Origin of the sequence: Metabacillus mesotrionivorans (genome assembly GCF_052171315.1) — a bacterium.
Lineage (GTDB): Bacteria > Bacillota > Bacilli > Bacillales > Bacillaceae > Bacillus_P.
This window is the reverse complement of sequence record NZ_JBQMFF010000006.1, coordinates 113,779-198,173: the sequence shown is the minus strand read 5'-3', so window position 1 is coordinate 198,173 and position 84,395 is coordinate 113,779. Positions and strand designations below refer to the sequence as shown.

Sequence of the window (84,395 nt, the reverse complement as noted above, 5' to 3'; positions counted from 1 at the left end):
ACGTTGCCAGGCACGCAGAAAAAAAGGACAGCAGAGATGCTGTTCTTTTTTTCGTTTTCATAAAAAGAGAACCCTTAAACCCGGGAGGGTTTGGGAAGGGTGACCAGGAATGCTGTTCGACTTCCATCCGGAGGGTTGGGAGGAGCGAGCAGGTCGAGGAAGTGAGGGAGAGAAGACCGGAGCGTACGAATGTACGTGAGGATCTGAACGAGTGAAGCTGACGAAGAGATGCGAAGCTCATCGCAGGCCGGATGCCGAAGCACGGAAGTTAAGCTCTCAGCGCCGATGGTAGTTGGGGGTTTCCCCCTGTGAGAGTAGGACGTTGCCAGGCACGCAGAAAAGAGGACAGCAGAGATGCTGTCTTTTTTGTTGTTAAGCAAGAAATCGGCGGGGTACATAGTGCAGACAAATGGCTCAATCGTACCCTGTAAAACTGTCATTCGATTTGGCAGGGTAAGTAAATGTCCGAATCGTACCCTCGGAAACTGTAAAACGATATCGGAGGGTAAGCAAACGCCTGAATCGTACCCTCCAAAACCGTAAATCGATATCATAGGGTAAGCAACCGCCCGAATCGTACCCTCGTAAACCGAGAAACGATATCGGAGGGTAAGCAACCGCTTGAATCGCACCCTACCAAACCGTAAATCGATATCAGAGGGTAACCAAACAGCTAAAACACTTTAATCTGCCCGCCGGTTTTGATCAAAGCCCTCTCACTTTTGTTCTTCTTTGCTGAATCGTCCGACAGCTTTCTCGCCACCATCATAGTAGCAAAACAAAACACCCGCTATCCGCTCCTCTTCCATTGTGTCTTTCCCAAATCTTTAGTAACATATGACCTGTTACCTTTAATATGAGCAGTTTGCAGCTCGCAGAATGAGGGTTATCATGTTAGGAGGAAAATTCATTGCTGTCCAATAGTTTGATGATGATTTTAATCATCTTGGTAATTAATATTGTTTATGTATCCTTTTTTACGATAAGGATGATTTTGACGCTTAAGGGCCAGAGGTATCTTGCGGCTTTTATCAGTACGATAGAAGTTGTGATTTATGTCATCGGCCTTGGTCTTGTGCTTGATAATTTGAATGAGATTCAGAATTTGATTGCGTATGCGGTCGGATACGGAATTGGCGTTATTGTAGGGATGAAGATTGAGGAAAAGCTTGCTCTCGGGTATATTACAGTTAACGTGATTTCGACTGAAAGCGAGAAGGACTTGCCCGGTACTCTGAGAGACAAAGGGTATGGGGTAACGGACTGGATGGCAAATGGCCGTGAGGGTGACCGGCTGGCGATGCAGATCCTCACTCCGAGAAAATATGAACTGAATTTATATGCAGCAATAAAAGAGCTGGATCCTAAGGCGTTTATTATTGCGTTTGAGCCGAAGACAATCCACGGCGGCTTCTGGGTGAAGGCGGTAAGAAGGGGTAAGATTGAGGTATGACGGACAAGCCGAAAAAGCGAAAGTTTGAGGTTGGAGAAGGCGAAAGCATCGACAGCTGCCTTTCCCGCATGCAGAGAGAGGGCTATATGCCTGTAAGAAGAATGGAAGAGCCGATTTTTAAAGAAGAAAAGATAAATGGTTCAATTGAAGTGGTACCTTGTGGGAAAAAGATTGTTTTTGAAGGAAAGTTAATCTAAATACGAACGTTTTAGACGGAAGTTATTACATCGTTCGATTTTTCGTTGACAACTTCCGAACCAGGCTGTTATGATTATGTTGGATATGCAAACGAATGAATGACCTCATATAAAGTCGGGAATATGGCCCGAAAGTTTCTACCCGATAACCGTAAATTATTGGACTATGAGGGAAAGTGATCGTTGACCAGACATGGAACAGCTTTTTTATTAATGTTCTTATGACCGGTTTGCAGTGCTTTCTCTTGTAGAGAAGGTTTGCAGACCGGTTTTTTTCATGGAGAAATAATGCAGGGTGTCTTGCTTTAAGACGCTAATACAGCTGGATAAGAGGCGGGGGATATAGATGGAACCATTGGTTGGAATTATAATGGGCAGCACGTCAGATTGGGAGACGATGAAGCACGCCTGCGAAGTTCTCGATGAGCTTCAGGTGCCTTATGAGAAAAAAGTGGTTTCCGCTCATCGCACTCCTGATTATATGTTTGCTTATGCAGAAGATGCAAGAAATAGAGGGTTGAAAGTGATTGTAGCCGGGGCAGGAGGAGCTGCTCATCTGCCTGGCATGGTTGCAGCCAAAACAACACTCCCTGTGATTGGAGTGCCTGTTCAATCAAAAGCGCTGAACGGCATGGACTCGCTGCTGTCTATCGTGCAGATGCCTGGCGGTGTTCCGGTAGCAACTGTTGCCATCGGCAAAGCAGGTGCAGTCAATGCAGGTCTGCTTGCAGCCCAGATTCTCTCAATCTCAGACAGTTTACTTGCCGGAAAACTTGACGCAAGGCGGGAAAAAACACGGAACACCGTGCTGGAAAGCAGTGATGACCTTGTCTAAGCAAACGATTATGCCAGGTTCAACAATCGGAATTATCGGCGGCGGCCAGCTAGGCAGGATGATGACAGTGGCTGCAAAAAGCATGGGGTATGACGTTGCAGTCCTTGATCCTACTCCGAACTCACCCTGCGGTCAGCTCGCAGACTATGAAATAACGGCTTCCTACAACGATTTGGAAGCTATTAAGAAACTTGCAGAACTTAGCGATGTGATTACGTATGAGTTCGAAAACATAGATTACGAGGCTTTAAAGTGGATTGAAGCGAATGCCTATTTGCCTCAGGGTTCTGCACTTCTGTCATTGACACAGGATCGCGGCACAGAGAAAAAAGCGATCACTGATGCCGGATGCACTGTTGCAGACTACCGGATTGTCGAAACAGAAACGGAGCTTGCCTCCGCTGCAGAGGAACTTGAGCTTCCATGTGTATTGAAAACATGCCGCGGCGGCTACGATGGTAAGGGGCAGGCTGTCATCAGGCGGAAGGGCGACCTAGAGTCAGCAGCAGAGCTCCTGAAAAACGGAACATGCATCCTTGAAAAGTGGGTGCCGTTTCTAAAAGAAATCTCGGTTATTGTCGCCAGAAACTCAAATGGAGAAATCCATTCCTTCCCGATTGCGGAAAACGTTCATGTCAACAATATTCTTCACCAGAGCATTGTACCTGCAAGAATTGGGGAAGGCACAGCCCGTGAAGCAGAGAAACAGGCTGGTCAGCTAGCTGCTGCTTTTAACCTTGTCGGCACGCTTGCAGTTGAAATGTTTGTCACAGAAGAGGGAAGCATTTTAATTAACGAGCTTGCGCCAAGACCTCATAATTCAGGTCATTACACCATCGACCTCTGCGAAACAGATCAGTTTGAGCAGCATATCCGTGCTGTGTGCAATCTGCCGCTCGGGAAGCCAGTTTTGCTGCATCCAGGCATCATGGTGAACGTTTTAGGCGAACATATGCCTCTGATTTCAAATAATCTTTCGTTATTCAGTGAAGGTAAGATATACTTGTACGGTAAAAAAGAGGCAAAGCACAGACGGAAGATGGGGCATGTCACTTTTTTAACAGAGAGCATTGACCAAAAAGAAAAAGAAATCAATAACTTATGGGGTCAACAATAGAACGGAGGATTTATCAATGATTGAACGATACACAAGACCTGAAATGGGTGCGATCTGGACGGAGGAAAACCGTTTCCAGGCATGGCTTGAAGTAGAGATACTTGCTTGCGAGGCATGGGCTGAGCTTGGACATATTCCAAAGGAAGACGTAAAACTGCTCCGCCAGAATGCATCTTTTGATATGAACCGCATTAAGGAAATTGAAGAAGAGACGCGTCATGACGTTGTTGCCTTCACAAGAGCCGTTTCTGAAACGCTTGGTGAGGAGCGCAAGTGGGTTCATTACGGATTAACGTCTACTGACGTAGTTGACACTGCATTATCCTATCTTCTGAAACAGGCAAATGCGATTCTCTTAAAAGACATCGAAAACTTTGTTGAGATTTTGAAAAACAAAGCGATTGAGCACAAATATACAGTCATGATGGGACGCACACACGGTGTGCACGCTGAGCCGACTACCTTCGGACTGAAGCTTGGCTTATGGTATGAGGAAATGAAACGGAACCTTGAGCGCTTCAAGCGTGCAGCAGAAGGCATTGAGTTCGGCAAAATGTCAGGTGCTGTCGGTACATATGCAAACATTGACCCTTTTGTTGAAGCATATGTGTGTGAAAAATTAGGGCTACAGGCTGCGCCAATCTCGACTCAGACTCTTCAGCGTGACCGCCATGCCGATTATATGAGCACACTGGCTCTGATCGCGACATCCATTGAAAAATTTGCAACGGAAGTGCGCGGTCTTCAAAAGAGTGAAACACGCGAGGTTGAGGAATTCTTTGCAAAAGGCCAAAAAGGTTCTTCTGCTATGCCGCATAAACGCAACCCGATTGGATCTGAGAACATGACAGGTCTTGCGAGAGTCATTCGCGGACATATGCTGACAGCCTATGAGAACGTTCCGCTGTGGCACGAGCGTGATATTTCACATTCATCTGCAGAGCGCATTATTCTTCCTGATGCGACGATTGCCCTTAACTACATGCTGAACCGTTTCGGCAATATTGTGAAGAACTTGACGGTGTTCCCTGAAAACATGAAGCGTAACATGGACCGCACACTTGGGCTGATTTACTCTCAGCGCGTTCTTCTTGCCCTGATTGATTCCGGCATGACTCGCGAGCAGGCTTACGATATCGTTCAGCCAAAAGCGATGGAAGCATGGGAAAGACAAGTGCCGTTCCGAAGCCTTGTAGAAGCAGACGGGACGATCACAGACCGTCTTTCAGCTGAAGTGATTGCTGACTGCTTCGACTACAACTACCACTTAAAAGGTGTCGATACAATTTTTGAACGCTTAGGTCTGTAAGCTTACATTTTAACGGAAGAGGTAAATAGAGATATTTGCCTCTTTTTTAAAAATACCGGGCGATTCCGCACTTCGAAAGTTCCCAATATTCAGTCTACCCACCCAAGGAGGATAAGGCATGACAACCGAAAAATTGAACCTGCTTTATGAAGGAAAGGCAAAGAGAATTTACCGCACGAATGAAGAATCCGTTTTGCTTGTTTCATATAAGAATTCCGCAACCGCGTTTAATGGCGGGAAGAAGGCAGAGATTGAAGGGAAAGGCCGCCTGAACAATGAAATTTCATCGCTGCTCTTTGAGAAGCTTGCTGAGAAAGGGATTGAGAGTCATTTTATTAAAAAGCTTTCAGAAACAGAGCAGCTTGTCAAAGAGGTAACCATTGTTCCCCTTGAGGTTGTTGTGCGCAACATTATGGCAGGAAGCCTCTCTAAGCGGCTGGGGATTGAGGAAGGAACACCGCTTAAAAAGCCGATTGTTGAATTTTATTACAAAGATGATGCACTTGGGGATCCCCTCATAACAGAGGATCATATCGATGTGCTTGAAGCGGCGACAAAAGAGCAGGTACAGGAGCTTAAAACCGCTGCGCTAAAAGTAAATGATGTCCTTATTTCCCACTTTAAGCAGTGCGGAATCCGCTTAGTAGATTTCAAGCTTGAATTTGGTTTAACGAAAGAAGGGGAGCTTCTTCTTGCAGATGAAATCTCTCCGGACACTTGCCGCCTGTGGGATGAAGAGACGAATGAGAAGTTTGATAAAGATGTATTCCGCCGCGATATTGGCAGTTTAACAGATGCATATTCAGTGATTTTAAACCGTTTAGGAGGAGAAGCAGCATGTACAAAGTAAAGGTATTCGTTACACTCAGAGAGAGCGTTTTAGATCCGCAGGGAAGCGCGGTGCAGCACGCATTGCACAGCATGAACTACAAAGAGGTCAGCGATGTCCGGATCGGAAAGTACATGGAGCTTGCCATTGAAAAAACGGAGCGCGATCTGGACGCGACGGTCCGCGAAATGTGTGAAAAGCTTCTGGCCAACACGGTGATTGAAGATTACCGCTATGAGGTGGAGGAGGTTGTGGCACAGTGAAATTCGCCGTTATCGTTTTTCCGGGGTCAAACTGTGACATCGATATGTTCCACGCCATCAAGGATGAGCTTGGGGAAGAAGCTGAATACGTATGGCATGATGAGACCGACTTAAGCCGTTTTGACGGCATTCTGCTTCCTGGAGGATTCTCTTATGGAGATTACCTTCGTTCCGGTGCGATTGCCCGTTTTGCAAACGTTATGAAGGAAGTTGTGAAAGCAGCCGAAGCCGGCAAGCCGGTGCTGGGTGTCTGCAATGGTTTTCAGATTCTGCTTGAAGCGGGTCTTTTGCCGGGTGCGATGAAACGCAATGAGAACCTGAAGTTCGTTTGCCGCCCGACAAATCTTGTCGTTCAAAATGACAAGACAATGTTTACTTCTGCTTATGAAAAAGAACAGGTCATTTCAGTGCCGATTGCACACGGGGAAGGAAACTACTACTGTGATGAACTCACATTAGCGAGATTAAAAGAAAACAATCAGATCGTTTTCACCTATGAAAATAATCCGAATGGAAGTTTAGTAGATATCGCCGGGATTGTGAATGAAAAGGGCAATGTTCTTGGCATGATGCCGCATCCTGAGCGCGCAGTTGATGAGCTGCTCGGCAGCGCAGACGGACTGAAGCTGTTTAAATCGATCGTGAAAAACTGGAGGGAATCTCATGTCACTACTGCTTGAACCAACTCAGCAAATGATCAAAGAAGAGAAAATCTACCGCCAATTCGGCGTCAGTGATGATGAGTTCAGCATGATTGAAGGCATCATGGGCCGTTTGCCGAACTATACAGAGCTTGGCATTTTCTCTGTTATGTGGTCAGAGCACTGCAGTTATAAAAACTCAAAGCCGGTGCTGAAGAAGTTCCCGACTTCAGGCGAGCATGTTCTTCAGGGTCCGGGAGAAGGCGCAGGAATTGTTGATATCGGAGACGGTCAGGCTGTTGTGTTTAAAATCGAGAGCCACAATCACCCTTCTGCGATTGAACCCTATCAGGGTGCGGCGACAGGCGTAGGCGGCATCATTCGTGACGTATTTTCAATGGGAGCACGTCCTATTGCTCTATTAAACTCTTTGCGTTTTGGGGAATTGACGTCACCGCGTGTTCGCTACTTGTTTGAAGAGGTTGTAGCAGGAATCGCAGGCTACGGAAACTGCATCGGCATCCCGACAGTAGGCGGCGAAATCCAGTTCGATCCTTCCTATGACGGCAATCCGCTTGTAAACGCCATGTGTGTTGGTCTAATCAACCACGAGGATATTAAAAAAGGCGTGGCAAAAGGAATCGGCAACACCGTTATGTATGTGGGAGCGAAAACAGGGCGCGACGGCATTCACGGCGCTACTTTTGCCTCAGAGGAACTGACGGATTCATCTGATGAAAACCGTCCGGCCGTACAAGTCGGAGATCCTTTCATGGAAAAGCTTTTGCTTGAAGCTTGTCTAGAGGTTATTAAATGTGATGCCCTTGTCGGCATTCAGGATATGGGAGCAGCCGGACTGACGAGCTCGACAGCTGAAATGGCGAGTAAAGCGGGATCCGGCATTGAGCTCAACTTAGATTTAGTGCCTCAGCGCGAAGCGGGCATGACACCTTATGAAATGATGCTCTCCGAATCACAGGAGCGGATGGTTCTCGTAGTAGAACGCGGACGCGAGCAGGAGATCACCGACATTTTTGACAAATATGAGCTTGAAGCAAAAGCAATTGGCACCGTAACAGACGATAAAATGCTCCGCCTTCTTCATAAAGGAGAAGTTGTGGCGGAAATTCCAGTCGATGCGCTTGCGGAAGAAGCACCGGTCTACCACAAGCCTTCAGCTGAGCCTGCTTACTATAAAGAATTTCAGGCTATGGAACAAACTGCACCTGAAACGGGCGATTTAAAAGAAACGCTGATGAGCCTTTTAAAGCAGCCGACGATTGCAAGCAAAGAATGGGTATACGACCAATACGACTATATGGTCCGCACAAACACAGTTGTGGCACCGGGATCAGATGCTGCTGTTCTCCGCATCCGCGATACGAACAAGGCACTTGCCATGACGACGGACTGCAATTCAAGATATCTTTACCTTGATCCTGAAACAGGCGGCATGATTGCAGTTGCAGAAGCAGCGCGCAACATTGTCTGCTCAGGAGGAAAACCGCTTGCTGTGACAGACTGCCTGAACTTCGGCAATCCTGAAAAGCCGGAGATTTTCTGGCAAATCGAAAAAGCAGCTGACGGCATGAGTGAAGCGTGCCGCGTGCTGAATTCACCGGTTATCGGCGGAAATGTTTCTCTGTACAATGAAACGAACGGCACGGCTGTTTACCCGACACCGGTCATCGGCATGGTCGGACTGATAGAAGATACGAAGTACATCACGACTCAGTCATTTAAAGAAGCGGGAGACCTCATTTATGTGCTTGGCGAGACGAAGAATGAGTTCGGAGGAAGCGAGCTTCAAAAGCTCACATACGGCAGAATCTTCGGCAAAGCTCCTGAGCTTGATCTTGCGGTAGAAGCAGACCGCCAGGCAAAAGTAGCAGCAGCCATCCGAGCAGGACTTGTTGCATCTGCACACGATGTCGCTGAAGGCGGTTTGGCCGTAGCAGCAGCCGAAAGCACATTCGGCACGAACGGACTTGGAGCAGATCTAACCGTTGATGGCGAAGCAGCAGTTGCCCTGTTCAGCGAAACACAATCCCGTTTTATCCTGACAGTAAAACCTGAGCACAAGACGGCTTTTGAACAATTGACAGGTGCCGCACTGATCGGACGTGTCACAGGAGATGGCATCTTCACGGTGAAAAACGGAGCAGGCGATCTTCTTGTTCAGGCTGAGGCAGCTGAGCTTGAAGCAGCCTGGAGAGGAGCGATTCCATGCTTGCTGAGATCAGAGGACTAAACGAAGAGTGCGGAGTGTTTGGTATTTGGGGACACTCCGAAGCTCCCCAAATTACGTATTACGGTTTGCACAGTCTTCAGCACCGCGGCCAGGAGGGTGCCGGAATTGTTTCAACAGACGGCAGCAAGCTGACATGCGTCAAAGGCCAGGGCCTGATTACGGAAGTATTCAGCGGCGGGCGCCTGAATGACATCAAGGGAAAAGGCGCAATCGGCCATGTCCGCTATGCAACGGCAGGCGGCGGAGGGTTTGAAAATGTTCAGCCCCTTTTGTTCCGTTCAGAAAGCGGAGGCCTTGCCCTTGCCCATAATGGAAACCTTGTAAATGCGAACGGACTTAAACATCAGCTTGAGCATCAGGGCAGTATTTTTCAGTCCACTTCCGATACAGAAGTGCTTGCCCACCTCATCAAACGAAGCGGCTACAGCTCGCTGAAGGATAAAATTAAAAATGCCCTGACCATGATAAAAGGAGCTTATGCGTTCCTGATCATGACAGAAACAGAAATGATGGTTGCCCTTGATCCGAACGGACTGCGTCCGCTTTCGATCGGCATGCTCGGGGACGCTTATGTTGTGGCCTCTGAAACATGTGCTTTTGATATTATAGGAGCTGAATATTTGCGCGAGGTTCAGCCGGGGGAACTGCTCATCATTAATGATGACGGCCTTCAGTCAGAACGCTTTTCGGTAAACGTCAACCGCGCCATCTGCAGCATGGAATATATTTATTTTTCAAGACCTGACAGCAACATCGACGGCATCAACGTGCACACTGCCCGGAAAAACCTGGGCAAGCGCATGGCCATTGAAGCGCCGTTTGAAGCAGACGTTGTAACAGGCGTTCCGGATTCAAGTATTTCAGCAGCTATTGGCTATGCGGAGGCTTCTGGTATACCATACGAGCTTGGTTTGATTAAGAACCGCTATGTCGGCAGGACGTTCATTCAGCCGTCCCAGTCACTAAGGGAGCAGGGCGTGAAAATGAAGCTGTCTGCTGTCCGCGGAGTTGTTGAAGGAAAGCGCGTTGTCATGGTTGACGATTCCATCGTCCGCGGAACGACGAGCCGAAGAATCGTGAACATGCTTAGAGAAGCGGGAGCAACGGAAGTGCACGTCTGCATTACGTCTCCGCCAATCAGCAACCCGTGCTTCTACGGAATTGATACATCCTCTACAGAAGAGCTGATTGCAGCGACGCACTCAGTGGAAGAAATCAGGGAAATCATCGGAGCGGACACCCTGACATTCCTCAGTGTCGAAGGGCTGCTCGAAGGCATTGGACGTCAGTATGAAGGCGAGCGCCGCGGGCAGTGTCTGGCTTGTTTTACAGGGAAATATCCGACAGAGATTTATCCGGATACAGAATTGCCTCATGAAAAGGAAGAAGTGCTGACGAAATAAGAGCGGGAGGAATAAAGGATGTCAAACGCATATAAGCAGGCAGGCGTAGATATCGAAGCAGGGTATGAAGCTGTTTCGCGAATGAAAAAGCATGTCGCAAAAACAATGAGAAAAGGCGTCATGGGAAGCCTCGGCGGCTTCGGCGGCATGTTCGACCTTTCTGAGCTGAAACTTAAACAGCCTGTCCTTGTTTCAGGAACAGACGGAGTCGGAACAAAGCTCAAGCTTGCTTTTCAGATGAACCGGCATGATACCATCGGGGTGGATGCGGTTGCCATGTGTGTGAACGATATTCTTGCACAGGGCGCAGAGCCCCTTTTTTTCCTGGACTATCTTGCTCTTGGAAAGGCGGAGCCTGCAAAGATTGAACAGATCGTCAAAGGCGTTGCAGACGGGTGCGAGCAGGCAGGCTGCGCGCTTGTCGGCGGTGAAACGGCTGAGATGCCGGGACTATATGACGGTGAAGAGTATGATATCGCGGGCTTTTCAGTTGGCGCAGCGGAAAAGGAAGACATTGTAACCGGTGAGAATATCCGTGCCGGCCATGTGCTGATTGGTCTTTCCTCAAGCGGCCTTCACAGCAACGGCTTTTCTCTTGTGCGCAAGATTTTGCTTGAAGATGGCGGTTTATCTCTGGATGAGAACGTTGAACCGCTTGAGAAAACGCTTGGCGAAGAGCTTCTCACTCCAACAAAAATCTATGTAAAGCCGGTCCTTAACGTGCTGAAAAAATACAAAGTGGACGGCATGGCCCACATTACGGGCGGCGGTTTTATTGAAAATATCCCAAGAATGCTTCCGGAGGGACTCAGCGCTGAGATTGACTTTGGCTCATGGCCGATCCCGGCTGTGTTTGAGCTTCTTCAGGAAAAAGGATCGCTCAGCCAGGAAGAAATGTTCAATATCTTCAATATGGGCATCGGCTTTGTGCTTGCAGTGGATTACAGCCAAATGCATGCAGTCATAAGCGAGCTAGAGAAGAACGGAGAGAAAGCCTTCATCATCGGCCGTGTAAAAGAAGGCCGCGGGGTCACGTTCGGCGGAGGCGCGCTCTCATGATGAAAATCGCCGTATTTGCTTCAGGATCCGGCTCTAATTTTCAGGCCATCCTGGATGAAATCAAGAGGGGAAAGCTTGAGGCGGAGGTTGTCCTTTTGGTATGCGACAGACCGGGTGCAAGGGTTGTTGAACGTGCGCTGAAGGAAAACATTCCGGTGTTTGAGTTTTCACCGAAGGAATTCAGCAGTAAAGCAGCCTTTGAGACACTGATTCTTCGCCAGCTTGAACAGTATGGTGTAAACTATGTGGTACTTGCAGGCTATATGAGACTGATCGGTGAGACGCTTCTTTCTGCCTGCCCTGACCGAATCATCAATCTGCATCCGTCGCTTCTGCCTGCTTTTCCGGGCAAGGACGCCATCGGCCAGGCTTTTCGCGCAGGCGTAAAAATCACCGGCATTACCATTCACTTTGTAGATGCAGGCATGGACACAGGGCCGATTATTGCGCAGAAGGCCGTTGAGGTGGAAGAAGCAGATACGATTGAAACGTTATCCGAAAAAATCCATCAGCTTGAACATGCCTATTTTCCGCATGTTCTGCAGTCTCTTTTCCAAAAACGAAAACTAGAGGTGTAACTATGACAATCAAACGGGCACTTGTCAGTGTTTCAGATAAAGAAGGCATTATTCCGTTCGCTGCCGGACTAGTTGAGCAGGGCATTGAAGTCATTTCAACCGGCGGGACGAAAAAACTGCTTCAGGAGAACAACGTGAAGGTGACGGGCATTTCCGAAGTAACAGGATTTCCTGAAATCATGGATGGCCGCGTCAAAACGCTTCATCCGAACATTCACGGCGGCTTGCTTGCCGTCCGCAGCAATCCGGATCATATGAAGCAGCTTGAAGAAAACAGCATTCTTCCAATCGATCTTGTTGTCGTGAACCTTTATCCTTTTAAAGAAACGATCTCCAAAAAGGATGTAACGTTCGACGATGCGATTGAAAATATCGATATTGGCGGACCGACCATGCTGCGCTCTGCCGCGAAAAATCACCAGGACGTAACAGTTGTTGTGGATCCTGCGGATTATGCAGACGTTCTTGAGCAAATCAAAGCGGAAAAGGAAGTCTCTCTTGCATCGAAGCAAAAGCTTGCTGCGAAAGTCTTCCGCCACACAGCAGCCTATGATGCGCTGATTGCTGAGTTTTTAACAAATGCAGTAGGCGAAGAAAATCCTGAAACGGTCACTTACACATATGAGAAAAAACAGTCGCTCCGATACGGGGAAAACCCGCATCAAAAGGCGACGTTCTATAAAAAGCCGCTCTCAGGCACCGTCTCGATTGCAGAAGCGGTTCAGCTTCACGGCAAGGAGCTTTCTTACAACAACATTAAAGATGCGGATGCCGCTCTTCAAATCGTAAGAGAATTCACGCAGCCTGCAGCTGTTGCTGTTAAGCATATGAACCCTTGCGGCGTCGGTACCGGCGGAACAATCCTTGAAGCGTTCACGCGCGCATATGAAGCAGACCCGACATCGATTTTCGGAGGCATCATTGCTCTGAATCATGAGGTTGATGTGGATACGGCGCACAAGCTTCATGAAATTTTCCTTGAAATCGTCATTGCACCTTCTTTCAGCGAGGAAGCTCTTAAGATATTAACATCCAAGAAAAACCTTCGCCTTCTGACTTTGGATGTACTTGGTGCAGAAGCGCAGGATCAGCAGGTTACCTCTATTCATGGCGGACTTCTTGTACAGGATGAGGACACGCTGTCATTTGACGATGCTAAAATCACCATACCTACAAAGCGCGAACCGTCTGAGCAGGAGTGGGAAGACCTCAAGCTTGCCTGGAAGGTCGTTAAGCATGTGAAGTCGAACGCGATCGTTCTTGCTAAAAATCAGATGACAATTGGTGTTGGCGCAGGTCAGATGAACCGTGTCGGCGCAGCAAATATCGCGATTGAGCAGGCGGGTGCACTTGCAAAAGGCAGCGCGATGGGCTCTGACGCGTTCTTCCCTATGAGCGACACAGTGGAAGCAGCAGCAAAAGCGGGTGTCACGGCTATCATTCAGCCGGGCGGATCCATTAAAGATGAGGATTCAATCAAAAAAGCAGATGAATACGGCATTGCCATGGTCTTTACAGGTGTAAGACATTTTAAACATTAATCTTTGGGCGTGCGGCATATGGCCCGCACGCTTACTTTAGCGAGGTGGAACAATGAACATTCTGATCATTGGCCGCGGAGGCCGTGAACATGCAATCGCCTGGAAGGCATCGCAAAGCAAGCTTGCAGACAAAGTGTTCGCTGCACCTGGAAACGACGGGATGAGCACGGTTGCCGAGCTTGTTGCAATAGAGGAAACAAATACGCGGGAGCTCGTTGCTTTTGCGCTTGAAAATCAAGTGGGCCTTACAATTGTCGGTCCGGAAGTACCGCTTTTAAATGGCGTTGTCGATGCTTTTCAGGAAGCGGGATTGAAGGTTTTCGGCCCGACCAAAGCGGCTGCGCTTATTGAAGGAAGCAAGAAATTCGCCAAAGAACTCATGCAAAAAAACAGCATTCCGACAGCAGCGTATCAGTCTTTTACCTCATTTGAGGCAGCAAAGCAGTATGTCCTTGAAAAAGGAGCTCCGATTGTCATCAAAGCAGATGGTCTCGCGGCAGGAAAAGGCGTAACCGTTGCTCTGACAGTGGAGGAAGCGGTCAATTGTCTCCGGGAATTTCTTGAGGATGCTAAATTCGGAGAGGCGAGCAGCTCGGTCGTCATTGAGGAATTCCTTGAAGGGGAAGAGTTTTCACTAATGGCATTTGTTAACGGTGAGGACGTTTATCCAATGGTCATCGCCCAGGATCACAAGCGGGCATACGACCACGATGAAGGTCCGAACACAGGCGGCATGGGGGCATATTCACCCGTTCCCCAAATACCGGATGCTTCTGTTTTGCAGGCTGTTGAAACCGTGCTGAAGCCGGCTGCCCGCGGAATGATTGCGAACGGCACGCCATTTACCGGGATTTTATATGCCGGTTTGATTTTAACGGCTGAAGGTCCTAAAGTGATTGAGTTTAACGCACGCTTCGGCGACCCGGAAACACAGGTGGTCCTTCCGCGTCTTGAATCCGATTTGATAGAAGTGCTGCTGGATATTCTAGACGGAAAAAAAGCAGAACTGAAGTGGCGCGATGAAGCGGTGATGGGAGTCGTTCTTGCTTCAAAAGGCTATCCGGATGCGTACAATAAGGGCGAAGCAATCGGTTCGCTTCTGCCTGGTTTTGAGCAGGGAGCCCTGTTCCATGCGGGCACAAAAAAAGAAGGCCAGCAATATGTAACAGACGGCGGCAGAGTCCTTGCAGTTGTCGCATACGGAAGCGATCTGCTTGAAGCGCAGACACAAGTGTATGAATATGTGGCGGAAGTAGCGTCAGATGCCCTCTTCTACCGAAAGGACATCGGAGCAAAAGCGACTAAGCACGTCTTTTCTTAACATACACAAACAAGAGCGCAACAATGCTGCCAATCAAAAGGGCCAGCACAAACGACATATCAGTCAGGTATTCCATGATCAAGATGTTCACCTCTTTTGATTGATATTAATTTTAAGTTACCCCCCAAATCATGATTTGGGGGGCATTTATTCTTGTCGACGAAATTATAAGGAATAAAGGGCTGTAGATAATATAACAAGGTTGTCCTCGTCTAGCTCCAGCGCCTAGATCCTCTGTCAGAACAAATCCGGCAAAAAAGTCAAACCCGGACTTTTCTGCCGATTTCTTATCTGCCTATCGGATCTGAACAAGGCGCTTGCGCTTTTGCTTTTAAGAAGGATTATAAGTTTTATCCCCAAACTCCAGATCCTCTTTTTTATACTCCTGATACATAAACGTGAGCGGACAGAAACGCAGGATGCCTTCCCCGACTTTCATGGCGCCGAGCAGCATGACAAGCAGGGCAGATTCTTTCCAGGGCTTTTTTGAATACTTGGCAGATGCCCACGAGAGCAGGAAAAGTCCAATGGTGATGCGGATTAAGCCGTTTACGATGCCGATGTTTGGTTTCAAAATGATTAGACTCCTTTTTCGAGAAATTCTTTAGTGCGTTAATAAATTGAATATGTTACCATAATGAAAAGACCTTCAGGGAGGCGCTGTCATGCCAAAGCCAAATGCTCCGTGGAAGATCCGGGAGATCAGAGGCCATATTGACGCAGCATCCGGACAAGAGCCGCCGGATCTTTTGCTGAAAAATGGTACCTATCTGAACTCTTACTTAAAGAGATGGATAAAGGCCCATATTTGGATTAAAGATGACCGGATTGTTTATATAGGAAACAATCTGCCTGCTTCCGCAAAAGAAACAGCGGATTGTGAAGGGCAGTTTATTGTACCCGGCTATATTGAGCCTCATGCACACCCGTTTCAACTTTATAATCCCCTTTCTTTCGGAGAGTATGTGTCGCAGTTCGGCACAACAAGCATGATCTGTGATAATTTATTTCTGCTTTTTCAGTCCGATAAAAAGAAAGCGTTTTCTTTTGTGGAGGAAATCAATAGCCGACAGGTGCAGTATTACTGGTGGGCACGGTTTGACCTGCAAACGGAAGTACCGGATGAAACTGGTATTTTATCGCTGGATTTTATGAAAAAATGGATGGATTCTGAATATGTTATTCAAGGCGGTGAATTAACCGGCTGGCCTAAGCTATTGCAGGATGATGATCTCATGCTGTCGTGGATGAAGGAGATAAAAGGAAAGGGAAAGCGGATAGAGGGGCATTTTCCGGGTGCTTCTGCCGGTACGCTTACCAAAATGAAGCTTTTCGGTGCAGATTGTGACCACGAGGCGATGACAGGTGAAGATGTAGTTGAAAGGCTTTCTCTCGGCTATACGGTAGCCCTGCGCCATTCATCCATCAGGCCGGATCTGACACAGCTGCTTAAAGGCATCCGGGAGAAAGAAATCACTTCGTATGATCACTTTCTTTTTACAACAGACGGATCAACGCCGCATTTTTATAAGGACGGCATGATGGACAGTCTGATAAAAATGGCGATGGAAAGCGGTATTCCTGCAATTGATGCCTACCATATGGCAAGCTTCAATGCCGCCCGTTATTACAGGATGGAAGAAGTGACGGGGGCGGTCGCGCCTGGAAGAATGGCCAATCTGAATATCCTTTCAGCGATAGAACAGCCGCTTCCTGTCAGTGTGCTGGCAAAAGGAAAGTGGCTTAAAAAAACTGGAGCAGCAGCTGAGTTTCCTTCTTTTGACTGGAAACAAACAGGACTTGAACCTCTGCAGCTGAATTGGTCTCTCTCCCTTAACGATCTGCAATTTTCAATGGCTATGGGCCTTAAGATGAAAAATGATGTGATCATCGAACCATACAGGATCACGGCTGATCATTCCTTTGATGATCTCAGCGACAGCCACGATGAATGCTTTCTCGCTCTCATTGATAAAAGAGGGAAATGGAGAATCAACACCATGCTGAAAGGATTTGCCTCAAGTCTCGGCGGACTTGCAAGCTCATACTCAACAACAGGTGACATTATTCTCATCGGAAAAAGCAAGCACGATATGATCACTGCTTTTCAGAGGATGAAGGAGCTTGGCGGAGGGATTGTTCTAGCAGAAAAAGGAGACGTTCTGCACGAAATTCCGCTTGGAATATGCGGCGGAGCGTCTTTGCAGCCGTTTGAAGAAGTGGTTCAGCAGGAAGAGACGTTCAGAAGGCTTTTGGCGGAAAGAGGCTATCTGTTCGGGGACCCTGTTTACTCCCTGTTTTTCCTCTTATCGACTCATTTGCCTTATATCAGAATAACGCCAGCGGGGATCTATGATGTGCTTAAAAAAATAATACTCTTTCCGCCGATAATGCGTTAAAATATAAAAGGAAGCAAAAGGGGTCAAACTTACGTGAAAACCATCAAGAAGAACTTACAGCGGCTGTTAGCGGCAGTTATGCTGCTCGCATTGTGCACAGCATGCGTCAAAGAAGAGAACAGCGTTCCAAATCCAAGCGTGAAAAAGCAGGAACCATCAGCTCCTGCTGAAGAAGTAAGCAGCTATCCTCTGACGGGTCTTCCTTCAGAGAACATGGGAAACCGTGCTTTTGCCGTGATGATCAACAATCACCCTGCAGCCCGGCCGCAGTCAGGACTCCATAAAGCGGACATTGTCTATGAAGTGCTTGCAGAAGGCAGCATCACAAGGTTTTTAGCCATCTATCAAAGCGAGCTTCCGGAGATGATCGGTCCGGTCCGGAGTGCAAGAGAATACTACGTTGAGCTTGCCGGCGGCTACAATGCTTTCTTTATAAGCCACGGATGGAGCCCTCAGGCGCGCGAACTCCTTGAAGACGGAAACCATGACTTCTTAAACGGAATGTTTTACGACGGCACGCTTTTTGAAAGGGCAGATTTCAGAAAAGCACCGCACAATTCTTATATCTCATCCGAACATATAAAAAAAGGTGCAGAGCTGAATAAAGCGGATTTTTCGCAGAGGCCGGACCCGCTGCCGTTTATGAAAGCGGCGGAAGGAAAGAAACTTCAGGGGAACTCCGCAGCTGAAGCCGTCATCCGCTACGATAAATCTGACACTTTTGAATCGCAGTTTATTTATGACAAACAATCACAGACCTATTTCAGATATAGCAACGAACAGACTAGAGATCTTCAATCAGATGAAGCCGTAGCACCCAGTAATGTACTTATTGCTGAAATGACTCACGAAATTATGGATAAACAAGGCAGAAGGTCCATTAACCTTACGGAGGGCGGCAAAGCAATCCTTCTTCAGCATGGTGTCAGCCGAGAGGTAGAATGGCGCAATGCTGACGGAAGGATCCTTCCGTATCTGAACGGAGAGCAGGTGGAGCTTGTTCCGGGGAAAACATGGATCAGCATCGTGCCCCATCTCAATCAAGTGACCCTCCACTAAATCTTTTAAAAAGGAGAATCAACATGCAAATCGAAAAATTACGGGGAAAAGAACTTGACCAACTATTTGAATCTGTCCTCTCACTTAAAAATCTGGATGAATGCTATCGATTTTTCGATGATCTCTGCACAGTAAACGAAATTCAGTCGCTCGCCCAGCGTCTTGAAGTGGCGCGCATGCTCCGCGAAGGCTTTACTTATCATAAAATCGAAACAGAGACAGGCGCAAGCACAGCAACGATCTCGCGTGTTAAACGCTGCCTGAACTACGGAAACGACGCCTATACGATGGCTCTTGAGCGCATCGGCGCGCAGGAGCCGAAAGAATCTTAATAGCAAAAAGGCTGAACTTGTTCAGCCTTTTTATTTTGGAATTTTTTCAAATGAAGTTTATTCTAATTACTCAGGCGGCTCTTTAAACCATCCATTTTCAATCATCAGCTTAAATCCTTCAGTTGCATAAAGCAAAACGTAATCAGATTGTCAAAACCTTCATAGCACCTGTGCGTTTTTTGCAGGGCATTAATTTGATATAATGTTTGAATGGAACCTGATTGTTAGGAGGAACGGCTATGTATGATGTGAGCGAGTGGAAGCATGTATTCAAACTTGATCCCGATAAAGAAATAAGCGACGAGGCACTCGAGAGAATATGTGAGTCAGGAACAGACGCCATCATTGTCGGGGGAAGCGACAATGTGACGATGGATAATGTGTTAAACTTAATGTCCCGAATCAGAAGATACCTAGTGCCGTGTGTGCTTGAAGTATCCGAGATTGAGTCGATCATGCCCGGATTTGATTTGTATTTCATTCCGTCTGTCATGAACAGCAGAGATGCAAAGTGGGTCATGGGGCTGCATCATGAGGCGGTTAAAGAATATGGAGATCTTATGAACTGGGATGAACTCCTCGTGGAAGGGTACTGCATCCTGAACGGGGACTGCAAAGCAGCCAGACTCACAGATGCAAGAACTGAATTGACTGCTGATGATGTGGTCTCATATGCCAGACTGGCTGAAAACATGTTTCACATGCCGATTTTCTATCTGGAGTACAGCGGAACTTATGGCGATGTGAATGTTGTGGAAGCGGCAGGCAAAGTGCTTTCTGAGACAAAGCTGTTTTACGGAGGCGGTATAAAGACGCCTGAACAGGCAGCTGAAATGGCCGAGCATGCCGATGCCGTTGTTGTCGGCAACATTATTTATGAGAACCTGGAAGCCGCACTGAAAACGGTAAAAGCAGTAAAACCATAATTGCATAACACGCAGGTGTTGAGATAAAATAAGAACATATGTTTGATATAAGGTGGTGTCCGGAACGTGCAATTTTTAACAGATCAATTATTAAATGGCTTGAATGACATGCAAAAGGAAGCGGTCAAGGCAACGGATGGACCGCTCTTAATCATGGCAGGCGCAGGGAGCGGAAAGACAAGCGTTCTCACAAGAAGAATCGCGTACCTGATGGTTGAAAAGGGAGTCGCTCCGTGGAATATCCTTGCGATTACTTTTACAAATAAAGCGGCAAGGGAAATGAAGGAGCGTATCGGAAAGCTGCTCGGACCCGGAGCAGATGATATCTGGATTTCTACCTTCCACTCGATGTGTGTAAGAATTTTAAGGCGTGACATCGACCGGATCGGCATCAGCAGAAACTTCTCGATTCTGGATACGACAGACCAGCTGTCCGTTATTAAGCAGATCTTGAAAGACCGGAATATAGACCCGAAGAAATTTGATCCCCGCAGCATTTTGGGAAGCATCAGCAGTGCGAAGAATGAACTGATCACTCCCGAGGAATTTGAAAAAACAGCAGGCGGCATGTATGAGCAGGTTGCAAGCGATGTATATAAGGACTATCAGAAAAAACTGCTGAAAAACCAGTCGCTTGATTTTGATGACTTGATCATGACGACGATTCAGCTGTTTCAGCGTGTGCCTGAAGTGCTTGAATTTTACCAGCGCAAATTCCAGTACATTCACGTGGATGAGTACCAGGATACGAACAGAGCGCAGTATCTTCTCGTTAAAATGCTTGCTTCGCGCTTTCAGAATCTGTGCGTAGTCGGAGACTCTGACCAGTCAATTTACCGCTGGCGCGGAGCAGATATTGCGAATATCCTCTCTTTTGAAAAAGACTATCCGTCTGCCAGTGTGATTCTGCTTGAGCAGAACTACCGCTCGACACAGCGCATTCTTGAAGCGGCAAACGGCGTGATCAAAAACAACATGAACCGCAAGGCGAAAAATCTCTGGACAGAAAACGATGAAGGGCAGAAAATCAGCTACTACCGCGCGGACAGCGAGTCGGCTGAAGGGCAGTTTGTGGCGGGCAAAATCAATCAGCTTGTCTCCACTCAGGGAAGAAAGCTTTCAGACTTTGCGATTCTTTACAGAACGAACGCCCAGTCCCGTGTCATTGAGGAAATTCTGCTGAAGTCGAACATCAACTACACGATTGTCGGCGGTATCAAGTTCTATGACAGAAAAGAGATTAAAGATATCCTAGCTTACATGAGACTGATTGCCAACCCGGATGATGACATCAGTCTGGCGCGCGTCATAAACGTGCCGAAACGAGGTGTTGGAGCGACTTCCGTTGACCGGATTGCCCAGTATGCAGCAGACAATGATCTGTCCCTCTTCGGGGCGATTGAACAGATTGAGTTTGCCGGCGTCAGTGCACGTGTAGTAAGTGCCATGGTTGATTTCCGTGAACTGATCCGGAACATGGCCAACATGCAGGACTACCTGTCTGTCACGGAACTTGCAGAAGAAGTGATTGAGAAAACAGGCTACCGCGAGATGCTGAAAACGGAGAAAACGATCGAAGCGCAAAGCCGCCTTGAGAATATCGACGAGTTCCTGTCTGTTACGCAGAACTTTGAAAAGAACAGTGAGGATAAGAGCCTTGTTGCATTCCTGACCGATCTTGCTTTAGTGGCGGATATTGATAAATTAGATGATGATGAGGAAGCCTCTAAAGAAGCGGTCGTGTTAATGACGCTTCATTCTGCCAAGGGCCTTGAGTTCCCGGTTGTCTTTTTGATGGGCGTTGAAGAAGGCGTCTTCCCTCACAGCCGTTCACTTATGGAAGAAGCGGAAATGGAAGAGGAGCGCCGCCTTGCCTATGTCGGCATTACCCGTGCAGAAAAAGAGCTGTTTATTACAAATGCGAAAATGAGGACTCTCTTCGGCCGGACGAGCATGAATCCCGAATCAAGATTTATATCTGAAATTCCATCTGCTCTGATTGAAAATCTGAATGAAGTGAAAAAGAGCCCTTCGCCATTTGGTGCAAAAGCACGGCCTGAACGGAGACCTGCCGTTACAAGACCGATTGCAGCCTCTACAGGCGGAGATGAAATCGCATGGAGCGTCGGCAGCAAGGCAGAACATAAAAAATGGGGCATCGGCACCGTTGTCAGCGTAAAAGGCGAAGGAGAGGGCAAGGAGCTTGATATTGCATTCCCAAGCCCTGTCGGCATCAAACGCCTGCTTGCTAAATTTGCTCCTATAAAAAAAGTACAGTAGTGAAAGGATTGGACCAAGGGATGGATATGAATACAGCCAAACAGCGTGCAGAAACCCTGCATGACTTATTAAACAAGTACAACTATGAATATCACGTGCTGGATAAACCGACTGTTCCGGATTCTGAATACGATCAGCTTTTACATGAGCTGGTTGACATTGAAGAACGTTTCCCTGAACTCAAGACTCCGGATTCCCCGACTCAGCGGGTTGGCGGCGAAATTCTTGAAGGCTTTAAAAAGGTTCAGCATCAGACACCTATGCTCAGTCTCGGAAATGCGTTCAATGAGCAGGATCTCCGCGATTTTGACCGCCGTGTGAGGCAGGCAGTCGGTGATGATGTTCACTATATGGTTGAGCTTAAAATTGACGGTCTGGCTGTTTCCCTTACTTATGAAAATGGAGCATTCGTGCGCGGTGCAACACGGGGGGACGGCACAACCGGCGAAGATATTACCGAAAACCTGAAAACCATCCGGTCCATTCCGCTGAAGCTAAAGAAAAACCTTTCAATCGAGGTGCGCGGCGAAGCCTATATGCCGAAGTCCTCTTTTGAAAAATTAAACGAAGTGAAAATACAGCTCGAGGAAGAGCCGTTTGCCAACCCGCGAAATGCTGCGGCAGGCTCTCTCCGCCAGCTCGATCCTAAAATTGCGGCGAAACGAAATCTGAATATTTTCGTCTATAGTATTGCAGACCTCGGGGAAGAAACAGGCGCCAAGACCCAGAGTGCTGGCCTTGATGCGCTTGAAGAACTTGGATTCAAAACCAATACCGAACGACGGAGATGCGAATCAATCGATGAAGTCATCGAGCTGATTGCAGCCCATCAGGAAAAGCGGACAAGTCTGCCATATGAGATAGACGGAATTGTTGTAAAAGTCGATTCCATTGAACAGCAGAAAGCTCTCGGATTTACGGCAAAAAGCCCGCGCTGGGCCATTGCGTACAAGTTTCCTGCCGAGGAAGTCATGACAAAGCTTCTTGATATTGAGCTCAATGTCGGACGAACGGGCGTTGTGACGCCGACTGCGATTCTTGAGCCGGTCCGTGTTGCCGGCACGACAGTGAAACGTGCATCCCTGCACAATGAAGACCTGATCCGTGAAAAAGACATTCGCCTTGGCGACTATGTCATTGTGAAAAAAGCGGGGGACATTATACCGGAAGTCGTGAACGTCCTGCCTGAGCACAGAACTGGGGACGAAACAGAATTTACTATGCCGACCCACTGTCCTGAGTGCGAAAGTGAGCTAGTGCGGATTGAAGGGGAGGTCGCACTCCGCTGCATCAATCCAAAATGTCCGGCTCAAATCCGCGAAGGTCTTATTCACTTCGTCTCCCGAAACGCAATGAACATTGACGGTCTTGGAGAACGTGTCATTGCCCAGCTTTTCAAGGAAAACCTTATTGAAGATGTAGCGGATCTTTACCGCCTTCAGAGGGAACAGCTTCTGGAGCTTGAGCGGATGGGCGAAAAATCAGCGGACAACCTTCTGCAGGCGATTGAAAACTCCAAGCAGAATTCCCTTGAGAGACTTCTGTTCGGGCTTGGCATCCGCTTTATCGGGGCAAAGGCAGCAAAGACGCTTGCGCAGCATTTTGAGACGATGGAACGATTGCAATCTGCATCAAGGGATGAGATTATTGCAGTTGATGAAATTGGGGATAAAATGGCGGACGCTGTTGTTACCTATTTTGAGCAGGAAGAGATGAATGAACTTATATCAGAACTCAAATCCTGCGGCGTGAATATGTCATATCTGGGTCCAAAGCTTGTAAGACCTGAGGAATCCGATTCCTTCTTTGCAGGCAAGACTGTCGTGCTGACAGGGAAGCTTGAGCAGATGTCCCGCAATGAAGCGAAAGAAAAAATTGAAGCGCTAGGCGGCAAAGCAGCGGGAAGCGTAAGCAAGAAAACAGATTTGGTCGTAGCCGGGGAAGATGCAGGCAGCAAGCTTGTGAAAGCTCAGGAGCTGGGCATTGAGATTTGGGATGAAGAGCGCTTAATTGAAGAGCTGAAAAAATAGATTTCTTTCTGAGGAGAAACTAAAAGAGGTGTGTTCCAACTTGAAAAAAGGTATGGTAATACTGCTTGCAGGCTGCCTGTTTTTGTCAGCCTGCGCACCGAGCTTTGGTGAAGAAGAGGAGCTTGTACAGGAAACGGAAGATGATTCAACAGAAAAAGCGATTATTCCGAAGTACAATATTTCAGACTCCTACTATAAAATGATTTTGCCTTTTAAAGAGGGCAAAGCAAGAGGCCTTGTCGCAGAGAACATCAATACCCGTCTTGATATTGACGAGTTTGAAACAGGCCTGATGAGAATGGCTCAAGAAGAATTCCCGCCTGATAACCATCTGTATCAGGAAGGACAGTACCTGGATGAGAAAACAGTCCGCTCATGGCTTGGAAGAAAGCTTGAAGGAAAAGAGCTGGAAGATAAGAAAAAAAGTGACAAGAATTTTAAAAATGAAGGACTTAACCCGCCGAAATCATCAGAAGGCGATTATATCCAGCAGAACGAAAAAAGCCCAATTTATTTGGCTCATATGCTTGAGCATAACTATTTGGTCCGAAAAGGCGAAAATACAGTCGAGCTGGGGGGAGTCGTCATCGGACTTGCGATGAACTCAGTTCATTACTACCGTGAAGCCGTAGGAGAGCCTCAGCGGGAATATAAGATTCCTGACAGCCAGTTAGAGGCAGAAGGCAAGAAAATGGCCGCAGAGGTCATCAAGCGCGTCAGAAGCCAAAAAGGCCTAGAAAGAGTGCCTGTGGTCATTGCCCTTTATAAACAGGCGCCAAAATCCTCGATCGTGCCAGGCAGCTTTATTGCAAGCACTGTCGTTGACGGAGGAAGCAGTTCAATCGGAAAATGGGACAGCGTAAATGAAGAATACGTCTTCTTCCCGTCGCCTGAAGGAACGGAAAACTACCGCGAGGATGCCAACTTGTTTGAACGCTTCAAACAGGACATTGACGACTTCTTCCCGAACTACACAGGTGTTATCGGCAAAGCCTTCTACAAAGGCGAAGAGATGCAGGAACTGAAAATCGATATTCCGATGCAGTTTTACGGAAAATCAGAAGTGATCGCATTTACGCAGTTTGCAACAGGTAAAGTCGTGGACTACTTCCCGGACTACGTTTCGGTTGAAGTAAACATCACCTCCACAAGCGGCCAGGAAGCCCTGATCGTCCGCAAGCCGGGCCAGGAAAAACCGACTGTGCATATTTATCAATAAGAGTAAAAGCCACCCTGCGGTATGCGGGGTGGCTTTTTAGTGCTTTCATTTGAGTTAAAGAAGCGTTTAATTAAGAAACAAATAGAAACCGCCTGAAAACAGGCGGTTTCTGCATAACTTATTTCGTTTCTTCTTCCAGCGTTTCTTCCATTTCCGTAAACACGTTCTGAACGCGTTTTGACGGTCTGCTTGTGAGTAAGCTGACAACATAGACAGCGATTAAGCTCAGGAAGAATCCGGGAATCATTTCGTATACCGTTTCTTTCAATACCGGTACGTTTACCCAGATCAATACGGTTACGGCACCGACGATCATTCCGGCCAGTGCTCCCCACTTGGTCATGCGTTTCCAGTACAAGCTCAGGAGAACGGCTGGTCCAAATGCAGAACCGAATCCGGCCCATGCATATCCGACGAGTGACAGGATTGTGTCACTAGGTTCAAGTGATAAGAGTACACCCACAACGGCTACCAGAAGTACGGCAAGCCTTCCAATTAACACAAGCTCTTTATCAGATGCATTCTTCTTCAAAAATGTTTTGTAAAAGTCTTCAGTCAGAGCACTTGCGGTAACAAGCAGCTGGGATGAAATGGTGCTCATAATCGCTGCCAGAATGGCTGCAAGCAAAAATCCGGTAATAAACGGATGGAAAAGAACCTGAGAAAATTTAATGAAGATGGTTTCAGGATCTGCAAGCTTTGTGCCTGTCTCAGCAATGTACGCAATACCGACGAGACCTGTAAGCATTGCACCGATGATGGAGATAATCATCCAGCCCATTCCGATTCTTCTGGCCGGCTTTAACTCTTTAATGGATGAGATGGCCATAAAGCGTACAATAATGTGAGGCTGTCCAAAATAGCCTAAACCCCATGCGAGGAATCCAAGAATTCCAAGCACGGACGTTCCTTTAAAGATGTCCGTATACGTCGGATCAATTTCACGGACCACATCAAACGTAGGACCTACTCCGCCAAGCTCCATGAAAGCCACAACCGGCACAAGGATAAGGGCAAAGAACATAATAAGACCCTGAACAAAGTCTGTCAGGCTTACTGCAAGGAATCCTCCAAACAGGGTATAGACCATGACAACACCTGCTGTAAGCAGCATTCCAAACATGTAATCTGCTTTAAATGCCGATTCAAACAGCAGTCCCCCGGATACCAATCCTGCAGACGTGTAAAGGGTAAAGAAAATAACGATGACAATTGCAGAAACGAATCGGAGCATGCGCGATGTGTCTTTAAAGCGGTTTTCAAAGTAATCAGGTATTGTAATAGAGTCGTTTGCCACCTCTGTATAGGTGCGCAGACGCGGGGCTACAAGGATATAGTTCAGGTATGCGCCGACAGTCAGACCGACTGCTAACCACATACTTGATAATCCAGTTGTATACATGGCACCCGGAAGACCCATCAGCATCCAGCCGCTCATATCAGATGCTCCTGCTGACAATGCTGTCACAGCCGGACCAAGTCCCCGTCCTCCAAGCATGTAGCCTGATACATCATTTGTAGATTTTCTGAAGGCATAAAATCCAATCAGGAGCATGCCTGCAAAATAAATTCCAAGTGATAAAATTGTTGCTAATTCCACCAAATCTCTCCTTTGACTTTAGTGATCGTGTAATAAAAAGAACCAAATATTTCAAACCGTTCAGCCCTACGGTTACTTAACCTAACAAACTATTTCCCTCGTTTCAAGGATTTGAAACAGAAACGGCGCGGGTTCAAACCCTTCAGACGCACACAGCTTGTAAAGGTAAGCGTTTTCCTTATTTTATTAAAGTAAAACTATTCAGAAAAATCAAATACGGTCATTTCCCGTTTCATACACAGCTATTATGTGCATTCCGGCACAAAACAAATCCCATTTTTCATCATAGGCAATTTGCTCTTTTCCTACATATGATAAATAGACAAAACTGAGCGTATGAGAGGGATGAAAATGGAGAATAACCGAAAAGATCCAATGCGCATGATCAATGAATTTTTTGAGGCGCGTCCAAAACGATCGCTTCTGGGAAATATAGACGAATACTTTAAACAATCATTTTCACCGAAGGGATTTCCGCTTTCAATGGAAGAAAAGGATGATTCGTTTCTAGTAAAAGCCGAGCTTCCGGGAGTTGAGAGGGAAAACATCAAGTTAACAATCCAGGACGGCCATCTGGTCATAACAGTAAAAGGGGAAAAGGATGCAAAAGAATCACTTCAAATGCCGCCCTCTGCTTTAGTAAAAAAGTTAAAGGCAAATTACCGGAATGGTATGCTGAAAGTCATCATTCCCAAAAAGCCGCCCACTGACGTAAAAATTGATTAGGTATTTTACTCAGTAAAAAATCTTTTAGTATAATTCAATTTTTACTTGCTTCAATGTGTAAAAACGTATTGGATCAAGGCAGAGAAGCTATTTTCTCTGTCCTTTTTTTGTTTTTAGAATTATTTAAGTAAAATAAAAGGTAAAAGAACTAAAACTTTTAGTTAAATTTTACTTGAAATGTTCAGTCAATTCACCTAAAATAAGTTTTGTAAACGATTTCATTTTGCGGTCAAAAAAGATGAATTAGGGGGTAAAGCATGAAAAAGGCAATAAGTTTGATCTGTATGGTTCTGATTATCGGCATGCTGTCAGCTTGTTCTGGAGGCAATTCCGAAAAGACAAGCAAGGATGACAACAAATTAACGGCATGGGCATGGAACATCAACGTCCCTGTTCTTGAAGCAGCGGCTGAGCGCTATAAAAAAGAAAACCCGGACTTCGAGCTTGAGATTGTAGAACTAGGGCGCGAAGATGTGTATCAAAAATTAACTACAGGCCTGCAAGCAGGCGGTCAGGGTCTTCCTGATATCGTACTGGTAGAGGACGACCGTATTCAAGGGTATGCAGAAGCGTATCCGAAAGCATTTCTTGATCTGAAAAAATACGGTTTTGAGGAACAAAAAGATAAGTTCCCGACAAGCAAAACCGATCTTCTGACTGTAAACGGCAAAGTAGTCGGCTTCCCGTTTGACGGCGGTCCGACAGGTGTCTTCTACAGAACGGATATGTTTGAAGAAGCAGGCGTGAAAGCGGAAGACATTGAGACGTGGGATCAGTTCATTGAAGCAGGTAAAACCATTAAAGAAAAGACAGGCAAAGCAATGCTTGGTCTTGATCTGAACGGTGATGACGGTCTTTACCGGATGATGATGAACCAGCAGGGATCTCTGTACTTTGATGACAAAGGCGAGCTTGTTCTTACATCTGAACAGTCTATGAATGCTGCTAAAGTGATTAAACAGCTTAAAGATGAAGGATTAGTTAAAAATACAGTTGGCTGGGATGCATGGATCAGTGCAATGGTCAGCGGTGAAGTAGCGACTGCTCCATCAGGCGCATGGCTTTCCGGCTCGATTACCGGACAAGGCAAAGATACATCAGGCAAGTGGGGCGTGATTCCACTTCCGGCATTTGAAGAAGGAGGCAACCGTGCATCCAACCTTGGGGGAAGCAACTACGTCATCATGGAAAACACAAACATGAAACAAGTTGCCTATGACTTCCTTGAGTTCTTCTCAACAGATGAAGAAACACAGCTTGAAGCAATGAATGGCGGCCTGTTCCCGACTCTGAACACAATCTATGATGAGCCGGTTTTCACGAAAGAGCAGGAGTTCTTTACAAATCAGCCGATCTGGCAGACATTCACAGAGCAAATGGACAGCATTCCGTCTGTTAACTATACAGGCAACTACTCTGTTGCAATGGATGAGTCCATTAAAGCACAGTCTGAAGCTGTCAGCGGAAAAGTATCCATTGAGGATGCCTACAAAGCTGCAGAAGACAGACTGAAAAACAGAGTCAAATAATACTTTGAAAATGAAAAAAGAAAGGGCCGAATCTGATTCTGCCCTTTCGTAATTTAAGGTGGGATCTCGCATGAGTCAAACACGATTATTTCCTTATATGTTTATCGCCCCTGCAGTTATACTCTTTCTCGTTTTTACCGTTTATCCGATCTTTGCTTCACTGTTACTGAGCTTTCAGACGTTTGAAGCAGGGGAATATATTTTTACCGGCCTTGATAACTACATTACACTTTTTAATGACACGATTTTCAGAAAAGCCCTGATGAACACGTTCATAATCTTCATCGTGCAGGTGCCGATCATGCTGCTTCTTGCACTCATCTTATCAAATGTGCTGAACAGCGGGCTCCTTCGCCTGAAAGGATTTTTCAGAGTATCGTTTTTCCTTCCGGCGGTAACATCTCTTGTTGCGTATTCAATCCTTTTCTCCATCATGCTTCAGGAGGAAGGCATCATTAATACAGTCGTCGGTTTCTTCGGTCTGGAAGCGATTCCATGGCTGTCAGACAGTTTTTGGGCAAAAGCTTCCATCATCCTTGCAATGACATGGAGATGGACAGGATATAACATGGTCATTTTCCTTGCTGCTCTTCAAAACATTCCAAACGATATGTATGAAGCAGCTTCACTCGACGGCGCGGGGAAAATCAGACAGTTTTTCTACATTACAATCCCGCAGCTTAAGCCGGTTATTCTTTTCGCTGCAACCCTATCAACAATCGGAACGCTGCAGCTTTTTGATGAACCGTTCAACTTAACAAAAGGCGGACCGGCTGACTCGACTATGACACTGGGGCTTTATATTTACCAAAATGGATTTGAATTCTTCCAGTTTGGCTACGCATCGGCAGTTGCTTATGTTGTAGTGATTTTAGTAGGTATTCTCACATTTATTCAATTCAAATTGGCAGGTGATCGATGATGAATGCTGAAACAACCAACCAGATTCAATCAACGTTCGTAACAGGGACAAAGAAAAAGCGCAGCAGGTCGCTGCCGCAGAAAATTGGCATGTACGCCATTTTAATCCTGTTTATGATCATCTCGATTTTCCCGTTTTACTGGATGTTTATCGGGGCGACAAATGAATCGGGCAAGATGTTCACAAACCCCCCGACGCTCACGCCAGGCGATCAGCTGGTGACGAACTTCCAGAACCTGAATGCATCGATCAACATTCCTCAGGTGATGTTCAATTCGCTGTTTGTGTCTCTCTTGTATGTAGTTGCGGCACTTGCTGTTTGTTCGCTTGCCGCCTATGCACTTGCAAAATTCGAATTTAAAGGCAGAAACTTTATTTTTACCGCGTTTCTTTTATCGATGATGATTCCGTATCAGGCAACGATGATTCCGCTGTTCCGCATGATGTCAGAGCTGAATCTTTTAAATACGTATTTTGCGGTCATCGCGCCGCAGCTTTGCTACCCGTTTGCGATTTTCCTGCTGAGACAAAACTTCCTTGCGTTCCCGACGGAGCTGATTGAAGCGGCAAGACTTGACGGTGCAGGAGAACTCAAGATTTTCTTCAAAGTTGTGGCTCCATCCATGCGCCCGGCGCTTGCTGCCGCATCCATCTTCCTGTTCATGACGCAATGGAACAACTTTATGTGGCCGCTTGTTATTCTGAACGATGCGGGCATGTACACGTTCCCTGTCGCACTGTCGACACTGATGGGTCTTTCTTATATTGACTACGGCCAGGTGATGATGGGTGTATCCATTGCAACCGTTCCAATTATCGTTTTCTTCTTGGTGCTGCAGAAGCAGTTTATCTCAGGAATGCTTGGAAGCGCTGTTAAATAGGGGGAAAACAAAATGCTGACAACAAAGGGGAACCACTTTTATTTAAACGGAGAACCGTTTCAGATCCTATCGGGAAGCATTCATTATTTCCGCGTTGTTCCCGAGTACTGGGAGGACCGGCTGCTGAAACTGAAGCAGCTCGGTCTGAACACAGTCGAAACGTATATTCCGTGGAATGTTCATGAACCGAAAAAAGGCCAGTACTGCTTTGAAGGGATGGCTGATCTTGAAGGCTTTATTAAAAAAGCAGAAGAGCTTGGTCTGTATGTCATCCTCAGGCCGGCACCTTACATTTGTGCAGAATGGGAATTCGGAGGCTTTCCCGGCTGGCTTCTGAAAGAGCCTGGCATGGTGCTTCGAAGCTCAGATCCTGTGTTCTTTGATCATCTGGCATCGTACTTTAACGTGCTGCTGCCGAAAATTGTACCGCATCTATCGTCAAACGGCGGTCCGGTCATTGCCGTACAGGTGGAAAATGAGTACGGCGCCTACGGAAATGACCTGGAGTATCTGAATGCATCAGCAGATCTTTTTAAAAAAGCAGGCATTGATGTTCTGCTCTTCACCTCGGACGGACCCGAATTCATTCAGCACGGATCCATGCAGGATGCTGTGACAACCTTGAATTTCGGCTCCCGCTCGGGGGAAGCCTTTGCTGCACTCGAAACGTTTCGACCAAACTCTCCGAAAATGTGTGCCGAATTTTGGATCGGCTGGTTCAATCATTGGGGAGGAGAGCATCACACGCGGGAAGCAGCTGATGTTGCTGCAGAATATGAAAAAATGATCTCACAGGGTGCGTCCGTGAATTTCTATATGTTCCATGGCGGAACAAATTTCGGCTTTATGAACGGCGCCAACCATTATGAGTTCTACACGCCGACCATTACAAGCTATGACTACGATGCCCTTTTAACGGAATGGGGAGACCCTGGTGAAAAGTACTTCGCGGTAAAAAACGTTCTCTCAAAATACAGAGAAGTACCGGCGGAGAATCCGGCTCCTTCTGTTAAGAAAAGCTACGGCAAAGTAAATCTGGACGCCAAGATGAGCGTGTTTAATTATATCAGCACACTGGAGCCTAAAACGGTTATCGCTCCTAAACCGATGGAGGAGCTTGACCAGAATTACGGCTATATTCTTTATAAAACAGTGATTACGAAACAGGGCGACCTTGAAATGGACACCGCGCCGATTCGCGACAGAGCGTTTATCTATATCAACGGAAAGCTTGAACGCACCATATACCGGAATGATCCGGAAAAAACGATTACCCTTTCGTTTCCAAATGAGGAAAACATCCTTGAGGTATTCGTGGAAAACATGGGCCGCGTAAACTACGGCAAGCACTTAAAGGACAAAAAAGGCATCACGGAAAATCTCTGGATCGGAAATCAGTACTGGTTCCACTGGGAAGTTTATCCGCTTGAGATGGATGATGCGGATTTTGCTTTTATTGAAGGAAAAGACGAACGTTATCCGCGGATTTACAAAGGGGAGCTGACGGCAGACGCGCAGGCAGATACCTTTATTGATCTTGAAGGATGGACAAAAGGAAATGTCTGGGTAAACGGGTTTAACCTCGGACGCTACTGGGTGACAGAAGGTCCGCAGCAGCGCCTGTACGTTCCTGGCCCGCTTTTGAAAAAAGGAAAGAATGACATTCTCGTGATGGAGCTTGAGGGGAATGAAACCTGCTGCATCACGTTTACGGACGAACCAAAACTCGGCTAAAGGAGCATACTGCGATGCCTATATTCATGAATGAAGAACGCAACCAATTCCACCTTGCAAACAAAACGGTCAGCTATATCTTTCATGTGATGAAAAACGGGGAGCTTGGCCAGTTGTACTACGGAAAACGGCTGAATCATCAGCCTGACTTTTCCCATTTTGCCGCCTATCACATTCCGACAGCAGCAAGCTGCCACCCTGAAAAGGATGATCCGGCTTTTTCTCTTGAGACAGTATGCCAGGAATATCCGGTGTACGGCACGAGCGATTTCAGAGAGCCGGCCATCTCCCTGAGGCATCCGGGCGGAAGCTCTGTCAGCAAGTTTGAATTTACATCTTTTGAAATAAAAGAAGGAAAAGAGCGGATTCCGGAACTTCCTGCAACATTTGCAGATGCTGGTGATGCCAGCACATTGATCATCTCGCTCACAGATAAACTGAGAAAGCTGACATTGAAGCTTTATTATACGATTTTTGAACATTCCGCATCCATTGCCCGTCACGCGAGTCTTGAAAATGAAGGGGAGCAGCCGGTCGACATTGAGCGGATGATGAGTCTTTCCCTCGACCTTTCGGACAGTGATTTTACGATGGTCCATCTTGCCGGTACATGGTCAAGAGAACGCCATTTAAAAGAACGGAAGCTTCAGACGGGCATCCAGTCCATCTCCAGCATAAGAGGTGCAAGCTCGCATCACCACAATCCGTATATGGCGTTTAAACGTGCAAATACAACAGAAACTTCCGGAGAAGCTTACAGCTTCCAGTTTGTATACAGCGGCAACTTTTTAGCCCAGGCGGAAGTTGATCACTACGATGCAGCACGCATCCAGATGGGAATCCATCCGTTTCAGTTCAGCTGGCATCTGGCCCCGGGCGAAGTGTTTCATACACCTGAAGCCATTCTGACATATTCAGATGAAGGACTGAACGGGCTCACGCAGTCCACGCACAACCTGTTCAGGGAGCACCTTATCGCACCAGTCTGGCAGAAGCGGGACCGTCCGGTTCTGATCAACAACTGGGAAGCCACGTATTTCGATTTTAACGCTGAAAAGATTACGGCGATTGCAAAGCAGGCTAAAGAGCTCGGTGTTGAGCTGTTTGTCCTTGATGACGGCTGGTTTGGAAAGCGCAATGATGATACTACTTCCCTCGGAGACTGGTTCGTCGACCTGAACAAGCTGCCTGAAGGCATCGATGCCCTGGCTGATGCGGTCCGCAGCGAAGGGCTGAAATTCGGCCTTTGGTTTGAGCCGGAAATGATTTCTGAGGAGAGCGATCTTTTCACGAGGCACCCTGAATGGGTGATTCATGATCCTGAGCGGCCGGTCACATACGGACGGAATCAGTGGGTGCTCGACTATACACGCGGTGAAGTCGTTGATTATCTGTATGAGCGGATGTCCTCCATTATCGAGTCGGCAAAGCTCAGCTACATCAAATGGGACATGAACAGAAACATCACGGAGGCTTACTCCGCAGCGCTTGGACAGGACCGGCAGGGTGAATTTTTCCACCGCTATATTCTCGGAGTCTATGAGTTATATGAAAGATTGACCGAGAAGTATCCGGACGTCCTGTTTGAATCGTGTGCCGGAGGCGGGGGCCGGTTTGATGCCGGCATGCTCTACTATGCACCGCAGGCATGGGCAAGTGATGACACGGACGCTGTTGAGCGCCTCAAGATTCAATACGGCTCATCTTTTGTTTATCCAATCTACAGCATAGGCTCTCACGTATCCGACGTGCCAAACCATCAGACGCTGCGCAAAACCTCGTTGAAAATGCGCGGGGATGCCGCATACTTCGGCACATTCGGCTATGAGCTTGATCCTAACAAGATGACAGAGGAAGAGAAGGCAGAAGTAAAAAAACAAATCGAGACATACAAGTTACACCGCACACTTGTCAGGAACGGCGATTTCCACCGCCTGATCAGTCCGTTTGAATCAAACGAAACCGCCTGGATGATTGTGTCCAAAGACCGTTCTGAAGCGCTTGTCGGCTGGTATCAGGTACTGGCGGAAGCAACTCCGAAAAAAATCCGGACGCTGAAGCTTGCGGGACTTGAAGCAGACAGCACGTACAAGGTGAACGGCGCGGCATACGGCGGGGATGAACTGATGCAAAGAGGCATACCGCTTCCTGTCCAGTACAACGGCGTCAACAAACAGATGGCAGAACGCGGCGGAGATTTTCAGTCACACGTATTTTACCTTACGAAAAATGGGGGATGAGACATGTATTTAGGCGTTGATTACTATCCAGAGCATTGGGATCCATCCCTGTTCGGCGAAGATATTGAAAAAATGAAGGAAATGGGCGTCAACATGGTGCGCATCGGCGAGTTCGCCTGGCACTTGATGGAGCCTGAAGAAGGAAAGTACGACTTCTCTTTTTTTGACGGAGTCATCAAAAGGTTTAAAGAAGAGGGCATCGCCGTTATGTTCGGCACACCGACGGCTACGTTTCCTGCCTGGCTTGTGAAAAAGCATCCGGATATCCTACTTGAAGATGAACACGGCCATCCGAAATCATTCGGGGGCAGAAGACAGTACTGCTATAATTCAAAAACCTATCAGACTTATTCTCTTGCGATTGCCAGAAAACTGGTTTCACACTATCAGAATGAGAGCGGCATTGTTTCCTGGCAGATTGATAACGAGCTTGGCCACGAAGGCAGTGACATGTGCTACTGCGGCGAGTGCAGAGAAGCCTTTCACCGGTTTCTTGAGAAAAAATATGAAACTGCTGAAGAGCTGAACAAACGCTGGGGCACGATTTTCTGGGGGCAGACGTACAACGCATTTGATGAAGTCCCTGTCCCGAAACCGACGATAACGGTTCATAACCCGGCTATGATGCTTGACTGGGCAAGATTCAGAAGCGAATCTCTCAGCAGCTTCGCAAAGATGCATCTGAATCTTGTAAAAAAGCTGAAAGGCTCACATCAGGAAGTCACGACGAATCTTCCGGGCGGCTTTTTCGGAAAATGGTTTGACCATAACGAGTTTTCAAGAGAACTTGATTTCGTTTCCTATGACAATTACCCGGTATGGGGCGGGCTGACAAAACCGGTATCGCCTGCTTTTCTGTCATTTACTCTCGGGTTTGTCCGCGGCATCAAGCGTGAAAACTTCTGGATCGTTGAGCAGCTGATGGGCGCACAGGGCCATGATATTATCGGCTACCTGCCAAGACCCGGCCAGGCTCAGCTTTGGTCCTATCATGCATTTGCACACGGCTGCAGCAACATGCTTTACTTCCGGTTCCGCGGCATGAACAGGGGAGCTGAGCAGTACTGCCTCGGCATACTTGACGCAGACAACACGCGTTCCCGCAAATTCTACGAGGTGCAGGAAGTATTCAAAGAAGTACGGAAGCATGAAGAGGTATTCCAGGCGCCGATACAGGCAGATGTTGCCGTCCTTTATGATTTTGACAATGTCTGGTCGATGCGCATCCAGCAGCAGAGCTCGCAGCTGGAATTCACAAATGAATTGATGAGGCTCTACCAGCCTTTCCATGATGTGAATGTGCCGGTTGACGTCCTGCGGTACGACCATGATTTTTCATCCTATAAAGTTGTGCTCGTCCCGGTGCTCACACTGGTTGACGACGAACTTGCCGCAAGACTGAAAGCTTTTGCTGAAAACGGCGGAACGGTGATTTTCTCCTTCCGTGCAGGCATGAAAAACAAAGACAATAATATTCCGTTCGGTGAAAAGACACCTTATCAGCTGAAGGATCTGCTCGGAATTGAAATCGATGAGGCTGAATCGCTTCACGGAGGCCAGCACGTCTCCATCCTTTCAAACGACGGCAAAAACGAAGCATCCGGCAGCGTGTGGAGAGATCTTGTCCGTCCGGCAGCAGCGGAAACCCTGTATACCTACAGCGACCGTTTTTATAAAAACTATGCCGCTGTTACGGTGAACGGATTCGGGAAAGGAAAAGCCTATTACGTTGGAACCGGTGCAGAGGAAAAGGTGCTCAGAGAGCTAGCGTTATCTGTTTTGAACGGGGCCGGCATCACCTATATCGAATCAGACCCGGGTGTAGAAGTCGTCATCAGAGGAGAGCATGCGATCGTCATGAACCACAATGATGAGGATGCGGTCTTTGAAGGAGAAGTGCTGCAGCCGTTTGAGACGAAAATTCTGGCACGGTCAAAAGGGGGACACGCACAATGAATGCGGCGGAACTGGAAACATTATTTCTATCAACGTTTGGAAGCGGGGGCTACCGCAGTTTTTTCGCTCCGGGACGCATTAACCTGATCGGGGAACATACGGATTACAACGGCGGACACGTCTTTCCATGTGCGATCACGTACGGAACGTATGCCCTTGCAGCTAAGCGCACGGACCGGATGATTCGCATGTACTCCGTGAATTTTCCTGACAAAGGCATTGTGGAGTGCCCGCTTGACGATTTAGCTTACAGGTCCGAAGACGACTGGGCGAATTATCCGAAAGGCATGATAGCGGCGCTTAAGGAACGCGGTTACGTCATTGAGGAAGGGCTTGACCTTTTAATCTACGGAAACATTCCGAACGGGGCAGGGCTTTCTTCATCAGCTTCAATTGAAATGGTGACAGGCGTAATGCTGGAAGCGCTGTTCAATTTAAAAATTGACCGGATTGAAATGGTGAAGCTTGGCCAAGTGGTTGAAAATCAGTATATCGGAGTCAACAGCGGCATCATGGACCAGTTTGCCATCGGCATGGGGAAAAAAGCGTGCGGGATGTTGCTTGACTGCCAGACGCTGAACTACCGCTATGCACCGATCGAACTTGATCACCACGTGATTGTCATCATGAATACGAACAAACGAAGAGAGCTCGCAGGTTCAAAGTACAATGAACGCCGCGGGGAATGCGAGGAGGCGCTGAGCATTCTGCAGGAAAAAGTGCCTGCGCAGTCACTTGGCGAACTATCAGCTGAAACGTTTGAACGCTATGCATCCGCAATCAGCAGTGAAACCGTCCGTAAGCGCGCGCGTCATGCTGTAACCGAAAACGAGCGGACGATTCAGGCGCTCGAAGCGCTTGAAAGGAACGACCTGTATACATTCGGCGAGCTCATAAACGCATCCCACCGCTCCCTGCGCGATGATTACGAAGTAACGGGAAAAGAGCTTGATGCATTAGTAGAAGCTGCCTGGAAACAAAACGGCGTCATCGGTGCGCGGATGACGGGAGCAGGCTTCGGCGGCTGCGCCATTGCGATCGTTGAAAAAACGGCTGCTGAAGAGTTTTTAAGAGAAGTCGGCAGCGTCTATCTCAATGAAATCGGGCACGAAGCATCCTTTTACATCGCAAGCATCGGGGACGGAGCATGCGAAATCGAATTGGGGGTTCACATATGAGCGTATTAGTTCTTGGCGGGGCCGGCTACATCGGCTCCCATGCCGTCTATCAACTCATTGACCAGGGGATTGACGCTGTTGTCGTCGACAACCTGCAGACCGGGCACAGAAAAGCTGTTCACCCTGAAGCACGCTTTTACGAAGGGGATTTAAGAGACGGAGCCTTTTTAAACAGCGTCTTTGAAAAAGAGACCATCACCCAGGTGCTGCATTTTGCTGCAAGCAGCTTAGTGGGCGAATCAGTGGAAAAGCCGCTGGAGTATTTCCGCAACAACGTTTACGGGCTGCAGGTCCTGCTTGAAGTGATGCAAAAGCACGGTGTAAAAGAGATCGTCTTTTCATCTACGGCAGCTGTGTACGGGGAACCGGAGACCGTTCCGATTACCGAAAACGAACCGGCAAACCCGACCAACCCGTACGGCGAATCCAAGCTGATGATGGAGAAAATGATGCGCTGGTGCGAGCAAGCATACGGCATCCGTTATGTGTCTCTCCGCTATTTCAATGTGGCGGGCGCGCGTGCAGATGCTGAAATCGGCGAGGATCACACACCTGAAACACATCTTGTGCCGATCATCCTGCAGGTGGCACTCGGACAAAGAGAGCATATCTCGATCTACGGCGATGATTATCCAACCCCTGACGGCACTTGCATCCGCGATTACGTTCACGTCGAAGACCTGATTGATGCACACATCCTTGCCCTGAACTATTTGAGCAGACAAGGTGAGAGCACCATTATCAACCTCGGCAGCAGCCGCGGCTTCTCAGTGAGCGAGATGATTCAGGAGGCGCGCGAAGTAACGGGCCATCCGATTCCTGCTGTTTCCGCACCGCGCAGAGCCGGTGACCCGAGCACACTCGTCGCTTCATCCGGAAAAGCGAAAGCTATTCTAGGCTGGGAGCCGGCGCGGACAAACATCAAAACGATTTTGCAGGATGCGTGGAACTGGCATCAAACAAAACCACACGGATATGGAGAGGATTCCAGATGAACATGTCTTCATTCGTCAATCAATTAACAGAGCAAGCCATCCAGAAAAAATTCATCACAGACAGAGACCGCGTGTACGCACGGAATCAGCTGATCGGTCTGCTTGGAATTGATGCCTATGAAGAATGCGGTCTGCCTGAAACTCTTCTGACAGTTCCGGATCTCCTGGGCGTTCTGGTTGAAGACGCAGCACGCCGCGGAGTGATTGAAGGAACCTTTGATGAAAAAGAAAAACTGTCTGCAGGTCTGATGAATGTCTTTTTAGACAAACCTTCCCACATTCAGCACACATTCGAAGAATACTACAGCCTGTCGCCTGAAATTGCGACCGATTACTTTTATAAATTCAGTCAGAACAGCAACTACATCCAGACAAAGCGGATTGCGAAAAACATCCATTACAAAACCCCTACTGAGTACGGGGAGATTGATATCACAATCAATCTCTCCAAACCGGAAAAAGACCCGCGCGACATTGCAAGAGAGCGGGCTGTCAAAAACGATGCAGCCTATCCGAAATGTCTCCTTTGCGCAGAAAATGAAGGGTACGCGGGGCGCATCGGCCATCCGGCACGCGCCAATCACCGAATTATCGAACTCTCGCTTGAAAGCGAGAAGTGGTATTTCCAGTACTCTCCGTACATTTACTACAACGAGCATTCCATTGTTTTATCAGGAGAGCACCGGGACATGAAAATCAACGGGGACGCCTTCAGGAGGCTGATTGGGTTCGTTGAGCAGTTCCCGCACTATTTCATCGGTTCAAACGCAGATCTGCCGATTGTCGGCGGCTCCATTCTCTCGCACGACCACTATCAGGCAGGGCGCTACTCATTTGCGATGGCGGAGGCGCCGGATGAAGCAGTATTTGAAATGTCTCATTTTCCTGATGTGTCGTTTGCAAGAGTAAAGTGGCCAATGTCTGTGCTGCGCCTGCGTTCTGCGGACAAAGCGGCGCTTGTAGAAGCAGCAGAGCACGTGCTGAATACGTGGAAAACGTACTCGAACCCGGAAGCAGATATTCTTGCCTTTACAGGAGATGAACCGCACCAGACGGTCACGCCGATCGCCAGAATGCGCGGCGGCGAGTTTGAGCTGGATCTTGTTCTTCGCAACAACCGTACAAGCGAGGAGCACCCGATGGGAATTTTCCATCCGCATGCGGACCTCCACCACATCAAAAAAGAAAACATCGGCCTGATTGAAGTCATGGGACTTGCGGTGCTTCCGGAGCGGCTGAAAAACGAACTGCAGCAAATCGAAGCCAACCTGCTTGGCGAAGGCAGTTCTGTTCCTGAACATCACCTTGAATGGGTGGATCAGCTGCAGGCCAAATACGGCACTTTTGAAAAGAAAACCATCGATGCTGTCCTGAAAAAAGAAGTTGGCATAAAATTCAGCAGGGTTCTGGAGGATGCAGGCGTTTTTAAACGAACTATTGAAGGGAATAAGCATTTTAACCACTTTATAGAGTGTTTAAAAACAGAGAGGAACGATACGCATGAACATCCTTCACGAAACGATTCTCAAGCATCCACAGCAAAACATTGAGAAATACACCCTTGAAAACAGCCAAGGCTACTCGGTCAGCTTCCTGAACCTCGGCGGGGCCATCACATCCATCATGGCACCTGACAAAAACGGAACCTTTGAAAATGTTGTTCTCGCATATGACCATGCTGAGCAATACCTTGAAAATCCGTATTACCTCGGCGCTCTGATCGGACGCGTTGCCGGCCGCATTCAGGACGCGCAGCTTGGACCTTACAAGCTTGAGGCAAACGAGGGAGAGCATCAGCTGCACGGCGGTACTCATGGATTCCACAGTGTTTACTGGAACGTCAGGACAGAAAAACGCGATGATGCGGCTGTTGCCGTCCTTACACACTTCAGCAGGGACGGAGAGGGCGGATATCCGGGCAATCTTGACGTGCAGGTCACTTACACGCTTGACTGCGATAATACGTTTACGATTGACTACGAAGCCCGGTCTGATAAAGACACGTGGCTCAGCCTGACAAACCATGCATACTTTAACCTGTCTGCAGACGGCGGTCGGGACGTGCTCGGCCATTCGCTGCAGCTGAATGCAGAAGGCATTGCAGAAATGGATGGGGATCAGCTCCCGACAGGAAAGTGGATTCCTGTAAAAGACACCCCGTTTGATCTGAAAACTGGTAAACTGTTAAGAGAAGCAGCAGAGTCGGACAACCGGCACATCGTAAATGCCGGAAACGGGTTTGATCACCTTTTTCTCCTTGAACAGCGCGACCTTAACCAGATCATCGTTCAGGAAGAAGAAAGCGGCCGGAGGATGACGGTGCAGACGTCAGAGCCTGCAGCAGTTATCTATACGGCCAACAAAATGGACACGGTGCATCCGCTGAAGGCGGAACAGGCAAAAGGGCCATACGCGGCAATCTGCGTAGAAACCCAGCGGATTCCGGAATCGCTGCTCGTGCCGGGACTCCCGACGCACAGGCTTGCAGCACATGAAGCGTACAGATCGAGAACATCATTTACATTTGGATTCGTTTAAACCAGAAGATATTGAGTGAACAAAGGGGTAAGGTATATGGCGGCTACAATTAAAGATATAGCTGAAAAAGCGGGTGTTTCCATTGCGACGGTTTCAAGGGTGCTGAATTTCGACGAAACGCTGTCAGTCGGGGACGAAACGAAAAAACGCATATTTGAAGTGGCCGAGGAGCTGTCTTATAAAAAGCGGAAGACGAAAAAAAGCCTCGTGCCGAAGATTGCGATTGTCCACTGGTACACAGCCCTTGAGGAGCTGAATGACCTCTATTACATGTCAATCAGACTTGGCATTGAGGAGCGGGCGAAACATCACAATCTTCAGCTTGCGACTTATTTCTATGATGACTTTGACGAGATCAATCAGGATCAGCTGCAGGGCATCATTGCTGTAGGCAAATTCAGCAGGCAGCAGGCAGAGGAATTTAAAAAAGCAGCCCGCAACGTCGTCTTCGTCGATTCAAGTCCGGATTCAGAACGCTTTGATTCGGTCATCGTTGATTTCGAGCGGGCAACGGAACGCGTCCTCGACCACTTTATCGCAAAGGGCCACACGCAAATCGGCTATATCGGCGGCCGCGAAACCTACCGTGAGCATACAGAAAAGCTTGACGATCAGCGTGAGGAAACGTTCATTAAGTACATGGGAGAGCGGAATATGCTGCGCGAGGATGCTATTTTCATCGGCGCATTCACCGTTCAGGACGGCCACCGCATGATGTCAGAAGCCATCGCAAAGCTTGGCGACAATTTGCCGACCGCCTTCTTTGCAGCCAATGACAGCATCGCCATCGGCAGCATCCAGGCCCTGCACGAAAAAGGCATTCGCGTGCCCGAGCAGGTCAGCATCATCGGCGTCAATGACATCAGTGTCTCAAAGTATATTTTTCCGTCACTGACAACTGTCAAAGTTTACACAGAAGTCATGGGGGAAACTGCCGTCGACTTAATGGTTGAACGCATCACCGAGCGCAAAATCGCCAAACAGGTGACGATTGCAACCAAGCTGAAGCTGCGCCAGAGCTGCAGATAAGACGTTTAATTAAACGTTTGTTTAAAAGGGAAAACACCGCGTGCGGTGTTTTTTTGCATTGTAATTCAAAGGAACGCGCGTGTATTTTGGAAGCGTTTGGAAATGTTCAAGTAAATGTTCCCGGCCGGCAAGTAAAACGCAAACTCCGGCAAGTAATCTTGCTTAAAAGGCAAGTAAATCTCTAAAAGAGGCAAGTAATGCCCGAAAATCCGAACCGGATTGTATTTAACCAAACTTTAATACATAATCAATGCTCCTCCATGATATAAAGAAACTACAACTACAATGGAGGTCCAGCCCATGCAAACCATACCTCAGCGCGAAAGAAAAAAGAAAACCGCACTAAAAATATCCTCAGTCATCCTCATCACTTCATTGATCTTTTTCATCATCATTCAATTCATCCCAGTCACTCAAACGGAAAACCAGACGTTTCTCAAAAAAGGAAACCGGCCGCTCATCATCGCTCACCAGGGCGGTGCCGGCATGGCGCCGGGTAATACGATGGCCGCCTTTTCGCTGTCTGAAAAGCTCGGAGTGGATATGCTGGAGATGGATGTTCACTTATCAAAAGACGGTGAAGCAGTGGTCATTCATGATGACACTGTTGACAGAACCACAAACGGTACAGGGGCTGTCAGAGACATGACGCTAAATGAATTGCAGAAACTTGATGCAGGCTATCATTTCATCGGTCCGGACGGAAGCTATCCTTACCGGAATAAAGGCATCACCATACCTTCCATGGATGAAATCTTCAAAGCATTCCCGGGGTATCCGATGACGATTGAGCTCAAAACGGACGACCCGGCATTAGCAGACAAAATGGCAGAACTGATCAGAAAGCACAATATGAGCGACAAAGTGATTATCGCCTCCTTTTACGACGATGCACTGGCTTATTTTATTGAAGCAACGGACGGGACGGTTCCTGTCAGCTCTGCCCGGGAAGCCACGCGTAATTTTGTCATCGCCCACAAACTTTACGCAGACCGCATCATTTCTATGGAAAAATACACATCCGTCCAAATCCCGATGGAGGCAAGCGGTCTGAACCTGGCAACGGAGCGGCTTACTGAATCTCTCCACAAGCGCGGCATCGCGGTCCAGTACTGGACAATCAACGACGAAGACAGCGTCAGGAAGCTTGCCCGGATTGGCGCAGACGGTATTATGACGGATCACCCGAACATTGTTAAGAAGGTATTGGATCAAGAACTTTAGATAAGCCGAATAATCACGGCCTTTTGTTGCTTTAATGCAATGACTTTTGTTATCATCAGAGTATTGTTTACACGAGATTTATCGGAGGTGGAGCCCCATGTCACGCATTTCAAAAGAAGAAGTGAAGCACGTTGCAAATCTTGCACGTTTAGCGATAACAGAAGAAGAAACGGAAATGTTCACAACGCAGCTCGATGCGATCATCACGTTCGCCGAGCAGCTGAATGAGCTCGATACAACTGGCGTAGAGCCGACAACACACGTCCTTGAGATGAAAAACATCCTGCGCGAGGACAAAGCAGAAAAAGGATTGCCGGTTGAGGACGTTGTGAAGAACGCTCCTGACCATAAAGACGGATACATCCGCGTACCGTCAATCTTAGAATAGGGAGGGAAGCAGCGCTATGCCATTATTTGACCAGAAACTGTCAGAACTGAAAGCAAGTTTACATAAAAAAGAAATCACCGTCTCAGACCTTGTAGACGAATCCTACAAACGCATCGGAGCTGTCGACGGAAAAGTGAACGCGTTCCTTGCATTAGATGAAGAAAAAGCACGCGCTTACGCAAAGGAACTTGACGAAGCCATCGGAACACGCGATGAATTCGGCCTTCTATTCGGAATGCCGATCGGGTTAAAAGACAACATCGTGACGAAAAACCTGCGCACAACTGCAGCGAGCAAAATCCTTGAAAACTTTGATCCGATCTATGACGCAACCGTTGTACAGCACCTGCAAAAAGCAGAGGCCGTCACAATCGGAAAGCTGAATATGGACGAGTTTGCCATGGGTTCCTCTACGGAAAACTCAGGCTACAAAGTAACGAAAAACCCTTGGAACCTTGAGACTGTTCCAGGCGGATCAAGCGGCGGCTCTGCTGCGGCGGTTGCTGCACGCGAAGTGCCGTTCGCCCTTGGATCTGACACAGGCGGCTCGGTCCGCCAGCCGGCAGCCTATACAGGTGTCGTTGGCTTAAAACCTACATACGGCCGCGTCTCCCGTTTTGGTCTGATTGCCTTTGCCTCATCTCTTGACCAGATCGGACCGCTCACAACAAGCGTGGAAGACAACGTATTCCTGCTTCAGGCCATTTCTGGAGTGGATCCAATGGACTCCACGTCTGCGAACGTTGAAGTGCCTGACTTTTTATCAGCATTGACAGGTGACGTAAAAGGGCTGAAAATCGCTGTACCGAAAGAATACCTTGGCGAAGGCGTAAACGAAGAAGTGAAACAGTCTGTTCTTGATGCCCTGAAAGTCCTTGAAGGACAGGGAGCAACGTGGGAGGAAGTCTCTCTTCCACACAGCAAATACGCGCTTGCAACGTACTATCTGCTGTCATCATCTGAAGCATCGGCAAACCTTGCGCGCTTTGACGGCGTCCGCTACGGCTACCGTTCAGACAATGCGAAAAACCTGATCGAGCTGTACAAGCAGTCCCGTTCCGAAGGCTTCGGAGATGAGGTCAAGCGCCGCATCATGCTTGGAACGTTCGCGCTGAGCTCAGGCTACTACGATGCCTACTACAAAAAAGCGCAGCAGGTCCGTACGCTTATTAAAAAAGACTTTGAAGATGTCTTTGAAAAATACGATGTCATCGTTGGACCGACAACTCCGACACCTGCCTTTAAAGTGGGCGAAAAAACGGATGACCCGCTTACGATGTATGCGAACGATATTTTAACCATCCCTGTAAATCTTGCAGGCGTTCCTGGAATCTCTGTCCCGTGCGGATTCTCAAACGGACTGCCGCTCGGCCTGCAGATCATCGGAAAGCATTTTGACGAAAGCACTGTATACCGCGTTGCCCATGCATTCGAGCAGGCGACGGATCATCATAAAGCAAAACCTGAACTTTAAGGGGTGAAAACCATGAAGTATGAAACGGTCATTGGACTTGAGGTCCACGTAGAGCTGAAAACAGAATCAAAAATCTTCTCAAGCGCACCGAACCACTTCGGCGCGAATCCGAATACAAACACAACCGTGGTTGAGCTCGGATATCCGGGCGTTCTTCCGGTTTTAAACAGACAAGCCGTTGATTTCGCCATGAAAGCTGCAATGGCACTGAACTGCGAAGTTGCGACAGACACGAAATTCGACCGCAAAAACTATTTCTATCCGGACAACCCGAAGGCGTATCAGATTTCCCAGTTTGACAAGCCGATCGGCGAGAACGGCTGGATCGACATCGAAGTAAACGGTGAAAAGAAACGAATCGGCATCACGCGCCTTCACCTTGAAGAGGACGCGGGCAAGCTGACGCATACTGGCGACGGCTATTCCCTTTGCGACTATAACCGCCAGGGCACGCCGCTTGTCGAGATCGTATCAGAGCCGGATATCCGCACGCCTGAAGAAGCGTATGCGTATCTTGAAAAACTGAAAGCGATCATTCAGTATACAGACGTTTCCGACTGCAAAATGGAAGAGGGCTCACTCCGCTGTGACGCCAACATCTCTCTTCGTCCCGTTGGACAAGAGGAATTCGGAACAAAGACGGAGCTTAAAAACCTGAACTCCTTCAACTTTGTCCGCAAAGGCCTTGAGCACGAAGAAATTCGTCAGGAAGAAGTGCTCCGTGCAGGAGGCGTCATCGACCAGGAAACCCGCCGCTTTGACGAAGCAACAGGCAAAACAATCCTGATGCGTGTAAAAGAAGGCTCTGACGACTACAGATACTTCCCGGAACCGGATCTTGTGTCCCTCTACATTGATGATGAGTGGAAGGAGCGCATCCGAGCAACGATCCCTGAGCTTCCGGACCAGCGCCAAAAACGCTACACAGAAGAGCTCGGCCTGCCGTCCTATGATGCTCAGGTGCTGACTCTTACAAAAGAGATGGCAGACTTCTTTGAAGCTACTGTTGAAAAAGGTGCTGATGCAAAGCAGGCGTCCAACTGGCTCATGGGTGAGGTCAGCGGCTATCTGAATGCAGAAAGCAAAGAGCTGAAGGATGTCGCCCTTACTCCGGACGGACTTGCCGGCATGATCAAACTGATTGAGAACGGCACGATCTCTTCTAAAATTGCGAAAAAAGTGTTTAAAGAACTGATTGAAAACGGCGGTGATGCCGAGACAATCGTCAAAGAAAAAGGACTTGTCCAAATCTCTGACGAAGGCACGCTCCGCACCGCTGTTAATGAAGCAATCGATGCAAACCCTCAGTCTGTTGAAGACTTCAAGAGCGGCAAGCAAAAAGCAATCGGCTTCCTTGTCGGCCAAATCATGAAAGCAACAAAAGGCCAGGCAAATCCGCAGCTGGTCAACAAACTGCTTCAGGAAGAACTGCAAAAACGTTAATACACAGACGGCGCCGCGACTGATTTCAGAAATGGCGCCGTTGTTTTTACCGTGCTTTGGCTATACTGGTTCTATGGTTTGCGTATCGGACAAAAAAGGTGTAGACTAATCCTTGGCTTGTAAGATACAACAAATCATGGAAATACATTCTGACATAGGATGATGGGGAAAATGAAAAGAGCAAGAATAATCTATAATCCAACATCAGGCCGAGAAGCCTTTAAAAAACAACTTCCAGAGGTTCTGGAGAAATTTGAACTTGCCGGTTACGAGACATCCTGCCACGCCACGACATGCGAAGGGGATGCTGTTCAGGCTGCCCGCGCAGCAGGCATCCGCGGCTTTGATCTTGTTGTTGCAGCAGGCGGAGACGGCACAGTCAATGAGGTCGTGAACGGCCTTGCTGAACTTGAGGAGCGCCCGCAGCTTGCAGTCGTTCCGGTCGGCACAACAAACGACTTTGCCCGCGCCATCAGCATTCCGCGCGACAACATTCTGACTGCAGTTGATGCCATCCTTGCAGGCGAAGCCAGAGCCATCGACATCGGACGCGTAAACGGCCACTACTTCGTCAACATCGCAGGCGGCGGACGTCTCACCGAACTCACATATGAAGTCCCAAGCAAGCTGAAAACCGTCCTTGGCCAGCTTGCCTATTACTTAAAGGGCATTGAAATGCTGCCGTCCATCCGTCCCGCAGAAGTCGAGATTGAATACGACGGCAAGCTCTTCAAGGGCGAAATCATGCTGTTTCTCGTCTCCCTGACAAACTCGGTCGGAGGCTTTGAGAAGCTTGCTCCTGACAGCAAGCTGAATGACGGCATGTTTGATCTGCTGATCCTGAAAAAAGCAAACCTTGCCGACTTTATCCGGGTCGCAAGCCTTGCGCTCCGCGGCGAGCACATCAGCGACAGCAACATCATCTACACAACGGCCAACAGAGTCAAGGTCACATCTGCTCAAAAAATGCAGCTGAACTTAGACGGCGAATACGGCGGAGATCTGCCGGGCGAATTCGTCAACCTGTACCGTCATATTGAAGTCCTCGTGCCGCTTGCAAAAGCCCAGCAAATGGACGAATAGAAACTTGGCCTAGGGCCAAGTTTTTCTTATAGAGTGAGCTGTTTTGTGTTGGAACTTTAGTGTCCAGCTCCAGCACCCAACTCCTCTGCCAGAACAAAATCCCCCAAAAAGTCAAAACCGGACTTTTCGGGTGATTTCTTATCTGTCTATCGGAGCTAAACGGGTGCTTCCACTTTTCTAAAAAAGGAAGATTACCATGACAAAGGCAATTGCGCCTGTACAAAAAAATGAATACTACGACGTGACCTTTGAAGACCTGACGCATGACGGATCAGGCGTTGCGAAAATTGAAGGATACCCGATTTTTGTTCCAAACGCCCTGCCAAACGAAAAAGGCCAGATCAAAATCACGAAAATAAATAAAGGCTACGCATTCGGACGCCTTGTCGAGCTGCACGAAGAGAGCTCAGAGCGCACCGATGCCCCGTGCCCGATCTATAAACAATGCGGCGGCTGCCAGCTGCAGCACTTAAGCTACCAGGGTCAGCTTGACTTTAAGCACAAGCAGGTCAAAGAAGTGCTCGCGCGAATCGGCAAGCTGAATCTTGACAACGTCACGGTCCACCCGACACTCGGCATGAATGATCCGTGGAACTACCGAAACAAAGCACAGGTCCCAGTCGGAGAACGCGAAGGCGGCCTCATCGCCGGCTTCTATCAGCAGCGCTCCCATGAAATCATCGATATGGAACAGTGCCTGATTCAGCAAAGCGAAAACGATGAAGTCGTCGCAGCCGTCAAGGCAATCGCAAACCGCCATGGCATCCGCGCCTACGATGAACAGAAAAACAAAGGCTGGCTGCGCCACATCATGGTCCGCCGCGGCACCGTGACAAATGAAATGATGGTCGTCTTCATCACCCGGACGCCGGACTTTCCGAACAAAAAAGCCATCATTGAAGACATCACGGCCCAATTCCCGGCCATCAAGTCCATCGTTCAAAACGTTAACCCTAAACGCACAAATGTCATCTTTGGCGATAAAACAACTGTGCTATGGGGAGAAGAATACATCTACGATTACATCGGTGATATCAAATTTGCCATCTCAGCGCGATCTTTCTTTCAGGTTAATCCTGAACAGACAAAAGTTCTTTATGAAAAAGCGCTGGAGTATGCCGATCTGAACGGAGAGGAATCTGTTATTGATGCATACTGCGGCATCGGAACCATCTCCCTGTTCTTGGCTCAAAAAGCTAAGAACGTGTTCGGCGTTGAAATTGTCCCTGAAGCCATTGAAGATGCAAAGCGCAATGCCGAACTGAACGGAATTGAAAATGCAGACTTTGCAGTAGGTGAAGCTGAAGTTGTCATTCCGAAATGGTATGAAGAAGGTAATGCAGCCGACGTCATCGTGGTCGACCCGCCGCGCAAAGGGTGCGATGAAGCCCTGCTGCGGACAATCCTTGATATGAAACCGAAGAAGGTTGTCTATGTAAGCTGCAACCCGGCCACCCTTGCACGTGATTTGAGGGTGCTTGAGGACGGCGGATATGCAACCACAGAAGTACAGCCGGTGGATATGTTCCCGCATACGACGCATTGTGAAGCGGTAGCTTCTTTAAAATTGATCTAATAAAAAAAGCAGCTGAGGATAGTAATGTTCTATTCCATCTGCTTTTTATTTCGTTTTCCAAAATTTTATAACAGGCAGAGATTGATAAACAGTCAGGAAACATGTTATAAGTGTAAAAGAATATTTTTTAACGGAAGTTTCAAATTGAGAGGATTTGAGTTTGGCATGACCAACAATTTTTGGCGTGATCTGCCGAAGCCATTTTTCGTGCTTGCCCCAATGGAGGACGTGACAGATGTTGTGTTCCGTCACGTAGTCAGTGCAGCCGGCCGTCCGGATGTATTTTTCACAGAGTTTACTAACTCGGACAGCTATTGTCATCCTGAGGGCCTGAAAAGTGTGCGCGGAAGATTGACGTTTACAGAAGACGAACACCCGATGGTTGCACATATATGGGGAGACAATCCCGACTATTTCCGTCAAATGAGCATCGGCATGGCAGAAATGGGCTTTAAAGGGATCGATATTAACATGGGCTGCCCGGTCCCGAACGTGGCATCAAGAGGAAAAGGCAGCGGCCTTATTCTCCGTCCGGACGTCGCGGCAGAACTCATTCAGGCTGCAAAAGCAGGCGGACTGCCTGTCAGCGTGAAAACAAGACTGGGGTTTAAAAAGGTAGACGAGTGGGAGGAATGGCTTGGGCACATCCTGAAACAGGATATTGCGAACCTTTCCATTCACTTGCGCACAAGAGACGAAATGAGCCAGGTCGATGCGCATTGGGAGCTCATCCCTGAAATCAAAAAACTGCGTGACCGCATCGCGCCGGACACTACGCTGACCATCAACGGCGACATCCCAGACCGGCAAACAGGTCTTCAGCTTGCAGAGCAATATGGAATTGACGGCATCATGATCGGCCGGGGAATCTTTAAAAACCCGTTTGCCTTTGAAAAAGAGCCGAGAGAACACAGCAGCAAAGAATACCTCGACCTTTTGAGACTGCAGCTTGACCTTCAGGATCACTATGCAGAAGAAGTGCCGCGCGCTGTCACAGGTCTTCACCGCTTTTTCAAAATTTATGTCAAAGGATTCCCGGGAGCTGCAGAACTGCGGAGTCAATTGATGAACACGAAATCGACGGATGAAGTTAGGGCAATGCTTGAGCGGTTTGAGGAAAAACAAATGACAGAACAGTTGAGTGAAAAGCAGGAGACCTTATAGAGGTTCCTGCTTTTTTCACTTTTGAAAGAGGGTTTAAGGCAGATGAAACAGAAATACATTTCTGTGCCAGTTTAGAAAAAATAGTAAAAATACATATGCAAATAGGGGGCCGAAATGGGCAGATTAGTTCACTTTGAAATTCACGTAAACGACATGGAGCGCGCAAAGACGTTTTACGGAGAGGTATTCGGATGGACATTCCAGGATTGGAGTGAATATGCAGGACTGCCTTATTTCGGTGCAGTGACAGGGGACGAGAATGAACCGGGAGTCAACGGGGCTTTGATGCAGAGACAGGGTCCTTCGCCTGAGCAAAACCAGCCGTTAAACGGGTTCTCCTGTACGATGGGCGTTGAAAACTATGATGCAGCGGAAGTGAAAATTCTTGAGTGCGGCGGTAAGGTCGCATTGCCGAAATATGCGCTTCCCGGAATGGCATGGCAAGGGTACTACCTTGATACGGAAGGCAACATCTTCGGAATTCATCAGCCTGACGCGAATGCAAAATAAAAAGGAAGGAGAGGCAGAGCGTCAGCCTTTCCTTCCTTTTTTAGTCTGAGATTAACTCCAAATCAAACTCTCCCGCGGGACCTCCTGCAAAAACGCACACGGCTCACCTTCACTGTAAATCTGCAAGAGATGAAGCGCCCGGGTGCAGGCCGTATAAAACAATCTGCGCAGGCTCGCGTCTCCATAAGCTTGAGCGGATGCGTCATAGATGATCACGGCGTCGAATTCAATGCCTTTGGCCAGATAGGCAGGGATCACAACGATGCCCTGCTCGTATTCAGCCGATCCGCTTTTTACAAGTTTAATGTCTGGGATGTTTCCAAGCGCGTTAAAAGCTTCGCTGCTTTCGGCAGCGGATTTGCAGATGATGGCAATGGACTGGTGCCCCAGCTTTTGAAAATCAGCAACTTTGGCTTTGATGCGCCGCTGCAGTTCTGCGCGGTCTGATACTGTAGTCAGAACAGGCATTTCGCCGCCGCGCTCAAAAGAGGCAATCTGATCACCATTAGGAACGAGTTTCCGAGTAAAATCAGTTATCGGTTTAGTGGATCTGTAGCTTCGATTTAAGAGAATCGCCTCTGTTTCATCGGGTCCATATAAGCTCATAAGCGGGTGAAAATCGGACAGGCCGCTTGCGTGAACAAAGATGGCCTGGTTAAAATCCCCGAGCACGGTCATCTTTGCCAAAGGAAACAGCCGTTTCAAAAATTCAAATTGAAAAGGAGAATAATCCTGTGCCTCGTCTACAAGAACGTGTTTAATCGAAGTGTTAGTCTGAAAGCCCTGAATCTGCTCTTTCAAAAATAAAAACGGCGGAGCATCCTCGTAATTCAGTCTTCCTTCATCAAGCATGTTCATAGTCATCCTGCAAATATCTGCCCACTCATCAGGCGGAGTCCCTGTCATCCAATTGCCTATGTGCGTCGGATCTGAAAAAAGCTGCCTGTACAAAGCGGTAAAATCAACGAAGCGGAGTCCCTGCACCCATTTTCTGAGCGGCTTCAGCTTCCTCCGGACGACCATCCTGCCAAGCACCTTGATCTCTTGTTCGTAATCATCAAGATCTTCTTCAGAGCCCTTTTTTTTCTCTAAATAGGCAAATGCCTTCTGATACTCATCTTTGCTTAAGAGCTCAATTTCCTCCTGAACCCACGGCTTGGTCAGCTCGGCTTTCTCCGTTTCATCGATCTCTGCATTCATCCATTCCTGAAGCTTTTCAATTCTGTTGGAAAAGCGAATAGAGGTATCCGTGCCGTAAAATCTTTCTGAGATCTGTTTGGCGGAGACGAAAGGTTTTCCTCTGAATTTGATCCCTTTAAACACCATGCCGGTTTCCTCAAGGGATTGGCTGTATGCTTTTACCGTCTCGAAAAAGGAAGTGGACGCCTTGAACTTGATACTTGCCGTTCTTGTGCGGCGGGCAGGTTCATCCTCTGAGGTCAGCACATATTCAAGCTGTTCATAAGGGTCCTCGACTTTAAAGGAGCCGCTCAGCCTGTGGTACATATATTCCTGGAACGTAACCTGCTGCATGTTCTCTTCACCAAGCTCGGGCAGGACATTGGATACGTAGCTGTTAAACATGGAATTAGGGGAGAAAAGAATGATTTGGTCAGCTTTCAGGCGGTCCCGGTACTTATAGAGGAGGTAAGCAATCCTCTGCATAGCTGCTGAAGTCTTCCCGCTGCCTGCCGCTCCCTGGACAATGAGCAGTTTGCCGCTTACATGCCGGATAATCCGGTTTTGCTCCTGCTGAATGGTCGCTACGATGCTGTGCATATGTTTGTCTGTCCCTTTGCCGAGCACTTCCTTTAAAATCTCGTCTCCAATGGTAAGGCTCGTATCGAACATCGACTGGACAACGCCTTCGCGGATGATATATTGCCACTTTGTCTCCAGATTTCCTTTGATCACGCCTCCTGGAGTGGTGTATTCGGCAGGGCCGGGGGGATAGTCATAATAAACGCTCGAAACCGGTGCACGCCAGTCATAAACCAGGAAATCCTCACCGCTTGAATCCGTGAGTGTTGAGATGCCGATGTATACTTTTTCGGTTTCCCCTGTGCCTTCCTCGGTGAAATCAATCCGTCCAAAATAAGGTGATTTTTGCATGCGCTCAAGGACAGACAGCCTGCTTTTGGCATGCCTGTGTGTGCTCTGGCTGACGGTCAGGGCCTGCGCCTGCTGCCTTAAGCCGATGATTGTCTCAAGATAGTCGTCAAACGTATCAGTATTGACCTTGACTTCATCCCAAAAGTGCTTTTGAATATGGGTCACTTCACTCCGGCGCCGGCCGGCTTCATCCGCAAGCTTGCTCATCTGCTCCGTAATGGTCCCGGTCACCAGATCCAGTCGTTCCTGCTCCTGCCGAAGGTCATTTTTCATTCAAAGCACTCCTTTAAAAAAGTTTGATAAAATGGGTTGACTGAGAGAGGGGTTTTGTTATAAAATTATAATAGGGATAAATATATGTTTTAAATTAAATGGTTTTATTGTTTCTAAAGTAATATATCATAGGTAATTTCTTTTATCAATGGATTTTTAAATAAGTCATTTCAAAATATACGTTATCTAAAACAAGGCGTGCAGAGAATTTTCTTTGCACACCTTGTTTTTTTGTTCAGATTACCATGTGGCTAGAGCGAAGTTGAACCTTCCATAAATTCACCTTTCATTTATGTTCCAATTACTTGAAATAGCAAGTAAAATAGTAACGGGTGGAGTGGGATACATATCCTGGAAGAGGTGTATGAGTTGAATATTGAACAACATCTTATACTTATTAAAGAAAAAGAAAAGACGAGAGAGATAGATTCAATACAATATCTAGACTCCAAATGGTGTATTACATATAATAGTAATCCAAAAAGTTATAATTATGGATATCACAATGTAACATGGTATAGAAATCCAGACCATATTTCCGCTTATAACAAGATTATCTTCGAGAATGATAATCCCTTGTCAGGTGTTACAAAAATCATACGGTTTGATGAATATATTAGAATTTTGTTTGATAATGGCTTTTATAAACTTTACCCGGCCTCAAAAATTAAAGTAGAGAATAATCAACTGCAAAATAAGAATACTTTAAACTGCTTGACGTATCTAAAAAAAGTCGCTGATCATGTGAGTGTGAATGATGGTGATCTCAGCTTTTTAAGCAAGCAATATCATTACTTGGATGCAATTAGTCCCCGCAGTGTTCTATCGGTGTATTTGGAATCCGGCCCGTTTGCTAAAGGAACTTTGGGTGCAAATATAATTTATCCCTTTGGGTTTAACTTAAGCCAAAAAAAGGCTGTTGAAAAGTCAATGGTGGAGCAGGTTAGTCTCATTGAAGGGCCTCCAGGTACAGGAAAAACTCAAACCATCTTAAATATAATTTCAAACGCTATTTTAAATGGGAAAACAGTGGCGGTAGTGTCGAACAACAATTCAGCCACTGCAAACGTGTTTGAAAAGCTACAAAAATACGGCGTTGATTTTATTGCAGCATATCTCGGGAATGCATCTAATAAAGATCAATTTTTTTCTGGGCAAAATAATTCTTACCCAAATATGGAATCTTGGATTTTAACTTCAACTGAATATCAAGAGATTCAGGTCAGTATTGTAAGTCTGGAAAAGAATTTGAATGATATGCTGAAGAGGCAAAATGAACTGGCAAAAGTAAGACAAGAAAGGTCAGCACTACAAACTGAATATGAGTATTTTCTGGACTATTATTCTGGCATGAATGTTAATGACACCGGTTTAAAGATTTTCCTGAAATATAGTTCCAAGACAATTCAAAGATTCCTGGTAGAATACAAACGAGCTGCAGAGAATGGAAAACTAACCTTGTGGAATAAGATAAGGAATATGTTCACCTTTGGAATGCTTGATTTTAGAGTCTATAAATATTCTGAAAGTGATGTTATTGGGTTTCTGCATAAAACTTTTTATAGTAAAAAATTGTTTGAACTGCAAAATCAAATAGAAGAATTACAGGAGAACCTTCACCAATTTAATTTTGAAAAATCCATGAGAGAGTATACTCTTGCTTCTATGAGGTTGTTTAAAGCTAAATTAGCTGAAAGGTATAAAGGGCAAAATCGTAAAGTGTTTTCTTCTGATGTTCTTTGGAAAAACTTCGGTCATTTTATTAAAGAATATCCTGTGGTACTAAGTACAACTCATTCGTTGCGTAATTGTGCAGCGAAAAATTACTTGTTTGATTATGTCATAGTTGATGAGGCCTCTCAAGTGGATATTGTGACAGGTGCCCTCGCTTTATCATGCGCCAAAAATGCTGTGGTCGTAGGTGATTTGAAACAGCTTCCTAATGTTGTGCCTTCTGAAGTTGCTGCCAAGACAAATGAAATCTTTAATCTGCATTCATTAAATGAAGGATATCGTTATTCTGAAAACAGCTTACTATCCTCCTTTCTGACATTATATAAAGATGTGCCAAAAACATTGCTGAAAGAACATTACCGCTGCCATCCACAAATTATTGGCTTTTGTAATCAAAAGTACTATAACAATGAACTAGTAATTTTGACTGAAAATGAACAAGGTTCAAACCCGTTGACCTTGTATAAAACGGTTAAAGGAAATCATGCAAGAGGTACCTACAATCAAAGACAAATAGATGTCATATTTAACGAAGTCCTCCCTGCCCAAAATTTAAAAAACACTGGAAACACAATCGGTATCATCTCTCCTTACCGCGCCCAAACAAATCATCTTATTCGAGCTGCAGAAATGACAGAAATTGAAGCTGACACAGTTCATAAATTTCAAGGTCGTGAAAAGGATGTTGTGATTCTGTCCACTGTTGTAAACGATATGAAAAAGGGAGATTTTGCGGACAATTCCAATTTGATTAATGTTGCTGTATCAAGAGCTGTAAAAGAACTGATCTTAGTGGTATCTGATGGGAGTGATGAGTGGAAAGGCACTAATATAGGTGACTTGGTAAGGTATATAAAGTATAACAACTTCGATGTGGTGGAAAGCCGGATTTATTCCGTTTTTGATTTACTTTACAGTCATTATTCTGCTGAGTTACTCAGTGTGTTAAAAAATCCTAAGACTAAGAAAAATTCTATATACACATCCGAGGTGTTGATGAACATTGTAATTGAAAATGTAATATGCGGCGGTGAATTTGACGATCTCGATTATGTTTTACATCAACCATTGAAGATGTTGATTAAAGATCTTGGGTTATTAACAATAGAAGAAAAGAAATATGCATTAAATATACTGACTCATGTAGATTTTGTTATTTTCAGTAAAGTGGACAAAATGCCTGTTTTAGCAGTAGAAGTAGATGGACATGCTTTTCATCATAATAATCCTGTCCAACTAAAACGAGATAATATGAAAGATGAGATTTTAAAGAAATACAATATTCCGATTATCCGAATGAGAACCACAGGCAGTGGGGAAGAGGAAAAACTCCAAGAGAAACTCAGAGGAATATTGAATATGACAAGCTGAATTTAACTAAATAAAAAATAAGAATTATAAGGATATCAAATAGCTTGTAACCAGAAACTGATTTTCTTAACTTGCAAAATAGGATGAAGGAGAAAGTACCTGGCTTTTTTCAGTCAGGTCTTTTTTCGATAAAGATTTTATCTTTATCGACTTTCCTTGCGAATCCTTCATTGATAAGAATAGGAACAATATAAGATGCAATAGCTTGCTTTGTAACATTATTAATGAGCCGTTCTCCCAAACTACCTCTTTGTGGGTTTGTCCTTGAAGTTCCTATAACAACAATCTTCTTGTCGAATTCTTTAAATATAGATTCAAATTGCAATGATGAAATTTTTGCGGTCCGGCCGGCTCCGAAATAAATAATTGTTCCAATGGAAACAGATCCTTCATAACTAAATGGTTTCATTTTGACTAGAGTGTTTAACTTTTTCATCATTAATCCTTGTTATATGAGCATATGTTTTACTTGCTTAAATGCTCTATATCCTTTCTAATATGTTCGATTGCCTGATCTATCGTTTTAATACCCAATTTATTTTTTGATCTCCATTTTCCATCTTTGTATAGTAAAAAGCTTCTTCCGTTAGGATTGATATCTCCAACTACATTTCTTCTTCGTTGTTTGGAACTTCGTGTTACACATTCTCCGTTTATTAAATCGCTTTTTTGATGTTTGTTTAGACGAAGTTCAGGCATTAATTTTAGTTTTTCCAGCAATATCTTATTTTCCATATTTCACCCTCCACCTTCCAGCGAATTGTCTTTAGTAAAAAGGTATCAGAACAATTAGATGAAGGAAATACAATTTTTAAATTTATTTACAAAATTACCTATTTGTTATAGAGTATATATTGAAAATTAAAAAGGAGGAAAGTAACCATATGATGCCATCTTATTGCTAATTCATTTCCAGATAAAATTCATACGAATTTTATAACGAGTATAAAAATTGCCTGATATACAGGTTTATTTGGTTATGCTCTTTATGGAATATTGGCAATACAGAGGATCGCTTACTTTTCTAAAACCTGAGATGATGAAGGTCGGCTGTTTTTTTAACAGTTATGCTGATACAGGAATGTTCTGTGCACTTATGCAGACGCCTGCTTATTTAAGCTTACCCCAATCATAATTTCGAACGATTTTAGGCTGTAGGAAGAGATCTCTTCTTGCGGCCTTTTTGCATGTGAAAAAAGAATAGTAGCTGTCTTCCTTGCCCTGTCCATAGACGGCATAACTCACACAATGATGAAAGAAGGGGATTTTGTGTTTGAGTTGACGCTGCAGGGTGTGAAGAAATATATGGAGGCGACCCTTGTGCTGAGGAATATCAGCTTCGAGGTGTATGCCGGAGATAAGGTTGGGATTGTCGGAGCCAACGGAAGCGGCAAGAGTACGGTACTAAAGCTGATTGCCGGTATTTTGAAGATGCATTATTATCCGGGTTATCCGCAGACTTCGAGTCCCGGGTATGATGAGGGGCTGATTCACCGGCCGAGGGGAGCGACCATTGCGTATTTGGAACAGATGCCGTCTTTTCCTGAAGGTCTGAAGGTGATTGATGTACTGAACATGGCGTTTGAGGATGTTCATAAAATCGAGAAGCAGATGCGCGATTTAGAGGAGCAGATGCAGACTCTTACGGATGCTCCTCTTGAGAAGGGCCTGATGAAATACAGCGAGCTTGTTCAGCTGTATGAAAACAAGGGCGGCTATGAGATTCAGGAGAAGCTTGGAAAGGTGTGCACGGGGCTGAAATTCAGCGATGCTTTTTTGAATCAGGACTTTGATTTGCTGAGCGGCGGGGAGAAGACGACAGTCATGCTTGGTAAGCTTTTAGTGCATGATCCCGACATTCTTCTGCTGGATGAGCCGACCAATCATTTGGACATGGATGCTCTGGAATGGCTGGAGGGCTATTTGAAAAGCTATAAGGGGATCGTCCTCATCGTCTCCCACGACCGTTATTTTCTGGATCAAGTCGTGACCAAAATCGTGGAGATTGAGGACATGGAGTCCATCACTTATAAGGGGAACTATTCTTCCTTTGTGAGTCAAAAGGAAGAAAACATGCGGATTCAGTTTGAGCATTTCCGGGAGCAGCAAAAGAAAATCACTTCCATGGAAACCACCGTAAAAGATCTCAGGGACTGGGCGATGCGTGCCGACAACACCAAGTTTTTCAAACGGGCAGCGAGCATCCAGAAAAAGCTCGCGAAGATGGAGCGCATTGATAAGCCGGTTTTTGAAAGGCGGAATATGAGACTGAACGTCAAACAGGCGGAACGGTCCGGGAATGAAACGATCAAAGCGGCCGGTCTTTCGAAAAGCTACGGAGATAAGGTGCTCCTTAAAAATGCAGACCTGATGATCCGCTACGGGGAACGGGTCGGTCTGATCGGCGGAAACGGCAGTGGAAAAACGACTTTTTTGAACATGCTGCTTGGAGAAGTGAAGCCGGATGCAGGGGTGGTCGAGGCTGGTGCAAATGTGATGTCTGCCTATTTGCCGCAGATCATCACTTTTAATAACGAACAGCACACTGTTCTTGAATGCTTCAGGGAGAATATCTCGATACCTGAGGGCAAGGCACGGGAGTATTTGGCCAAATTTATGTTTTACAAAAATACGGTCTTCAAAAAAGTGAATCAGCTGTCAGGGGGAGAGAGAATCAGGCTTAAGCTTGGGATGCTGCTGTTTCAGGATGTGAACTTGCTGATTCTGGATGAACCGACGAATCATCTGGATATTGATTCAATTGAAACCCTTGAAGAAGCGCTGGAAGAGTTCACTGGGACGATCTTTTTTATCTCGCATGACCGGTATTTTATCAATAAGATCAGCCAGCGGATCGTGGCACTTGAGGACTTTGCGTTTAGAAGCTACCTCGGAAATTATGACGAGTATAAGAGGGAGAAAGCGAAGCAGATTCCTGCCCCGTCAATTGTTAAAGAGAAAAAACGAGTGGAAACTGTGAAGCGAATGGAAGCGGCCGAAACTACTCTGGCGAAGGTTGAGCGGCTTGAAAAGGAACTCGTTCATCTCGATTCCTTAATGGGGGATGAACTGGACTATGACAAGCTGAGCGGGCTGCATGAACGGAAGATGAAAATCACGGCAGAACTTGATGAAGCAATGGAAGAATGGATGAAAGATTAACGCGTGAGCCTGTCCTTTCGGGGGCAGGCTTTATTATTGCCCCGCTACCCTATATAATGAACAAAGCAATTACGCAAACACCCGTCGGTTACCAGTTAACTGACGGACAGGAGGTCATATAATGGATAATAACGATATTTTAATTCGCTTACGATATGCACTGGATTTGAAAAATGCAGAGATGGTCGAGATTTTTAAGCTTGGCGGGATCGAAGTAAGTCCCCTGGATCTGCCGCTCATCTTGACAAAGTCTGACTCAGAAGAAGAAAACATCACGTGCGACAATGTGATGTTCGAGTCGTTTTTAAATGGATTAATCACCTTTAAACGCGGTCCGAAGCCTGGGGCAGAGACTCCGGAACTGACGCTTGGCAGAAGCACAAATGTAAACAATCATCTTTTGAAAAAAGTGAAGATTGCTCTTGTGCTGACAACCGAGGAAATGATTGAAATCTTTGACCTGGCGGGCCTGCAGGTGACAAAAGGCGAGCTTGGTGCGCTCCTCAGAAAAGAAGGCCATAAAAATTACAAAGCGTGCGGAGATAAGTTCGCCCGGAACTTTTTAAAGGGACTGGCTGTAAAATACCGGGGCGCATAAAAATGAACCACACATATGCAGGAGAAACAATCCGGTATGAGGTGACGCATAAAAAACGCACCTCCATCGGGCTGCGCATGGACCAGTACGGGATTGTGGAGGTTCTGGCTCCGAAAGGCACGAGCAAAGAGCAAGTGCATCAGGTGCTTGAGGCAAACTGGGCGCTGATTCAGGAAAAGCTGAAGGACGTGCAGGCCAGGATGCAGGGCACGCTGAAGAAAACCTATAAATACGGGGAGACCTTTCTATATTTGGGAAAGGCGTACCTCATCAGCATTACGCACGATGAAACCATCGAAAAGGACCATGTGGTATTTGACGGGAAAACCCTGCACATTCAAGTAAAGCAGCAGGAGGATGCCATCATCAGACAGGCACTCAAACGCTACTATTACCAGCAGTGCAAAGCCATCGTGGAAAAGAGCATCAAGTCTCACCAATCCCATTTCAAAATGAAGCCCCGCTCTGTCAAAATTGTCGACAGCAAAAAGAACTGGGGTACGTGCAACGGAAACCTGGAGCTCACCTTCAACTGGAAGCTTGCAATGGCACCCCAGGTGGTGATCGACTATGTGGTCGTCCACGAAATGTGCCACATGGTGCATCTGAATCACGACCGGTCGTTCTGGAGATTGGTCGGGAAGATTATGCCTGATTATAAAGAGCGGGAGGCTTGGCTTGCTGTGTCGAGCTGGAGGATGACGGTTTAGGGTTTGTAAAAAACAACATAGGCAGGAAAAAAGCGACCAGATCAAAATCTGGTCGTTTTCTCTCTAATGTCCTTACCTTTCCTTATGCCTATGCAACTAGCATCTCAACCATCTTATATTTTGATTAATATTTTCCCTTCATAATTGCGGCTTTCAATTAACCTATGAGCCTGTGCCGCTTCACTTAAATCAAACACTTCGGCGATAGGAAGGGTTATTTTTCCTGAGGCAAATAATTTTAAAGCTCTTTCTGCCACAGGCGCTAGTCTTTCTGGATTGTGTTTTCTGGTTGTGCCCAGGCTGAATCCTTTAATGTTTCTGCAGCTGCTGTGAACATCACTTGTTTTGAAGCTGCCAGGTTTTCCGCTGCTGTTGCCGAATTGCACGAGAGTGCCGTATAATGCCAAACACTTCAAACTTTGGCTTGTGACTTCGCCGGCAATGGAGTCAAAGATAACATTAGCACCAAGATTATTTGTCTGTTCCAGCACTTCCTCTGAAAAAGTTTCGTAGGTGTGCACGAAATCTGCACCCAAATTCTTTACGTAGTTCTCTTTATCTAAACTGCCAACCGTCCCGATAATCTTCTGAACACCCTCAAGCTTTGCAAGTTGTACGAGCATAGAGCCTACGCCGCCGGCTGCACTGTGTATAACAATGGCATCTGTCTTGCGTACTTGTCCAATTTCGTATAAGAGTATAAAGCTTAAAATAGATACGGTAGGCATTGCAGCAGCCTGTTCGAATGATAGGGTATCTGGAATTTTAAAAACTAATTGTTCATTTGCCGCAACAAACTCTGCATACGAACCGTTTTTAGGAAAAGCTATTACACGATCTCCTTTGGAAAAAGATGAGGCAGCGGATGTCTCTTCAATTGTTCCGGCAATATCCAATCCAAGTGTCAGAGGAAAACTCCCTCTTCCTTTATTTCCTAACCGCTTTTTAATATCTGCATAATTAACGCTTGTATAAGCTGCTTTAATTAATACTTCGTTTTTTCCTATTTCGGGTACCTCAATATCTGAATATGTAAGGACACTGGAATCTCCAAACTCATATTGTACCACTGCTTTCATTCTCTGCATCTCCCCGTATACTTCTGTTAAATACAATTCATTTTAGCATAAAATGTAAAATTGAGATCACCTTTCTTGTCTACTAGTCAGCCGTTGCTTACAATTGGTGTATCCGACAAATGAGAGGTACCTGCTATGCCAACAATTAAACACAAAGTTTATATCCGGGCGCCCATTGAAGTTTGTTTCGACCTTGCACGCAGTGTAGATGTCCATATGGAAACGACAGGCAGAACTCAGGAAAGAGCGGTTGACGGTGTTACCACCGGCTTGATGGAACGCGGCGATTCAGTCACTTGGGAAGCTGTTCATCTTGGAGTGAGACAGAGATTAACAGCTAAGATTATTGAGATGGAAGTGCCCTATCGATTTACAGATGTTATGGTTAAGGGAACTTTTCGTTCATTCACGCATACGCACGAATTCCAAGAAAGCGGCACAGGGACAATCATGAAGGATACCTTTTCCTATGAATCTCCTTTTGGTATTCTTGGAAAGATAGCAGATCTGTTATTTCTGGAAAGGTATATGAGGAAGTTTATTGCTGCTCGTGCAGTGGAGCTTAAAAGGATTGCTGAGAAGATGTAATGTTATACGGGCAAAACAAAAAGAAAGGCATTGGCCTTTCTTTTTTAGTTCTATTAGTTTGATAAACTTGGGTTATCTATATGCTTCAAAAGCTCAGTCAGCACCTGGCTGTAAGAGGATAGACGTTCTTCCGTTCTGCCTGGAAATGCTTCTTCAATGAAGGCAAGAGTGTCGTTTTCTGTATGCCAGATCCCGCCGTATTCTTCCGTTTGCTCATACCCGTCAAGGTCACCGATTTCCCAGTTGGTAGATTCAAAGTATGCGAAAGGAATGCCGAGTTTATCGAATGGTGCATGGTCGCTCCAGTCTCCTGTTGTGCCTGCAGGGTAGTCAGGATTTAATCCTGTGTTGATGCCAATGTTGAGTTTTTTCTTTTTAGAGATGTTTACTGCCTGGTCACGAATGAAGCCATCTTCGCCTGCGCTTCCGTGGACGTACATTTTGTCGCCTGCAGCAAGGCTGTCCAGGTTGATCATGCCAATTGTGTTCTCTATTTCTTTTGCAGTCATTTGTTTCGCGTAATGGTTTGATCCGTTTAATCCGCCTTCTTCAGCGCCGAAGGCAACGAATACAATGGAATATGGCGTTTTTTTCTTTTTAAGAACTTCTGCCACTTCAAGCATGACTCCGACGCCGGATGCATTATCGTCAGCTCCTTTGCCGGTTGCAACAGAATCATAGTGCGCGCCGACGATGATTTGCTTGCTTGATTTGCCTTGCTTATAAGCCAGAACATTTGCAGATGAGAAGTCTTTTCCTTTTCTTGTGAAAGTGAAAGACTGTTCAGCAGGCTTGTAGCCCATGCGCTTGAATTGCTTCTGGACATACGTTTTCGCTGCCGTTTCACCTGGAGTGCCCATTACTCGCTGGCCGATTTTTTCAGACAGGTATTTCGTATGCTGATAAGCCATTGCGCCTTTTTTATGTACCAATGACGGGGAATATGTGACAGCCGAAGCTGCGCCTGCAGATGAGATTAGCAGAAATAGAATAGTGAGTATAGTAAAAATCTGTTTTTTCATGAGTGTCTCCTTTTATTAAAATTCATTTACATGCATAATTATAAATATAGATTAATAGATTTTCAACCTCTATTTTAAGCTCAGCTCCAATAGGCGAAAAGTAATAAGCCTGGCCAAGGTAACGTGTCAGGCTTTTTCTGCAAATGGAACTTGAAGTTGACGCTGCGTCATCTTATATACTGATAAACAGCTGGTGATGCACCCTTTAAAACAATGCTGCTTGAAGCGGGGAGGTTTTTTTATGAAACAGGAGGATATTGTCATTTATGGATGTGTCATTATAGGAGCTGGAATCGGGCTGATCCTGGACAATGCGTTTCCGGGAGCGCTGATTGGCCTGGGTGCAGGGTTTTTATTGAAAATGTATTTTCGTAAAGAAGAATAGCTTACCTAAAACGAATTGGGGGGATACAGCTTGATGCACATTAACAAAGTGGCGGAGAAAACAGGTGTTACAGTCAGAACGCTGCGTCACTACGATAAGATCGGTTTGTTGAGGCCTGCGTCCAAAACGGAAGGAGGTCATCGATTATATTCAAACACTGAAATCAAAAAACTGCAGCAGATTCAATTTTTAAAAAAGGCAGGGTTTCAATTAAATGAGATTCGGGAGATGCTCGCTTCAAATGAGTGGAATTGGCCGGTTCATTTAAAAAGCCAGTTATCTTATGTATTGAATGAAATCGAAAACCTGAAGAAGGTTGAACAGTCCCTGCGGGAGCTCATTCATGGAATGGCTGTTGAAGGAGAGGAAGAATGGATTGCGGTTCAAAAGCTTATGCACGTATCAAGCAGAGACAAAAAGATACAAAGGAAGTACCGTGAATCTGTATTCAGGGAGAAAGAAATCCAATTATTGAATAAGGTTCCCAATATGGCAAAAGGGGATTCGCTGGAATGGATGAAGCTGATTGGTCAGTTGAAGCGCTGCATGAAGGATGGGCCAGATACACCTGAAGTTCAAACGATAATAAGAAGGATGGATGAAAAGCGTATAGAAGAATTTGATGGCGAGAACGAATTTTTAGATAAGCTTTGGAAAATAAGAATATCGCAAGAACAGTCAGAGAAGATGGGGCTGTATCCGATTGAAGACGATTTGCTCGAGTTTATGACACGGGCACATGAAATTTATGTGCGAAATGAGAATGCCTCTTCGTCAAGACAGAGCGATGAATAGTGAAATGCTTCTTGCCATTGGCGGTCTTGCCCTTTTGGATACATTAAGTCCTGCTACATTGGGGATAACCGTGTATATGCTGCTTGGAAACAAAGAGGGGCTTGCCAAACGGCTAATGGTTTTTTTGCTGACAGTTGCCGGGTTTTATTTTACTGTTGGAGTCTTTCTGATGCTGGGGTTAGGTTTTCTGGCTGACATTATCTCTGGTTTTTTTCAAATTCGCTTTGTTAGCTGGACAGTCTTTCTAACTGGAGTCTGTCTGTTCATCGCAAGTTTTTATGTGCCGGCAAGAAAACATTCAGTCCCGTCCTATTCAGTATCCGCTGGTGTCCGATCGGCTGCAGCCCTGGGACTCACTGCCTCAATCGCAGAAGCAGGCACCGCATTCCCTTATTTTACTGCGATCGGCATTATGACCGCTTCTAATCTGCCGTGGACGGAATGGTCTCCTGTTTTAGCCGGTTACAATTTTATTATGGTGATGCCTTCTCTTTTGCTGTATATGTTATCTTTTCTTCTTGGGCGCAGCATGCAAAAAAGTCTTGAACGGCTGCACTTGAAGATAGCTGCTCAATCTGGATCGGCTCTTTCTTGGATCATGTGCATAGTGGGTGTCATTCTTATCTTTACTAGTCTTGATTACTTGTGAGGCATACAAGTAAACATTAGAAAGCCCTTGAGGCTGGTAAGTAGATGTTTTTTAGTTTATTTCAGGTGAACTTACCGGGGTAAATAAGCAATGTCCGATTTTACGTGCTCAATATCGTGTTTGATTGTAGTAATACCAAGCTTATTAATTATTGTTTACCCGCGGACTTTCACCTTGTTGCTTTTTAGGGATGAACCTGTCAAATGCTTCGTTTAGTTCATCGACATCATATCTTTTTTCCTTAAGAAAGAACTTAATGATAAGATCTTGTGTGTCGCTGTTTGAGAGTGAATAACCAGCGGTTTCTAAGAAGCTGTCAAACTCATCTTCACTTAACTTCAATGCGAATGCAATGGATACAAGCGTATTTTTCTTAGGCTTATAGGAAGAGTTTGTTCTTATTTTTGAAAACAGCTTTCTGTCTAATCCCGCCCTATTGTACACTTGTGCATCAGTGAGGCCACGTTTATCAATCAGGTCAAATAATATCTGGTTTAGAACAGGCTGGCGGTTATTGCCGATGTAATCTTCGATATCCTGAGAAATGATTTCAGGAGAATACACCAGAATATTTTCTGATGCCGGTGAATAGCAAATAAAATCTGAAGAAAATAATGCGTTATCTATGTAGTCTTTCAGTTCATCTATAAAGGTTTGATTAAGCAACTGACCGCCTCCAATTGTCGCTTTCAAAGCGACCATAATATGGATATTTCTTGTTAAGATTATACCATGAATATGTATGGAGGCTGATGAACATGAATCATAAGTTAACTGAAATTGTGTTTTTGCTGGACCGCAGCGGATCCATGGGCGGACTTGAACAGGATGTTATTGGAGGGTTCAATTCTTTTATTGAAAATCAGTGCAGGCTTGAAGGAGATACAGTGCTGACCACTGTTTTATTTGATGATGAATATGAAGTGCTCTGGAAGGGAGAAGATGCAAAATCCGTAAAACTGACTGTAGAAGACTACTATGTCAGAGGACTGACTGCCCTTTTAGATGCCATTGGTAAAACAATTACCGATGTGGGCCGCAGACTTTCGAAGACTTCAGAAGAACAGCGTCCCGGCAAAGTGATTTTTGTTATTACAACGGATGGACAGGAAAATGCCAGTAAAGAATTCTCATATGATAAAGTCCATGAACTCATCAAGCATCAGCAGGAAAAATACAGCTGGGAATTCATCTTTATGGGAGCGAACATAGATGTTGCAAAAGAAGCTGAGTATATTGGGATTAGAAGCGCCAATGCATATTCTTTTGAAGCATCAGAGGTCGGAATGAAGGAAATGTATGATGTAGTTTGTCAATCTGTGAATCAGATCAGAGTCAAATTGCCTTTTTAGATAAATGACCAGCTGCCGTGAACCATACATTCTCGTTAGTTTTTACAGGCGAGTAAGTTGAATACACTTATTGGAAGAAAGAGCATGTTTTCAATGAAGACATGTTTTTTTATTGTGCAATTAATTTGTAAAGAAGCGATTCTTTTAAAGAAAGCTTCTTTAGGAGCGAATGTAAAGGTAATTTCTAACATTATTTACATGGTATTTACGTCTAATTAATGAATTTACAAAACCTTTACAATGGCTTAATTGTTTATTTACATTCTGGATTTAATCTATAGAGGTTGCCAATAGATTATCTTGGAGGTTTAGAAATGAACTTTAAAAGAAATACAGCGATAGGATTACTAGTGCTTTCCCTGACCGTCATTTTATCGGCATGCGGAGGCGCTGGTGAAGAATCCTCAAACGGTAATAAATATACTCTATCCATTTCAGGATCAACATCTGTTGGACCTTTAGCGGAAAAATTAGCAGATAAATTTGAAGAAAAAAGTGACATAAATATAGAAGTGAATCAAATAGGGTCTTCAGCCGGAATAACAAACGCTACAAATGGAGTGTCAGAGATTGGGATGTCCTCCCGTGATTTGAAAGAGGACGAAAAAAAGAATGGCTTAAGCGAGAGCATCATCGCTTATGATGGTATTGTCGTTGTTACTCATCCAAGCAACAAAGTGAAAAATCTTACAATGGACCAGGTTAAACAGATTTTCACGGGTGAGATTACAAACTGGAGCGAGCTTGGCGGAGATGATATGGAAATCGTCGTTGTTTCAAGAGAGGATGGCTCAGGATCCCGTGATGCCTTCCAGGAAATCGTTGGCTATTCTTCCGGAGAGTTAGTCAGAAGTTCTATTGTAGCAAGCGGAAACGGCAACATCAAAACAACTGTTGCCACTAACAAACACGCAGTGGGATTTGTTTCATTTGAATACATTGATGAATCTGTTTCCACTATGAAGATTAATGGTGTGGAGCCTACAGCGGATAATGTTCTGCAGCAGAAATACAGCTTATCCCGCCCATTCTTGTTTGTCTTCAAGGATGAGAGTTTAAGTGACAATGGACAGGAATTTATTGATTATATCTTAGGTCCTGAAGGACAAAAAATTGCATCTGAAGCAGGAGTTATCCCTTTAAAATAACCAATGGTATAATTCACGCCATCGTGAAAGCAATCATGGAGGAATGATGAATGTCAAGCCCGTCTACAGAAAAACAAACCAATGAAATTCAAAAATCAAATAAAAGGAAATATATGCTTGAAAAATTATCAGGGAGAATCTTTCTCTTTTGTGCCCTTCTCTCTGTAATAAGTTTAGTTTTAATCATTGGATTTGTCTTTTACAAAGGATTCCATCCATTTATAGCAGAGGGATACAGCTTTGTTAACTTCCTTTTCGGAGTGGATTGGGTGCCAAGTGAAGACAAATTTGGAATTTTCCCGATGATTGTGGCATCAATCTTTGCTACTGCAGGGGCTTTGATTATAGGAGTTCCTGTGGCATTATTTACGGCGATTTTCTTAGCTGAAATTGCGCCAAAGAGCTTAGCAAAAGTTGTTTCGCCTGCTGTTCAGCTGCTTGCAGGTATTCCGTCTGTCTTATATGGCGTTTTCGGACTGGCTGTTATTGTCCCTTTTTTACAGACAAATTTGGATCTGCCAAAGGGGCAAAATTTACTGGCTGTTATTCTTGTCCTGGCAATCATGATGCTGCCTACCGTTGTTACAGTATCAGAGACTGCGCTGAGAGCTGTTCCTAAAACGTATCGAGAAGGTTCGCTGGCATTAGGCGCATCTCAAATTGGAACGATTTTCAAAGTGATTGTGCCTGCAGCCAAATCGGGACTTATGACCGCAATTGTGCTGGGCATGGGCAGGGCAATCGGTGAGACAATGGCTGTCATTTTAGTGGCAGGAAACAGTCTGATTATCCCGACAAGCCTCACAGACAGTGTACGTCCATTAACGACAAATATTGCGCTGGAAATGGGCTATGCAGCTGGGACACATCAGGAAATGCTGTTTGCAACTGGAATCGTGCTTTTCTCCTTTATCTTATTGCTGAATTTTGTCCTGGCAAAAATCAGTTCGAAAGGCGGTAATTAAGTTGAGAAAGATTAAAGATACTATACTGCGCGGACTTCTTTGGTTTTCAGCTTTCTTAACAGTTGCCGTTCTCGTCACGATTGTTGGATATATATTTTATAAAGGTTACCGGCTAATTACAATTGATTTTATTTTCAGCGATTATTCTCCATCAGGTGAAGGCGGCATTTGGCCGATGATTGTGACGACTATTTATACAATTGTCATCTCGTTGGCCATTGCAACTCCGATTGGTATACTGGCGGCTGTGTACTTACAGGAATATGCCAAACAAGGCCGGCTTGTCAGGCTGATTCGATTTGCAACGGAAAGTTTAACCGGAATTCCCTCTATTATTTATGGATTGTTTGGAGCGGTATTCTTTGTCACTACGCTGAAGTTAGGCATGTCAATTATCGCTGCCTCTCTGACATTGACCATTATCATTTTGCCTGTCATTATCAGAACAACAGAAGAATCATTAAAAACAGTGCCTCGTTCTTACCGTGAAGGGTCTCTTGCCCTGGGAACGACGAAGCTGCAGACATTATATAAGGTGATACTGCCAAGTGCAATACCTGGAATATTGGCTGGGATTATTCTTTCCATTGGAAGGATCGTCGGCGAATCAGCTGCCATCTTTTTGACTGCTGGAACGGTTGCAGCCATACCAGAGAGTATATTCTCTTCTGCAAGAACATTGACTGTTCATTCCTATCTGGTTACGCAGGAAGCAGGAGACATCGAGCTTGCCGCTGCAGTAGGGATCGTCCTGATCGTCATCATACTGGTTTTAAACCTTTCGGCGACGGCTATATCAAAAAAGTTTAACAAAGCTGACTATTAAAAGAGGTGTTTGATGATGAAAAACACAATTACTAAACCCAACAACGTTCACACTGATTCAGAGACGAAACAGGCAGCCGGAAAGAAACCGAAAATCAGTGTAAGAGACTTAAATCTGTTCTACGGAGAAAAACAGGCTCTGTATACTGTTTCAATGGATATTCAGGAAAAAGAGGTCACAGCCCTAATTGGTCCTTCAGGCTGCGGAAAGTCGACGTTTTTGCGTACTTTAAACCGAATGAATGATTTAATTGACGGTGTCAAGCTGAGCGGAGACATTTTTATTGATGGGGAAAATATCTATCAATCGAACGATGTCATCAAACTTAGAACAAAAGTAGGCATGGTGTTTCAAAAAGCAAACCTGTTTCCTATGAGTATTTACGATAATGTGGCGTACGGCCCGAGGATGCAGGGAATTAAAAATAAGAAAACATTGAACGGGATTGTTGAAGAAAGCCTGCGGGGTGCAGCTATCTGGGATGAAGTCAAGGATCGCTTAAAAACCTCGGCACTTGGACTGTCAGGAGGTCAGCAGCAGCGTATTTGCATAGCGCGTGCAATTGCCATGAAGCCGGACATTATTTTAATGGACGAGCCGACGTCTGCATTAGACCCAATCTCAACTTTAAAAGTAGAAGAACTGATCGCGAACATGAAAAAAGACTACACCATCGTAATTGTCACACATAACATGCAGCAGGCTGCAAGGGTGTCTGATAAGACCGCATTTTTCCTTAATGGAGAAATTGTTGAGAGTGATGAAACCGATAAAATCTTTTCTGTACCAAAGGATAAAAGAACAGAAGATTATATTACCGGCAGATTCGGTTAATGTCCGGGAATGCGGGTATTATCCAAGATAAAAGAACGTCACATTGTGGCGTTCTTTTTTTGGCTTTACACGCGCGCAGGTTTTTTAGATATTGGGCGGAAGCTTTCTTCAGGGAGGCAGAGCCCATGTCATCAAACCGTTAATCAATTACTCTAAACCATATTTTTATATCCGCCACAACCGGAAAATGATCACTTGGAAACTGCCCGTTTTCATAATCATTCACAATTTTCACAGTGTCAGCAAGAACATTCCCCTTGGTCAAAATCCAGTCAATACGGCGCTTTGGACCCTCGCCTGTTGGGTCGCTGAAGCGGTTGAAGGTTCCGAGATCTTCATTAACACGCACAGCTGCCGTTTTCCATGAATCCTTGAATGCACCTACCCGTGTCAATATTTGATAAGGTGGGCTGTTTGGAGCTGCATTGAAATCTCCGGTCAGCAGAACGGGAAGAGCGGGATCGAAGTTTTTGATCTTCTCCAGAATCAATCCGGCGCTTTTTTCCCTGGCTTCTGCCGAGACATGGTCGAAATGAGTATTTACAACGTAGAAGGACTGATTTGTTTTTCGGTCTGAGAATTTCGCCCACGTCGCCATCCTCGAAATGACATTACCCCAATTCTTAGATCCAACCGTCTCAGGAGTATCCGACAGCCAGAAGAAATTGTACTCAAGCAGTTCATACCGGTCAGTTCTGTAGAAGATGGCTGTATATTCCCCGCTGCTTCCGCCTTCCCTTCCAATCCCAACCCATTTGTACTCAGGCAAAGATGCATCAATGTCCTGGATTTGCTCATACACAGCTTCCTGCGTACCAATGATATCCGGCTTTTCCTTTTGAATCAGCTTCACGATGGAAGGGAGCCTCTCTGCCCATGTATGAGGAGAAGGATCGGAGCTGTTCAGATACCGGACGTTGTAGGTCATCAGCCGCATCGCCGTTTCGGGTGGCGCTGCTGAAATGGGGATTGCACTTGGTAATAGTATGAAAGCGAGAGAAAGGATTAGCAGGACAGCTAATTTTTTCACTGATAGTAGACCTCCGTCTTTAAGTAGCCTTCCGTTTAGGTTGTATTTATTTGAGGGGATTATGTGCTGAAGGGGACTGTATGAATAAACGGGGTATTGTTTATGTTGACAGTAACATTAAAATTATCTGATTAATAGGTCTTTTTACCCTGAGAATAGAAAGTGATATTTGCAGGGTTTAATTATTAGTTTCCTTAATTTAACATAGAAGCAGACGTATTCATCACTTATAAACCGTTAGAAAAGAACTAGATGTTCGAGCAGGCTTGGAAAGCTTATTCTAATAGCATTTCTCATTTTTTACCGCTAATGTTGGATTTGAATAATAAAAATTGTTGAATTTTTCTAAACCTGAGGAAATACCTATAATCATTTAATGTATATGGAAATAAGTGGTTTTAACTTGTGTGACTTGGGATATAGACTTTAAAAGACAATTTTGTGAGTTATAGTAAATAAAAAAACTTCATTATATAGTAATGAAGTTTGATCCATCTCTATTTTATATCTGCAAGTACAAGTCCTCCGATTACGTCTTTTTGTCCGTAGTCGTAGTCAAGTGAAAAAGTTTTTTCTTTATCATTGTTTATGTAGCCTTCTAAAACTAAAATGCCCATTGGATTGGTTTTGTTTTCTGTAAAAGTAACGGTGTCAATGTCTTTATAATTCTCTTTAATATGTTTCTCTGTAATTTTTTTTGCCTCTTCTAATTCTGCTTCTTTTTCCGATTGTTCATTTGTACTATTGTTGCAGCCCATCAGAACAGCTCCTAACACGATTAAAGTAATCAAACTAAAGGTGATGAATTTGTTGTTTTTCACATTCATTCTCCTCTCTGTTATTTATTTTACAAAAATAAGAAGGTGTTGTATATGAAACAGGAAATAAATATTCCAAATCTTACCGAACAAACCTATTATTCCATTTCTTCAAATACTTACAATTATGAGCGTTTGGAGAAAGCCCATGAACTTGAAGTTCCTATAAAGATTAAGGTAAACGCTCATACGGATGAGTATTGGTTTGTAGAACGAGTAGAAAGAGATCCGCACACAGGTCTTGATGCATTTGTTTTTTCGCAGGGAGAAAAAGTAAATGGAGAGTGGATCAAGAGTGAAACTCCTGAAAATGTTGTGGTCGGCTTTGCCGGGACGGATACGAACCAGGTAGCGACCGATGTGCTTACATCTGATGGAAAACATGTGGTAATGGGAGCGGATCCGAAGGTTCCTACCTTGTATTTGAAGGAAAAAGGAACTGAAACTCTGGTTAAGTATACGGGAAGCCCAGGTCAGGAAGCCCTGCTGATAAACGGCCAGTATGAGCTTGTAAAAAAGGATACAGCGTTCGAGCAGTCCAATAAGCTTGTTGCTGAGGTGAAGGCAGAGTATAAAGATTCCACTATATCTGCTACTGGCCATTCCCTTGGAGAAGCCGAAGCTGAATATGCCGGGATTCATAACGGAGTCTTTTCGTACGGATTTAACGGTCCGTCGATTATGAATCTATATACGGACGAAATGAAAGAAAGAATCTACAGCGGAGAATTTGAAAAAACGGCTATTAACCTCGTTGATCCATACGATGCTGTAGGTGCGGGGTGGTCTACTGAATATGAGCGTCATGGTGGAACAACCTATTATACGCATAATCCAATGCTTGACCGGCAGCTTCGTACGGATAATGGCAATTTTGCATGGAAGTTTGGCTTGCCGGGTTTTTTGGGAGGCACAATTGGCTATTTAACGGATACAGCTGTTATGGAAGACGGGACACACGGCCTAAACGAACAAAACTTTAAATTTGATGAAAACGGAAACGCCATTAATACAGATCCTTCGCAAAATACGCCGTATCTCTATAACCGGAATAAAGAGGAGTTTGTCTATGGGACACCCCTTTCATCAGACGGCAGCGGATCAATCAAGCTTGATCTGTCATCTGTCAGGGATATGGCAGACATGATCGGGCAGAAGGTGGAAGAGATGAAGGCGTTTGAGATGAAAGTGGTTCAGTTTGAACAGGTACATAATGAAGCTGTCCAGGATGTCATCAGCCACTTTGACGCAAAGCTTTCGGGAGAGTTTCATCTCCTGTCACAGGCGGACGTGAGGGAAGCGATCCGTGACTTGTCACTGTCCCAAAGTGGAGGGCTTCCGATGTTCTATGAGGATGCGAATCTGGACCGTGCGCTTTCAAGTCTGCAGAAAACCATGAGAGATCTCGAAAGCATACAATCACTGTTTGAAAGCATGGCAGTTCAGTTTGAGGATAGAGACCGGCTGCTAGCCAGCTGGCTCTCACAGTAAGGGAGGGAATCAGGATGTTTGGAAATGTGCTTGAGGATGCGACCGCAGAGCTTAGACAGCTCCAAAAAGAAGCCGCCGAACAGATAGGCGATGCGCAGGATGCCATCATGGAGCAGATCGAGAGTGTTCAAAAAACAATCAACCGAGAAATTGAACGGATCCGTCAGAGGGAAAGTCTGAAGAGGCAGATGGAGGCAAAGGTTGAAAGCGAGCTTAGTGAACTTAAATCTGGGCTGTCGGCAATTGATTCATACGACTCGTATAAAAACTTCTTAGTTCAAATTCAGGGAAGGCTTGTATCAGAGCTCGACGGGGAAGCCATTCAGGCCCTTCATGAAAAAGCTGTCGAGAACCATGAAACTGCTGTAAAGGCGGAAGAGGAATTTCAATCGTTAAAAGAAAGCATTGCGATGGCAAACTGGGTGGTTAGAAATGTAAAAGGCTTATATTGAGGAGGAATGAAGGTGAGCACTGAGCCTGTATTGCGGGAAACAGAATCAAAACGGCCAAGGGGCGGGCTCTTAGCTCTTTTTTTAACTCTGAATATTGTATTCTATTCGGTGATTATGGGCGTGTTTATTTTTCTCGGCCCTGTTTATACGAGAGATTACATCGTTACAATTAACGGCGCCGCTGCAATGGGGACGGCTGTTTTGCTGTTAACCCTGCTTTTTAAGATATTTCCATCTGTATGGGCTTACGGAAAAGAGAGTCTAATCAAAGGAAGAACATCTTTATGGAAGCTTCTCGCAGGATTTGCAGCAGCCCTCGGCCTTCCTGTTCTCTATGAATGGCTTGTTAAAGACAGCACGGCACCTTTTGAAAGTTTCCTATCTGTACTGGACGGCACCGCATTTTTTGGATACAGTGTGCCTGAAATCCTGCTTCATCTTCTGGTTATTGGATTACTTGTCCCGGTTACAGAGGAACTGGTATTTAGAGGAATCCTGCAGAGATATCTCACAGAACGGTATCATTTTCTTGTAGGCCTCATTTTCACCTCTGTCCTGTTCGGAATCATGCACCCTGATCCGGTCGGCGGAATTGTTAAAGGGTTTGCTTTTGGGATTGGTTACGGGCTGACTGGCTCTCTGTGGCTGGTTATAGGAGCTCATATGGTTTGGAATGTGTTTTTGGCATTATAAGTTATAATAAGTTATATCAGTTAAAGGGGAAATCTTTTGGGATTTTCCTTTCTTTGTTCGCCTATGGTTTACTTTGTAAGTTTATATATATTTAACAGATTTCCTTCAATCCTCTCTAATATCTGCGAGAACCAGTCCGCCAATTACATCTTTGTGCCCGTAATCGTAATCGAGTGAAAACATCTTCTCTTCATCTCCATTAAGGTAGCCTTCTAAAACTAGAATGCCCATTGGGTTCGTCTTTTCTTTTGTGAAGGTAACAGATTCAATCCCCAGATAGTTTTCTTTGATATAATCCTCAGTCTTTTTTTTCGCTTCTTCAATTTTTGTTCGTTCCTCAGAATGGCCGCTGCAGCCTGTCAGCAAAGCTCCTGAAAGAATGAAAGCAATGAAACAGAAGGTAATGAATTTGAGGGTGTTCAATTTGCTGTTCACCTCACTTCAATTATTTTTCGGTAGTCATTTCCGCTTCAAATATATTTTTATAGGGCATTGCCACATCCGTAACTTGGTTTGCCTGCTGGGCAAAGTAAAACGAATCCATGTAAAAAAACATAGGGAGAACATTCATGCTGATCATTAATGAGTCCGTTAAACGCAGAGAATTACCGGTACATATCTTACATCATCTTACACCTTTTCCTCCGCATCAAGTCAGGTTTGTTATCGCAGTTTTTACTTTCTTATGTCTGGATTTACTTCTGGCATTACCGTTATATTTACCATTTATCTTTAATCATATTGTTCTAATTCTAGTTATACCATTTATATCTATTATTAACATTTGGGCATTAAAGTTATTATTCTCAAAAGTAGACAAAAGAGAATTAGAAACACTTCTCTTTTTGGGATGTTTAGGCTTAGCGGGTGCTATTTGCTACTTTATCTCGGGGATTAAATTTCTTTATATGTCAGGGGTTACTTCTTACTGGTATTACATGATTCTTGCTCTACTTTTTATCCTTGGAGTAGGAATATTTTATCGATCATACAGTGGGAATTTTCTTTCATTAGAAAAGGTAAGGAAAAAAACAACACCTAAATGGCATTATGTTGTTGCATCGATTGCTGCACCTGCTGGATATATTGTCGCAACCTTATTAATAGGTGTATCCAATCATTTAATGGTATCGTTTGTCACTTTCATTTTTTTTCTTGGTGCATCACTCTATTCATTAATGTTCGTTAAGTTCCTTCATAAGTATTTTTTATCAAGAAAAACATTCATTTAGTAAAGTTTTATAACGACAAAAGAAGATAGATTAAAAATTTGGTGCTGATGTTTATGAGAGATAGGATGGTTTTGAAAATATGCTTAATAATGAATTCTTCAAATTAGACACAAGCCTTAAAAGAAGTCAGTTGCCTGATTCTGTTTATAAAAATTTGGGACCATACCCAACATTTCAAATGAAAGCAACTATTGTTGTTTTTACACTTTTTATGATCGATTTTTTGCTGCTTTTTCCAATGATTGCTCTAGGTGTGAATATATTTACATATCTAACAGTTCCTTTAATAGCAATCTTAAACATTTGGGCTTTGGCGTTACTCTTTAGGAATGTTGAAAAGACCCAGATCGAGTCCATTCAATTTATTATGTTCATGGGATTGACTGGCTCTTGGGGGTTCTTCCTATTGTCATTAAGATTTTCACATATGGGCGGTGTGGTAACGTGGTGGTATTATGCGATAATGACAGTACTTTACATAACTAGTATTTTCATCTTCTTCTATAAGCAACTCAACAGTTACTGGAAGGACGTTAAGGAAGAGAAAAAAGATACTCGCGGCTGGCATTATGCAGTACTATCTGCAGGCCCGCCGATTGGATATATCCTAGCTCAATTTTTGATGGGTCTGGGAGAAGATGTGACCTTAATCGTAATGACAGGTATTTTAATCATGTTTTCTGTTTTCTTCACGTATTTAATGACCAAGTCGATCCATAAATATCTATTTGTTAAGAATAATCCCCACATTATAAGGTTGCCTGAATAATTTAATCATGACTGGTCAACAGAGAAGAGCCTTTACGTATTTCTAGTACCCCTAATCCACTCAAATTGGAAAAACGTATTTTCCTTGGGCCAGGTTACACTAGAGCTGATTTCTCGAAAAACGTTTTCCGGGGGAGATTTTTATAGTTAAGAGGTTTTAACGCTTTATGGTTGAATTATAGGTGTATATGAAATCTGTTAATGAAGAATTAAGGAAATAGATCTTATAGCCTCAATGATCAGGAGGAGTTGCCCCATTGTCCGATCAAAAACCATTCAATGATGCTGTGGATCACATGAAAACAATTGAGGGACTGCCTGCGCAGACTGATATGAAAAAACTTCCCAAACCAATCCGGTACTTTGGATACTTTTTTCTTGTCTTTTTTGCTGTTTCCCTTCTTTTTATTGTGATTGGCGTTCTAATCACATAATCTTTCAATAGCAGTCAGCAGGAGGAACCTATGAACAACCCTTTTTACGTCTACCATCTAGTCACAAAGAAAAAAATGAGTCCCGGTCAGATCATTGTCTTTGACAATCATGAGCATAATTCACTGTTCCAATTCTTTTTTGAACCCAATATTATAAATGCCAAAGGTGAAACAGTTGACCGGATTCTTCAGAATGGAATATGTGATGAAGGTTTAAGGTTGGAAAAAGATGATACAGCAACAGTAATGAAATATATGGACAAAACAATGAGAGCTGTCAGAGAAGCAGTCGTTGAAATGGTCAGATTACGAGATTACCCTGAATACCCTTCACGGCTTTCATGTTTATATGCAGCGAAAACGTATGAGGATATTCTGAGATGGAAAAAAATCTTTGACTCTTATAATCGGGGAGTCTTGCAGATTGTGAAACTCAAAGTAGAAGGCAGCTGCTTTGAAGGCAACGGCAGCCTGCTGCCAAAGGAAGACTGTATTCCGTTTTCAGATAAGATGAAGCAGGCAAAGGCATATTGGGAGAACCGCGAAGAAAATGAGCTGCCGGAGGTTTTGGTCAATGGGAAAATAGAAGTGGTTGAGATAATAGATGAATTTGATGTACTGCTCTGATGAAATGAAGCAGGGAGGTTTGAAATTGGAAGTCAGATACGATGAAAGATATCATTTGCATATTGGCTACTATGAAAATGAGCGTGATTTTGAGTCTGTAGCATTAAAACGAGAAACAGAAGACATTTGGGATGTTTATTTTGATTTTAAGCAGTATGGATTGAAGAGCGTTTCAAGTGAGAATTCCGAAACGATAAAGGACTTCGGCACGAGAATCTTTTCTATGCATGTCGGAGATCTTGAATATGCTGCGGGTGCAGAAAGGTTTGAGAAGTGGCTGGTAAATCAGAAGATCATTTAGAAGAATGCATTGTGTTATTTGAAAAAAGATGACAACCAGCAGACGAAATGAGAAAAACACATTTTTAATTGCGTCAGGGAGGAAGAAAACTGATCTCCAAAGAGAGTATAGAAGCTAACTTCTACAACATTTATAAAAAAATGATAAGCATTAAGGAGTTCGAAAACTGGGTATACAGGACTCCGGAGATAGAGTTATTCTACGGTGAAGAATTGTATTTCAGCCTGATAGATTTGAATTATAATCAGAAAAATGCCAGCCGTGATGTAATGAAATTGCTGGAGGAGCACATTCCTTTTGCGTATTTTGAATATGTCAGGCTGACAAGCTGCCTTCAAGCCATAAGTAATGAAGAGAAAATCCATATTGGTGTACTTGAACAACTCTATGAAGACTACTGCAGGGGTTACTCATTCCTGAGATTTATTGGCTTATCCTGCGTTGGGGCAGCTGATGATCCTGATTTAGCAGGACATGATCTTACTCATCATAGAAAAGAGTTTTATTGGAAAATGAAATGTGAAGCGGATAGGTTGCTAGGTTATCTGAAAAATGGGGATATACTTTTAACCGGTGAGTACCAATATACAGATAACCGTTCAGAAGAAGATAGAATAGAATTTACTAACATAGGTAAGCTGTTTCAAATATAAAAAACTCGCCATACAAAATGACGAGTTTTTTCACTTGCACTAAGGCCGTTCAAACAGCCTTTGAAAACAAATAAAACGCAACCCAGGCCGTCAAACTCCCAAAGCCAAGCAAAATGAGAAGAGGAAAAACGCTCGTGCTGACATAAAAAAGAGCGCCGACTCCTGCTGCAATCCCGATTGTGTGCAAGGGCTTTCCGATTGAAAGTAGCATAGAGTTTTTGAGGGACTGGAACAAAGTCAGATGAAAGTGCACGGTGTTTGAAAAGAAATGCATCGTGAACACGAACATGAATACTCCGATTGCCAGAAAGAGATAATACAGCGGCGAGCCGGATTTTGCGAAGTAAAAGTAGTCGATGACAAGGATGATCCAGATTGGGACAATCAACAGTCCGCCGGTCATGCTGCGGGTGTAGTTTTCTTTGTAGAGCTTCCAATAGGTGCGGAGCAGCGGAACCTGGCTGTCTGCTGTTATCCATTTCCGCGAGAGGCCGAAAAGAGCGGTTGTCGCCGGGAAAAGGATGAAAGGTGTAAAAATAGCGATTGTTAGCCCGTTTACTAGTAAGCCGGCCGGGTCTTTGACGGCAAATAGATTTAAGGATAAGTAGACAATAGGCAGACTAAAGAGCAGCCAGACGATGTTGGCTGTAAAGATTCGTGTGATCCATTCGGTTGCGGTGTAGAGCTGCTGCACCAATCCTCCTGTTTTCATAGCTTTCCCCCTGATGTTTGAAAACGTTTTTCGTTTTATTGTTATCATAGCATACGAGTTTTATTTGTGAGTTCTTTCTATTTAAATAATAGATGGCATACAATCTGCCAGCTTTGTTAACTTGAATAACTGGAGAGGGATAAATTCATGTCGTGCAGAATACATAACCATAGAAGAAATTTGAGGCAGCACCAATCTGCCTCCTTTTGGAGTGTGAAAAATGTCTGAACAAAATCAGATGATCAGCGTGAACGGGTTAATCAAGACGTATGGGGACTTTACGGCAGTGGCCGGCATAACGTTTGAAGTTTTCAAAGGCGAAGTGTTTGGCGTGCTCGGCCCGAATGGAGCGGGAAAAACGACGACACTTGAAATGCTTGTCGGCTTGCGGAAGCCTGACGGAGGGTCGGCTGATATTGGAGGCTTTGATGTTGTCAGGGATTTAAAGAAGGTCAAAGAGGTTATTGGCGTCCAGCTGCAGTCTACGACTCTTTTTGAACTTTTGACAGTGGAGGAGATTCTGCAGCTGTATGCCAGTTTCTACAAGAAGCATGTCCCGATCCATCCGCTTATTGAGGATATGCTGCTGACGGATAAAACGAAGAGCAGAATTAAGAGCCTGTCTGGCGGGCAGAAGCAGCGGCTCGCGATTGCCCTTGCGCTGGTGCATGACCCGTGGATCATTTTTCTGGATGAGCCTACGACGGGACTTGATCCGCAGGCGCGGAGAACACTGTGGGATATTATTTTTAAGTTGAAGGAACGTGGCGTGACTGTTGTTTTAACAACCCACTATATGGATGAGGCGCACGTATTATGCGACAGAATTGCCATCATGGATCAGGGAAAACTGATTGCCCTTGATACACCGGCTCAGCTGGTCCGAAATCTTCACTCTGAAAATGCGGTGGAGTTCCGTTTTGAAGAAGAGGCGGCTGAGGTTGACTTCAGCCGGATTGAAGGAGTTAAGCAGGTCGGAAGCCAGAACGATGCGGTTATTCTTTATACAGATGATCTGCAGGCAACGCTGACGAGCCTGATTGAGACATCGGCAGAACAGGGGCTGAAGCTTGCTGATCTGCAAATACGCACGGCCACTCTTGAAGATGTCTTTATTCACATGACGGGAAGGAGGCTGAGGGAAGCATGAAAGCTTATTGGCAGCTGACGTTAACCCAGCTTCGCATTTTCATGCGGAACCGGCAGGTGTTGTTCTGGACTCTGCTCTTTCCGATTTTTCTCATGGTGATGCTTGGCTCGTTTCTTGGCGGCGGAAACACTATGTCTGTGACCGTCGGTGTGGTGGATCAGGATCAATCAGATGAATCCAAGATTTTGGTGACAGCACTTAAGAAAAACCAGGCAATGAAGGTCCAAGAAGAAAGCAAGGAAGACCGTGCACTCGGGAAAGTGAAAAAAGGAGATCTTCAACTTGCAATTATGATTCCTGAAGGGTACGGGAAGAACACTGGAAACGAAAATCCAGCCTCACTTCCGGTTTACTATGATGAAACAAATGCAGCGGTCTCTCAAATCGGCCTTCAGCTCGTAAATGGGGCGGTCGATCAGATCAGCAAAGAAAAAGTCGGCTACAAGCCCGCTGTCGTGACAGAGGCAAAAGGGATTGAAACCCTCAATCTGCAGTATATCGATTTTCTTGTTCCGGGCATCGTTGCCATGATGATTATGAGCAACAATATGAACGGGGTAGCGGGACAGATTGCAGCATGGAGAGAGCGGGGAATCCTGAGAAGAATGCAGGGAACCACGCTTAAAGCTTCGACGTTTATTGCTGCACAAATTACGGCCCGGCTTATGCTGAACGGGCTGCAGGCTTTGCTTGTGCTTATTATTGCCCAGTTGATCTTCGGAGTCGATGTGCGCGGATCATGGCTTACGCTGATCGCGTTTGTGGTGCTCGGCACTCTCGCGTTTATGGCTATAGGCTTTATCATTGCCGGCATTGCAAAGACGCCGGAAAGTGCAGCTCCGATTGCCGGATTTTTATCATTCCCGATGCTGTTTCTGGGAGGCGTATTTTTCCCAATCAGCAACATGCCTGATTTTCTTCAGCCGGTCGTCTATGCGCTTCCGATTTCCCATCTGAGCCATGCACTCAGAGAGGTGATGAATGTCGGGGCCGCTGTCACGACACTCGGGACAGAAATGCTGATCCTGGCTTGCTGGGCGGTGGGTGCGTTTATTGTAGCAAGTTTTACGTTTAAGTGGGAATGAAAAGGAAAAAAGGGGTCAGTCCCGCTGTGCTTTAACGTGCAGCAGGCCTGACCCCCCCTGTTTGTTGGAAAATGGAATATTATTGGTCGATTTGGGTTTATTTTAGGTTTTTCTAACAGCCTAAATCGCCCAATTAATAGTTATGGAAAGCTGCAACCCTTGAAAAGACGGGCTTCCTGTAAGTTGGCATACAACTTGCATATATTTATTTGAATTTTCAAATAAAAAGGAGGCGTATTATGAAGAGCTTAAAAGCAGCAGGAAAAAAGGTAATGGTATGTGCAGCTTTAGTCGGTGGTCTTGTGTCGTTTTCAGGAGTAAATGATGTGGAAGCAGCGTCCTCGTATACATTGTATACGACAGGAAGCACCACCGATAAAGTGACTACCGCATCGTTTGGCCAGGTTTATATGGGCGGAAGCACAGATGTAGATAAAGCGATGGAATGGATGATTCAAAAGGCCAATGGGGGAGATTTCCTCATTATCAGGGCAACAGGATCAAATGGCTATAATCAGTATCTCTACGATCTGGCACAATCCATCGGCAAACCGCTGAACTCAGTCAATACCGTCGTAGTAACAAATCTAACCCAGGCAGGCTCCGATTCTTCGCTGATTGACCGCATTAATAAAGCAGAGGCCATTTTCTTCGCCGGCGGGAACCAAGCGGACTATGTGAAGTTTCTTGAGGGATCTCCGGCATTAACGGCTCTGAACAGCCGTATTCAGAATGTGCCGTTTGGCGGCACAAGCGCAGGTGCCATGATTCAGGGAGACCACATCTATGATGCCATATCCGCGGGTTCACAAACACTGGACTCTTTAACTGCTCTGAGAAACCCTTACAGTTCTCTCATTTCTTTCACGGATTATCTGATCCAGACCCCTCACAATAATAACATTCAGACTGACACACATTTCGAGCAGCGCGACCGGATGGGACGACTGCTGACCTTTATGGCGCGAAACATTCAGGACGGGGAAGAAACAGGTACATCTGCCAAAGGCATCGGCCTGAATGAGCAGTCGGCACTGCTTGTTGAAAAAGACGGAACAGCAAAAGTTGTAACCCAGCCAGGAGCTGTGAATGCAGCTGTCTACATGGCTAAATCAAACCAGGCGCCAACCCGATGTGTGAGCGGAAGTTCGCTTACATACAATAATATCTCCATTTATAAACTGAAAGACGGAAACACATTCAACTTATCAACCTGGACCGGTTCCGGCGGGCTCTCCTACACGCTGAACGTGAACAGCGGGACAATCAGCTCGTCAACTGGGAAAGTATACGGAAACTAATGGGGAATCCCCCTTTTGCTTTAATGCTGTAATGAAAAGAGGGTCAGTCCCCCAACACGTTAAAGTGACAGGGGACTGACCCTCTTTTTTGTGGTAAAATGAAGGAAATTATATGATTAAAACGAAAGTAGTTAAGACATTAAGTAAATGGGGAGACAGCATATGGGATTTATCATTTCAAAAGAAATCAACCAAACGTACAAAAACTTTGTGAATCAAAATCTTTATGAGTACAACGCGATGCATTTTCCTGAGGATCTCAACGGACGGTATGAGGAAGTAAATGTGTACCTCAAAGATGAAAGCGGTTTAGTTCGCGGCGGTATCCTGTGCGAAATTTGCTGGAATTGGCTTGAGATTCATACGCTGATGATTGATGAGGATCTGCGCCACTCAGGGTATGGCTCACAGCTTCTTGCCGAAGCGGAGAAGATTGCCGCAGAGAGAGATTGTGATTTTGTCAAAGTGGATACATTGAGCTTCCAGGCGGTTGATTTTTATAAAAAGCACGGGTATGAGGTGTACGGCACGCTTGATGGTGTCGGACGCGATTTCAAGCACCATTACTTGAAAAAAGACCTGTAAATAAGGAGCGAAGCAGATGGCCTATGAACTGAAAACGAAGGAAACGGATCACAGCGTTGTGGAGTTTATTGAAGGAGTTGAATCTCCCAAAAAGCGGGAGGACGCTTACCGGCTTCTGGACCTTTTTACAGAAACAACGGGATTTGAAGCGAAAATGTGGGGTCCGAGCATCATCGGGTTCGGCTCGTACCATTACAAGTATCCTACAGGCCATGAGGGAGACGCGCC

83 protein-coding genes and 1 riboswitch (1 of these 84 running past the window's edge) are annotated in these 84,395 nt (G+C 45.5%); of the genes, 70 read left to right on the top strand and 13 right to left on the bottom strand.

The genetic code is table 11. The annotated features are described in order from the left end of the window. The 16 genes from ACTSEZ_RS16610 to purD form a co-directional block, all read left to right on the top strand. The coding region (locus tag ACTSEZ_RS16610; protein WP_369735369.1) for a hypothetical protein at nucleotides 1–215 on the top strand (215 nt) is incomplete at its 5' end. A 93-nt stretch (nucleotides 216–308) separates the two neighbouring features. Further along, nucleotides 309–431: a hypothetical protein gene (locus tag ACTSEZ_RS16605; protein ID WP_369735368.1), complete on the top strand. Its 123-nt coding sequence runs from the start codon at nucleotides 309–311 to the stop codon at nucleotides 429–431. Between the two features lie 479 nt (nucleotides 432–910). Further along, nucleotides 911–1,453 (top strand): DUF2179 domain-containing protein, encoded by a 543-nt coding sequence (locus tag ACTSEZ_RS16600; protein WP_369735367.1) that lies wholly within the window; start codon nucleotides 911–913, stop codon nucleotides 1,451–1,453. Further along, nucleotides 1,450–1,650 (top strand): NETI motif-containing protein, encoded by a 201-nt coding sequence (locus ACTSEZ_RS16595; RefSeq protein WP_369735366.1) that lies wholly within the window; start codon nucleotides 1,450–1,452, stop codon nucleotides 1,648–1,650. Before ACTSEZ_RS16600 ends, ACTSEZ_RS16595 begins: the two co-directional genes overlap by 4 nt. Before the next feature lie 85 nt (nucleotides 1,651–1,735). Beyond that, nucleotides 1,736–1,837: riboswitch (purine riboswitch) on the top strand. Nucleotides 1,838–1,996: 159 nt separating this feature from the next. After that, a complete protein-coding gene (gene purE / locus ACTSEZ_RS16590; RefSeq protein ID WP_369735364.1) occupies nucleotides 1,997–2,485 on the top strand; it encodes a 5-(carboxyamino)imidazole ribonucleotide mutase in 489 nt (162 codons plus the stop codon). Continuing rightward, complete coding sequence (gene purK, locus ACTSEZ_RS16585; protein ID WP_369735363.1) at nucleotides 2,478–3,602, top strand: 5-(carboxyamino)imidazole ribonucleotide synthase; 1,125 nt, start codon at nucleotides 2,478–2,480, stop codon at nucleotides 3,600–3,602. The genes purE and purK overlap by 8 nt, the downstream gene beginning before the upstream one ends. A gap of 16 nt (nucleotides 3,603–3,618) precedes the next feature. After that, nucleotides 3,619–4,911 (top strand): adenylosuccinate lyase, encoded by a 1,293-nt coding sequence (gene purB, locus ACTSEZ_RS16580; protein ID WP_369735362.1) that lies wholly within the window; start codon nucleotides 3,619–3,621, stop codon nucleotides 4,909–4,911. 118 nt (nucleotides 4,912–5,029) lie between these two features. Beyond that, nucleotides 5,030–5,761, top strand: coding sequence for a phosphoribosylaminoimidazolesuccinocarboxamide synthase (gene purC, locus ACTSEZ_RS16575; RefSeq protein ID WP_369735360.1), 732 nt, complete (start codon nucleotides 5,030–5,032; stop codon nucleotides 5,759–5,761). Then, nucleotides 5,749–6,003, top strand: a complete 255-nt coding sequence (gene purS / locus ACTSEZ_RS16570; RefSeq protein ID WP_029285470.1) for a phosphoribosylformylglycinamidine synthase subunit PurS — start codon at nucleotides 5,749–5,751, stop codon at nucleotides 6,001–6,003. Before purC ends, purS begins: the two co-directional genes overlap by 13 nt. Next, the gene (purQ, locus tag ACTSEZ_RS16565; RefSeq protein ID WP_369735358.1) at nucleotides 6,000–6,683 is read left to right on the top strand and encodes a phosphoribosylformylglycinamidine synthase subunit PurQ; all 684 of its coding nucleotides are present in this window, start codon (nucleotides 6,000–6,002) and stop codon (nucleotides 6,681–6,683) included. Before purS ends, purQ begins: the two co-directional genes overlap by 4 nt. Beyond that, complete coding sequence (gene purL / locus ACTSEZ_RS16560) at nucleotides 6,667–8,895, top strand: phosphoribosylformylglycinamidine synthase subunit PurL (RefSeq protein WP_369735356.1); 2,229 nt, start codon at nucleotides 6,667–6,669, stop codon at nucleotides 8,893–8,895. Before purQ ends, purL begins: the two co-directional genes overlap by 17 nt. Further along, the gene (gene purF, locus ACTSEZ_RS16555) at nucleotides 8,871–10,298 is read left to right on the top strand and encodes an amidophosphoribosyltransferase (protein WP_342825776.1); all 1,428 of its coding nucleotides are present in this window, start codon (nucleotides 8,871–8,873) and stop codon (nucleotides 10,296–10,298) included. The genes purL and purF overlap by 25 nt, the downstream gene beginning before the upstream one ends. Nucleotides 10,299–10,316: 18 nt before the next feature. Further along, nucleotides 10,317–11,357 carry a phosphoribosylformylglycinamidine cyclo-ligase gene (gene purM, locus ACTSEZ_RS16550; protein ID WP_369735355.1) on the top strand — a complete coding sequence of 347 codons (1,041 nt, stop codon included), beginning with the start codon at nucleotides 10,317–10,319 and terminating at the stop codon, nucleotides 11,355–11,357. Further along, nucleotides 11,354–11,935 (top strand): phosphoribosylglycinamide formyltransferase, encoded by a 582-nt coding sequence (gene purN, locus ACTSEZ_RS16545; RefSeq protein ID WP_369735353.1) that lies wholly within the window; start codon nucleotides 11,354–11,356, stop codon nucleotides 11,933–11,935. Before purM ends, purN begins: the two co-directional genes overlap by 4 nt. Before the next feature lie 2 nt (nucleotides 11,936–11,937). Continuing rightward, entirely contained in the window at nucleotides 11,938–13,476 is a 1,539-nt protein-coding gene (gene purH, locus ACTSEZ_RS16540; RefSeq protein ID WP_369735351.1) for a bifunctional phosphoribosylaminoimidazolecarboxamide formyltransferase/IMP cyclohydrolase, read from the top strand. Nucleotides 13,477–13,528: 52 nt separating this feature from the next. Then, entirely contained in the window at nucleotides 13,529–14,797 is a 1,269-nt protein-coding gene (purD, locus tag ACTSEZ_RS16535; protein ID WP_369735349.1) for a phosphoribosylamine--glycine ligase, read from the top strand. Here purD and ACTSEZ_RS16530 read toward each other — a convergent pair. Both ACTSEZ_RS16530 and ACTSEZ_RS16525 read right to left on the bottom strand, forming a co-directional pair. After that, nucleotides 14,778–14,855: an EYxxD motif small membrane protein gene (locus ACTSEZ_RS16530; protein WP_369735388.1), complete on the bottom strand. Its 78-nt coding sequence runs from the start codon at nucleotides 14,853–14,855 to the stop codon at nucleotides 14,778–14,780. The genes purD and ACTSEZ_RS16530 overlap by 20 nt on opposite strands. A gap of 273 nt (nucleotides 14,856–15,128) precedes the next feature. After that, nucleotides 15,129–15,371, bottom strand: a complete 243-nt coding sequence (locus tag ACTSEZ_RS16525; protein ID WP_369735348.1) for a YgaP family membrane protein — start codon at nucleotides 15,369–15,371, stop codon at nucleotides 15,129–15,131. A 91-nt stretch (nucleotides 15,372–15,462) separates the two neighbouring features. Here ACTSEZ_RS16525 and ACTSEZ_RS16520 point away from each other — a divergent pair, with 91 nt between their 5' ends. The 7 genes from ACTSEZ_RS16520 to ACTSEZ_RS16490 all read left to right on the top strand — a co-directional run bounded on the left by ACTSEZ_RS16520 (nucleotide 15,463) and on the right by ACTSEZ_RS16490 (nucleotide 25,042). Continuing rightward, nucleotides 15,463–17,196 carry an adenine deaminase C-terminal domain-containing protein gene (locus tag ACTSEZ_RS16520; RefSeq protein WP_369735347.1) on the top strand — a complete coding sequence of 578 codons (1,734 nt, stop codon included), beginning with the start codon at nucleotides 15,463–15,465 and terminating at the stop codon, nucleotides 17,194–17,196. A gap of 33 nt (nucleotides 17,197–17,229) precedes the next feature. After that, on the top strand, nucleotides 17,230–18,255 hold the full coding sequence (locus ACTSEZ_RS16515) for a DUF3048 domain-containing protein (RefSeq protein WP_369735345.1): 1,026 nt from the start codon (nucleotides 17,230–17,232) through the stop codon (nucleotides 18,253–18,255). A gap of 23 nt (nucleotides 18,256–18,278) precedes the next feature. Continuing rightward, on the top strand, nucleotides 18,279–18,587 hold the full coding sequence (locus tag ACTSEZ_RS16510; RefSeq protein WP_029285494.1) for a YerC/YecD family TrpR-related protein: 309 nt from the start codon (nucleotides 18,279–18,281) through the stop codon (nucleotides 18,585–18,587). 239 nt (nucleotides 18,588–18,826) lie between these two features. Then, the gene (pcrB, locus tag ACTSEZ_RS16505) at nucleotides 18,827–19,513 is read left to right on the top strand and encodes a heptaprenylglyceryl phosphate synthase (RefSeq protein ID WP_369735343.1); all 687 of its coding nucleotides are present in this window, start codon (nucleotides 18,827–18,829) and stop codon (nucleotides 19,511–19,513) included. Nucleotides 19,514–19,621: 108 nt separating this feature from the next. Beyond that, nucleotides 19,622–21,793, top strand: coding sequence for a DNA helicase PcrA (gene pcrA, locus ACTSEZ_RS16500; RefSeq protein WP_369735387.1), 2,172 nt, complete (start codon nucleotides 19,622–19,624; stop codon nucleotides 21,791–21,793). A gap of 20 nt (nucleotides 21,794–21,813) precedes the next feature. Next, the gene (ligA, locus tag ACTSEZ_RS16495; protein WP_369735341.1) at nucleotides 21,814–23,823 is read left to right on the top strand and encodes an NAD-dependent DNA ligase LigA; all 2,010 of its coding nucleotides are present in this window, start codon (nucleotides 21,814–21,816) and stop codon (nucleotides 23,821–23,823) included. 52 nt (nucleotides 23,824–23,875) lie between these two features. Beyond that, the gene (locus ACTSEZ_RS16490; RefSeq protein ID WP_369735386.1) at nucleotides 23,876–25,042 is read left to right on the top strand and encodes a CamS family sex pheromone protein; all 1,167 of its coding nucleotides are present in this window, start codon (nucleotides 23,876–23,878) and stop codon (nucleotides 25,040–25,042) included. A 118-nt stretch (nucleotides 25,043–25,160) separates the two neighbouring features. Here the strand turns inward: ACTSEZ_RS16490 and putP are convergent, their stop codons facing one another. Further along, a complete protein-coding gene (gene putP / locus ACTSEZ_RS16485; protein ID WP_442504692.1) occupies nucleotides 25,161–26,642 on the bottom strand; it encodes a sodium/proline symporter PutP in 1,482 nt (493 codons plus the stop codon). A gap of 351 nt (nucleotides 26,643–26,993) precedes the next feature. On the opposite strand from putP, the gene ACTSEZ_RS16480 reads away from it, so the two are divergent. From ACTSEZ_RS16480 to ACTSEZ_RS16385, 20 genes are all read left to right on the top strand, one after another. After that, entirely contained in the window at nucleotides 26,994–27,368 is a 375-nt protein-coding gene (locus ACTSEZ_RS16480) for an Hsp20/alpha crystallin family protein (protein ID WP_369735339.1), read from the top strand. Nucleotides 27,369–27,625: 257 nt separating this feature from the next. Next, the gene (locus tag ACTSEZ_RS16475) at nucleotides 27,626–28,897 is read left to right on the top strand and encodes an ABC transporter substrate-binding protein (RefSeq protein WP_369735338.1); all 1,272 of its coding nucleotides are present in this window, start codon (nucleotides 27,626–27,628) and stop codon (nucleotides 28,895–28,897) included. A 70-nt stretch (nucleotides 28,898–28,967) separates the two neighbouring features. Continuing rightward, nucleotides 28,968–29,819, top strand: a complete 852-nt coding sequence (locus tag ACTSEZ_RS16470) for a carbohydrate ABC transporter permease (RefSeq protein ID WP_369735337.1) — start codon at nucleotides 28,968–28,970, stop codon at nucleotides 29,817–29,819. A gap of 89 nt (nucleotides 29,820–29,908) precedes the next feature. Continuing rightward, nucleotides 29,909–30,700, top strand: a complete 792-nt coding sequence (locus ACTSEZ_RS16465; protein ID WP_369735383.1) for a carbohydrate ABC transporter permease — start codon at nucleotides 29,909–29,911, stop codon at nucleotides 30,698–30,700. 12 nt (nucleotides 30,701–30,712) lie between these two features. Next, nucleotides 30,713–32,434 (top strand): glycoside hydrolase family 35 protein, encoded by a 1,722-nt coding sequence (locus ACTSEZ_RS16460; protein WP_369735335.1) that lies wholly within the window; start codon nucleotides 30,713–30,715, stop codon nucleotides 32,432–32,434. 14 nt (nucleotides 32,435–32,448) lie between these two features. Next, nucleotides 32,449–34,674 carry an alpha-galactosidase gene (locus tag ACTSEZ_RS16455; RefSeq protein ID WP_369735334.1) on the top strand — a complete coding sequence of 742 codons (2,226 nt, stop codon included), beginning with the start codon at nucleotides 32,449–32,451 and terminating at the stop codon, nucleotides 34,672–34,674. 3 nt (nucleotides 34,675–34,677) lie between these two features. Then, on the top strand, nucleotides 34,678–36,630 hold the full coding sequence (locus tag ACTSEZ_RS16450) for a beta-galactosidase (protein WP_369735332.1): 1,953 nt from the start codon (nucleotides 34,678–34,680) through the stop codon (nucleotides 36,628–36,630). Next, nucleotides 36,627–37,808 carry a galactokinase gene (locus tag ACTSEZ_RS16445; RefSeq protein ID WP_369735331.1) on the top strand — a complete coding sequence of 394 codons (1,182 nt, stop codon included), beginning with the start codon at nucleotides 36,627–36,629 and terminating at the stop codon, nucleotides 37,806–37,808. The genes ACTSEZ_RS16450 and ACTSEZ_RS16445 overlap by 4 nt, the downstream gene beginning before the upstream one ends. Beyond that, nucleotides 37,805–38,803, top strand: coding sequence for a UDP-glucose 4-epimerase GalE (gene galE / locus ACTSEZ_RS16440; protein WP_369735330.1), 999 nt, complete (start codon nucleotides 37,805–37,807; stop codon nucleotides 38,801–38,803). Before ACTSEZ_RS16445 ends, galE begins: the two co-directional genes overlap by 4 nt. Continuing rightward, nucleotides 38,800–40,353, top strand: a complete 1,554-nt coding sequence (gene galT / locus ACTSEZ_RS16435; RefSeq protein ID WP_369735328.1) for a UDP-glucose--hexose-1-phosphate uridylyltransferase — start codon at nucleotides 38,800–38,802, stop codon at nucleotides 40,351–40,353. Before galE ends, galT begins: the two co-directional genes overlap by 4 nt. Continuing rightward, nucleotides 40,304–41,341 carry an aldose epimerase family protein gene (locus tag ACTSEZ_RS16430; protein ID WP_369735327.1) on the top strand — a complete coding sequence of 346 codons (1,038 nt, stop codon included), beginning with the start codon at nucleotides 40,304–40,306 and terminating at the stop codon, nucleotides 41,339–41,341. Before galT ends, ACTSEZ_RS16430 begins: the two co-directional genes overlap by 50 nt. A 36-nt stretch (nucleotides 41,342–41,377) precedes the next feature. Then, on the top strand, nucleotides 41,378–42,370 hold the full coding sequence (locus tag ACTSEZ_RS16425) for a LacI family DNA-binding transcriptional regulator (RefSeq protein WP_369735325.1): 993 nt from the start codon (nucleotides 41,378–41,380) through the stop codon (nucleotides 42,368–42,370). Nucleotides 42,371–42,670: 300 nt separating this feature from the next. Then, nucleotides 42,671–43,594, top strand: a complete 924-nt coding sequence (locus ACTSEZ_RS16420; RefSeq protein WP_369735323.1) for a glycerophosphodiester phosphodiesterase family protein — start codon at nucleotides 42,671–42,673, stop codon at nucleotides 43,592–43,594. A gap of 97 nt (nucleotides 43,595–43,691) precedes the next feature. Next, a complete protein-coding gene (gene gatC / locus ACTSEZ_RS16415; protein ID WP_029285534.1) occupies nucleotides 43,692–43,982 on the top strand; it encodes an Asp-tRNA(Asn)/Glu-tRNA(Gln) amidotransferase subunit GatC in 291 nt (96 codons plus the stop codon). A gap of 16 nt (nucleotides 43,983–43,998) precedes the next feature. Beyond that, the gene (gatA, locus tag ACTSEZ_RS16410; protein ID WP_369735322.1) at nucleotides 43,999–45,456 is read left to right on the top strand and encodes an Asp-tRNA(Asn)/Glu-tRNA(Gln) amidotransferase subunit GatA; all 1,458 of its coding nucleotides are present in this window, start codon (nucleotides 43,999–44,001) and stop codon (nucleotides 45,454–45,456) included. 12 nt (nucleotides 45,457–45,468) lie between these two features. After that, nucleotides 45,469–46,899, top strand: a complete 1,431-nt coding sequence (gene gatB, locus ACTSEZ_RS16405) for an Asp-tRNA(Asn)/Glu-tRNA(Gln) amidotransferase subunit GatB (protein ID WP_369735321.1) — start codon at nucleotides 45,469–45,471, stop codon at nucleotides 46,897–46,899. Nucleotides 46,900–47,070: 171 nt separating this feature from the next. Then, nucleotides 47,071–47,982, top strand: a complete 912-nt coding sequence (locus ACTSEZ_RS16400) for a diacylglycerol kinase (RefSeq protein ID WP_029285539.1) — start codon at nucleotides 47,071–47,073, stop codon at nucleotides 47,980–47,982. A 196-nt stretch (nucleotides 47,983–48,178) separates the two neighbouring features. After that, nucleotides 48,179–49,558, top strand: a complete 1,380-nt coding sequence (rlmD, locus tag ACTSEZ_RS16395; protein ID WP_369735320.1) for a 23S rRNA (uracil(1939)-C(5))-methyltransferase RlmD — start codon at nucleotides 48,179–48,181, stop codon at nucleotides 49,556–49,558. Nucleotides 49,559–49,723: 165 nt separating this feature from the next. Further along, the gene (locus ACTSEZ_RS16390; protein ID WP_369735319.1) at nucleotides 49,724–50,722 is read left to right on the top strand and encodes a tRNA dihydrouridine synthase; all 999 of its coding nucleotides are present in this window, start codon (nucleotides 49,724–49,726) and stop codon (nucleotides 50,720–50,722) included. 114 nt (nucleotides 50,723–50,836) lie between these two features. Next, complete coding sequence (locus ACTSEZ_RS16385) at nucleotides 50,837–51,232, top strand: VOC family protein (RefSeq protein WP_029285553.1); 396 nt, start codon at nucleotides 50,837–50,839, stop codon at nucleotides 51,230–51,232. Nucleotides 51,233–51,283: 51 nt separating this feature from the next. On the opposite strand, the gene helD is transcribed toward ACTSEZ_RS16385, so the two are convergent. Then, nucleotides 51,284–53,617: an RNA polymerase recycling motor HelD gene (gene helD / locus ACTSEZ_RS16380; RefSeq protein WP_369735318.1), complete on the bottom strand. Its 2,334-nt coding sequence runs from the start codon at nucleotides 53,615–53,617 to the stop codon at nucleotides 51,284–51,286. Nucleotides 53,618–53,986: 369 nt separating this feature from the next. On the opposite strand from helD, the gene ACTSEZ_RS16375 reads away from it, so the two are divergent. Beyond that, entirely contained in the window at nucleotides 53,987–56,722 is a 2,736-nt protein-coding gene (locus tag ACTSEZ_RS16375) for an AAA domain-containing protein (RefSeq protein ID WP_369735316.1), read from the top strand. Nucleotides 56,723–56,831: 109 nt separating this feature from the next. Here the strand turns inward: ACTSEZ_RS16375 and ACTSEZ_RS16370 are convergent, their stop codons facing one another. Together ACTSEZ_RS16370 and ACTSEZ_RS16365 are read right to left on the bottom strand one after the other, a co-directional pair. Then, a complete protein-coding gene (locus tag ACTSEZ_RS16370) occupies nucleotides 56,832–57,158 on the bottom strand; it encodes a hypothetical protein (protein ID WP_369735315.1) in 327 nt (108 codons plus the stop codon). Between the two features lie 29 nt (nucleotides 57,159–57,187). Continuing rightward, nucleotides 57,188–57,457, bottom strand: coding sequence for a hypothetical protein (locus ACTSEZ_RS16365; protein ID WP_369735314.1), 270 nt, complete (start codon nucleotides 57,455–57,457; stop codon nucleotides 57,188–57,190). 534 nt (nucleotides 57,458–57,991) lie between these two features. On the opposite strand from ACTSEZ_RS16365, the gene abc-f reads away from it, so the two are divergent. From abc-f to ACTSEZ_RS16350, 3 genes are all read left to right on the top strand, one after another. After that, nucleotides 57,992–59,884: a ribosomal protection-like ABC-F family protein gene (gene abc-f, locus ACTSEZ_RS16360; protein WP_369735313.1), complete on the top strand. Its 1,893-nt coding sequence runs from the start codon at nucleotides 57,992–57,994 to the stop codon at nucleotides 59,882–59,884. A gap of 121 nt (nucleotides 59,885–60,005) precedes the next feature. Next, complete coding sequence (locus ACTSEZ_RS16355; protein ID WP_369735312.1) at nucleotides 60,006–60,482, top strand: YehS family protein; 477 nt, start codon at nucleotides 60,006–60,008, stop codon at nucleotides 60,480–60,482. A gap of 2 nt (nucleotides 60,483–60,484) precedes the next feature. Next, nucleotides 60,485–61,192 carry a M48 family metallopeptidase gene (locus ACTSEZ_RS16350; RefSeq protein ID WP_369735310.1) on the top strand — a complete coding sequence of 236 codons (708 nt, stop codon included), beginning with the start codon at nucleotides 60,485–60,487 and terminating at the stop codon, nucleotides 61,190–61,192. 113 nt (nucleotides 61,193–61,305) lie between these two features. Here the strand turns inward: ACTSEZ_RS16350 and ACTSEZ_RS16345 are convergent, their stop codons facing one another. Beyond that, nucleotides 61,306–62,271: a quinone oxidoreductase family protein gene (locus tag ACTSEZ_RS16345; protein ID WP_369735309.1), complete on the bottom strand. Its 966-nt coding sequence runs from the start codon at nucleotides 62,269–62,271 to the stop codon at nucleotides 61,306–61,308. Between the two features lie 135 nt (nucleotides 62,272–62,406). Here ACTSEZ_RS16345 and ACTSEZ_RS16340 point away from each other — a divergent pair, with 135 nt between their 5' ends. Continuing rightward, nucleotides 62,407–62,859 (top strand): SRPBCC family protein, encoded by a 453-nt coding sequence (locus ACTSEZ_RS16340; protein ID WP_369735307.1) that lies wholly within the window; start codon nucleotides 62,407–62,409, stop codon nucleotides 62,857–62,859. A 53-nt stretch (nucleotides 62,860–62,912) separates the two neighbouring features. On the opposite strand, the gene ACTSEZ_RS16335 is transcribed toward ACTSEZ_RS16340, so the two are convergent. Then, nucleotides 62,913–63,881 (bottom strand): M20/M25/M40 family metallo-hydrolase, encoded by a 969-nt coding sequence (locus ACTSEZ_RS16335; RefSeq protein WP_029285567.1) that lies wholly within the window; start codon nucleotides 63,879–63,881, stop codon nucleotides 62,913–62,915. A gap of 241 nt (nucleotides 63,882–64,122) precedes the next feature. Between ACTSEZ_RS16335 and ACTSEZ_RS16330 the strand changes: the two genes are divergently transcribed. The 3 genes from ACTSEZ_RS16330 to ACTSEZ_RS16320 are packed head-to-tail and all read left to right on the top strand — an operon-like array spanning nucleotide 64,123 to nucleotide 65,710. Beyond that, entirely contained in the window at nucleotides 64,123–64,266 is a 144-nt protein-coding gene (locus ACTSEZ_RS16330) for a hypothetical protein (RefSeq protein ID WP_029285569.1), read from the top strand. A gap of 30 nt (nucleotides 64,267–64,296) precedes the next feature. Further along, entirely contained in the window at nucleotides 64,297–65,061 is a 765-nt protein-coding gene (locus ACTSEZ_RS16325) for a MerR family transcriptional regulator (protein ID WP_369735306.1), read from the top strand. Next, nucleotides 65,054–65,710: a GAP family protein gene (locus ACTSEZ_RS16320; protein WP_369735382.1), complete on the top strand. Its 657-nt coding sequence runs from the start codon at nucleotides 65,054–65,056 to the stop codon at nucleotides 65,708–65,710. The genes ACTSEZ_RS16325 and ACTSEZ_RS16320 overlap by 8 nt, the downstream gene beginning before the upstream one ends. Before the next feature lie 144 nt (nucleotides 65,711–65,854). Here ACTSEZ_RS16320 and ACTSEZ_RS16315 read toward each other — a convergent pair whose 3' ends face one another. After that, complete coding sequence (locus tag ACTSEZ_RS16315) at nucleotides 65,855–66,376, bottom strand: hypothetical protein (RefSeq protein ID WP_369735304.1); 522 nt, start codon at nucleotides 66,374–66,376, stop codon at nucleotides 65,855–65,857. A 92-nt stretch (nucleotides 66,377–66,468) separates the two neighbouring features. Between ACTSEZ_RS16315 and ACTSEZ_RS16310 the strand changes: the two genes are divergently transcribed. The 5 genes from ACTSEZ_RS16310 (at nucleotide 66,469) to pstB (ending at nucleotide 70,835) form a co-directional block, all read left to right on the top strand. Further along, a complete protein-coding gene (locus tag ACTSEZ_RS16310; RefSeq protein ID WP_369735302.1) occupies nucleotides 66,469–67,062 on the top strand; it encodes a vWA domain-containing protein in 594 nt (197 codons plus the stop codon). A 314-nt stretch (nucleotides 67,063–67,376) separates the two neighbouring features. Then, entirely contained in the window at nucleotides 67,377–68,210 is an 834-nt protein-coding gene (locus tag ACTSEZ_RS16305; protein ID WP_369735300.1) for a phosphate ABC transporter substrate-binding protein, read from the top strand. 50 nt (nucleotides 68,211–68,260) lie between these two features. Further along, entirely contained in the window at nucleotides 68,261–69,175 is a 915-nt protein-coding gene (gene pstC, locus ACTSEZ_RS16300; RefSeq protein WP_369735298.1) for a phosphate ABC transporter permease subunit PstC, read from the top strand. A gap of 1 nt (nucleotide 69,176) precedes the next feature. Continuing rightward, nucleotides 69,177–70,001, top strand: a complete 825-nt coding sequence (pstA, locus tag ACTSEZ_RS16295; protein ID WP_369735297.1) for a phosphate ABC transporter permease PstA — start codon at nucleotides 69,177–69,179, stop codon at nucleotides 69,999–70,001. Between the two features lie 15 nt (nucleotides 70,002–70,016). Next, nucleotides 70,017–70,835, top strand: a complete 819-nt coding sequence (gene pstB / locus ACTSEZ_RS16290; protein WP_369735296.1) for a phosphate ABC transporter ATP-binding protein PstB — start codon at nucleotides 70,017–70,019, stop codon at nucleotides 70,833–70,835. A 139-nt stretch (nucleotides 70,836–70,974) separates the two neighbouring features. On the opposite strand, the gene ACTSEZ_RS16285 is transcribed toward pstB, so the two are convergent. Further along, nucleotides 70,975–71,865: an endonuclease/exonuclease/phosphatase family protein gene (locus ACTSEZ_RS16285; RefSeq protein WP_369735294.1), complete on the bottom strand. Its 891-nt coding sequence runs from the start codon at nucleotides 71,863–71,865 to the stop codon at nucleotides 70,975–70,977. A gap of 497 nt (nucleotides 71,866–72,362) precedes the next feature. Beyond that, nucleotides 72,363–72,686, bottom strand: coding sequence for a DUF1433 domain-containing protein (locus ACTSEZ_RS16280; RefSeq protein ID WP_161781226.1), 324 nt, complete (start codon nucleotides 72,684–72,686; stop codon nucleotides 72,363–72,365). Nucleotides 72,687–72,737: 51 nt separating this feature from the next. On the opposite strand from ACTSEZ_RS16280, the gene ACTSEZ_RS16275 reads away from it, so the two are divergent. The 3 genes from ACTSEZ_RS16275 to ACTSEZ_RS16265 are packed head-to-tail and all read left to right on the top strand — an operon-like array spanning nucleotide 72,738 to nucleotide 75,319. Beyond that, nucleotides 72,738–74,174, top strand: coding sequence for an alpha/beta hydrolase family protein (locus ACTSEZ_RS16275; protein WP_369735292.1), 1,437 nt, complete (start codon nucleotides 72,738–72,740; stop codon nucleotides 74,172–74,174). 14 nt (nucleotides 74,175–74,188) lie between these two features. Beyond that, nucleotides 74,189–74,626 carry a hypothetical protein gene (locus ACTSEZ_RS16270; RefSeq protein ID WP_029285593.1) on the top strand — a complete coding sequence of 146 codons (438 nt, stop codon included), beginning with the start codon at nucleotides 74,189–74,191 and terminating at the stop codon, nucleotides 74,624–74,626. Between the two features lie 12 nt (nucleotides 74,627–74,638). Next, nucleotides 74,639–75,319, top strand: coding sequence for a CPBP family intramembrane glutamic endopeptidase (locus ACTSEZ_RS16265; RefSeq protein ID WP_369735291.1), 681 nt, complete (start codon nucleotides 74,639–74,641; stop codon nucleotides 75,317–75,319). Nucleotides 75,320–75,424: 105 nt separating this feature from the next. Here ACTSEZ_RS16265 and ACTSEZ_RS16260 read toward each other — a convergent pair whose 3' ends face one another. Continuing rightward, nucleotides 75,425–75,742, bottom strand: coding sequence for a DUF1433 domain-containing protein (locus tag ACTSEZ_RS16260; RefSeq protein ID WP_369735289.1), 318 nt, complete (start codon nucleotides 75,740–75,742; stop codon nucleotides 75,425–75,427). Between the two features lie 146 nt (nucleotides 75,743–75,888). On the opposite strand from ACTSEZ_RS16260, the gene ACTSEZ_RS16255 reads away from it, so the two are divergent. From ACTSEZ_RS16255 to ACTSEZ_RS16230, 6 genes are all read left to right on the top strand, one after another. Next, nucleotides 75,889–76,551, top strand: a complete 663-nt coding sequence (locus tag ACTSEZ_RS16255) for a hypothetical protein (RefSeq protein ID WP_369735288.1) — start codon at nucleotides 75,889–75,891, stop codon at nucleotides 76,549–76,551. A gap of 79 nt (nucleotides 76,552–76,630) precedes the next feature. Then, nucleotides 76,631–77,320, top strand: a complete 690-nt coding sequence (locus ACTSEZ_RS16250) for a hypothetical protein (RefSeq protein WP_369735286.1) — start codon at nucleotides 76,631–76,633, stop codon at nucleotides 77,318–77,320. A gap of 256 nt (nucleotides 77,321–77,576) precedes the next feature. Next, complete coding sequence (locus ACTSEZ_RS16245) at nucleotides 77,577–77,753, top strand: amino acid transporter (RefSeq protein ID WP_369735284.1); 177 nt, start codon at nucleotides 77,577–77,579, stop codon at nucleotides 77,751–77,753. A 30-nt stretch (nucleotides 77,754–77,783) separates the two neighbouring features. Then, nucleotides 77,784–78,380: a DUF2441 domain-containing protein gene (locus tag ACTSEZ_RS16240; protein WP_369735283.1), complete on the top strand. Its 597-nt coding sequence runs from the start codon at nucleotides 77,784–77,786 to the stop codon at nucleotides 78,378–78,380. 25 nt (nucleotides 78,381–78,405) lie between these two features. Continuing rightward, nucleotides 78,406–78,681, top strand: a complete 276-nt coding sequence (locus ACTSEZ_RS16235; RefSeq protein WP_369735282.1) for a DUF3986 family protein — start codon at nucleotides 78,406–78,408, stop codon at nucleotides 78,679–78,681. A 68-nt stretch (nucleotides 78,682–78,749) separates the two neighbouring features. Next, nucleotides 78,750–79,334 (top strand): hypothetical protein, encoded by a 585-nt coding sequence (locus ACTSEZ_RS16230; protein ID WP_369735281.1) that lies wholly within the window; start codon nucleotides 78,750–78,752, stop codon nucleotides 79,332–79,334. 49 nt (nucleotides 79,335–79,383) lie between these two features. Here the strand turns inward: ACTSEZ_RS16230 and ACTSEZ_RS16225 are convergent, their stop codons facing one another. Continuing rightward, on the bottom strand, nucleotides 79,384–80,046 hold the full coding sequence (locus ACTSEZ_RS16225; protein ID WP_369735280.1) for a YesL family protein: 663 nt from the start codon (nucleotides 80,044–80,046) through the stop codon (nucleotides 79,384–79,386). A gap of 220 nt (nucleotides 80,047–80,266) precedes the next feature. On the opposite strand from ACTSEZ_RS16225, the gene ACTSEZ_RS16220 reads away from it, so the two are divergent. From ACTSEZ_RS16220 to ACTSEZ_RS16200, 5 genes are all read left to right on the top strand, one after another. Then, nucleotides 80,267–81,196 carry an ABC transporter ATP-binding protein gene (locus tag ACTSEZ_RS16220; protein WP_029285614.1) on the top strand — a complete coding sequence of 310 codons (930 nt, stop codon included), beginning with the start codon at nucleotides 80,267–80,269 and terminating at the stop codon, nucleotides 81,194–81,196. Next, entirely contained in the window at nucleotides 81,193–82,281 is a 1,089-nt protein-coding gene (locus ACTSEZ_RS16215) for an ABC transporter permease (protein ID WP_369735279.1), read from the top strand. Before ACTSEZ_RS16220 ends, ACTSEZ_RS16215 begins: the two co-directional genes overlap by 4 nt. Before the next feature lie 239 nt (nucleotides 82,282–82,520). Beyond that, the gene (locus ACTSEZ_RS16210) at nucleotides 82,521–83,582 is read left to right on the top strand and encodes a cyanophycinase (protein ID WP_369735278.1); all 1,062 of its coding nucleotides are present in this window, start codon (nucleotides 82,521–82,523) and stop codon (nucleotides 83,580–83,582) included. Between the two features lie 162 nt (nucleotides 83,583–83,744). After that, entirely contained in the window at nucleotides 83,745–84,167 is a 423-nt protein-coding gene (locus ACTSEZ_RS16205; protein ID WP_369735276.1) for a GNAT family N-acetyltransferase, read from the top strand. A gap of 16 nt (nucleotides 84,168–84,183) precedes the next feature. Further along, a protein-coding gene (locus ACTSEZ_RS16200; RefSeq protein WP_369735275.1) for a DUF1801 domain-containing protein crosses the window boundary here: on the top strand, nucleotides 84,184–84,395 show its 5' portion. Its footprint extends 214 nt past the window's final position; 212 of the gene's 426 nt are visible here — the first part of the coding sequence; the start codon lies at nucleotides 84,184–84,186; its stop codon lies beyond the right edge, outside the window.

Excerpts from the sequence above, each read along its gene's own strand:
- ACTSEZ_RS16595 (WP_369735366.1), top strand. The coding sequence starts at position 1,450 with ATGACGGACAAGCCGAAAAAGCGAAAGTTTGAGGTTGGAGAAGGCGAA.
- purE (WP_369735364.1), top strand. The coding sequence starts at position 1,997 with ATGGAACCATTGGTTGGAATTATAATGGGCAGCACGTCAGATTGGGAG.
- purB (WP_369735362.1), top strand. The coding sequence starts at position 3,619 with ATGATTGAACGATACACAAGACCTGAAATGGGTGCGATCTGGACGGAG.
- purC (WP_369735360.1), top strand. The coding sequence starts at position 5,030 with ATGACAACCGAAAAATTGAACCTGCTTTATGAAGGAAAGGCAAAGAGA.
- purS (WP_029285470.1), top strand. The coding sequence starts at position 5,749 with ATGTACAAAGTAAAGGTATTCGTTACACTCAGAGAGAGCGTTTTAGAT.
- purL (WP_369735356.1), top strand. The coding sequence starts at position 6,667 with ATGTCACTACTGCTTGAACCAACTCAGCAAATGATCAAAGAAGAGAAA.
- purF (WP_342825776.1), top strand. The coding sequence starts at position 8,871 with ATGCTTGCTGAGATCAGAGGACTAAACGAAGAGTGCGGAGTGTTTGGT.
- purM (WP_369735355.1), top strand. The coding sequence starts at position 10,317 with ATGTCAAACGCATATAAGCAGGCAGGCGTAGATATCGAAGCAGGGTAT.
- purN (WP_369735353.1), top strand. The coding sequence starts at position 11,354 with ATGATGAAAATCGCCGTATTTGCTTCAGGATCCGGCTCTAATTTTCAG.
- purH (WP_369735351.1), top strand. The coding sequence starts at position 11,938 with ATGACAATCAAACGGGCACTTGTCAGTGTTTCAGATAAAGAAGGCATT.
- purD (WP_369735349.1), top strand. The coding sequence starts at position 13,529 with ATGAACATTCTGATCATTGGCCGCGGAGGCCGTGAACATGCAATCGCC.
- ACTSEZ_RS16530 (WP_369735388.1), bottom strand. The coding sequence starts at position 14,855 with ATGTCGTTTGTGCTGGCCCTTTTGATTGGCAGCATTGTTGCGCTCTTG.
- ACTSEZ_RS16520 (WP_369735347.1), top strand. The coding sequence starts at position 15,463 with ATGCCAAAGCCAAATGCTCCGTGGAAGATCCGGGAGATCAGAGGCCAT.
- ACTSEZ_RS16510 (WP_029285494.1), top strand. The coding sequence starts at position 18,279 with ATGCAAATCGAAAAATTACGGGGAAAAGAACTTGACCAACTATTTGAA.
- pcrB (WP_369735343.1), top strand. The coding sequence starts at position 18,827 with ATGTATGATGTGAGCGAGTGGAAGCATGTATTCAAACTTGATCCCGAT.
- pcrA (WP_369735387.1), top strand. The coding sequence starts at position 19,622 with ATGCAAAAGGAAGCGGTCAAGGCAACGGATGGACCGCTCTTAATCATG.
- ligA (WP_369735341.1), top strand. The coding sequence starts at position 21,814 with ATGGATATGAATACAGCCAAACAGCGTGCAGAAACCCTGCATGACTTA.
- ACTSEZ_RS16490 (WP_369735386.1), top strand. The coding sequence starts at position 23,876 with ATGGTAATACTGCTTGCAGGCTGCCTGTTTTTGTCAGCCTGCGCACCG.
- ACTSEZ_RS16480 (WP_369735339.1), top strand. The coding sequence starts at position 26,994 with ATGGAGAATAACCGAAAAGATCCAATGCGCATGATCAATGAATTTTTT.
- ACTSEZ_RS16475 (WP_369735338.1), top strand. The coding sequence starts at position 27,626 with ATGAAAAAGGCAATAAGTTTGATCTGTATGGTTCTGATTATCGGCATG.
- ACTSEZ_RS16470 (WP_369735337.1), top strand. The coding sequence starts at position 28,968 with ATGAGTCAAACACGATTATTTCCTTATATGTTTATCGCCCCTGCAGTT.
- ACTSEZ_RS16465 (WP_369735383.1), top strand. The coding sequence starts at position 29,909 with ATGTACGCCATTTTAATCCTGTTTATGATCATCTCGATTTTCCCGTTT.
- ACTSEZ_RS16460 (WP_369735335.1), top strand. The coding sequence starts at position 30,713 with ATGCTGACAACAAAGGGGAACCACTTTTATTTAAACGGAGAACCGTTT.
- ACTSEZ_RS16455 (WP_369735334.1), top strand. The coding sequence starts at position 32,449 with ATGCCTATATTCATGAATGAAGAACGCAACCAATTCCACCTTGCAAAC.
- ACTSEZ_RS16450 (WP_369735332.1), top strand. The coding sequence starts at position 34,678 with ATGTATTTAGGCGTTGATTACTATCCAGAGCATTGGGATCCATCCCTG.
- ACTSEZ_RS16445 (WP_369735331.1), top strand. The coding sequence starts at position 36,627 with ATGAATGCGGCGGAACTGGAAACATTATTTCTATCAACGTTTGGAAGC.
- galE (WP_369735330.1), top strand. The coding sequence starts at position 37,805 with ATGAGCGTATTAGTTCTTGGCGGGGCCGGCTACATCGGCTCCCATGCC.
- galT (WP_369735328.1), top strand. The coding sequence starts at position 38,800 with ATGAACATGTCTTCATTCGTCAATCAATTAACAGAGCAAGCCATCCAG.
- ACTSEZ_RS16430 (WP_369735327.1), top strand. The coding sequence starts at position 40,304 with ATGAACATCCTTCACGAAACGATTCTCAAGCATCCACAGCAAAACATT.
- ACTSEZ_RS16425 (WP_369735325.1), top strand. The coding sequence starts at position 41,378 with ATGGCGGCTACAATTAAAGATATAGCTGAAAAAGCGGGTGTTTCCATT.
- ACTSEZ_RS16420 (WP_369735323.1), top strand. The coding sequence starts at position 42,671 with ATGCAAACCATACCTCAGCGCGAAAGAAAAAAGAAAACCGCACTAAAA.
- gatC (WP_029285534.1), top strand. The coding sequence starts at position 43,692 with ATGTCACGCATTTCAAAAGAAGAAGTGAAGCACGTTGCAAATCTTGCA.
- gatA (WP_369735322.1), top strand. The coding sequence starts at position 43,999 with ATGCCATTATTTGACCAGAAACTGTCAGAACTGAAAGCAAGTTTACAT.
- gatB (WP_369735321.1), top strand. The coding sequence starts at position 45,469 with ATGAAGTATGAAACGGTCATTGGACTTGAGGTCCACGTAGAGCTGAAA.
- ACTSEZ_RS16400 (WP_029285539.1), top strand. The coding sequence starts at position 47,071 with ATGAAAAGAGCAAGAATAATCTATAATCCAACATCAGGCCGAGAAGCC.
- rlmD (WP_369735320.1), top strand. The coding sequence starts at position 48,179 with ATGACAAAGGCAATTGCGCCTGTACAAAAAAATGAATACTACGACGTG.
- ACTSEZ_RS16390 (WP_369735319.1), top strand. The coding sequence starts at position 49,724 with ATGACCAACAATTTTTGGCGTGATCTGCCGAAGCCATTTTTCGTGCTT.
- ACTSEZ_RS16385 (WP_029285553.1), top strand. The coding sequence starts at position 50,837 with ATGGGCAGATTAGTTCACTTTGAAATTCACGTAAACGACATGGAGCGC.
- helD (WP_369735318.1), bottom strand. The coding sequence starts at position 53,617 with ATGAAAAATGACCTTCGGCAGGAGCAGGAACGACTGGATCTGGTGACC.
- ACTSEZ_RS16370 (WP_369735315.1), bottom strand. The coding sequence starts at position 57,158 with ATGAAAAAGTTAAACACTCTAGTCAAAATGAAACCATTTAGTTATGAA.
- ACTSEZ_RS16365 (WP_369735314.1), bottom strand. The coding sequence starts at position 57,457 with ATGGAAAATAAGATATTGCTGGAAAAACTAAAATTAATGCCTGAACTT.
- ACTSEZ_RS16355 (WP_369735312.1), top strand. The coding sequence starts at position 60,006 with ATGGATAATAACGATATTTTAATTCGCTTACGATATGCACTGGATTTG.
- ACTSEZ_RS16350 (WP_369735310.1), top strand. The coding sequence starts at position 60,485 with ATGAACCACACATATGCAGGAGAAACAATCCGGTATGAGGTGACGCAT.
- ACTSEZ_RS16345 (WP_369735309.1), bottom strand. The coding sequence starts at position 62,271 with ATGAAAGCAGTGGTACAATATGAGTTTGGAGATTCCAGTGTCCTTACA.
- ACTSEZ_RS16340 (WP_369735307.1), top strand. The coding sequence starts at position 62,407 with ATGCCAACAATTAAACACAAAGTTTATATCCGGGCGCCCATTGAAGTT.
- ACTSEZ_RS16335 (WP_029285567.1), bottom strand. The coding sequence starts at position 63,881 with ATGAAAAAACAGATTTTTACTATACTCACTATTCTATTTCTGCTAATC.
- ACTSEZ_RS16330 (WP_029285569.1), top strand. The coding sequence starts at position 64,123 with ATGAAACAGGAGGATATTGTCATTTATGGATGTGTCATTATAGGAGCT.
- ACTSEZ_RS16320 (WP_369735382.1), top strand. The coding sequence starts at position 65,054 with ATGAATAGTGAAATGCTTCTTGCCATTGGCGGTCTTGCCCTTTTGGAT.
- ACTSEZ_RS16310 (WP_369735302.1), top strand. The coding sequence starts at position 66,469 with ATGAATCATAAGTTAACTGAAATTGTGTTTTTGCTGGACCGCAGCGGA.
- ACTSEZ_RS16305 (WP_369735300.1), top strand. The coding sequence starts at position 67,377 with ATGAACTTTAAAAGAAATACAGCGATAGGATTACTAGTGCTTTCCCTG.
- pstC (WP_369735298.1), top strand. The coding sequence starts at position 68,261 with ATGTCAAGCCCGTCTACAGAAAAACAAACCAATGAAATTCAAAAATCA.
- pstB (WP_369735296.1), top strand. The coding sequence starts at position 70,017 with ATGAAAAACACAATTACTAAACCCAACAACGTTCACACTGATTCAGAG.
- ACTSEZ_RS16275 (WP_369735292.1), top strand. The coding sequence starts at position 72,738 with ATGAAACAGGAAATAAATATTCCAAATCTTACCGAACAAACCTATTAT.
- ACTSEZ_RS16270 (WP_029285593.1), top strand. The coding sequence starts at position 74,189 with ATGTTTGGAAATGTGCTTGAGGATGCGACCGCAGAGCTTAGACAGCTC.
- ACTSEZ_RS16255 (WP_369735288.1), top strand. The coding sequence starts at position 75,889 with ATGCTGATCATTAATGAGTCCGTTAAACGCAGAGAATTACCGGTACAT.
- ACTSEZ_RS16250 (WP_369735286.1), top strand. The coding sequence starts at position 76,631 with ATGCTTAATAATGAATTCTTCAAATTAGACACAAGCCTTAAAAGAAGT.
- ACTSEZ_RS16240 (WP_369735283.1), top strand. The coding sequence starts at position 77,784 with ATGAACAACCCTTTTTACGTCTACCATCTAGTCACAAAGAAAAAAATG.
- ACTSEZ_RS16225 (WP_369735280.1), bottom strand. The coding sequence starts at position 80,046 with ATGAAAACAGGAGGATTGGTGCAGCAGCTCTACACCGCAACCGAATGG.
- ACTSEZ_RS16220 (WP_029285614.1), top strand. The coding sequence starts at position 80,267 with ATGTCTGAACAAAATCAGATGATCAGCGTGAACGGGTTAATCAAGACG.
- ACTSEZ_RS16215 (WP_369735279.1), top strand. The coding sequence starts at position 81,193 with ATGAAAGCTTATTGGCAGCTGACGTTAACCCAGCTTCGCATTTTCATG.
- ACTSEZ_RS16210 (WP_369735278.1), top strand. The coding sequence starts at position 82,521 with ATGAAGAGCTTAAAAGCAGCAGGAAAAAAGGTAATGGTATGTGCAGCT.
- ACTSEZ_RS16205 (WP_369735276.1), top strand. The coding sequence starts at position 83,745 with ATGGGATTTATCATTTCAAAAGAAATCAACCAAACGTACAAAAACTTT.